We start from the raw sequence: 110,276 nt of genomic DNA, 5'->3' as shown, positions 1-110,276 counted from the left end.
ATAGTTATATTTTAATACGACGAAAATTAGCTAATAATTCCCATTATTTTGTGCGTGTTTTTTAGCTGCTTTGCCTCAGTTTCAAATATTTTGTACGCTAATCGTCGTTGTTTTCGAGCAGCGGCCAAACTAATAAGCAAGCACCCATTACCATTGATGCTTGACCAAGGACACCAAGATAACCTTCTATGGCGGCATCCACGAGATAGGGGGTAACAAGTTCTTGGTCGAGGACAAGGGAACTCGAATCTTTTTGGACTTTGGAATGCAGATGGGCAAGGTAAACGACTACTTTTCTGAATTTCTAAAGCCTAGGGCGCTCAACGGCATGGGCGACTTGTTTGAGTTTGGATTGTTGCCCAAGCTAAAGGGGCTGTATAGACAGGATTACGCCAAGCATATGGGCTTTGGCGGGAAGGAAGAGACTGCTTTTGACGCGCTGGTGTTGACCCATGCCCATGTGGACCATGCTGCATACATTCATTATCTGCGGCCTGACATCCCAGTTTACTGCTCTGAAGCTACAAAATTGATACTGCAAGGAATAGAGGATACGGGCGGCAAAGATGATTATCTGACATTCAAACACAATTTCCGCATTTATGAAAACAAAAAGGGCGAGATGAGCCGGGGCAAGGGCGAGGATTATCAGGAACCAAGAAAGATTTCCGTATTTGAAAACGCAAAAAAGTTTTCAATTGACTCTATAGAGGTCGAGCCGCTGGCAGTTGACCACTCGCTGCCCGGCGTTACAGGGATCATTCTGCATACGTCAAAGGGCTCAATTGGCTATACTGCCGATATCCGATATCACGGAAGAAGGGCGAGTGATACAGAGCGATTTGTAGAGCGGTGTGGCAACTCTGACATTGACGTTCTTTTATGTGAGGGGACAAGGGTTGAGGAGACATTTTCCGCTACAGAGTTTAGCGTAGAGCAGGACGTCAAGACAATAGTGAACAAAACAAAGGGCCTTGTCGTATGCACATACCCAACTCGCGACCTGGATAGGCTACTGTCATTTTACAATGCCGCCAAAGAGTCTGAAAGAGATTTGGTTATTGACCTAAAGCAAGCGTACCTGCTGAAGTTGTTTCAAACATCGGATCAATGGAAGAATGTCTTTCCAAAGCCGGATGACAAGAGAATCAAGGTATACCTGCCAAGAAAGTCATGGGGGTTAGTTGGCAGAGACGACATCAGCAGATACTGGACTGAAAAGCAGCTGCTGCAGGATTATGACGTTTGGGAAAGGGAATTTGTCGACTATGGCAACGCCGTCAATTATCGCGATGTTTCCGGCAAGCAAAAGAATTACATCTTTTACTGCAACGACTATCAGCTGCAGCAACTAATTGACGTAAGGCCGATTGAAGGATCCAGCTACATCAGGTCGCAGACGGAGCCGTTTGACGACGAAATGGAGCTAAAAGAAGAGCGAGTGAAGAGATGGATTGAGCATTTTGGATTAATAACGAGCGAAAAGGATTGGATCCACACCCATGTTTCCGGGCACGGCTCAGGCGACCAGATAAAGAAAGTCATAGAAGGGACCGATGCGAAAAGCCTTGTGCCCATCCATACCGAGCACGAGGAATACCATAGAAAATGGCATGACAATGTGGTAAATGCTCAATGGAATGGCTCAATCGCTTTGTAGTGAGAGATAGTATTTCGCTGCTAATAATTGTGACGATAGGTTAGGAGGCTTGTCACTCTGGATTAGATGTCTTTGGCTCAATACGTGCGGTAATCCCATATTGGGACAGATTCTCCTTTATCACAAGATCTACAGTATTTTTTGGTATTCCGGTTTCCGATGAGCCAGTTAGCTCGATATTGATTTTGATTCTTGCACCTGCATTTACTAGTGGCTGAATGACACCATCATAAAATTCAACCCATTTCTTCCAATCCATGTCAGCAGCAACTTTTACGACGCTATAAGCCATCTGTATGGTTGGTTTTGGCTTTTCTTCGCCACCTTTTCGACCCGTTCCTCCTTCGCTTGGTCCTCCACCTAAGAGTTCAGGTCCCGGCGGCTTGACTGTACCAACTAGTTCATGTGCAAACCGTGCCTGTAAGAGGAATGTTTCCTCGCTAAATTCAATCTCCTGCGGACTGATGCTCGACCCTATTCTTACGGACTGGAAAGTCTTGCTTCGCTCAGAAGCTTGTCCAAATAACCCGCCACCGACAGGCCGTAATAGCCAGTTCTAGCCCGTTCCTGAGCCGTCCGAAGCTCCAGTCCGTTCTTGCGCATCTTGGATATCGTGACCGAGGTATTGTTCCTGCTACCCATCCAGCAAAGCGCCTCCTCCCATTGTGCTAGAAGAAAATTCCGCTGTCCCATTACACCTTCATTTTGATTATGGCTGGTTCGCGTTAATAAGTATCGCTAAGTGATGATAAGTTTAAATACAAAATTGGTTTGAGGCGAATCCGAATAATAATATCGTAAAACTTTAAATAATAATTATCGGTAAGCAATGCTAAGCGAGGCTTAGATAGGATTGTCGCCTACAAAGGACCCACGTGGGCATCGAAAAGCCGTATTCTTAAGGCCAGAGCTTGTGCCAAAGCTTGAACGGTATTGGAAATCAAGCAAGCGCAAGGCTCCGGACTTTACCAACTTTCTAAACGACCTGCTTGCAGACATCGTAGAGACTGAACGGTTCCAAGAGATAATAGCTCCTAGGATGATCAAGCTGGGCTTGGACCAAGACAATTTAAATTGCATGTACATAAAGGACGAAAAGGACAACAAGATTGCCGAAGTATTTCTAAACGACAACAAGCTTTACTGCCAGCTTGACAAGTCTCATAACTGTAACCACGTAATGTTTGCGCTCCTGCAGCCAGAAGTTTCAAGGCTGCAGATAAAGAAACCAAGCAAAAGCTAAAAGAGATCAATCAAGCCGCTGTTCCAATAGAAAGAAAAAAGGTAGCGGGCTCGCTGGGATTCGAACCCAGGATCTGCGGCTCCGGAGGCCACCGCGATATCCTGACTACGCTACGAGCCCTCCCTCCCAAACCTTGTTTCTTCAATCACTTAAATAACTTCGGTTTACTCGTCGCTGCCATCGCCGCCACTACTACTACTGCTGCTGCCGGCGTCGGTCTTTATTCCTCCAACGGCCTTTCTGATCTCCTGTATTTCCTTCTCCAAGTTGCTTACCTGCGCCTTCATTGTCTGCTCAAAGTTCTTTGCTTCCAAATAGGACTCCCTTGTCAGTACCTGCTTGCAGTTGTAGCAAGAAAGCGCGTCCGGCCTGTTGCTGGCCATGCATTCCGGACATACCTTTGGCACCAGCTTTTCTTCCTCGCCTTTTGCTTTGGTCTCGACGCCCCAGGCCTGAAGCAGGCTTTCGCCGCTTTCGTTGTTGAACCAGTGGATATAAGTCATGGGCATCTTGGAATTCAAGGACCATCCAGCGTGCTCTCTTAGTGTCGCGCCGTCCTTTAGCAGCCTGGCCGCCCTAGTTAGTGCGGTGTGGCGCATGACATACAGGTTCCATTTGCGCTGCAAGAGCGTCCTGATTTTCGCCTTGTCCTCTTCAGGCACCTGGTCGCTTTTCAAAAGCTTTGGGAAGAAGATGTCTCTGTAGTAGCGCCAGAACTTTTGCGACAGGCCGTGTGTTTTTAGGCGCTCGCCAAAATTCTGGTCAGCCAGGCTTACGAACAGATACGAGTCAGGGTTTCCGCCGAAAGGGCGGTCGGCTATCCATTCTTTGATGTAAGGGAGCGAGCTGAAAAGCGGAAGGTGGCGCTGGCCGGTCTTGCCGCTGTTGACCACGATTTCAGCATAGTTTTTGCCGTTGGCAGATACCTTGAACATGATGTCCTTTATTTTCAGTTTTAGAAGTTCGTGCGGCCTGCAGCCCGTGTCTTCTGCAGCCATTGCTACATAGCATCTGTCCCTTTTGACCGGGCAGTACTTCAAAAAAATGGCAATGTCGTCTCTTGTCCACAGGTCAAAAGGTGTGTATATCGAGGCTTCTTTTCGCCTCAGCTTGCGTATATGGGTTAGAAAGGCAGGAAGCTCTCGCTCTTCCTGAGGCTTTTCAGACTGGTACAGCCACTTGAAGAACTTGCGTATCTCCTTTACCTTGCTGTTGTAGTATCCGATCCACTTGTGCAGCGGGTCCTCTTCTTCGCTTTTGCGCCCAGAGTCAAGGTAGGCTTGGATGTCTGAAGCAGTCATTTCCCTAAACGACTTGTTCCCGCAGTGCTTTGGCAGGTAGGCCAGATGCAAAATCTTGGATGTCTTGGTTACTTCAGAGATGTTTATCGTGGACTGCTCTGCTATGATGTAGTCGCATAGAATCGACGTGTTTTCCGGCGTCAGGCTTTTGAGCGCCTTTATCACGTGGCCCGGCTGGAGCCCTGCCGCCTGCTGGATCTTTTGCTCAAGTGCTGCAGCGTCTATCACTTCTTTTTCTTTTTTCTTCTTCTGCTGCTGGCGACTGGTCGACTTGTTTTGGACCAAAAAAGCAGAGTTGCTGCTGTCGGACTCAGTCATCCTTTTTAGTTTGTTGTGCTTACCACTACTTACCAGTGGTTACTAATACTAACCACATTTTAGTATATAAGGAATTCGCATAGAAACGATGGTGGCGCGCGCCTTGCCTAGTCAGGACAGGGTGCTGTTCTTCTTTTGCAAAAAAGGGAGAGCACAAGCCTCCGGAGCCAGTTGTCGTGGGATCGAAGCCCACCGGGCCCGCTATCTCTATATAAGTTGCAAGCGCGAACGATTGCCGCTCAAATGATGACCTGTTATCCATGGGAGCGAAAGCGATGAAGTCCTTACGACGGTCTGATGAGTAAATCACAGTATAAAAGAACTAATCACTTTCTGGACTGAAAGAACGCATGCACGTAAATTGTAGCATTTTTCGTGCGTGAAATGGTGCATTGTGCACCATTTTTTCCACACATCATATTCTCCATGAGAAACATGCGCGCACATGGGGCAGTTATTACCTGTCGATTAGCAAGCCGTGCAGTTGCTTCAGGATCCTTGCAGTCGCGCCCCATATCACGTTGTTGCCGTAGGTGAACTTGAATGCGTCCTGGGCAAGCCCATAGTGTTCTGTGTCAGGCTCGATGCTCCTGAGCGTTTCAATGAGCGGCACATCGATGACCGCCTCGACTTCGCTTGCTGCTGTCCTGTACTTTGGCAGTATGTCCTGCACTGTCACAAAGGGCACGATAAAGTGATTCGAAGTCATGGTGTGCACTGCACGCAGGCTGCCGGCCACCTGCTCGGGCGTGAACGCGATCCCGACTTCCTCCTCCGTCTCCCGCAGCGCGGTGGCAAGTAGCGTGCCGTCGCTTTCGATGTACCTGCCGCCGGGAAAAGAGATCTCGCCTCTGTGCGATTTCAGGTTGGAGCTGCGCTTTGTCAAAAACACATGCGGGCTGTCTTCTTCTTTGTGGTAGTGGATTATCACAAGCACCGCCGCCGGAGTGGCAGAAGCCGCGTCCGCCGGCAGGTACGGCCTGTCCGAGATGATGGCAGGCTTGAGCAGCGATAGGATCTCTTCCTTGCGCAACAAAATTCTTGGAGCTGCGCGGCCAAATATATGCTCTCAAAACATGCGACCTCGCATTTAATAATGCCCGATGTAGATTTTGGATACACACAAGCAATGAAAATATCCTACGAGCTGAACCCGCCCAAGATAGTAAAGGGAGAAAGGTTCAACCTGGCGCAGCTGAACGCTGACATGGAGGCGATGGCAGGCCGCGCGTCGCAGTTGTCCGGCCTTGTCAGCGGCATTCACCTGACCGATTCGGTGCTCGGCATACCCCGGGTATCAAGCGTGACTGCTGCCGGCTACATCAAGGGCCGCTTGGATGCAGGCAGTCTGAGCTGCAGCGTCAGGGTGCGGGACCGCAACTTTACTTCCCTCTGCCAGACAGTGTCAGACGCGATCATGACAGGGGTTGACAGCATGCTGGTGCTCATGGGCGACGACCCAGCGGACGGGCCAAGCGACTCGGGCCTGCGGCCGAGCGCGGCAGTCAAGATGCTCAGGAAGGAAGGCTATAGTTCGAACATAAAGCTGGACCTGTCGTTCCCGGCAAAGGTACACGACAGGTCTGCCAAGTCGATACAGAGCAAGCTTGAGGCCAAGCCTCACTCGTTTGTCACACAATCCATCTCGTCCCTCTCAGACCTTGGCGAAATAGTCGACCTTGCCAAGCCTTATGGGATCAAGGTGGCGGCGGTTGTGATGGTTCCGGCAGAAAAGAACAGGCACTCTGCGTCGATAATCGGGCTTGACTGGTCTGAATATGAAAAGGACCCAGCAGATTTTGTCAGGCAGACCGCCAAGATAGCAGATAGGGTGCTCTTGACTTCGCCCAACAGCTTTGGATCCGGACTTGAACTCTTGAGGCAGCTCAAGTGACGCCGTCGCTGTTATTGTCATTGTCGTCTTTGTCCGATATTATTTCGCCCTTCATTGCGTCAATTACCTGCCGGTAGTAGGGCTGAAGGTTCTCATCTTCTGGAAGCCGCGGCCGTCGGTAGTTGACCGTTATCTCTTTTTTCACTGTGCCCGGCCTCTTTGTGAACACGACGACCTTGTCGCCGAGCACTACCGATTCCAGTATGTTGTGCGTGATAAACGCGATCGTCTTTTTCGTCCGCGCCCAGATCAGCTGCAGCTCAACAAGCAATAGATCCCTAGTCTGGCTGTCAAGTGCCGCAAATGGCTCATCCATCAGGAGCACCTCTGGGTCTATTGCAAGGGCACGGGCTATCGCCACCCTCTGCTTCATGCCGCCGGAGAGCTGGTAGGTGTAGGCGTCAGCAAACTTGGTCAGCTGCATCATTTCCAAGTAGTGCATCGCGCGCTCGTGCCTCTTGCTCTTTTCAATGCCGGCCATCTTTAGCCCGAACTCGACATTGTCCACAACCTTGAGCCAAGGAAAAAGCGCATTCTCCTGAAAAACCATGACCCTATCCGGGCCTGTTTCGTTCACAGGGTGGCCGTCCAAGATCACCTCACCTTCAGTGGGCTTGTCAAGCCCCGCCAAGATGTTCAGAAAGGTGGTCTTGCCGCAGCCCGACGGCCCCACAAGGCACACGAACTGTCCGTCTTCTATTGATAGGTTGATGCCCTTGACAGCGGTGATGAGCTTTGTGTTGCTTCCCTGCACTGCCATGAACTGCTTGCCGATGTTTCTAGCTTCGAGCTTGGCCATGATGCTGCTGTCACTACCACCTAATACTACACCAAGTCTCTGGTGTCGCCAAACTGCTTCATCTTGCTTATCCGGCGCCTGTCTAAAATAGTTATGATGGCGCCAGCTACTGCCACGGCTATGCCTATTCCAAGAAGCGAAGTGAACACAAGGGCGGTTACGGCAGACGAGATGTTGATCCCTCTGCTCAGAACTGTTTCCTGATCCCCGAGGACTATGTTGGCCTCTAGTACCTGGTCGGTCGGGTTGGAAAGGACGAGGGTGTAAGCGCCGGGTTGTTCAGCATCGAAAGGCTCTATGATGATCGGAGGCTCGATGGTTCGCTCAACTACGACCTGACCGCCAGGGCCCGTTATGGTGACTGAGGGCTGGCCTTTAAAATTAGGAAAAGCGACTACGTAGGCGCCCTGGCTTGCATTGATGTTCTGCTGCACCTGAAGCGAGCCGCCCGGCTCCACTGTCAGGCTTTTATCCTGCTGGATGCTGCTTACGAATTGCAGGCCGTAGTATCCGAGCATTGAAAAGCTGACGACCACCAGCGCGCCGCCGGCGATCAGCATTATGTGGCCCCTTTTTAGGTGCAACTTGTAAAGTGTAAGTTATGTAATAATATAATCTTATCAAGTTCGCATCCATCGTCATTAATGACGACGAAAGACGGAAAAGCGCTGGCGAAAATCGAAGTGGGCTACGAACATAAGCAATAAGAGGGCCGCAACAAGCGCTGGCTAAAGTCAGTTATTTTCGTCCTATCATAGTTCAGTTGTTTTCGTTGCGACATAGGAGTTGGTCTAATTTACTGCGTCTGTCGAAGGAAAAAATTTCTTCTGTTCAATCTAGGTGGTGTTAAAAATGGTTGTTCAAAAATGGTTGGTGAGATGCCCAAATTCTATAAATATATACCATAACTTGGCTCTTATGTGTCAGGCGAACAAGCACAACCTGCTATAAATTGGGTTCAGATCATCCTTTCTACTGTAGGCATCTCAGCAGTTGTTAGCGGTGCAGTTTCAGCAAGTCTCAATTACTTCTTAACTATGCGCCAATTGGGAAAACAACGGAAGATGGGCTTGATCCAAGAGAAATTGGATTTGTTATCATCAATGATATATCATTTGGACAAAATGAAGTACAAATACGATGCTATCGCGTTCATGCATCAACAAACAACGCCGCAAGAAAGATATGCCTTCAATCAAGACGAATGGAACGAGCTCGTTCGGGATATTGATGAAAAAATCAAAAATAGATACTATTTGCTTAATCGTAAGGTTCTTGAAAAATGGGTTTGGGCAAAGAATTTACGTACTCATCCGAAATCCATAGAGATAATGCCCGAGCTAAGAAAAATGCTTGTGGAAGAATACAATCAGATAATTGATAAACACCTCAACAATCTACAAGACATAGTACCTAAAATCACGCCTGATGAAGAAACAGGTTCACGTGATAAGCAGACCGACGCCCAAGAATCACCTATTAAGTGACCTCTTGAGCAATTCACCCCATCCTTTAACTTGAATTCCAGCTACTTGTGCGGGTGTCTGTCCGTCTAGTGCCATGTGTGGCTTTACGAAATTGTACTGCAATTTCTGTCCCTCTGCTAGGGGTGTGCTTATAGTTTTCCATCCACGTTGTACCTTTACTCTCTCTCGTAGTGTACCGTTGAGCCTTTCAATCCTGTTGTTATTTGTGTGTGGCTTTCTGATGCCGCACTTTGCAATGAGCTTAGCATTTGGCAATGTCGTCTTTACGATATGCGGGTAGCTGTTCAGGCTGTCAGCTCTCACTTCATTTGGTATCAGACCGTGAGCGTTAGTGATTGCTTCTTTGAACGCTGCTATTCCGCCTATCTTGTCGCGTTCCTCACTTAGTTTGCTAGATAGCAAGAACCTCGTCTGCCTGTCCATGATGTTCCATAGGAACCCGATCCTTGCGCCGCTCTTGTGGAATTGCCCGCCTTTGAGTTTAACAAACATCTCGTCAACGTGCCATGTATCTGAGAGCTCCTTTGGTGCCAGGGTATTGACGTATTCGGCTATCATGGGAACGTACCTCTTTATCCAGCTATAGATCGTGGTATATTCGACATGGATGTTAAAGTGGTCTGAAATGTTGCGCGCTACTTTCCTAAGTGAGAGTCCCGAAAAGTACAAGTCCAATGTCAGCGTTATCAACTCTGGAGTAAACTGCACTTTCTTTAACAATGACTGTTCGCCAAACTTGCGCTTGCAGTCTTTACAGAAGTAGACTTGCTTGCCACTTCTAACACCATAATGAATTACTCTTATAGAGCCGCATCTGACACATGGAATAGCATCACTAGCAAACACTTTGGGCTTTGGTTCTTCTTTCAGGTAGACATTGGCAGCTATGAACATCTTTACCGCAAAGATATGCTTGCAAGCATCAATCTGTCTAAACTCAAAGTCTGGACAGGTACACGCCCAAGCTTGACCGAGCAACCTTACTTCATAGATGTTCTTGCTCGTCTGAGAGGGGACAGCAAAGCTGCCGTCCGTGTTCTCTACGATCTGCTTTCCTTTAAGTATCTGCAATCCTCTCGTCATCCGAGCTTCCGAATTGTTTGCGGTTGGTTGTGTTTGCATACCAGTCTACCACTAATGGTATAGTGGCATGATTATAAATACTTATGCCATTAATGTTATATATACGGCATTGGTATGATGGTATGATGGTAAAGCGTGAACCTACTTCAATAAACGTAAATCCAGATTTGTGGAAGGATGCCAAGATAGAAGCTATCAAGCGCGGCATCACTGTCACTGAATTATTTGAAACCGCATTAGCAAAAGAGATTGGCAAGCCTGTACCAAGCGGAAAGATTGAAGGCGCAAAGATCAAGGGCGGGAAGCTATGACCACAGAAGAACAAAAGAAACCTTCTGACGCTGAGCTACGTACAATTGGCGGCAGCTCTCGGTTTATAGAAACACATCCAAAAGTTGTTCCAACGGATTTCGGTAGTGTATTTGCTGAGAAGATCATGATAGGTGTCGATGAGGTACAAGGCATAGTTACTATGACATTCTTGCAAAGGAATTTGCATCCTCAAATTGGTTCTAATGGCTGGCAGATTTCAGATGTGAACTGGAAGGTAATTGCCGAGGTAAAGACACCAATGGTGGAAATGAATGCTCTCATGATCTACTACATTGCCGTAGTTACTGGAGGAATGGATGTACTGCCTGTGATTCAGCAATACCTAAAACAGCATCCAAAAGCGCCTTCTGAGGGCAAGATCAGTTATGGTCCTACGCGGATCGAAACAAAGTGAGAACATAGATGGCATCCGAAAACATCATTCAGTGTTGCCGATGCAGCGGCAAATTCATTATGGAAGAGCACGAGTCCCATTGTTGTCAGGCATTAGCGATGCTGATCTTTGATAGTGATGGTAATAGGTGGGGTTCATACGATAGAGTAAACTTTTTTCCTTTACCTCCATTTAACTTCAAACCAACCAAATTGAACAACCAAAAGAAACACCCAGATGATAAACAGAAGAAAAAAATTTGGATAAAACCAGAAATAGAGGCAAAGATAACCTTAGCAATGTATGGCTAGCTGGCGCTCTTCTTCGCTTGCTGTATTTATTCTTGGCATGGCCATATTAGGTGTACTGTTATATTTGCCAGCAATGGCTCAACAAAAGTTTGTTGATAATGATGATATAGAATATACTCAATTTACGTGCGCTCCTGCAAATGCTGAGCTAAAATTTGGCTATAATTGTGCAGATATATGGGAAGCAGAAAAGATTGCAAGGGCTGATGACAAAATTGCCGAAATTGTAAACGGACAAGAATATCATTTGATTGGATACGCATTTGTTGATGATGCAGGGCCGCATGGAGTATCACCTACTTCACAAAATCCAACTCAGTATCCATTTCTCAACTTCTTTGTCGAAGGAGACGACAGGTAATCTCTGCATGGGTGGATTTGGAGTCGAAAAGAGTGGTTGAGGTCTATGAATAAGCAAGTGTCTCAATATCTCATCGCTATCAGACCTTTGCATCTTTATCCAGCAACTATCTCTGCCATTAGATAACCGATTCAGATTTGGTTCATTGTACATCATTTTCAACCTAGAGTAGCAGATATGCCTAGATAGAAGCAAGCATCAGAATACTTTTGAACCAGCGCATTACTATTGATTGCTGAATCATATTTGCTGTCAAAGTTTGAATTAGACTTTTTGACAGGCAAGATAAAGCTGGAAGGAAAGCCTGCCATTGATGCTAGATACCGTATAAAGAAAGAGCTTAGACACTCTGGATCTAGAGCTTCCGTTACTGTCAGAACATAGTTACCTTAATGATAAACAGCTTTCATCATTTAGAAAGCTCTTCAATAATGACGATCAAAATCATCTTACAAAAGGAGTTGTGAGAAGATTATTATCGTTTTTGCTGGCCGTAAAAAATGTAATAGATCGATAGTACTGGAACAAGGTATAAGAGTTCGTTTTGCATAATCCAATTGAAGAGATGGACGACGAGGTTTCTTCTCAAAAGAAAAAGAGTTTCGAGGTGATAATCACCGCACTCAATATGGCTGCCATGGGTGCAGGTATTGCCGCCGCGGTCATTGCAGCAAGCAAGAGCAAGGCTGCAAGCGCGGACGCAGGCAAGATTGAAAAGAGCATCAGCGATTTGAGCGCCAAGTTTGACAAAATGTCAGAGCAGCTAAAGAGCATACAGCCTGAAGTCAATAATAATACAACGACAAAGGAAGTAGATAAAAAACCAGAAGGCGCAGCGCAGCCACACAACAAGCCGCAAGACGTCATTTACGTAAGAAAGTCGTCAGAGTTTTCATTCTACAACTAGCTTATATTACAAAGACACCATTCGCGTTTATACAAAATAGCAGTATTTTGATCGTTGCTTCTGAAGGTAATAGCGATCGCCGCTCTGGTCGTTGCGATCGCTGTCGCAGTCATCGTCTTTGCAATGCCAAGGCAAGCCAATACTGGCGCGCCAAACGTGAGGTTTACCGAGTTTACTCCCGACAGGATCGACATCAGGGTGGGTGAAGCAACCAAGATCGTGTTCAACGTGCAGAACCTTGAATCCAGAGCCATCACCGACGCAAGGGTGGTCACTGTCATAGAGCCTTCCAGCTACCAGCCCTACCTGTCTATCGACAGGCCCACGGTTGACCTGCCCGACCTCCAGAGCAAGGACGCGCGAACAGGCCAGATGCAGGTCATGATAACTGCCGCCAGCGCGCCGGCAAGAGAAGCAGTCTATACAGTCAAAGGGGTGCTCTTTGTAGAGGGGACACAGTCTGATGTCAGGGAGTTTGAGCTGAGGATACGGGAGTAGTAGCAGGGGCAGACTTGCTCTTTTTGCCATAGCTTGTCATGCGCTCGTACTGCATCCTGAACAGTTCTATCAGGCCGGGAATGTCGGCCGTTCCGTTGATGTAGTAGCTTATCCACCCAGACTGGGGGATAAAGTGGTGCGGCGAGACCTTGCCCTGAGCAATGAGTTTTCTGCTTATGTCTTTTGGAAGCGGCAGGTCTGCCAGCTCGTCTCCATGTATGTGCCCCATCTCCCTTCCGTTGACTCGGAATTCGAGCCCGCCAAAGCGATGATCGTGCACCGTCACGCCGGGCCAGTTGAGTAGCTCGCGCTTGGCCACTTCGCTTGCAGATTCTTCCATCATCTCTCTATTTGCATCTGCAGCTACTTAAGAATGGCAGTAACTTCTGGCGCGGCTGGTAGCATGCGACTTACTTACCTAGAGCACGAAATATTCTGCTTCTGGATGGTGGACTACAATCGCGGCAGTCGACTGGTCTGGCACTATCTGGCCCGACTCTGTGAGCGTCATGCCGGATTTCGCAGGGTCAAGTATCTGCCACACCAAGTGGTGCTGTGAGATGTCAGGGCAACTCGGGTATCCCCAGCTGTATCGGAGCCCGCGCTTTTCTCCTATCTTGAGCTCGTCTCTGATCTTTGCGTTCACCCACTCGGCCATCGCCTCTGCCGTTTCGACTGCAAGGCCATGCAGGTAGTAGGCGTCTGTGTATTTGTCCTGCTTGTTCCACCTATCGATTATTTCTGTGACCCTGTTGCCGACAGTCACCGACTGGAAAGCGACAATGTCGTCCTTGCCGAAATAGTCTGCAAGGCAGAGGTGCTTGTCCTTTGACGAGCGCGGGAATTCAAACACCACCTGCTGCTTGCCGTCTGCCAGATCAACTGCCAACTTACCGACTCCTCCCTGACCCGGCGTCAGGTTGTGACATTTGTAATAACCATAAACTGCGCGTGGCTCGAACAACTTGTCCTTTACCACGCGCTCCTTCCACTGTTCGAACAGTTTTTCAGGGTCCTGATCGCTTGCTCCCTTGCCTCTCATTCCCCACTGGAGCACAAAGAGCGACTTTTTATTGAGGTATTTCCATACTTCCTCAAGTTTTACCTGCAGGGGTTCGATCCTGACAGGCCGGTTAACATGAGGCGGCACAGGAGGTGCTACCGGCTTGATGCCGCTATAAGGCAGCTGCGACTGATCGACTACTGTCGCTGCCTGCCGCTCGTCCCATTTCTCCAGCTTTTGTTGCCATTCGCTGACAAACTGCTTGCGCTCCGGCGACATCAGCTTGTTCATCACCTTCAGGCCATCAAACGCGGTTTTGCAGTAGAACACCCCTGGTCCGTAGATGCCGCCCTCTTTTGCAATCCTGTTGATATAGCTGCTGTTAATTGCTGCCCCGCCGCATAGCACGGGCACCTTCATGTTGTTCTGCCGGGCATGCTCTACAAAATATTGCATTTGTTTTGAAGTTGACACCAAGAGCGCCGACAGGCCCACAGCGTCCGCGTTGACTTCATTTATTTTCTCCAAGATCTTTTGCAGAGGCACCTGTTTGCCCAGATCGTAGACAGTGTAGCCGTTGTTCACGAAAATAGTCTTTACTAGATTCTTGCCAATGTCGTGCACGTCTCCATAGACTGTGCAGAGCACCAGCTTGCCCTTGCTCACCCCTTCCTGCTTGATGAGGTATTTTTCCAGTTCTGCCACCGCTGCCTTCATACACTCTGCAGACTTTAGTACGAACGGCAGGATCAGTTCGCCGGCGCCAAACTTGTCGCCCACCTCCTTCATGGCAGGTAGCAGGACCTCGTTGAGAGTTTCGACCGCTGCTTCGTGTGCGGCCTCTTTTGGGGCCGCAAGAGCAAGCCTGCCATCACCCTGCTGGATCACCTTGTTGCCCTTGACGCGGTCGGCTATTGCCTGCACTACGTCGTCCTCTATTCCCTCTTTTAGCCTGTTGACGATGCGAAAGTAGGAGCGCTTGTCGGCCGGCCAGCTTGGATCGACTTCGATCCTTTTGGTGGGACCGGCGGCAGTTGCCTTGGCGGCACCTTCAAAGTGCGCGATAAGCTCTGCAAGAGCGTTTTGGTGCTTGTTGAAGATCAGATCCTCGGCAAGTTTTTTCTGCTGCCCGTCGATCTCTGGGTACGGGATAATATCTCGGGCATTGATTATTACTGTATCAAGTCCAGCCTTTAGCGCGTGGTAGAGGAACACAGAGTTGACCACCTTCCTTGCGTTTGCCGGCAGGCCGAAACTCACGTTGCTCAACCCCAGCGTGGTGAACGACTCGGGGAACCTTTGCTTGACGAGCCTGATGCCCTCAAGCGTGTTCTTGGCAGAGTCGGCAAATTCTGCCTCTCCAGTCGCAAGCGTAAAAGTGAGCACGTCAAAGATAAACTGCCAGGCTTGCAGCCCATACTGCTGCTTGCCCGTGTCGTAGAGCAGCTGCGCAATTTCCAGCTTTTCCTGCGGAGTCTTGGCCATCCCCTTTGGGCCTATGCACATCGCTATCGCCGGCAGCCCGTACTTGGCCATCAGGGGCGCCAGCGCGTGAAACCTTGAGCCGTCTCCTTCAAGGTTTATCGAGTTGATCACCGGCCTGCCGGGTATCTGCCTTACAGCCGCTTCGACGACCTTAGGGTCCGTAGAGTCTATCACAAGCGGTGCATCTATTTCAAGGCTCAGGCGCTTGACAAGTTTAGTCATGAACTCGAGCTCGTCTGACCGCTCGGTGGTTGCGACGCACACGTCAAGGCAGTGCGCGCCGTCCTCTACCTGCGCCCTTGCAAGGTCCACCAGCCCGTCAAAGTCGTTATTGAGCACCAGCTCCTTGGCTTTTTTAGACCCTTGGGTATTGAGGCGCTCGCCTATTATCAGAGGTGGGGGCTCTTGCCTCAGGTCCACTGCCTTTAGAGCTGAACTTACCCGGGGGACCACCAAATATGGAAGATGTTATTCATGAATCGCCTATATTTGCTATCAGCTTGCAACCCACGCAAAAGTCATCGAATGAGGAAGGTGAGGAGGAAGGAGTATTCTGAAATATAGATGCACATTATTCCACGCATAAATTTAAGAACAAAAACGGATGAAACATGGCATGTCGTCGCTGGAAGAAATAGAAAAACAGAACATCAGGATTGCGCGTCGGGTGTTTGAAGCGTTCAACACTGGAGACGTGAGCAAGGTCAGCGAATTTATCGGGCCGGAATACTTTAACCACGAATCGCAGGCCGATCCAAGACGCGGAAAGCTTCGGGGGCCGGACGAAGTTATCGACACCATCAAGAACTTGCGGGGCGCTTTTGCCGATCTTTACTACGAGGAAAAGGAAACCGTTGCTTCGCGTGACAAGGCCGTCTCCATAATGCAGGTAAGCGGCAAGCATGTTGGGAACTTTTTTGGCATCGCTCCGACAGGTCGCAGCTTTTCTTATCAGGCAGTGCACATACATAGAATAGCCAACGGCAAGGTAGTGGAGCACAGATCAATTCGCGACGACCTTAGGTTCATGATGCAGCTTGGTCTAGTTGGCCCCGGCTCGCCGCAGTATGCGCCCCTCTTTGAGGTCTGGAAGGGAGCCATACGTTAAGGCATTTCCAGGCTGGCTGCTTTTTTGTCCTTTCTTTTTAAGCATAGTAAGTTAAGACAATCTAGCTGGTCAAAAAAAGTAAACAGCATACCGAAAATTCTACCTTACCTGTTTTATATTAAAAAAGAAAGTAAGGGACATGGCTACGATTCAACAATACAAATTCAAGAATGGCTCTGCCGGCCTCATAGAGACGGTATACGCCATTATTAGAAGCAAAAGTGGCAAGGTCACCAGCAAAGACCTTGATCAGATGATCGGCAACAAGCAGGATGTAAGGTTTGCAATTACGCGTCTTACAGTCCAAGGCCGGATCAAAAGAGTAAGGGGCTTTGGCAAGGTAGGAATTGAATATTTCTACAAAGATATTGCTTCAGAGCCACGCAAAAAGCCCATGGAAAAGGTAGCTGCTACTGCTACTACCTGGTACTAGAGCTATCTAGGGCTTTTCTCAGCTCTGCGATGTGCTGCGGGTTTGTTCCGCAACACCCCCCGACCATTCTTACGTGATCGTACTTGCTGACAAACTCTGCCAGCGCTTCCGATATCTCTTTTGGCCCCATCTTGTAGACCGCGCGCCCGCCCTCGTTATGAGGCATGCCAGCGTTTGGCATGACCAGTATTGGAAGGCCCTGCTCGCTCAGCCACCTCACACTTGGTGCCATCTCGGCCGGCCCTGTCGAGCAGTTGAGCCCAAACGCGTCGATCTTCATATCGCTTACCGTGGTGTAGGCGGCCTGTACGCTCGTGCCTAGCAGCATCTTGCCGTACTGGTCAAGCGTAATGTTTGCGATTATCGGCACCTTTTTGCCCACCTTTTCCATAGCCATGTGGCAGGCTTCGATTGCCAGCTTGACCTCAAGTATGTCCTGGCTCGTCTCTATCAAGAGTGCGTCGACCCCTCCCAAGATCAGACCCTCGGCCTGCAGCATGAACGCGTCTCGTATCTCATCAAGCGGTTTTTGCCCAAGGTCGGGGTCGTTAGAGCTCGGCAAATATCCTGTTGGTCCCATCGAGCCTATGACGTAGCGCGGCCTGTCCTTGAACTCGTTGCATACCTCTCTTGCGAGTTCGGCTGCCTTTTTGTTAAACTCGACTGTCTTGTCGCCATAGCCGTATTCGTCAAGCTTTAACTTGTTTGACCCAAACGTGTTGGTCTCGATGCAGTCGGCTCCTGCCTTGAGGTAGCTCCGGTGGATCTGCTTTATCCATTCTGGCCTTGAGAGGATCAGGCCGTCGTTAAAGCCGTCCTTGCCGTCGGGGAAATCCTCAGGCTTGGGGTTGAGGCGCTGTATCTCAGTCCCCATCGCGCCATCGAAAAGCAAGACCTGCCTTTTTGCAGCTTCTAGAAACGACTCTGGTGACAATATCGGTAAATGTCTCTATCAATGGAGTTTAAAACCTTTGTAATGATTGACAACATCCATTGACGTTTGGTATCTAAAACCAAAAGCGGGTAATTACGAGACGATATGATGACAGCAATCGTAGAACAGAAAACCTCACTAGAACCAAGACTGCATGTTCCACCGGCGGTTCTTCTCATCGGCAAAAAGCGCACACTGGACTATGTTGCACCGGCGCTATACAGGATAAACAGCACCGGTGAGTTAATAATCAAGGCAATAGGCAGCCTTAGCATAGTGACTGCAGTAGATGTCGCAGAGATTGTAAAGCGCGACGTAGATGTTTTGACAAAGTCAATCACAGTGGGAACTGACGAGCTTAGAATTGCAACCGGCGAGATAAAGCGCATGTCTTGCATCGAAATACACCTGATTAAGAATAACCCAATAGCCGTAGTACCGCCGGCGATCGATGTTCACGCGCCCGTAGAGGAAGCAGCAGCACCAGTCGAAATCTCTATTGAAGCAGCTCCTGATGTTGCAGCAACTGTTGAAGTGCCGGTGGTTGTAGCAGAAGAAAAGGCAAAGAAGCCAAGGGCAAAAAGGTCGTCGACTACCGCAAAGAAAAAATCAAGCAAGAAAAAGAAAAACTCTGTATCGGTCTAGTGGCCCACATTCTTTTTACGGCGTGACCCGCGACATTGTGCGCGGGAACAATACCGTATCTTTGATATCGTCGGCATTTGTTATCCACCGCATCAAACGCTCAATGCCAAGTCCAAAGCCCCCATGCGGCACTGACCCGTATCTTCGCAAGTCAAGATACCAGTCGTAGGCCGCAGGGTTGAGCCCCTCCTTTTTGATCCGCTCCGTTATTGAGACGATGTCGTCTTCCCTCAGTCCGCCGCTCGTTATCTCACCAAAGCCCCGAGGAGCAAGCATGTCTGCGGCAAGCCCGACGCCTTTGCGCTCTGGGTCTTCCTTGACATAAAAGGGTTTGACGGCAATCGGGTAGCCAATTACAAATATCGGCTTGCTTGCATCCTTTGTCAGCTCGCGTTCCGAGTCGATATTGAGGTCGTCGCCTGCCCTTATTTCGCGCTTTGTGCCACTTTCTTCGGTGACAGTGAACCCTTTAGACCGCAGTATTTCAATCGCCTTGTCATAAGGCAGCCGCTCGAAAGGCGGCTCGATCTTTTTTAAGTCTGTCGTGTCGCGCTTTAGAAAAGCAAGCTCTTCGGCCCGCTCTTTGACCGTTTTCTGGATAATGTATGACACCAGCTGCTCTTGCACCTGCAGGATGTCTTCAAGCGTGACCCATGGCGCCTCGGCCTCTAGGTGTGAAAATTCGGCCAAGTGCCTGACTGTGCGCGACTTTTCCGCCCGAAAAGAAGGCGTAAGGCTCCATACGGGCCCGAGCGAGAATATCATGGCCTCAAGGTACAGCTGTGCGCTCTGCGATAGGTACGCCTCTTCGTCGAAATATTTCAGCTTGAATAGTGTCGATCCTCCCTCCACCGCCCCTTTGACTATCGTGGGCGCAGTCACCTCCATCCAGCCATTATCTACGAACCAGCGCCTGCCAAGGTCAAGCACGGTAGCGCGTATCTTTGCCATTGCGACCATCTTACGGGTGCGAAGGGCAAGATGCCGCTTGTCAAGCAAGAGCTCGTCGCTCTGGTACTCGCCTATCGGGTAGTCAGTCCCAGCGACGCTGTATACCCTGATGTTCTTGCCTTTTATCTCGTAGCCTCCCTCTGGTGCCCTTGCGTCTTGGCTCACGACACCCGTTACTTCAACAGATGATTCTATCGTCAGGCCAGCCACCTTGTCTGCTGGAAATATGCACTGTATAACGCCGCCCCTGTCGTCCCGCACGAGCGCGAACGCGTTCTCTTTTTGCTTGCGCAGCCTATAGACCCAGCCTCTGATCGTGACCTCTTTGCCGATATAGTCAGAGGACTTGATCTGGCTTGTACGGAGAGACATATTATTTTCAGAATCTAGGTTTGCTGACTAATTCTTAAGTGTTGTCAAGCCGCTGTCGTGTCCGACGCAGGAGCGGAGACAGCCTTGCCAAAATAAGCCTTGACGTGCGGCCTGTAAAGGTAGTACAGTATCACGCCGTTGATTATCAAGCTTATCACGCTGCCAAAGTTGCCAGTCACTATAGCCAAGACTGACGTGGCTATACCAATGATTGACAGTACCACCGCGGCTGTCCACGCCCACCCGTTTCCCTTGAAAAGGCCATACGATATCACAAGGCCAGCGATCCCAAGCGCAAGCATGAACGCGCCTGACGCCACTGCTATGCCGCCCAGCATAGTCATAGACAGGCCGGCCGGGAGGTCTTGGCTTGGGACTGCTATCGGGATAAAAGGCGCAAAGGCAAGAGCGCTAATGCCTGCTATTATCATTACAATACCGGCTATGGCCATAAGGACTGCGATTATCGTGACCCCGGTGGGTCTATCCATGGGGTATTACCGACAGTTTATAGTATTTAATAGATAGCAAACATGATCACGTAAAATGATACCATCCAGGGCGGTTCAAGAAATGACAGCGGGCCTTCCTCTTCTTCTCACTGGCCTTGTCCTCAGCCGCGTCCGGCAGCAAGGACAGTCCCTCCCGTTCCACCTGATAAAGACACTGCAGTAACAGCACCATCTGTCGCCAAAGGCGTAACGCAGTCTAGACTCTTCCAAGGTGCTTGATCTGTAGCGGGCGCAGGTCCCAATGCAGTACGCCATGCGATCATCACAAAAAATAAAAAATGATGATGATGGTCAGACAGGGACCTGCTTTCCCTTTCTGCCCATCATGTAAAACGCGCCTGCAACGCCGCCAAAGATAGCGCCCAAGACACCGATCACGGTAAACGTTTCAATGCCTTTGAAATATGGCGTTCCAGAACCGTCAGGGTTGTTTCCGTACGTTGTCTTTTGCGCATACAGCAGCCGCTCCTTGGCCAAGATCGTGACATCGTTGCACTGGTTCCGGTCTATTTCGAGCTCTTCACACCTTAGCAGCTGTTCTTGGGTGGCGGTCCCTATGCTGTCAGCCCCGTACTGCGCGTACGACTGCGGTACCGACGTTACGGCCAGAATCCCGGCCGCAGTTGCTGCTGCAATGATGATTAATTGTTGTTTCATGCAAGCATACTATCGCGTGCAGTCCTGATAATCCTGCGTTCCGAACTGCTAGTTCCATTCCTGTTCTGACACTAGAACGCCCCTGTCGCAGCGGTACTTGACCATCAAGTAGACCACAAAGCCGGCTACGAGCGCGCCGGCAAACAACAGGATCGTAATTTGCAGAGGCGAGAAGCCAAGCCAAGGAAGGTCGCCACCAGTATTCCTCTGCGGTGCTGGAAGGTCGTCAACCGTCAGCGGGCTTTGGGGTGCTGACTGGAACGGCAGAGCGTTTGGATCTGCAGGTGGCGGGGCCGTCGAGACGAGGCCGCTTGGCTCGACGTAGTAGAACAGGAAAAAGGTGCCAGCTATAAACACTGCAAGGGCTGCAAGGCCCGGCATGAGAGACGCCCAAAAGTAATCACGTTCGGCCGGCTTTTTCGCCTTTTCAAACAGGCTGTACTTCCATAGCTTCCACGCTTCAAACCAGAAAATGGCAGCAGCGCCGGCTGGCACTGCAACATCATAGACGTTCAGCGAATTAAAATTGAAAACAGCATACAATGCAGCGATCGCGGTAAAGATGCTTGCGTAAAACGCAAGGCGCGGCACTGTAAAGCGGCCAAAGTTGACATATGACTCAAGCGCTTTGACCTTGACTTTTCTTGTGACAAAGACCCTACCATAGCTGTCCCGCCCGGCAAGCCCCATTTCTACCAGCTTTTCAACCTGGTACTCGGCCACGCTAGGGCTTGACAGCCCGAGATCGCGCTGCACTTCTCTAATTCTGGAGGCCTCTTTCTTTTTCTGCAAATAAAGGTAGACCTGCAGCGTCCTGCCCGAAAGCCTGCACTCAAGGTTATTGCTGTTGTTCTGATCGTCGGTCATTGATAACAATAATTATTTTGCAGTAGGCCAGATTTAAGGTGCTCCTTGGTGGTAGCTGTTCTAGCACTAGAACATGTAAATTTTGCACGATATTATATTATTATAAGCACCAAGAACTTAATTAGCAAGTTCGACGATTGCAGCAATGGATGATATGATGTGAACTGGACATCGTACGCATCATTAGTATCTGCCATTTTGCTAGGCGCCATCTTTGCTGCACCTTCTGCATCTGCATACTTTTACAGCCAGACTCCAGAGAGCAGGCTATCTTCAGAGTGTGGCGAGACGGGCTGCTTTTATGACGTGACTGTGGAGGGCAACACTTTTTCGGTCCAGTATGACATTGCTAATGACAGAGGAACTCCAGACTCTAGGACTGCCCAGATCACTGAAATTGTGGTCGATACCGGCAAGAAGGCTCTTGTGATAGACCTCAACGCAACATACTGGGGCATCCTTTACATCAATGTGCCAAGGAGCCTGCTTGATGCCTCGGACGGCGGCCAAGATACAGAGTACACTGTTTTTGTAAACGGACAAGACGTAAGCGACAACGTTATAGAAATCACAAAATACGTCAACAACAATGCTGGCGACGGCAACAGGGTTCTATCAATAAGCTACAGTCAAGGCCAAAAACAGATAGAGATAATCGGCACGCAGATAGCGCCCGAGTTTGGGCCTATTACGGCAATGATTATGGGAGCAGCGATATCGGGCATCATTGGTGTGACTATTTTTGCAAGACGCAGGCTATAGCCTAGATTTATTATCGGCCTATCGATACCTCTACTACAGATGAAAAAAGGCTGGGAGTGCCTTGAAACCAAAGAGGTGTTCAAGGCCGGCGACGGCAAGACTGTCTATATCGAGTTGTATCAGGATAGGGTCAGGACGCCAAAGGGCAATGTCCTAACCTATACAAAATACCATGCTTCAGACGTGGTTATAGTCGTGCCATTCATTGATAGGCAGACGCTTCTTATGATAAGGCAGTTCCGCTACCCAATTGGCAAGGTGCTGCTAGAGTTTCCGGCCGGCCATGTTGAAAACAAAGAGGACCCACTTGACACCGCCAAGCGGGAGCTTGAAGAGGAGACAGGATACAGGGCAAGAAAGGTCGAATACGTCTACAGCTACCACCCGGCTGTGAGCCGGACAAGGCAGTCTGTGCATATCTTCAGGGCGACCGATCTGGCAAGGGCGAGTGCGACCAAGCACGATGGCGGCGAGCAGATCAGCATGAGAAAAGTTACGGTCAAGCAGTTGCGCCAGTTGATAACAAAAAGAAAAGTGGAAAACGCCGGCACCCTGATCGCGTACCTGCTATGCTGTACAATGAAAACAAGTAGCGGGAGGAGGCGATGACAACAGGGTATGGCAGAAAAAATGCGGGCAATGGTCCTGACAAAGCTTGCCCCAATAGAAACCCGGCCGCTGAAATTGATGTCGATTGACAGACCCGTGGCAAAGGGCAGAAACGAACTGATGATAGAGATAGAGGCGTGCGGCGTCTGCCGGTCAAACCTGCACCTTATAGAAGGCGATTGGAAAAGGTTTGGCGCGCCTTCGCACCTGCCAGTGGTTCCCGGCCACGAAGTGGTGGGCGTGGTCAAGCAGGTTGGCAGTGGCGTGAAAAAGATCAAGGTAGGCGACAGGGTAGGAATCCAGCCGCTTTTCAGCTCTTGTCTTCAGTGCGAATACTGCACTACCGGCAAAGAGAACCTTTGTGAGAGCGCCGAGATAACAGGAGAGACAGTACAGGGTGGCTACGCCGAGTACATTTCTGCGCTAGAAGAGTTTGTCACGCCGATCCCGGACAATCTGGACTCAGAGCATGCCGCTCCGCTATTTTGCCCCGGCATAACAGCGTACAAGGCAGTCAAGGCAAGCGAGCCGGCGGCAGGCAGAACAGTCGGCATTTTTGGCATCGGAGGCGTCGGCCACCTAGCAATACAGATAGCCAAGATGCAGGGTGCAAGGGTAATAGCAATGTCAAGGGCGAAAAAGCATCTTGATCTGTCAAAAAAGCTGGGCGCAGACAATGTCATTGTCTACCAAGATTCGCAGGGGCAGTTTCTGAAAAACCTGAAAAAGGAGGAAGGAGGGCTCCTTGACAGCGCAATAGTCTTTGCGCCCTCTGACAAAGTGATAGATACCGCCATCAAGTCTGTCAAAAAGGGTGGCACCATCGTGCTGGGCGTGCTTGGCAATGTCTCTGATTTTCCGACGTTTGAAGAAAAGATAGTGAAAGGGAGCGTCATCGGCACAATGAAGGACATGGCCGAGCTGGTCAGTTTGGCAAGCAGTTCCGGCCTGAAAGTGGTTATTGAGACTCACAAGCTGGAAGAAGCTAATGAAGTATTGGCAAGGCTCAAAAAGTCGCAGGTAGAGGCCCGCGCAGTTCTGGTTCCCTAGATCAGGACAATGAACACATAATACACTGCTAGGTTAGCTGCAGTCACGATGCTCCCAACCTTAAAGAATTCCAGAAATGAAAACGCGGTGACGCCGCGCGACTCGGCAGCCTCTATGATAATGATGTTGCTTGCCGCGCCGAGTATCGTGAGGTTGCCGGCTATTGTGCTCGCCGCTGCCAGCATCATCCACTGATCCACGTGCTGGCCTGTAAAACCGCTGTCTGTCATCACAAAGTTATAGAGCGCTACAAATGGGACGTTGCTCAGCACTTGGCTTATCCCGATGCTTGCAGCCGATATTACGGTCGCGCTCTGCACCGGGTCTGCAGGGTCCGGAGTGGGAATGTAGTTCATGAACAACAGCGACACCGCGCCGGATGACCAGAGCGCAGAGGTGACGACAAACATGCCGCCAAAGAATACCAGCACCGAGTAGTCGACGCTCTTCATTATCTCCCTTCTCTGGTCGCTCACTGCGTAAATAGCGGCAGACCCCAGCATCGCCACTGTGCTCAGGCTAAACTCGACGATACCAAGAAAGTGCAGCGCCTCTGAGACGATAAAGCCGGCGATCGTCGCGACAAGGACAGCAATTGAAATCTTGGCAAGGCGCGGGCTGTAGACCCTGTCCGTATTTTCCGCAAGCTCAATGGCACTCAATTGATAGTTCAACTTGATCTCCTTGCGATAATACACCTTCAGTATTGCGTAGGTCATAAACAGGTTGACTATGGTAGGCGCCGCCAGCTGCACCAGAAACGTCGTAAAGGGCATTAGGATGCCGCTCTCTATTGCAATGAGCAGGTTCTGCGGGTTGCCTACCGGGGTCATGACGCTCCCTACCGTGATGCCAAAGGCAAGCGCTATCAGCAATACTACCGGCCTAATGCCGGCGTGCCTTGCGACATAGACAACAAGGGGGATTCCAAGCAGCGCTATCGTGTCGTTGACTAGAAATGCGGCAAGCAGCCCCATTCCAACAACAAAAGCCATCAAGAGCCTGTCAGGGGTCTTGGCTACCGCAAGCATCCTGATCGCCACGCGCCTAAGGACTCCGGCCCTGTCCAACGCAGAGACTATGCTGAACATGCCAAACAGGAATGCGATGACGTCAAGGTTGACCGACATGAACGCGGCTTCAACGCCGATCACCTGCAGGCCGATCATGAGCGCGGCGCCTATCAGCATGGCGGCCCATATTGGGACGCCAAAGCGTCTCCGGCCGATTATCAGTGTGTACACTACCGCAAAGACGCCAAGGGCAATGTACTCCTGCATATAGTGCAGCAAGGTATTCACCGCTTTATTTGTCGTGAGTCAAAACCGTTGCACCTCACAAGGAATAATAGTTCAGCAACAGGATGATGATTCCGGCTATGGAAGAAGCAAGCAGGGTAGCCGAGGTGGTCGATAGCCTGCACGACCTCATAGAGAGCAAACAGGTCGGCGCAGACATTGCAATAGTCAGCCTCGTCTCAGCAGCAGGCGAAGTGGCACTGAGCCTTATAGTGGCGCAGCCAGAGCTCAAAGAAGCGTACCTTAAGGTGTTCAACAGCGCAGTCGAACAGGTGAGGAGGCAGTTAAGACATGAGATCAAGGCAAGAAAGATCTAGTCTGTAAGACTTTCTCTCATACAGAACATTATATCCTGCCTCAGGCGACTTTGAGACGTGCTCAGCCTCGGTGTTCTCGATACCGTCGCGTCAAGGCTTGACAGGGGAACCATTGCCACTATACTGGCTATAGTATTCTTCGGCGCGGGGCATATCTACCTCGGTCAAGTCAGGCGCGGCATTGCCATCTTGACTATAGGCATCGGGCTTTTGCTGATTGCATATCCGGGGTTCATAGGCGTCCAGTACATGTCATCATCAGGGATAGACATGCAGACAATCACCAGAAGCACGATTGTCAACATCAGCCTGTTTGCAGTCGGCCTAGGATCAATCGGGTACTGGGTATGGCAGATCATCGACGCAAGAAAGCTAGCAACAAAGCAGCAGATTGCCGAAGCATAAGTAACTTCTGGAAAAATAAAGGGAAATTTGTCGTATATCCCTTATATTTTCAGTATTCACGCCATGAACGATGAAGACAAAACTTGCAATAGCAGCGATCGCGGCTTTGCTCGCGCTATTTGGCGGGATATTCGCCTTGGCAACGCCGGCGCTGGCAAATCTGTACTCTGACACAATGACGTCTTCTTCAGACATGGCAACAGATGACGGCGACAACGACGATTCTAACACAATGACTTCGAGACTCATGGATCACAGCATAATGTCATGGTTCGACAAGGGCAAAAAGTTTGGCATTGTTTCAAGCATACAGAACGAAGATGGCGAGCCGGCATGGGTTGTAGTGGGCCACTGGATGATGACAAACGAAACCGGTAACATCGACTTTTACGCAGGTTTTTATATGACAAGGCTTGACGGCTCGGCGCAGCACACCCACGAGATATACAACTTTAGGCAAGCAGGTGAAAGCTCAACAGAGGGCAATGTGACAATGGTGAGAGGTACATCCACGGTCACTTTGAGAGAGGGGCCGGCGGAAGACGTTGAAACAACGATCACCCTGTCTCAGGGCAACGTGATAGCAATATCTCTGGACCGCGAAGCTGTTGAAGACCACTTTGGGGACACGCCGATTTATGGCATGACAATAACGCCAGAGATAATACACCACATCATGAACGCGACAACCGCATCAAAAATGATGGGTAACTATGGCGGCGGGATGCATAGTGGCAGCAACAACGACGACACCACTATGACTGGGGAAATGTGGAAGTAATATTTTTTTCCACCCTTTTTCTTTCAGTGCTCCACTATTGTTGGTGGCTTGCTCATTCTGGTCAGCACGATCTTGTCCTTGTGGCACTCGATCGTGTGGGCGATTTGCATGCTATCCAGCGCCCCACTGATGTAGTTGACTGCCTGTTTTATTGCTTCAGTTGAAAGATTCTTTTCGTTGATCTTGACAGTGATTTTGTAGGTCACGTTTCATGCCATTGTTGTATTTGATGAATATAAGGAACGCTGCACCTTTGGTGCTATTGTCGATAGAATACTGTTATGTAATTTTTGTCTGCAAAAGAGCTACAAAACCAGAAAGACGACACAGCTGCAGTGTGACATTAACAGGTTTTCGCGAATACTTAATATGGTTACTAGCAGGATCATGGCCGGCCTTTGGTAGATCGTTATCGCCATATTAGAAAAAAGAGGCTGCGGGACCTGAACCACAAGATACACAAGATCCAGCTCAGGATGCACAACAGGAAGGCCAAGCGTGACATACCTAGGCTGCAGGCGGAGCTGAATGCGCTCAACAAGGAGTACAATGAGACAATGAGAAGCAACTTTGAGAGACCTCCAAAGCTTGCCCCTCCAAAACTCTGCCCGGGGTGCAACGTGAGGATTGGAAAGGGTTACCACATCTGCAAGCCCGGCCAGCTGAAAAGATAGATAATGATCAATATTCGCAAGGTAATAATGGCACATCCACGACCCATGAAAGCTGGCAAATATACTATGAAAATGCTTTTCAAGTTGCAATTCTACACCCATCCTATCCTTTCCTATCGTTACGTTGGCGACAGCAGTTCCTACAGCTCTTTTACTATTGGCTTGAACTTGTTTGCAATGTCATTTAGCAAATTCTGAAAAGCGTCCATGTATACCTCTGGGCGGGTCAAGAGATCATTGACTTTTACTATGTGGAGGAGACCCTTCTTCTTGAAATGAATGACATCAATCCCATTGTCAGCTATCTCATTTTCTATAATGTCGATCTCGTCACCTTCATGCAATATGTAGATGCAATGCTCTCCCCTAAAGAGACCATTACGCAAGAATCGAAACTCTATCTCCCTTGCCCGCTCTGGCTCCTCGTAAAAACATCGCAATGTGCTTGTTTGGGCCAAGCAAGTCGAAGTCTTCAACTTGATTGCTAATAATACCCATGCCAAACACCTCTACGTTTTATTGTCGCCCAGCAGAGCGCACCGGATTTCATTCTCTATTTCAGCTAGGACAATTCTGGAAGAAGTGATGCCAAGTGCTTTTTCCAAGGCATTTTTAAAAATTCTCGGTTGTGATATTATTCGCTCTTTCTTTATGCCATATGCAATTTCCAAGGTTTTTAATATAATGTCAGATATGTTTGCACACAATGATTTGTTAATTCCAGCAGCGATAAATGAAATAATTGCGTCAGAGTTCAGTCCCTTATGCTCTGTCCCTTCTGAGGTAATCACATATGCATGAGAAGTAATGACAGATACAAGATGGCTGAATTCTAGTTGCCTGATGTCATTAGACCGATAGCAGCAGATGATCTCTACCGGCACCTTAAATCTCTTGCCAATCTTGTGTTCATATTCCAAGAGTGGTTCAAGTTTTCCTTTTTGGAAAAAGGCAGGACCAGCTGAACCAATTCCTAGCATCCCCTTGAACTTTTGGAAGTCAACTTGAGTTACTATCTTGGAAAACTGATCAAGTAATTTTTGTGGCTCAAGTTCCTTGTTTGGATTGTAGTACAAGTCCCTGTCAATTACCTGAAGAGCGCCAGTTGGTAGGAAGTGGTCAACGTCAACTCCGGAATTTTTAATGTTTTGTATTGCGGTCGCTGTGTTATCCTCTGCAACATATGCCACGGCATAGCCTTTGAGGAGATACTGGTGGATCCTGGAATAAATTGCAGAAAACCCTGAACCGTCTAAGTCAACTATGCATGCTGCATGACAATTTTGCTCTATCAAAATAATTCGGGATAGTTCTCCCGAAGATCACATATAAGTTATTCAAGAAACAAACATTCTACTATATTTTGACGACACATTTTGGCAGTATTTTTTCTAACATTATAAAAAACGCAAAAGCCCTAGATGGGATTCGGATCCATGAGCTAAGGGTTGGGTTCTCGTTCGGTTTCGTAAACCTTAGGTTATGGATCCGAATCCCATCTAGTGCCGGTACTCCTTCTTTCAAAGGGTTTGAAAGTTGGATATTGAAAGAGAGGAGAAAGAAAACATCTGGTCAGCTGATTAATTTTGCCCGGAGATACGGCCACATATTGCAGACACAGAACGCATCTGAGCTTTAACTTTAACTCCTAAGAATAGACAGCATGCCATGAGAGCTCTCTCGAACCTATCCAAATACTACGGATGCTATGACACTTGGAAAGCTATCAAACAACGATATGATTTGAAGTGGACTGTAGGTAGTGACATGGATGTATTCATTTCAATGATGGAGAACAACGGAAATAACTACTCAGCAATGATGCAATGGCTGAAGGCTACTTTTTCAAAGATACCAAATGAGTATGGCAACATTCTCATATATGCCACCCTTGTTGGTCCGAGACCCGACGAAGCCTGCCAGAGTATTAACCTTATTCAGACTGACCTTGATAACTATCTTAAAAAAGACTGGATGACGCTTGAACATTACAAGTATCCTGAGATTTTCATTAGGAGGACAAAGAAAGCGTATATCAGTATCATAAACCAAGAGGTTATTGAACTTGCCAGAAGCTGCAAGAATTGTGGGTAAAATGCTCTACGACTCTATATCACGAAAAGGGATATGGAAATGAAGATGAAAAACTGCAGGAGCATCTTTGCAACTTACTTAAGAACGAAAAGGATAGAGACAGAATTCATCGATTTGTTACAAGGCAGAATCCCAAAGTCGGTTTTTGCAAGACACTACTTCAGGCCAGACTTTAAGGACAACTGCAAAAAAAATTCGAAGGATAATAGCATCACTGCATCACGAGCTAGCTATTCCCTAACATGGCAAAAGATTCAGCATATGCGATAATCTTTTAGAGGTCTCGCGATAAGCCACAATATATGTATGCTAACGCCCTTTTGAACGCTTTTACTATTATCGCATTCTTTTTACTTGTAAACCAACCAGGGAAGCACATTTATGCACAAGAAAATGTGAACGAAACTGGTACAAGCATTCCTTCAAATCAGAATCTGCCGAATACAGAAGCTAGTGTAGCCAGCATGCAAGTTCAGTGGATTCAATTATCACTTCAGTTTGTCATAGGAGGTCTAGTTGCGGGATTTGCGCTTTATTTTGCCAATAGACTTCTTGATCATTATAGAAGGCCAATTCTAAGGATTGCCAAGGACAAATCCCCAGTTCTAAGGGCGTTTCATAGCGAGGTCTACAGTGTCAGCAGCCCGTTATTGGGTGCAATTCCTTCCATTAAGACAAAGTATCTCGTTGAATATGTTGCAAATAGAATAATAGTTAGGAACGACGGAAGGAACGCCGCAGAGAATTGTAAAGCTGTCCTAAGAATCGACGGGAATGAGGAAAAGGTGGCTTGGATTAGCCCAACCTCCGGCCACACAATGACGATAAACGCAAACTCGGTAGAATATGTTGACCTATGTGCAATACTCAAGGGTGATCAAGCTCAAATAGTTAATGATATTCGCACAGAGGTATCAAAGCTGCCAACAAGTGGCACAAACAGTTACACCAAACAAACTGAGGTATATGAGGATTCCATTAAAGCTCGAACCGAAGTAAAAAAGCATTATCAATCCCCGGATGCGCTGCCGAGAGTTATTGCTCCCACAGAGGATGGCTGGCAGCAGCCTCCTCACAGGAACAGAATATTGGCTCCAACCAAAGCTCAAATTGTAATCACTGCAAAAAATGCTGAACCTTGTGTGGTAGATATAGAAATATTGGCTCAGCCTGTGGATGGGCGCGCAATCAAGTTTATCTAGTACAAACGGCATTTTTTCATTACACTGATCTAGATACTGAATTGCTCTGAATATTACCTTCTCCCCCTAAGGGAGTAAAAAATTAGTTCTTTTATATAAGTAGACAAATGTCGAATATACTATCGGACTAAATTTTGTTAGGCCAATTAGTTCCTTTAAGCAGGTTGCCGTATTATCTTTGTTGCAATGTCTCCATACGACATATGCAACAATACAAGCTGCTACCATATGAGGATGGAGCATCCTCAGAATGGTAGATGCAGCAGACTTTTGCCTAACGGCCGCACTTGTGAATGCAAGACGTTCATGCAACAGTAGCGCAACTTAGGCAACCCCTTCTTTTTTTACAAAATCACGAATGCTTGTGCAACCGTTCATTCCCTATAATGTGGAACTATGTCAAATATTCCAGGTACTTTCTCGTATATGCCGCCATGATCATACAAGTCCTTCCACCACCTGTAAAACGAGTCCCGAGACATTTCATTCTTGAGAGCCTCGTACATCTGTTCGCGTGTGGCAGGGCCATGATGGTAAATGTAGCCGGCAATTCTACGCTGCTCGGGTGCAGTTCCCGAAAAGTCTAGTTTACCGTCTCCCGGAAATGCATCTTGCCATATCGCTAGAGTATTGTCCATGTTGCGGTCGTAGATTGAGAGTGCATTCTCGATAGTCTGTCTTGTTACTTCAACCTGCGAATTAGACCTGCCATCGGATAGTCCAAGGTGCAGCAGCGACAATGGCTTTCCATGAATATCAAGGTCTAAAATTCCACCCCTTCCAAGCTCGGCTCTAAATTGTGGATACTTGTATGAAATTTCAGTTATTTTCTCCTGCAGATAACCAAGACTAGATTCGTACAACGATGCCGGCAGGCTAACCGGAACTAGATGTGTCGCTATTATGAATTTTGGAACGTCAGGGGATGGATCATACACTGCTCGCCTTTTTCAAGTGTGTTTGCAGCAACTATGGGAACATCGGCCATGGCGGCGGGCGGGTCTCGTAGCGATTTTGGCTTTGAATAGTCACTTTCTAGCGAGATCATGACCTCGTCTGGTACTGAAAAGTCTGATGGTCTGCACAAGAGTGTCAATGCGTCTTTTGATAGTTCCCTGTCTGCATCAAAGGATTTGTACATCCAAGGGAAAGGATCAAGCCTTATGCTGTGACCTATCTGCTCTACTGAAAGATGGTAAAGCCTGTTGGCGGAGGAACTCTTTTGGCAAGAATCTCTTCAGGTATGCTAATAGTACCCTTGAAGTAGCCTTTGATTCGTTGTAGACTGATAAAGTCAGCCCGCCAAGCCTGTCCAGTGTTTTTGGCGAGCTTATAATGCTATGAGCTACCAAGTCTTGGACTTCTGGATACACGTCTGCTAAACCCTCAAACAATATTTCACGAAAATCATGGTAAGTACTATCTGGCCTGATACTCCCAAGATCAGGCCTCGTTACCTTGTAGTGGTCAACTGTGAAAATGGGCGAAGCTGATGGCTCTACGCCTCTAGCAACCTTGTACCCCCATTTGCCCTTTGTTACTACAAAGGCTCTATCTGGCGGAATCTCTAAATTAATCCAATCCGGTATTTCGCAAAAAACAGATGGCTCAGGGCTTGTCAGTGTTGGTACGATCAGAAATGCCTTGTTGCGGCGCAGCCAGACAACATAGCCAGATACTTCGGACAACTTGTGGGTTTTGGCTTGATACACTTCCTGCATCCTTCTGTTTTCAAACTTGGTGTATTCTAGGCCAAATTCCCGCTCAAAGAAGCGTATATGCGCGTACTGAAAGCGCGCACGCGTATGCGGGAAGGCAAAGAACATTGGGTTGCTATTACCTCACAGATTTCATGCATTACGCTAACTAATATATCAGCTTTTAACAGCTTTTGTTAAGCTGCAAGTTAGCTCCTAACCAGTACTCCGACGCTATCATGATAACCTTCTATACATCCAAATTTTTCCTTCAAGATTCACTCTCTTTGTTTGGTGGAACATGCATTTCTTTTCATAATATGTTGACTTGGCTTTGACTGTCTGCAAAACAATGTACCTGCAGGCTATTCTCTTGCCTATCTCTTGCGCCAGACCAATACAGAACTGGCAAATCCAGTAACCTATGTCTCTGCCTCTTTCTTTTTTGTGAACACCCATTCTTCCAAGCAATACAGCGGGGTATGAGACAATTGGCACTTCTTTTACATGCTCATCGTCAAATAGTTGCCTATATCCTATTGCAAACATAGAAGTTGTAAAATATGCTACGATTACAGACTCGTATCTGACTGTCCAAATGCTTGCCAACTTGTTTGGCAGATAGTCTTGGACTCTATTCTTGATAAAATCGTCAATTCCTAATGGATCTGTGCCGTCATCTTCGGTAAAATCAAGGGCAGAAAAGTTATCACTAGTTGAGAATAGGTCAAAGGATAATTTCTCAGGATCTACCTTCATTAGACTCTGCAGTGTTTCTTGTAAAAGTCGTGGGCCTTCTTAAGTGATGCCTTTTCCTCCAGCGTCAATACTCTAGAATTATATTTCTGGAACTCTTCAGCATCCTTGCCCTCCAATACTGGAACCTTCATCTCTGGAGTAGTGGACATTTCCTTTATCCAGATATAGTTTCTGGAAACTACTATTATAAGGTTTGCGCAACCTTCAACCAGTTGACAGTGGTTTTCCGCCAAGTTTCCAACTTTTGACACTCAGTTTCCACAGGTTTGCCACGAGTTGCAGCTAAATTTCAATTATGGATGGCGTTTTTCGCAAGTTCAGTTTGTGGTTATATCTATTTTCCGCAGGTTGATAGATAGTTGCAGCAGGTTTTCCAAAAGTTTCCAAACAGTTTACACCAAGTTGCAGCCGGTTTCCATCATTTTTACTGTCTGAATGGTGTTTTTTATGATCAGTTGAGGTTTGTAAAAGTGTTCTTTAAACTTCCAGCAACCAGATTGCACTAACCTCAATGTCTCAGAAGGTTCGGCATGCTGTCAGTCAAACCAGTCTTGCGGGTAAGATCCTAACTAACTGACTGACCGACTGAACATGATCTTAACCTTTTGATAGTTAGTTAGGTTCCCGGACAGACAAACAACGGACAAAAAACTATCATTTTTGTCCTTCTGTCTGTTCGTTCGCCCCTAAAACCAGTTTGATGGTTTTGAGCTTAATCATTCCCATTAAAAATGGGATGAATAAGCTCAAAACTAACCTAGTATTTTCTGACAGAATAACGAAGGAACAAACGCGCAGTACTAAGGAAATTGTACGTTCTGTTACATGTAACAATAGTCTTCTACATAACTACCAAGCTCTCAGGTTTGAAAGAATAAAAGGCCTCTAGACGCCCATTCATATTGGCAGTCAGCGCAGGTAGGGGCATAAGCAAATAATGTTTCCATCCTGATAAGTCCGTGAAAAAAAGAAAAAAGTTGAGGCCCTCTTATTGTAAGAGGGCCATCAAATGAAGCATTATCTCTAGTGTTGCTAGAGATAGCCTACACTGCACTGTCTTTCTTCTTTCCTACGGTACTGCTTGGCGTATCAAAACCACGGTGGCCTTGACGGCCAGCAGTCTGAGTGCTTCGGATATTATTTGATCCTCGGTCACTCAACAAAATTATGGAAAAATAGGATCTCCAAGAATTAGGCTTGTTTTGGCAAAAGGAGCAATATTCTAGCTTTTTGCTTTTTGGCAAAAGTGCGGCGGGAACAAGCTTTGTAATTGGTTTACCTTTAAACCATTTAGTTTGACCTGATTTTTGCACAGAATAGGCAGTCTGTCTCTAGGAATTCGGACAACTATTCATTCTGTTTGGTATTCAATGCTGACTGCAAGCCTCTAACTATATCCTTTCCCCACGGACTAAGATCGAATGATAGAATCCCTGTGTTGCCTTCGAGTGAACGGCCAACCTCGTATCTATCTACAAGTCCAACTCCAATCAGTTCTTTCAGCTGGAAGTTGAGCGTTTTTGCGTGTACTGCTCCTGATCCATCGAGAAGTTCTTGCCAGGTAACCTTGCCTCTGTCTGCAAGCAATTCAACTATCTTCCAGTTTACATCATCACCCAGTAGTTGAATTGCCTTCTTTAGCTTTTCAGGGAACATATAGCTTTCAAGCACCCGCTCCTCTATGAAATTGAAAACGACTTTGCTTCGATAGTATTACGGATAATTACTATCTGCTGGTCTGTAAGGTTCGATGGTAGGTAGGCATTCCTATACGAAAATCTGAGCATAGAAGTACCATCTACCCTTATCATCAGATTGTCGAACTCAAACACGTCGAGCAGTCCTAGTGTGTGCCCAAGTTCATGTGCAAGTGTCCATGAGATAAAATCGATACTTTCCAATTCACTCAGAAAAGCGATTGAAATATTTCCCTCAATTATCGCTAGATCTTCGATCCCATTGGAAAATGATCTTAGAAATACAACATCTATTATGCCATCTTCGAATCTATCAGCAAGTACAGCCTTGCCGAATTGCTTGAGCGCAGTGTTGTTAAAGCTGTCAAGACTGTTTAGTACTTCATCGGGCACTTCTTTATAATCAAGTGACCGCACTACGAATGTCACACCGGCCTTATGCCAAACCCTGTTGGCATTGTCAACCATGATCCGAAATTCCGGCTCAGAGTTGGCACTTTTTGTGTCGGGCTATTGACTATCATTATGTCTATTGGGACACTGTAGCCCTGATTAAGTGCATGAGCCGGTTGCAGACCGTCAGCATAGTATGCCGATCCATAAGGTTTCAACAATAGAAAGGGATTGATCTGCACTAACATGACTGAGACAATGATGGGAACGACTACTATGAGTAAAAAGCTCCTAAACCTGATGCGTCTTGACGCTTCCCTTTCACTCAATAATAGTAATTGCTGGTTGTTCCATAATATACATTTAGTAGCCTTATCAAGCGCTATTCCGGACTAGAGTTATTTACTTCCCCTTCGTTCCTTTATTTCGCCTCGGGTATTTCGAAGCTTTTTTCTCTTTTTTGTTTTTCGTGGTGATTTACCTGTCATTCATTATCCTTTGGTTTATCCTTTCTTTTTGCTTCCTTGAACACTATTTAGAAAGCTCGGCTTGGACAAGCTGAACCCTCCATAAACTTTAGTGGCTCACAATCTACCTCCTCAAAAGCTAAATACGACTATACAGGCTCTTGAGCTTATGAAAAAAAGCTCGCCAGCTTTTCTTACAAGGACAGAGATAGATTGGCTGCTTGGCAAGAAGCAGGTTTCAAAGGCTTATGAATATCGGATAAAGAGCGACATAAAGAAAAAGCTGCAGACATTCCAGAATCTGGAGCTGCCTTTGCTTGCAAAGTTAGGATATGATTGTTCAACCTTTGGTCTGAGCGCTAATCCTCAGAATCTGAGGACGAATCCTCAGCCGCAGCCCACCCTGGTAGCGAAGCTGGCAGAGGGAAGGTTGAGTAAACCGCTTCATGAGACAGTAGAGAATACAGAAGCCCTAGATGGGATTCGGACCCATGACCTAAGGTTTACGAAACCTTCGCTCTGCCAGGCTGAGCTACTAGGGCAAAACATACGCAACTTCTGGCGTTCGTTATTTAATGCTTAGCGCCAAAGTGGACTACCCACGTCTTAAGACAGTGGCTTCTTACTTCATAAAAGCAAACTTGCTTATCCTTTGTCGGACAAGTATTGGCTGCTTCTCAGCATGGGCTCGTTCCAAGCCCAATTTCAGTATGTTCAAAGCTGCATTGTAGTCTCTATTGTTAGCCCGCAGCTTGGACATTGATGTGTGTGTACAGACAGGTCTTTCTCAACCACAAATCTGCATCTGGAGCATTTCTGCGAAGTTCCATTTGGATTGACAACAATTGCCTGTCGACCGCGCTTTTCTACCTTGTAGGCAGTGTATATTCGCGCAGCTTTTTCCCCAAGTGGCATATATCCATTATTGCTTGTGCTAGAGAGAGAATGATGGCTCTTGACCATGTTGTAGCGATATTCAGCTTCTCAAGTACACCAAAAAGTGTAGCCTTCATCTGCCACCATTTTTTGATGTCTTGTGCACAAAATCATCCCTGTGTCTTCCTACTTGTCGCCATGCTTTTGATAGTTGAATCCTTGCTTTCTCTCGGTTCTTAGAACCCTTCTTTTTCCTTACAAGATTTCGTTGGAGCTTCCTGATCTTCTTCGCATGAGCTCTGACATTTAGTGTATTTTGCCGTCGCTGAGTGTCAACCAGTTCGACAAGACGGTTTCTGTTGATTTTGAAGCCGCCATATACTGTGGATACGTGAAAGAATTATACTTCTCGCTTCGTTTGAATCTCGGATATTTCATTATATTTTTGAAAAATGCAGGATACGCCTTATCAAGCCTCGACAATACATCCTGTAAGACTTGACTGTGCACTTGTAGTATTTGTTATCATGCTTCCTTAATGGCAAAATGTACGTCTGCTCCCAATATCCAATGCCCCAACCTGCACTCCTTTCTCCAAGCGAGTTATTGTAGAGATGTCTGCATGTTTCAATGGTGTCATTCAAGATTTTGACTTGATGCTCTGTAGGGTTAGCCTGAATTTGTAGCACCTTATCATGCGGTTTCCTCAGAAGACCTGCCTTTTGGTACATGGTAAGTAACTAAAATATCTGACGCTTGCTTTCATCCCACGGTTAAAGCATTAGGTTTTCCCACACGCTAAAATAAATACCAGCGAGATCAGTTTTTCGTTGTGAAGATATCGATCTCGGGCGTCAGAGGGGTTTACGGGCAGGACCTCAACCTGCATGAAGTGAGCATATTCGCAAGCCAATTCGCCAGTGTAATAAAATCTGGCAAGTGTGTGGTCGCAAGAGATACCCGCCCGTCTGGCATGATAATCGCCCAGACTGTTGTGGCAGGCTTGATGGCAGGAGGCGTCGATGTTTACAATCTGGGCGTTGCTCCCACACCGGCGGCGTTTCGGGAGGCGCGCAGGTTCGGCGCAGGTGTGATAATAACGGCATCTCACAACCCGCTAGAATGGAACGGATTAAAGTTCATAATCGAGGGCAGGGGACTTTTTGAGCGCGAGCTTGCCAAGATGTTAAAGTCGGTAGGCGGCTGCGAAGGCAAGTTTGGGAGCGAGTTTCGGATCTCTTCGCGTTATGTGGACGAAGTGGCAGACGTTGCAAAAGGCGGCGCGAAGGTTAAGGTCGGAATCGATCCCGGCGGCGGAGCCGCATGTGGCTATGGCGAAAGACTGTTCAAAAAGCTGGGCCACCAGTACCACAGCATTAACGGCGTCGCAGGCGTGTCGTCAAGGGGCCCCGATCCTACCGCGGACGAGCTTGCGGATCTGCGCGCACTTGTAACTGCAAACAAGCTAGACCACGGCTTTGCGCTCGATCTTGATGCCGACAGGCTTGTAGTGGTCAACAATATGGGAGAAAAATTAAACCCGGACGCGACCCTGCTTCTGTGCGTGGCTAGGTCACTTGAGATGGGCATGAAAAAGTTTGTGACCAGCATAGACACCAGCGTCGCAATAGAAAAGTACGTCCGTGACCATAAAGGCAAAATATCATACTCCAAGGTGGGCGAGGCGAACGTTGTCAGCAAGATGCTTGAGGTAGACGCGGAGGCCGGGGGCGAGGGAAGTAGCGCAGGTTTTATCATGCCCAAGTTCAACATGTGCCGCGACGGGCTCTTGGCAGCTGCCACGATTTCGACCCTTGACAAAAAGACGATAGATTCATGCTTGAAATTTGCTTCGCAGTTTGTGCAGATAAGGTCAAAGATAACGGCCGAGTCTGCGTTTCACAAAAAAGTGATTGAAAAGCTGCCCGATATTTTCAAGCGCGACGCGTCTTCTATAATGACCGAAGACGGCGTCAAGGCGATAATAGACGATGACTCGTGGGTGCTGGTCAGGCCATCAAACACCGAGCACGCGATCAGAGTCTCTGTCGAGTCCAGAGCCGGCAAGGCGCAGGCACTCTTCAAGGATGCAAGCGAAAAGGTCCAGGCAGCATATGACCAAGTTAGATGAAAAAGAGATCATCAGGATCTTTGCGGACAAGCTTGGCATAGCCGACCTTGACGATGTCGTGCTGCTTGGCAAGGGTGTCGTTTTCAAAACAGACATGCTGGTCGCAAGCACCGACGTGCCAGATAGCATGGAGGCATGGCAGATTGCCAGAAAGAGTATTGTCTCATGCGTCAGCGACCTTGCTGCCAAGGGCGTCAGGCCACATGCAGCAATGATATCGCTTGGCTTGCCAGAGAACCGCACCCGGCCGTACGTCGAGGGGCTTGCGGAAGGCTTTGCAATTGCTTCAAAGGAATTTGGAGTCAAGATAGTGGGCGGCGACACAAACAAGGCTAACGAGCTTGTCATTGACTGCAGCATGGTAGGCTTTGCCAGCAGCGGCAAGATCCCGACAAGGAAGGGAGCTGGACCGGGCGACTTTGTGGTAGTATCCGGCATGTTTGGCCTGCCGCCCGCCGGCCTTGCAATCCTGATGCAGAACACAGTGGCCACAGGGGCATTCAAAAAGCAGGCGGCCGAGTCTGTGCTTGTGCCAAAGCCCAGGCAGCGCTTTGGTCTGGCATTGGCAAAATATTTTTCATCATCTATTGATTCAAGCGATGGCCTTGCTATATCGCTCTACGAGCTGGCAAGCCAGAGCAGAGTCAACATTGCAATTGAAAATGTGCCGGCCGCAGAAGGGGTGGAGAAGTTTGCTCAAGAAAACGGTCTTGATGCGCACGAGCTGGTGTTTCACGGGGGCGAAGAGTACGAGATCGTGGCGACGATCCCGAGATCGAAGCTAAAGCAGGCGATGGCCGCCGCAAGGAAAGCAGGAACTGCCCTGCATGTCATAGGCAGGGTCCAAAGAGGGGCCGGCGACGTCTTTGTCGGAAAGAGGTTACTTGAGAACAGAGGCTATGTGCACTTTCGCATGCGATAACGTTTTTAACCCTCTAAAGGGGCGAATGTAAGTGCATGTCTGAAACTACCGACGAGATTACCCAGACAAAGTGGGGAGTAGCCCACATCTTTAGCAGTTACAATAATACGCTTGTCCACATCACCGACCTGAGCGGGAGCGAAACGATTTCATTCAGCTCCGGCGGGCGCCACGTTACCGCTGACAGGTATGAATCATCGCCTTATGCGGCCATGAAGTCGGCTGTTGCGGCAGCCGAAGTTGCCAAGGCAAAGGGCATCAATGCGCTCCACATCCGAGTAAGAGCCGTTGGTGGCGTGGGCCCGAGAATCCCCGGCCCAGGCGCGCAGGCAGCCATCAGGGCACTTGCAAGGGCGGGCTTCCGCATCGGCAGGATTGACGACGTGACTCCGATACCACACGACACTACAAGAAAACCGGGCGGCAGAAGGGGACGCAGAGTCTAGATCAATTTTCAATTCCTTGATCTAGAAACGGACAATAATATGGGACGGCGATCATACGTCCCAAATCCTATCCTGCAGCATACACCGAGTTTTCCTTTATTTCCAGACGTTTATTCAAGTTTTATTAAATCTGGCTGCCCATTAGCATTGCAGCCAGAAATGAAAGATGAAGAAAGAATAGACGATCTTTGGCAATAACGATTCTATTTGGACTAGATATGGCGCGAAGGAAACGCGCCCGAAGCCTATGAACGCCATTTGGTTCCTACATTCTTTGAGCCCTTTGCTAGAGACTTGATACAACTATCGAACCTTGAACAAACCAGTGGCAGCATACTCGATGTAGCCTGTGGAACAGGCATTTTATCATACCTTGTCGCAGACAGTCATAATATTATTGTGAGAAGAGTTGTTGTAGGGATCCATGTCAATCCTTCGATGCTTAGAATGGCACGCCATTCTTACTCTAGAAAAAGTATAGAATGGATAGAGGGGTCTGCTATTTCGCTACCATTCCCTGATGATGAGTCCTTTATTCTAGTAATGTGCCAACAGGGATTGCAGTTCTTTCCCGTAGGCTTCAGACACTAAAGGAAATGAACCGTGTGCTTGTTAGTGCAGATAATAATAGAGTTGGCAACAGTGGCGGCAGATTGGCATGAATGTGTGGGCGTCGATCAAAGATAGTCCCAGTTTTGATATATTGGGGCAGTTGTTGCAGCACGGATTTGGTCAGGAAGTGGCAATGATAGTGCGCATGCCATATTTGCTTTCAGATCCTTCAGAACTGTTTTCCCTTGTCAAAACCAGCGGATTTGGCGAGATTGTGATGAAGGAGGTGTGACTAAGACAACATCATTCTCATCAGTCCAAGAGTTTATCCTTGCATTTACATGAGGATCGATGTTGGCCAGCTATTTTCCAGGGTCAGCGAGATTGAATACAAGAAATTGTTCAACAACGCTGAACGAGAATTATCTCCTTTTGTCAGTCAAGATAGCGGCAGAATATCGTTTCCCCTCAAGTCCCGGTTTGTTCTTGCTAGAAAGGATTGATAGAAGTATCTTTAACAATCGAAAATTCTAAAATGATTTCATTTCCGGCGCCATTTTTATCTGGGCGCCGCAGCCCCTGTTTTTCAGTTCTTTTTGCAGCCACGCAATGAACTTGTCCTCGAACTTCTTACCCTTTGAGGCGTTGATATCGTAGGCGTACGCTGTGTATATCTTTTCCACGAACTGGCCGGCGAGAAACATCTTGGCAAACGACCAGCCTGCGCTCTGGACTGGGGGGTCAAGCGCAAACGCGTTTTCCAGCTGGATTGTTTTCTGCCAGCCTGACAAAAGGTCGACAGCTATCTTGCCGTCCGGCTCAAACTCGGTTGTTTGAAAATCTATAATAAAGGTGCCTATTACTGCCAAATTTCAATCATCATCATTCTGCTGCTTTAGCTTGTCAGAGAACGAGATGAGCTTGCCCTTGTCCTCAACTCTGATGGTAGTGTTGACCCTCACGTTCAGACCTACTGACCTGAAAAGCGCCAAGAGCTCGCCACCAGATATCTTGCTTGTTATTTCGCCTGACAGCATGAGCTCTGCGATTCTTGTAACTATCGCCTCTGTCTGCGCGGGGTACTGCGCGTATGCCAAATCGAGCACTTCATCGCCCCTGTCGTACAGGTAGCCAGACACCACTTCGCGGGCAGACTTCTTTTTCTTTGGCTGGCCGACAGTTGATTTTGACTTCTCAAGCGCCGCGGCTTTTTCACGCAGCTCTTTGAGCTTGCGCGCCTTGATCATCTCGATGTCAGGATCTTCTTCAGCGGCAGACATTAGCCCTTTATCACTCCTATCGGCACGAGCCTCACGACCTTGGTAGCTATGCCAAGCGAGTGCGATACGTTGGCGACAGCGTCAACGTCCTTGTACGCATCGGGCGTCTCTTCGACCACACCTTCCCTTGTCAGCGCCTTGACATAGATGCCCTTTGATTCTAGCCCGCTCTTTACTCCTTCTGCAGTGTAGCTGCGCTTTGCCGCAGACCTTGACATAGTCCTGCCGGCTCCGTGCGCGGTAGAGCCAAAGCTAAGGTCAAGCGACTTTTTGTTTCCAAGCAAGATCCAGCTGGCGGTTCCCATCGAGCCGGGGATTATAACAGGCTGGCCTATTCCTCGGTATTTGCCCGGCACCTGCTCCATGCCTGCAGGGAACGCCCTTGTCGCGCCTTTTCTATGCACCACCACGTCTCGGGTGCCTTCGCCGTCCACCTTGTAGCGCTCTACCTTGGCGATGTTGTGGGCAACATCGTAAACGAGATCCATGTCAAGGCCGCCCTCGCCGGCTTTAAAGACGCGCTCGAATGTCTTACGGGTCCAGTGGGTGATCATTTGCCTGTTTGCCCACGCAAAGTTAAGAGCAGAGTACATTGCTTTGCGGTAGTCCTCGCCCTCTTTCGAGTTGTTTGGGACGCACGCTAGCTCCCTGTCTGCAAGGGTCAGTCCGTATTTGCGCAGTGCAGATTCAGAAACGCGCAGGTAATCTGTGCATATCTGGTGTCCAAAGCCGCGCGAGCCGCAGTGTATGAGCACGGTCAGCTGTCCAACTTGATCAAGTCCCATCGCCTTGGCCGCTCGCTCGTCGAAGATCTTGTCCACCTTTTGCACTTCGAGAAAGTGGTTGCCAGAGCCCAGGGACCCTAACTGGGGCGCTCCCCTCTTTCTTGCAGTGTCTGAAACGCTTGCAGGATCTGCGCCGGCCATCATGCCGCTCTCTTCGCATACCTCGGCATCGTCCTCTGTCCCGTAGCCATGCCGGACAGCCCATCTTACGCCTTCAACTAGAAGCTCGTCCAGCTCGGCTTTCGTCAGGCGGACTGCGCCTTCGCTCCCCACACCGGAGGGGATTGACTTGAAAAGCTCGTTAACGAGATCTTTTAGCCGCGGCCGGAGATCGCTTTCTGTCAGGTTGGTCCTGACAAGCCTGACGCCGCAGTTGATGTCATAGCCTACGCCGCCGGGGCTTATGACTCCTTCCTCGATGTCAGTCGCGGCCACCCCGCCTACAGGAAAGCCGTAGCCTTCGTGGCCGTCTGGCAGCACGACTACATGCTTTTTAACGCCGGGCAGCGTTGCGACGTTTGCCGCCTGGTCGATTGTCCTGTCAGTTACCATTTTTGATATCAACAAGTCGTTTGCATAGATCGTGACTGGGACCTTCATGCCCCTGTCAGGGTTTGGGTCGATGCGGTACTCTAGATCGCTTACCTTCCTGACCCGGTGGTTGCCGCTCCTTGTGACAAGCTCGCTCAATTCTGTTGCTGCTATGTTCTCTAAAGTAATTATAAGCCTTGCTTGGCGTCGTAGCAGTCTGCGAACCTGTCGCTGGCATCGTGCTTGTAGAAGCTGGCAGCCGGCTAGTCAGTTTATCCCCTTGCAAATATGATAGGCGTCAGGTAGTCGTGGGCATATTCATGGCATTTCCGACATAGTGGGGCTAGAAAAATATCTGGAACAGATATTTTTCTATACGTGTGAGATATGCGCTAACAAGATTTATTTTCAGCACTTTACCGCTCTATACCATAGAGATGCCAATCCTGCCAATAGACTCGGGACGCTATGGTAGCAAGGAGATGCGCGAGATTTTCGAGGACGAGAAGCGACTTCAATACCAGCTGGACTTTGAGGCAGCCGTTGCGCAGGCGCAGGCCCAGATAGGCATGATCCCGGCAGAAGCAGCCAGAGAAATTGCAAAAGGAGCACGCTCGAGCAAAGTCACGCTTGCACGGGTCAGCGAGCTGGAATCGGTATCGGAGCACGACACTGCCGCCATGGTAGAAGCACTAAGCGAGCAGGTTTCTGCAAAAGCCAAGCCATGGATACACTACGGGCTGACGAGCAACGATGTTGTCGACACATCGACCTGCATGCAGATGCGCGACGCATTCTCTATAATCGAGTCCAAAGTGGCCAAGCTGGCTCTGCTGCTATCAGACAGGGCAGTTGAGTTCAAGGCGATGCCGGCGGTTGGCAGAACGCACGGACAGCACGCCAGCATCATTTCGTTTGGGTTAAAGTTTGCAGTGTGGGCTGCAGAGATGGCAAAGCACGTCGAGCGCATACAGCAAGGCAGCAAGCGCTTTTTGCTGTGCAAGACGCTGGGTGTGGTCGGCACCGGCTCACTCATGGGCGACAGGGCGCTTGAAGTGCAAAAGATAGTCGCGCAAAATCTGGATCTATATCCCGTAGATGCAGCCACGCAGGTGGTGCCCCGCGAGCGCTTTGCAGAGATGCAGTTTTGCATCGCGCTCATTGGCTCTACACTTGATAAAATAGCAATAGAGATCAGGAACCTCCAGCGCACCGAGATAGGCGAGGTGGCCGAGCCCTTCCGCAAGGGCCAGATGGGAAGCAGTGCAGTGCCAGTCAAACGCAACCCGATAAAGAGCGAGCGCGTATCTTCACTGGCAAAAATGCTGCGCGCGCTTGTCAGCGTGTCTATGGAAAATGTTGCGCTGTGGCATGAGCGCGATCTTTCAAACTCGGCAAACGAACGCTTTACTCTGCCCATGGCTGCGATACTATTGGATGAAATGCTCAATGCGATGACCAAGGTCGTTTCAGAGCTGAAGGTGAATGTTGAAAAAATCTCATCAAACATAGAAATGACAAAGGGGCAGATATACGCCGAGTTTGTGCTTGAGGCACTGGTAAAGAAGGGTGTTGCCCGCTTTGAAGCCTACCGCGATATACAGCGAGTCGCCTTTGCCGCGCTAGAGTCTGGCGACCACCTTTTTGACGCAGCTTCAAATGACAAAAGCATTTCAAAACACCTGTCAAAGCAGGAGCTAGAGGCAATATTTGAAGCCAAGAATCACCTTGCTGCGTCTGGCAAGATCATTGACAGCGTAGCCAAGATGGTCAGAAATGTTGTAAAAGCATAATAATATGATAGTGCCGTCGGTGAGATTTGAGCTCACGACAGCTCGGTCTTCAGCTTCACCCCAAAAAGGTCGAGTGCTCTCCCAGGCTGAGCTACGACGGCACTGTCAAGACTGTTTTGCAATTCATATATAATCGTGTCTGGGTTAGAGCTCGTCCATTCCAAAATTGTGGTAGCACTGGTTGCATCGGAATTTTTCCCTGCCCGGCGTTCCGGAAATGACTTCAAGTTCGCTCTTTGTCTTGCACTTCGGGCACCTGCCATAAATCGTCTTTCTCGGCAACATTTTCCCTAGCGCGCCGCGCTGTTATAAGCGCTTGTTGTTGTCGTCATTACATACACGAGGTTAAGAATGCATCACCTACCTAACTAACAATTGGAAATGGGAAACTGCGTTCATTGCAGCGAGCCGATGTATGACGAGGGCCTAGTCTGCTTCAGGTGCAAGGGCCTCGGCGCAAAACGTGAAATATATGATAGGGAAGAGGGCCCCTCTGACTCGAGCAGCTTTTCCGACATTTACCTCGGCAGCATCAACTACAAAAAGATGCGCAAAAAGAACATCGACGGCTCCTAAAATGGCGCATCTAGGCCTGATAGGTTGCCAGTGTAAAATCTTACTTAAAGTAAATAAACAAAAAAGGTAGAATTCCATTATCATGATAAATATTGATAACCAAAAACCAGTGATTGATTCGCCTGAAGAGCGCAGGCGAAGGTTTCTTGAAGAGTTTGAAAAGCCATTCAAGTGCGAAAAATGCAACGAGCGGTTCAAGAAAAAGAAATACCTGCGCGAGCACAAGTCCGAAGTCCATTCGTATTGAGTGTGATAGAGAAGAAGAAGGAAGGTGCCGGAGGCGGGATTTGAGCCCGCGACCTTACGATTTCTTATTGCATGAGATTATGAGTCGTACGCTCTAACCAAGCTGAGCTACCCCGGCTATTGCCACCTGAAATTTCGCAGTACATAATATAAGCTATTCAAACATTCGCCGGACGTCGCCTTCAAGCACACCCGAGCCAGAGTGCAGCCTGTCGATGTGGCTTGACAGCCCTTCTTTCGTGTCAAAGGGCGACTCGCAGTATGGGCAGACCAGCTTAGCCGTGGTGATGTCCTTCATGTAGACGATCGCCTTTGGATTGATGATGCAGACAGGCGTTCCCTTGATCGCGGTATGCGCGGTGGACATTGTAGCCATGTGTATCTTTTCAAAAATGTCGTCGCGGGATACCATGCCCAAGACAGCCGAATGCGAGCTGACGATCACTTGTCTTATGACGTGCTTGTCCATGAGTGACAGTGTTTCCTGCATGGTATTGTGCGGGTTCACTGCCAGTACAGGGCTTGTCATTATCTCCCTGAGGCGGACCTTGCCGGGGTTCCTGCCCTGCGACATGACCTTGAACAGGATGTCGGTCTTGCTAACGATGCCTACGACTTCGCCAACGTGCGACACCAAGACGCTCCTGACGCCCTTTTCTTTCATCAGGCTCAGCGCTTCGTCCGTGAACCTGTCGCCTTCCAGAATTACCACGTTTGTATTGATGTAGTGCTCTATAGGCTCAGACAGCAGTGAAGAGATATCGTCTGGGACGTAGCTCATACATGATTATCGGTTACGCTTTATTTAAGCGTGGCTAAGAAGAGGAAGAAGGCATCCTGTCCTCGAACTTTAGCTTGATAAGGTTTTGGCCGCCGGCCTTGCGTATCTCGACAAGCTCTTCCCTCTCCAGCCTCTTGACCAGCCTCCATATCGTGGTCTTGGGCAGCTGGAACTTGCTCCTGATCTCGCTTTCAAAGGCGGCCCCTTCCTTTTCAGCAAGGAACTTGAGCACCTGCTGGTCTTCAGGGCGCAGGTGCGGCTTTTCTTCAAGTATCCTACCCACTATTCTGCCAAGAACAGACCTGTCGTTCTGCGAATCAGGTATCGCGCCCGGCTCAACAACTGGCGCGCTACTGACCTCTTCTTCAAGAGGCTCTCCTACAACACCACCAGCAGGCTTCTTCCCCCCCTTCTCTTCTTCCGCTTCTTTTACTTCAGGCGGCCTGATTATTGCCGTCGTCCTGCTATTGTTATTGGAGACTTTTGGAGGGTCCCTCTTCTGCTGTTGTGGCGTCAGCAGCGTCGGCTTTCTCATTTTGAGAAAGACTAGCGCGCCCACGCCACCTGCCGCGGCCACTGCCCCGGCGACGATCGCCGCCACTGGCACTTGGGGATCAGGCGGTCTTGCACCTATTGCCTTGATGGCATTCTGTGCAGAGCTTGCGGCAGCCGTATAGTTGCCGCCTGCAAACTCGTCATTTGCCTGTTCCAGCAGCTGCCTTGCAGATACGATGTCGCGGCCTTCGCTGGCGGCCTGATCTATCTGGGTGTCGGCAGCAGCAATTGCGCTTTGGGCATCCTCATAAGCCCTGCCTGTGGTAACTGCAGCGTCGTTTGCCCTGCCTGCCAGCGACTCGGCTTCGGCGAACTTGCCGTCGTCACGGGCGACTATTGCTCTCTGGAGCAGGTCCTTCGCTCCAGTCAGAATGATGCCCGGGTGTCCCTCTTCAGTTTCCCTGATAGCCACGTTTGCAAGCTGGATGGCTATATTTGCCTGATCTTCTGTCCCAAGCACACCTATTGCATAGCTTACCCGGATCTCGCCGGGCTCGTCAAACGTCAAAAGGGGCTGGTTGGTGGGCACTATTTTTATCGCTGCCGGGATAGGCTCGTAATCGACAAGCACGCTGTCAGGCGGGAGCCTTACCGAAAAGGCGGTGGTGGCGTTGAGCGCAAAAGTCCATATGCCTTGGATCCTGTTAGCAAGGTCTGGCGTCGAATAGCTTATCCTGATGTTTTCTACTCCGGGCGTGTCCAGCACAATTTCATTCGGGCTGCTCCCTATGTCATAGTCCACCAGTTGGTCTTCATAATCGGCGACGATAAGGTCGTTGATATGCGCCCCGCCAAACAGCTTGATCCTTATTTCCTGTGCAAGCGGATTATTGATGCTGACGTCATATTCGACAAGCGCATCGCCGTTTGGAAAAACGGCCATAAAGAGAGATTCTGAAGAATAGCCTTGTTCCTGCTGCACGGACGCAGGAATGTCGGCAATTGCAGCAACAAGGAGAAGGATCCCTGGAATGAAAAACCTGGCTCCATCTTTCCAAGGATATGTAGATATCATTAGAATGACCGATCAAGCTTAAAAGGAACGCTGGAAATGATATAAGTCTTCTGACACGTTAGCTTTTCATTTCAGGGTAGAATGTCCGGAAATTCTTGTCCTTGTGGCCCTCTACCCACTTGAACTTGCGCTGGAGGGTCGCTGTGTAGACCTTGGTCCAGTCAAGCTCGACATAGTTGAGCCACGCCTTCATGACGCGCGGATCGATGTAGTTCCGAAGCGACGTTCCAAGGTTGTAGTCGCGCGTTTCCTGTTGCAGTTTCAGCTGGACTTCTATCTTTTCCAGACGCTCTTTTAGCCGCTGCTCCTGAAGCTCGGTCTTCCATTTCTTCGCCGCAATGTCCGCCTTTAGCTGCGCTATCGCCTCCTTCTTTTTGGCTATGCTTTCCTCGAATTTTTCAAGCGCCTTCTTTGCGGCAGGGTTCTTGGGGTCGACTCCCTTTTTGTGGTTGCACTTGATCGCAGCTTCAAGGTTTGCCTTTCTGGCGGCATAGATCTTTTGAGCCTCTGAAGAGTTCTTGTCGACCTTGGCCTTTGACAGCTCTTGCTGCACCACCCTCGTGGCAATGCAGGTCCTGAACACTTTGGCAGTCAGGCCCGGCATTATCTCCTGCAAAAATGCATTTACCTTGCGCGAGTTAATACCGTCAAAGATCGGGTCGCTTGGCTTTTTGCCCTGCATGAATTTCTTCAGGTTTTCATACAACGCCTTTGTGTCGTCCGAATTAACCTCGAGGGTCTTTTGCCAAGGGACGCTGTCCTTACCCAAAAAGTTAAACTCTATCATCTGCCTGCCGCCTCCTGCTTGCGGGAACTTGATGTGCTCGACCCTGAGCGTGCTTGCGCCCACCGTGTCGGCCTCGTCTGGATCCTTTTCGTCGCCAACCCTCATGGCGAGCTTTAAAATGAGATAGGCCACAGTCGCAGTCTTGTCGCCCCCCTTCATCATCCTCCTTATCACTTCGCGGTGCACCCTGCTCTCCTGCTCGGCCAGTTTTTTGGCCTTGTCATATTTTGCGCGGTCGTTTTCCTGACGGAGCGCCGCCGAATCATGCAGCCACACGTATTTGCGCTTGCCAGTTAAGTTTTCTATCCAAGTGGCAAGCCAAGTTGACGAGTGGTCGTGGACTATTTCTTTCCAGTTGCCCTCCGGCACCGGGGCGTTCTCTCCCAAGTTGAGCGTGACGTCCTGCGGCCTTACGCGGGGCTTCCACCGCCCGCGCATAGGGTGCTGACCACGGCCCATGAACAGCCCCGGCGGCTCGACCAGCCAGTTTGCGATGTCGACCTCGACCCCGTCCACCACCGCCTTGCCGTATGTCGCCTTGAGCCTCTCCCGCTCGGCCTTTTTGGCCAGCGAAATCTTTTTTTTCTCTTCCTTTGCCAGCGTCTTGTACCTCTCCTTTTCCTGCTCCTTCATGCGCTTTTCTTCGTCTGCAAGCCGATAAGCAGCTGAAAAATCAATGTCCTTGATCGTGATATTCCTGAATTTTTCAGGCAGGAGCGGCCTGAGGTCACTCATGAAATTTTCTTGAAAGACAGGGTCCTGCACATAATGTGTGTCCTTTTTCTTTGCCCACGCGTAAATTAGCTCTTCCTGATCTCTGTTGAGCGCCAGCTTTTCGCCTCTGATGGTGACTACAATTCCCCTTGGCTGGTATTCGGGTGGAAACGCGACGCCCTTGTGCTCAAGCGTCTGCCACTTCATACGCGTCGCAGTGACGGCCTCTTCCAATTTTATTTAAAAACCGTCTGGAACTACTCTTAAACCTTATCCCAGTTAGATCAGTGTCATCTTTTTGTTTATAATAACCTGCCCCAAGGTGGACCGGCTAGCTGTTATTATAAGAGGATGATGATGCCTCTTCGAAAGGGATTTCCAGGGCCCCGGCATGCCCGGTCGATCTCTGGTGCTCGATCATGTCTTCTCTGAAGATAAAAGTGGCCCTGCAATTTTTGCACACGTAAAAGGTGTTCAGTCTTTCTATAGACATGGTGCCAACATGATTCCGCTGCCCATCACGGCAGCATTTGGATTTAAGAATTATGGTGTTTTGTTGTTATCAAGAATCACATCTTTCTTGTGCGCAGCCTCTTCTTAAACAAGGGCGCGGTCGCCGGCGATCCTATCGCCGATCTCCGTTCTTTCGCCTTCTACCACTCTATTCATCACTTCTATCGCAGCCAGCTTGTGCAGGTACTCATTGTTGTTGCCGCATCTATATGAGTACGTGCAGCGCGGGCAGCCGCTCTCGCTTTTGCACGGACATTCTGACAATATGCGCAGCGCGCGCCCAAACGCCTTGTCGAGCCTGTCAAACAATGCCCTGCTTGCGCCGTTGCCGCCAATGCTCCCGTCGTAGACAAATATCAGCCCGGAGGACCCAAGTGAGATGCCCCCAAGGTCCTGAGACGCGCCGCCGGTTATCATGGCGCTTCCCTCTATTATGACGTGCTCTGAAGCGTGGAAGCCACTCATCTCTACATACTGCTCGTCATCCACCTTTTGCAAGATATCGACCGGCCTGGGCGCCCTGAACACAGAGCCCTTTGTCACGAACTCGAATTCGAGCGGCTTGTCCAGCACCACCTTCTTGCCCTGCACCACCTCCTGCCCGATCTCGATGTTGGCGTAGCCAAGCACCCTTTTCTGGATCTTGAGAGCGCAGTACGCCACTTCAATTCCAAACACCACTTTTTTCTCATACACTTCCAGAATGGAAGGCCACTCGTCTGTCAGCGCCTTTGTATAATATGGATAGTCAGAGGGGATCACGGCAAGCTCAGCGTAGGGCTGGCTGTTTGGCTCGAAGTGCAGCTCCTGAACTTTGTAACGCCGGCCTGCCAGAAAGTATATCGCGTTTGGATGCAGCTCTTCAAGCGCCTGCGGCAGCGACCGGTCTCCAATTATCTTCTTGTTGAACTTGATATCGACTCTGCTCCCAATTCCTCGGATGCTGTATTCATTCAGCATCTTCATGGCCTGCTTCAAGTCGGGCACGAACCTTTCCCTGACTGTTTTGACAACGCCTTTTGAGACGAGCTTCTGGAGCACGTTCCACACCGGCTTGCTTTCTGCCATCGACAGTGGTCTGTCGCACGCCATCGCAAGCACCTGATATTCCTGCACGAACGGGTTGGCGGGATCGGTGTATGCATACTCGTGGTCAGCCAAATAGTCTGCAGGGTGCATCTTGTAGTACTGGCTTATCGGGTCGTTGCCAAGCGCAAGGAAGGCATACCCCTGCTGGCCGCGCCTGGCCGCGCGCCCAATGCGCTGAGTGAGCCTGTTGACAGGCACGATGTTGGAGATTATCGCGTCAACATCGCCAATATCAATTCCAAGCTCAAGCGTCGGGGTGGCAGATATCGCGGCAAGTTGCCCCGACTTGAACTGCTGCTCTATTTCCTTCCGGAGAGCGGGCGGCAGGCCGGCGCGGTGCACTCTGATGCTTACTCCCTGACGTGACCCATAGAACGCCATCAGCTCAGAGCCAAGGTGCGAGCTGGCAAAGGCTATCGTCTTGTGCTTCCTCTTTGTGGTCTGCCGCAGCAGGTCAAGCGCCAATGAACGGTATGAGCGAAGCGAGGGGAAGATTATTGCAAGGTTTATCCTGCCCCGCCTGCCCCTACCCTGCACGATATGCATCTTCCTGCCAAAGAGCGTCTGGCAAAATTCATCGGCGTTTGGCAATGTTGCCGAAGCTGCGATAACCTGCAGTTTTCTGCCGGCGAGCCTCTCAAGCCTTGCAATGATGTGGTGCACGTTTGCCCCAAAGACGCCAGTGTAGACGTGGGCCTCGTCAACTACCAGAAATCTGGCAGTCCTTATCATTCTTGAAAATTTCGTCCGGTGCATCATGTGGTAGTGCAGCACGTCGAAATTGGTGACAATGACATCAGGCGGCGAATCCATTATTGAAGTGCGTTCTTTTTCCGGCGTGTCGCCATCAAGGACTGCAACCATTGCGCCAAGCGGCTCTGCCAGTTCTTTTATTTTTGGCAACTGGTCTCGGGACAGCGCCTTTGTGGGGTAAATGAAAATTGCAGACACTTTGCTGCTGCCCTCGCCTGTGCGGAGCGAGCCAAAGCGCGGCAGTTCCTCCGCGATCTTTTGCAATACAGGGATGCAAAAGGCTTCGGTCTTGCCCGACGCGGTGGGCGCGGTAATGACAACATCATTGCCTTGTAGGATTTTCCTGATCGCCTGCTCCTGAAAACTGTAGAGGCGCTCGATCTTTTTTGCCTTCAAAGCACTGATTATCGCTTCGTCCACCGGCAGATCTTCAATGTTCGATCCGAATTCTGGCGGCGGCTCTTCTATGGCCTGAAAATCAACGACATAGTCCTGCTGCGAGCGCAGCAAATCTTCAAGGAGCGGGTCGCCGGCCGCATTTGCAGAAGCCATGAGAGCGTCTATTTCCTTGGCAGGCCGGATTATCCGTTCCTGTTCCATCAGAAGCTTTAGGTCGCTAGCGTCTGCGACGCCGCTGCCGCTTTCGAACCGGTCAAGAAAGTCAAGGTAGGCTTCGTCAATGCTGCCAGGCGCCGGGACTATTGAGCAAATCTTGCACTTTGCACACCTGAATATCAGCCGGCCGTCGAATATCTTGTCGACTCCGACCGAATGGGGCGAGCTGCATTTCGGGCAACGGTAGTTTACCACGGACATGCCGCATGAACAGTAGCAAGATAATTGCTTTTCTATACTTTGGCCATACTCCAGACGCTGTCAAAATACTGCTTGAAGTGATCATTGATCTCTTTCGAAGTGATCAGTATTGCCGTTGTATTTTCCCACGACACCATCAGCATCTTGTCTCCGAAAATGTCCATGGTGCCGGGAAGAGGAAACGACACAAAGCGCATGTTGACGTTTTTCAGCTCTTGATAGTGCTTTGATTTCTGGAAGGCGGTTGTTCCTATGCCTCTCTCATCCAGCCTTTTCTGCTTCTGGAAAAGGTGCAACCTTGCATAGATTGGGCTTGCGATCTCGTGATAGTCATCGAATGGATAGAAATAGCGCAAGATGTCGCCTCTTGCCGCATCCTGCAACAAAATTTCATAGGCAGTGCGGAGACCTTTCAGGCCGACAAATATCTCTGCGCTATTTCGCTTGCCTGCGCCAGCATATTTTAGCAAGCTTGGAATCAGCCTGTTAGCCACCTCCTTTTTGCTCTCTCGTGAACAGGAGCATTGACGATGTTTTTGACTTTTTCAACGACCCAATGGGCATGGAGATCGGCGGAGCCGCAAAGTCTGTCACAAAGGACAATGATGGTTCGTGGACGTTTGATCACTCTATCGCAGGCGAGTCGAGGATAAAGCACGCACCCATAAGAGAAGCAGGAGTGCTGGATCACGTCTTTACTGGCGAAGGCCTTGAATGGAATGTCTATGTCAGGATGATCCCGAATTACGGCGGCACGACGGTCGTCTGGACCTTTGTAAAGCCCGACGGCCTGAGCGACGAGCAGTTTGGGAGGCAGCTCAGAGGATTTGATCCGGGGATCATCCTCTGGAAACAAGCGCTCGAAGGCGGAAGAAACTAGCTATAATAATGGCATCGCAGAATCTGCCGTCAGTTGTCCGGTCTTGGAAGCCGATACTGGGGCGAGGTAATAGAGGTACTGCGCTACATAATCCCTGTTTACGATAAGGTGAATAGAGTAATCTCGCTTGGCAAGGATGAGGAATACAGGTTGCGCGGCATCCGCGGCAGGGTGTCGGCCGGCAACATTGTATTGGACGCTGGCTCGGGCTATGGCAACATGTCCCGCGTAGCGCTTGCAGAGGCAGGCGGCGACGCAAAGATAGTGATGTACGACCCAATACCAGAGATGCTTGCAAACGTAAAAAATTATCTACCTGATTCGCAGGCGGCGCTTTCCTCTGGCGTCTTTGAATACATGCCCTTCCGCGACGGGACGTTTGACGCGGTGCTGTGTGGGTATTCGCTCCGCGACGCGATACAGCTACCGCAGGCGATTGCCGAGATGCACCGCGTGCTGAAGGCCGGCGGCCGGCTCGTCATAGTCGACCTTGGCAAGCCTGATAGCCCCGTTGCAAGGGCGTTTGTCTCGGCATACCTGAAATATTTCCTCGGCGTTTTTGCCTATTTTGCGGCAGGCAAGGCGGGGTTAAAGTTCAAGACGCTTTATGGCACTTATTTGCGCTGGCCCAAGAATTCAGAGCTTGATTCCATGCTGAAGGAAAAATTTTCCCGGGTGCAGTTCGACAAAGGAATGATGGGTGGCGCGGTGATAATCGCCGCTTACAAATAGTAGTAGTAGGATCGCAATGATCAGTCGCGCAGTTCTGCTCGTTGCAATTTGTGCCGCCATCGTTGGCGTATCGTATGGCATGCACTCGCCCATAGTACCAGTGTTTGCAAGGGACCAGCTGGCCGCAGACTACTCGCAGGTTGGTCTTATCGGGACCATCAACTACCTGCCTTACATGTTTGCGCCTTTCTTTTTTGGCATGCTGCTTGATAGGCTCAACAAGTCCTACATGCTCGTATCAGGCGTACTGCTCAACATGTTTTCGATCTTTATGCTCTCCACCGTGCAGTCAGTGCCCGAAATAATGCTTTACAGGACGCTAGCCGGCGTCGCACACGCCCTCTTTTGGCCCTCTGCCGAGGTGCTTGTCTCGACAAACACGACACCAGATAGGCGGGTCAAGAGCATCTCGACGTTCATTGCTGCATGGATTTTGGGCTTTATGGTTGGGCCTCTTATTGGCAAGCTTATCCTTGATGTGTTCAACTATATCATGCTCTTTCAGCTTGCCGCAGCCATCATGGCGGCAGGGATGGTGCCGTCGATGCTTTTGCGCCGCTACGGCTGGCCTGCGGTCCAGAAGGACTTGGAGGTTCGCGCTGGCACTGTGCAGATAATGAGGGAGGTGGCCGCGCGTCCGACGCTCAGCTCTGTCATCCTGTACTATGCGATAACGTTCGGGGTGGTGCTTGCGGTGCTTCCCGCGTACATGAATGAGGCATCGTTGACAAGCCAAGATATCGAGGTGTTGTTCTTCCTGTTCGGCATATCGCGCTTTGCCACTCTGATGTTCGTGCCAAGGATATCCGTGTATGGCGTTCTTGCGCTTGCGCTGGCGGTTTTGGCGACAGCAATAGCCATGTTGCTTGCATTTGTGTTCACTTCATTTCTGTCGTTTGCAATAGCCATCGCACTGGTCGGGCTTGCCACTAGCATATTCTACCCTGTAACGTTCAGCTTGGTGACAAGAGATACGCCATCAGGTCAGATAGGGGCCAAGCTTGGAATCTATAACGCCCTGTTTGGATCAGGATGGACGGCCGGGCCCATCGTGGCAGGGCTCTCGTCAGACGCATTTGGCTCAGGCAGCCCGTATTTTGCGTTCTTTGTTGCCGGGAGCATATTGGCAGGATCGATTGTGATGTTCAAAAGAAGATAGCTATGTTACCAAAACTCTGCGGCCCTGCACCTTTATCCTGCCCTCGCAAAACAGCCGTACTGCCTCTGGGTAGAGCTGGTGCTCCTGCTCCAGTATCCTTGCAGAGAGGGCTTCTTCATCGTCGCCTTCCATTACTGGCACGGCCTTTTGCAGTATCACCGGCCCCGAGTCTACCCCTTCGTCCACAAAGTGGACCGTGCAGCCAGTGACCTTGACGCCATAGTCAAGTGCCTGCTTTTGTGCGTGGAGCCCAGGGAACGACGGCAAAAGCGCAGGATGGATATTGAGTATTCTCATCTTGTACTGCCTGACAAACTCTGGGCTAATTATCCTCATAAAGCCTGCAAGGCACACAAGACCTGACTGGGGCGTCACGCCATGCGCTTGCAGTACAGCCACCACCTTCTGGTCATAGTCCCAGCCCTTCAGGCCGTCTGCTGGTACCACCTTTGCCGGGACGCCGTATTTTTCAGAAGCGATCTTTAGCCCTGCGGCATCGGGCTTGTTTGAAATTACGACCGATGGTTTGGTGTTTTTTATCCTGCCGGACTTGATCGCGCCAAGTATCGCATCCATGTTGCTCCCCCTGCCCGAGATTAGAATGCCAAGGTTTATGGTCAAATGTATATACTAACTAGCTTGCAGGCAGCCCATTCTTAAATGTCGCTGGCAGCAATCTTGGCTGGCTCTTTTACCCTTGCAAAGTAGAGCATAAAGCCAATCCATGAGACGACCTGCATAGCGGTGATGTACCCGTCTATTGCGCCTGACTCGTAAACGCTGGCATAGAGCCCTTCCAAAATTATCTTGGCAGCCTGGTCCGCAGAATACGCCAGACCCACTGCCAGTATTGCATAGTGTCTCTTGGCAAGCAGCAGCCATGCCGTGATTATAGCCACGCTTCCAGCCAGCCCAAAGACTCCGCCCATTGCGTTGTAGACAAAACTATCTTGCACTCTTCCAAAGCATATCATGTGGCCGCCTGTCGCGTCAACCCAGATCTGGTAGTCAAAGCCGCTGGCACTGCAAACGTAGGCATGGCCTGCCTCGTGCAGCAGGCTTATCGGGATGCCAAGCGCAAAATAGAGCACCACTGACCACACGACGACCTGCCGGCTAAACTTCAACAATTGTTCACGCGCACTATGGTGCTTTTAGCCTTCTGCTATGGTGGCAGAACGCTTTTGATCTTACCAAATGAGTAGCCTTTTGACTCCAGCATGTCGATCGTGTCCATGTGGACTTTGCCATGTGGATAGCTGCCCCCAAAGTTGCTGACAATGATCTCGACTGACAGCGGCTTGTTCTCTACGAGGAAATAATGCATTTATTGCAATATTGACGTTGGATAAACTCCAATCGATAACATCATCAAGGCGAAATATGTCACAATTGCAGGGACTGCCGCCAATTATACAAGGGTGATCGGGTGCTGCCATGACAGCGGCAGGCATAGCAATGGTACCGGCAATCAATGAAGCAACAATGACCGTTCCAATAGGCGAAGCGGCATACACTCTCAAGAATAATGTTGCGTAGACCTATTCGCTTAAGTGAATTTTGAAGATACTTCTATAAATTTTGTACAAGTGGCTTGTGATAGTGGAACCAGTATAATTTGCACACACTTTTGTAAAACTGCGATTGTCGTCCGGCCGTTAACTTTTTGTGTGGTGATGGCCTGAGGGATATAATATCATTCAATGAGAAAGCAGCGTTCTAAAGTCTTTTAACTTCGTCTAGTGTTTAATCAATACGAAAAGTGGTGATACAGTTTACGAGAACTTGCCGGAACGGATATTATCTCTAGATAAATCAATTCGCTTTTGTGCTGTTGCTAATAAGCTTGGATACATTATCGCAAGCAAGTACCGAAAAACCCTAAAGCCGTTGATGACATTTGAAGAAACAGAGAGATACGCGCTATTTGCTACCATTCGCCATTCTACAAGACAAGTATGGGAGAGCAAGATAGGAAAAGTGAAGTATGCGCTGACGCGCTATGAGCTGCTGATAAGAGTTACAGTGCCACTGGCAAACAATCACCTGTTGCTCTTGTCATTTGATGCAGATACCAAGAATGTTGACAGCATTATGATGGACAAAGTTATACCTGCAATTGAAGAGTCAAACCTGTAATAGATTCGGAAAAGTCTGTCTGTTTGTTTCATCTTTACCATTCGATAGCCAGCTAAAGCTTCTGGCTCAGTCGTTTGTCTTTATATTGTTTGAACCTGCCATTTTTACACAAGGCGAGTAGCTAAATGTTAAAATACTCATCGTCAGCTAGGCATGACAGCTCGGGATGACGGGGGGAGTAACGCTTGGCCAGTCAGGGATAATGGTGCGGCAAAATGACATCACGATAGCGCTTGACCCTTCGCATCCAGTTGATTGCGATTTCACATTTGTTTCGCACGCGCACGTTGATCACCTGCATCGGCGCGGCAGGAAAAAGATCAAGACGCAGGTACTTGCGTCAAAGGAAACCACGCTCATCGCCCATGCAAGGGGCTATGAAATTGTTGATGCGGCCGAAGAGCAAGATGGCTTCCAGCTGGTAGACACAGGTCATATTCTTGGATCTCGCGGCCTTTTGGTGGGCGACGACGACGTATATTACACTGGCGACATCTCTGTGAGAGAGAGGGCGTTCATGAAGCCAGCAAAGGTGCCTCATGCTCGCACGCTGATAATCGAGTCTACATTTGGCCGGCCCGAATACGTCTTCCCGCCGCTGTCAGAGATAACACACAAGACTAACAAAATAATTTCTGAAATGTTCAACTTTGGCATCCCTGTAATACTGATGGGCTACACCCTTGGAAAGGCGCAACTGTTGACGAAGTTGTTCGGCCACTGGGACCCAATAATCTACGACTCTGTCGCCAAGATCAATTCAGTATATTCAGAGCTAGGGGTAGAACTGGCAGGTGGCGTAACCCACAAGCAGGCAGAAGAGCAAAAGCTTCTGTCAAAGAACAGACCATGGGTAATGGTCGCGCCACTGATGTCTGAAAGGAACGCATTTGTAAGGGAGATGAAGGAGAGATATGGCGCAGTCACCATAGGCTTCAGTGGCTGGGCGATTGGCAGCCGCTACAGGTACATGATGGGGCTCGATTATGTGATGCCGCTTTCGGATCATTGCGACTATAACGAGCTGGTGGAGGCGGTCAAGCAGTGCAGGCCGGACAAGGTCTACACGTTCCATGGCTTTGCCAGAGAGTTTGCAGAGTCGCTCTGCGAAATGGGGTTTGATGCCGAGCCGGTCGGCAACGGGCATGACAGAAAAGCAGAGAAGACACTCTCGCTCGACTCTTTCCAATAAAAAAGGTTATTGCGTAAAACTAGTAATATTATTGGTGGAACTATCCTAGGCACCTTTCTATTGCAACGCACACGACTTTCAGGGTTGCAGGCTTTGTCACAAAGCCGTCAATTTTTGTAGAAGGAAGCACATTTTCAAATTCTAGCCGGTTGATCTCAGATGCAGTCATGATTATGACCTTGACGTCTGGCTTGACATCTTTGATGCGCCTAGCAAGCTCAAAACCGGTCATTCTAGGCATCCGCGCATCGGATATGACTAGATCATATATGTTGGGGTTCTCTGAAATACTTGAGAGCCTGGAGTGGGTCTGAAAATGTGCTGACGCTGCAGCCCAGATTTTTTTCAATGCCCGGTTTTAGCACGTAAAGTATGTCGCTTTCATCATCGACTATCATCAGATGAAGAAGCTTCCGCTTAGCTAGAGAATTCGTAAAATCCCGACCGTCCTGCCATCATCATGACGTGAAGCTCCAACGATGGCAACACCGCTGGACTAGTTAAGTCTACTGGTGACAAAATCCATAGAGCCCTACGTCAGGTCTTGGAAGCCGGCAGGTTCCAGTTGTACCTCATGGCAAGCAGCCTGAGGGAAGTGGCCGCGATGATGCTTGGTATGGCCGCAACATTCAGGTCTGCGCCGGCGGCCAAGAGCCCGAAAAACATTACGATTCCGATAAAGCTTGCCGACGCGTACAGCTCCTTTATGAACACTATCGGCACTTCGTTGACAAACACATCGCGCAATATGCCTCCTCCGATGGCAGTGAACAAGCCCGCAAACACCATCGCAAGAAAGTTCAGCCCAAACAGGTTGTATGCGACGGTCGCGCCAATTACCGTGAATACGCCAAGACCGATCGCGTCAAACTTTAGGAACAGATTCCAGTGCTTTTTGAGCGCGCGGTAGAGGAAAAACATTACAACGCCTGTTGCCACAGTGATTATGAGGTAGAGCGGGTTAACTATTGCAGTCGGCGGTATCCTGCCAAAGAGGAGATCCCGCATCACGCCGCCGGCAACGCCAGTTATCGTAGCCAATATTATCACCCCTACGATATCAGACTTGTGCTCTATCGCCTTGAATGCGCCAGTTACGGCAAATGCCATGGTGCCAAACAGGTCCAGAGCCTGAATGAGCAAGGGAACTGGCAGCACGTCAGACAAGACAATAATCACCCGGTGACGCCAGCCAAGACCGCCCCACTGTAACAGAGGGCGGCAAGATTTGAAATTATCGGTAAAAGTGCACAACATTTTAAACCAACAAAGCGGTTGATCATCATCCCTATGTCAGAGGAAGGTTTTGGCAAGGCTCCGGCAATCGTCAAGCCTATATACTTTTTCGACGAGGCAGACGGCAAAAACAAGATGCTGCTAGGAGGCAAGGGCGCCGGGCTTGCGGAAATGACAAGGCTTGGCCTTCCAGTGCCGCCCGGCTTTATAATAACAACTGAGATTTGCGAAAAGTTCTACGAAGCCGGAAGGCGCCTGCCTGATGGTCTGATGGACGAAGTGCGGAGATCGATAAGCCGCCTTGAAAGCCTGACGGGCAAGAAATTCGGCGACCCTCAGAACCCGCTTTTGGTGTCAGTGCGCTCCGGCGCCCCCGTGTCTATGCCGGGCATGATGGACACGATCCTCAACCTTGGGCTCAACGATGAAACTGTAGAAGGGCTGTCAAGGAAGAGCAATGATCCGAGGTTTGCATGGGACGCGTACAGGCGCTTCATTCAGATGTTCGGCAAGATCGTCTTGGGCGTCGATGATCGCAAATTTGACAGCATTCTAGCCGGCAAGGACCTGTCAAACCCAAAGGTGCTCAAGGATATTGCAATGTCGTTCAAGTCGCTCTGCGAAGGCACAGGAGGCAAGAAATTTCCTGCCGACCCGTACAAGCAGCTAGAGCTTGCCATCGACGCGGTGTTCCGGTCGTGGACTGGCAAGCGCGCAGTGGAGTACCGCAAGCAGCACAATATCACCCCCGACATGGCGGGTGGCACAGCAGTCACGATAGTCACGATGGTCTTTGGCAACATGGGAAGCGATAGCTGCACTGGCGTGGTGTTCACCCGCGACCCGGAGACAGGCGAAAAGCAGTTGTATGGCGATTACCTCATAAATGCGCAGGGCGAGGACGTCGTGTCGGGCAGGGCGACTCCCAACCACATCGACTCGCTTGTCAGCGAAATGCCTGACGTCTACCAGCAGCTGCTCGGCGTGTGCGAAAAGCTGGAGAGCCACTTCAAGGAGCCGCAGGACGTCGAATTCACTGTTGAAAAGGGCCGTCTCTACATCCTGCAAACGAGGGCAGCAAAGATGAATGCGGTAGCGGCGGTCAAGACCTCGATCGACCTTTACCATGAGGGACTCATCACCAAGACCGCGGCCCTTGAGCGCATCGACCCTGAAGGCCTAGAGCAGATCCTATACCGCAGGATAGACCCGCATGTCAAGCAAAAGGCAATTGCTACGGGCATAGGCGCTTCTCCCGGCGCGGCTAGCGGCATAGCAGTATTTGATGTTGCGCAGGCAGAGGCTCTTGGCAAAAAAGGCGAAAAGGTGATCTTGGTGAGAGAGGACACAAAACCTGACGATGTCCCTGCGTTCTTCCAGTCCGTAGGCATATTGACAAGCCGCGGCGGCAAGACCTCGCATGCAGCGGTAGTCGCTCGGGGGATGGGCAAGCCGTGTGTCGTCGGGTGCTCGCAGATAGAGATCGATGCCGAGGGCAAGAGCTTTAGCGTGGGGGGCAAAAAAGTGGTGGTAAGCGAGGGCCAAAAGATAACGATAGATGGCTCGACAGGCAGGGTGTACGTAGGCGAGATCCCGACGGTCGAGCCAGAGATTTCGTCAGAGTTCAAAGAGCTCCTGCAATGGTCCTCGGAAATGAAGGGCATCAAGATAAGGGCAAACGCCGACACAGTAGAAAGCGCTGCCCTTGCCCGCAAGTACGGGGCTGAAGGGATCGGGCTTTGCAGGACAGAGCGTATGTTTAACCAGCACGACAGGATAATGCAGTTTGTCAGCATGATAATGGCAGAGAACGAGGAGGAGCGGAGAAGAGCTCTTGCAGAGCTTGAGCCTCTGCAGAAGTCAGACTTTAAGGCAATCCTTAGGGAGATGAATGGTCTGCCGGTGACAATAAGGCTGCTTGACCCGCCGCTGCACGAGTTCCTGCCAAAGGAAGAAGATTTGATGCAAAAGATATTCGAGCTTAAATCTAGTAGCGCCAAGCCATCCGAGATCGCCCGCATTGAAAAGATACTCCACCGCGTGCACGAGCTGTCAGAGATAAACCCGATGCTTGGGCACAGAGGAGTCAGGATGGGAATATCGTTCCCAGAGATCTACGAGACCCAGATAAGGTCGATATGCGAGGCGGCGGCCGAGCTCGCAAAAGAGGGTGTGGCAGTCGAGCCCCAGATAATGGTGCCGCAGGTGGGCCTAGTGGAGGAGCTTGCAGCCGTCAGGCAGATATTCGAGTCGGTCAAGCGTGAAGTAGAGCACCGGCATAGGATAAAGCTAAAGATCAAGTTTGGCAGTATGATCGAAGTAGTGCGCGCATGTCTCGTGGCAGATGACATTGCACACTTGGTAGATTTTATCAGCTTTGGCACAAACGACCTGACGCAGGCAACCTTCAGCTTTAGCAGAGAAGACGCGGAAGGCAAGTTCCTGCCCTTCTATCTGGAAAAGGGGATAGTGAGCGTGAACCCCTTCCAGAGCATCGATAGGAAGGGAGTAGGCAGGCTGATGAAGATGGCAGTTGACATGGCAAGGAAAGAGAAAAAGGACATTGAGATCGGCATCTGCGGTGAGCACGGCGGCGATCCCCGCTCTATAGAGTTCTGCAGCACCGCCGGCCTAGATTACGTCAGTGCCTCGTCTCACCGCATACCAATTGCCATCCTGGCGGCGGCGCAGTCGGCCATCAAACAGAACAAACGCCTTCATCGGCATTCCACTATAGCTTAAAATGTGGGCATGACGCCCAAAATCAGAGGATGGCAACTTCAAACGCAGGCGGCAACGTCACCTATGAGTGCATGCGCTGTGGGACGCCGGTGACAGTCGAGGAACTATCGAGATTGCCAGAGATAAAATGCATCTGCGGTTTCAGGGTGTTCAGAAAAGCCAGGCCGCCCATAGTAAAGCAACTCAAAGCTATCTAGCTAGCAGCCTTTTTCTTTCATCCTGTTGTATGAATGAAATTTTCTGGCGTGGTCGCGCATCTGCTCCATGCCATCAAAGCCCATGTTGCATTCGCTGCACATGTAGAGCCGTTTTTCATGAGCCACCTGCTGGTGCTGCATCAATTCTTCAACCTTGCGGAACTTACTCCCGCACGTCTTGCATTCATGCTTTTTGAACATGCAATATCACCCCTTGCTGTTGCGACTGTCCCAGCACTTCCTGCATAGATTCCCCTCAATGTGCCAAGCCGGCTTAGGATGATAGTAGAACAGTCCAAGCTTGCTGTTACAGATAGCACAGAAGTTGGTTTTCCTGTTATAGTCGCTGTCTTTTTTGTCAAAGCACAGCTTGCACAGCAGGGCGCCTTGCTCCATCTCCCACTGCCACCTTGGCTTGTGGCCGTCTCCCATGATCTCTTTGCCGCACATTGCGCAAATGTCAGGAGTCTCTTCTTGCTTGAGCATGAACTCCCTTGTCTTCTCTATGTGGCAGTCGCCGCAGAGCAGGCCTTCGATGCCCCAGTCTTCACCGGGCTTGTACTTGTGGCGCCCGAGCTCCTTGCCGCATACCGCACAATTCACGACCTGCTTTTTGCCAAAAATGTGCAAGTGAGAAAATACTTGCCTGTACAGGTACAAAAACGTATATCGGCGCTGTTGTTTGTAGGGTCGTAATTCAGTACAATATCATATAATAAATTTATCATTAAAAGAAATTATATATTATACTATAACTAAAAAACTAGTGAGAAAATCAAAATATTTTTAATATTCGAACAGTTCAATGCCTGCAATGAACAAACCCGTTATAGCAGGAATCGTGGCAGGTGTCTTGCTGGCTGGATTCGCCGTACTTAGCCCCATTACAGGGCTCAACTTCGACGTAGAGGCGCAGTCCACCGGCACGACAAAAAAAGTCACCCTTATTGCAGACGAAGTAGACGTGCAGGTAGCTCCGGACAACGCGCTACATCCGGGTGGCGTAATGTATAGGGCAATGGTTTTTAACGGAACAATACCGGGACCAGTAATATCTGTAGACCAAGGAGATACAATTGAATTCACTCTGATAAATGAAGGCGAAGTGATACACAGCATCGACTTCCATGCAGGCCATGGTCCAAATGACGCAGTTGGCGCTAATGCCAGTGCCACTGGCTCTACGGTCAGAAGCGGCGAATCAGTAACATGGACGTGGAAACCACCATTTGCAGGCGTATTCTTTTACCACTGTGGTGCTGATGGCTTGAATGGTGTATGGGAGCACATTGCAAACGGCATGTACGGTGGCATAGTAGTGCACCCGCCAAACGAACAGCCGGCAAAAGAGTTCTACGTAGTCTTTGGTGAAATCTACAGCAACAATGTCGAGGGCGTATTCACACAGGCAAACGGCACAGGCTCTTTCGACGTAGCCCAGTTCCTCACAGGCAATCCGGATATAGTAATGACAAATGGCATGGCGCATAGATACGTCCCGGCACTAGGAGCAATTGCGAAAATAGACATCAACCCCAATGCAACAATATTCCAAGTCAAACCGGGCGAGCTAACAAGATGGTACATAGTCAACGCAGGACCAAACGATGGCATAGCGTTCCACTTCATATCTGGCATGATTGATGTCCGCGACGGCTCGATAAAGAACAGGTATGGGACACAGCTGAAGAATGACGAGACGTGGTGGATACCTCCGGGATCCGGCTCAGTAATTGAAGCGACATTCCCGCAGGAAGGTGTCTATGTAGGCGTTGACCATGCGATGAATGACGTGGTCAAAGGAGCCGCGTTTGCTGTCTTGGCGACACCAGATGCAACTGACGACGACCATCCGCCAGGTACGATGGTGCCACCAAGGGGAAGTGACAGAGTTACGAGTCCAACAACGTTTGAGGAAACAAGGCCGGCAGCAGAACAAGCCGAGGAATTTGAACCACCGACAGGAGAAGCAACCACAGAAACCACTAATGCGACTGACACTGGAAACCAGACCGGTACAGGAAATGAAACAGACACTGCAGGAAACGAGACTTCGTCAGCAGCAGGCAACGACACCAATACGAACAGTACAGGCTAAGTCAGCACGAGCTGGCTTTACCATTTTCTTTTTGTTTAGTTAGAAATTTTGTATTATTGGTCGGGGATTCTGTATATTTTGTGCAATACAAAATGCTTTAATAAAAGCGCTACCTAGCTGACTGGGTTCACATTATGAAGAAAATCGAAGCGGTTGTTCCTGCTGCAAGGTTAGACAGAGCTTTTGCAGCGCTGAAGGAACTAGACTTGGGGGGCTTTACATATTACGACTCGAAGGGACGCGGCCAGATACCACGGCAAGAGGTCCACTCTGGGAGAGGCACTGGGATGTACAGACCAGAGTTTAACGTAAACTCGACAATAGTGGTCGTTACAAAGGACTCGATGGCTGACAAGGTGATCGACAAGATCCTACAGAGTACGAGCACAGGGCTCGCTGGCGAAGGCAAGATATTCGTCTCAGACGTGGACGAAGCAATAGATATTGGGTCAAGGCAGCGCGGCGAAGGCGCGCTGTAAAAAATTTTATTTTGCCAGTTCTTCTATCGCCTGGCTTGCGTTGAGCATGCCCCTTTTCTTTGCATACTCTTCAACCATCTTGAGCTGTTCTGGCGTAAAGCATACAGGCATTGTTCTCTTTTCGCTCATGGCAAAATACTGACTCCCGCAAGATTATAACGCTTTCGTTTTTCTTCATTACCGAAGTACTTGACCTTCGCTCATAGTCGATTAGCAATGGCAATTCTAGGTAGGCTAGGTCCTTAAGCTTCCTTTTAAGGAAGTATCTCATGTTGTATGCAGCTTTTTCGTCCAGCTGCACCTTGCCCCTCAAATAGTCAAGCTCAAAATTTGACAATATACCTGTCATGCCTGTTCAGCTGTATCTTTGGGTCCGGCAAGCAAAAAGTATTGTGCAGCTAGTTTCTATTCTCAGTAAAGCTTGTTTTGCAAAAGTGGTCGCCGGTTAGGAGGCATAAAAACCTCCTATTTGAGGTAGGTAGTTCTCATGAAGCTCCCCGCCGGCTTTATGGAACCTCCAATGACAGTCGTTTCTCCACGCCTAGAAGGTAGTAGCCCAGGTGCAGCCCAGCGGATCTCGAGTAATAATCCATGGCTATCTCATTGGCCTTAATTTTGCACTATACGGGGCGTATATGCGAGAGCTACTACCTAACTATTAGCGTCTTGGCTAGTCTGTCTTGTTCCTGAGACATATGTGACCGAGGTTCCATAGTTTCAGCTCTTTTGAGCCTTCGGTTACATTGAAAGTTGTTGTTTTGCAACACACACCATATTCAATGAAGTCTTTGCTTCTGCTACCATTTTTGCATTTTGACTATTCATTACTGTGAAACTGTCTGTTGATGGTTGCGTTGTTGCTTGATCCGATCAACCATTAAAATTGTAGCTCCAATAGCTATTGGAATTGACCCAAACAGGTGCCTTCATAACCCGGAACCACATCAGGACAGTTTGGAAAGTAGCATGAAGAAGACCTGACGTAATAGTCAATGATGTACTGCATCTCCGACCCGATTATCAATGCACCAATTACAAAAGGCACTAATGCTACTATATGCATTGCTCTTAGTTGCATCTATTACGCCACAGTAGAGGACCTTTCTTTGTATTGAACTTTTATCCAAACATTTTATACAGATTAGACTGGAGGCTCATGATTTCTGCAATAGTATCCGGATGGCTATAACAATTGTTTCTGAATCATGCCTTCTAGCTTGCCCTGTCCGATTCCACCGAACGCCGATTCTTTTACTTGGCCGTTTTTGAAAACAAGGAATGCCGGAAGAGACATCACGCCATGTTTCTGCACCAATTCCTGATTTTCATCTGCATTAACTCTTACAAAGGCAGCCTTTTCAGAATACTTGTCCGCAACTCTTCTGAACATTGGTTCAGTCTGCTTGCATGGCCCACACCACTCTGCCCAAAAGTCTGCCACCGTGACTGTGTTGGAATTTATTATGCCGTCAAAATTTTGTGGGTTTGTATCTTGCACATTTGAAGCTGTAGTTGGCTTTGCCATTTTTCTATACACCTGCGACTTTACTTGTATTCTATCGTATTAAAATACGCCACAGCTGCAATCATGCTGCCCCGTGTTGGCTTTTGTCTTTCTCCTTTCCAGCAGTGCTACCCTTTTTCTTCTCTTCCTCTCTTATCGCTCTCCTCTTTAACGTCTCATAAGTTATGGTTGACGTAGCTATCATGGCTCCGGCTATGACGGGACCAACCCAATCTGCCTTTTCATGTTCGCCTCCAGCCTCTTCGTGCTGCTGCTCTGTTGCTGTCATTGTTTGCTCTCCGTCTGCATGCTCCTCATTGCTAACTGTTTGGGCGTAAACCGAAATGGCTGGTAGTAGTAGGACTAAAGCAGCAATCAGAATCGCAAATACAGCAGCAGGAAAAGTTACATCACTGGCATTCTTGCTTCTTTTCCTATCCTGTTCGCCCGTCCGCATCATATCACTGCCTTGCCTCCTTTTGTTGGTCTTTGTGGGTTTCCATGCTCTCGCCCCATGTCCTTCTCTTGTAGACTACAAATTGAGTTGCAGCAACTATTGCTCCTAGAAGGACCCAAGGGCCATAGAGTAGCCACGGGTTGTCAGTAGGCGGCGCTGCTTCTGCTACCAGTTCTTCCAAAGATTCCTGCTCGGCAACATTTTCTCCAAGTATTGCTCTTACCAATTCATTCCACCCAAAGTGAATGATAGATGACTCCCACCAAGCCATTCCAAATACTCCATAGTTGAAGATGATTCCTCCGACAAGCAGCAAGCCCCAGCCCATCCATCTGTTGATACTCACTTTTCTCTTTACGATAGCCTGTGTTGGATTAACTCCCAGAATGGCTAGCAGAGCAATGAAAATGAGAGGAGTGGCTCGCCCAAGCCCGTGTATGAGACCAAGTGCTGCTCCTGCGGACAGGCTACCAAGGCTTGCTATGTATGCTATCAGCACATAGAACGCAGGATTTGGGCAGCCTACGCCTGCATTACCAAGAAGTAGGCCCATAAAGAACGATTTGATATAGTCGCCCCTCTTTTGGATTCCCTCTGGAATTCTAACTCCAATATCCGGCATGCTGAATTTTATGACTCGCAGCTCGCTCCATGCAAAGACCAGCGCTGCTGCGCCGGCTACAAGGAAGGCTATTCTTATCACATTGTTCATTCCAATGTACTGGCCCGCTGCGCCAATTGCAATTCCATAAATGCCGATGGTGATAGTCAGTCCTAGGCCAAAGAGCCCGGCCATTGCCATCCCTTTCTTCGGTTCTTTGCCCATTGCTAATGGAACGATTATGAATACCAAAGGCAAGGTGCATGGCAAAAATATCATCGATATGCCAGCTGCATAAGAAAGGGCAAGGCTTGGCGAAAAGCCACCTAAAAAAATGCTAAACAGTGAGAGGACTATTGCAGAGAACAGGACAAACAATACAATGATTATCGCAGTCCTGACCTTTGCTTGCTCTGGCGTCAGGTTCTTTTGCTGCATGGATCGCCTCACCACTCCTCAATATGAATTAAATAAGTTTCAAATTGCGAACATTCTTGCCTGTCGGAACGCATTACAAACAGCTATTTTGCGAACTGGAATGGGTTGGTTTGAAAAGCCCACTGGCAGCTCGGACAGCAAAAGTAATAATCCTTGCCCTGGTAGGTTTCCTTTGGAGCTTTTTTCTCGTCAACTTCCATGCCGCACACAGGATCCGTTGCCATACTACTCTGATGGACTTTCTCTGATATAACGATAGGAGACAGGATTGTAAAATAGAATGATATGCCATGAAACGTGGGAAAGTTGTTTAGAAAAACAGTCGTTAATAGCTTGAATGAATTGTTCTGCCGTCAATTACTGCAAATACGACTTCGCCGTTTGCAACTTCAGCGTATCCTTCGTGCGATCTTCCTTCTGAATCCGTTAGCCCAAAGTCAACACGATATTCACTTTCAGTTTCGGCAACTACCATATCCGTGTGCAAATCTAGCTCGTCGTTTATGTGGATTCCAAGCTCTGGCAGCTTAGCAAGCAAAAAGCTCCTTGCAACGGCTACAGCATCAGCAGAGCCGTCCAAGGGCCTCTCGTCCAAGTCATTTGGCCCATGACTGTCTCTGTCTAGACTCAGGCGGTCACCGATGCTTATGCCATTCTTTTCAACGAAGCCAGTGTTTACTTCAAGTACAAACTTGGCAGGATGGTCTGAAACATATTACTTATGTAAGCCAAGTCGCCATCTGCACTGAATGCTATGCCATGCGAACCATCGCCTACCCCTTGTATCTCCTTTACAACTTCGAGACTGTCTGCATCAACCACGGAAACTGTGCCAGCGCCCAAATTGGTGACGAACGCAAACCTTTCGTCTGGAGTAAGTGCAACATATTCAGGCCTGTCGCCTACGGGAATTGTCTTGATTATTTCGTGCTTTGTAACATCAATCACTGACAGGATATCGCTTTCCATGTTGACTATGAAGAGCCTTAACTCATCGTCTGTGAATGAAAGCCCATGCGGAGTCTCGCCTGAGTCAATCTCTTTTATCGCAGTCTTATTCCGAAGATCAACTACTGGGATAGGACTCCATAGGTTTGCAACATAAAGGTATCTTCCGTCTGGGCTTACCTCCGTATATTCTGGACCGGAGCCAACTTGGATCTCCTCTTTTATTTCATTGTCTTTTATGACTAGCACCTTTCCGCCATAGACATCCCCACGTAAAGCATATCGTTGAAAATAGCGATTCCATGAACTGCCCTCTCACCTGTATCTATCTGTCTGATAAGCATGTTGTTTGTGGCATTGATAATTGAAACAGTTCCTGAATCAATATCCGTGGTATACACAGTCTGCTGGTCGTCTGATATCTTTATGTCATGGGGGATTTGCCAACTGTGATGTTTTTGATTACGGCATTTGTGGCAATGCCATCAAACCCAGACGAAATAACTGCACCGATGGACTTGGTAATCGGTTTTAGGCTCGCTAGCAGGTTCACGATGAGCATATTCTGGGGCTTGCTTGGTCTAATTTTGGGAGCGTTTTGGGACAGAATCAAGCCACATGATACAGCAAAGATCACAATATGATTAGCGGTGCAAAGGAGGAGCTAAGGCAGAGGCAAAAAGGATTGTCTATATGTTACTTGAAAACCGAGCAGAATCCCCTAATAGGATCCTTCAAGTCTGATCTTTCACTTTCACTTGAGAATGCTGAGCAGATGATGGTATGGGAAAATGTAAAACAAGAAAAGCAATACGAGAAGAATCAGCCCACCAACAATGAAGAAAAAGGATGCTTGAACCATGTCTATATTTTGTATTCATATATCAGTAATACTATAAAATCTGTTGGTACAAGATACTTTTTGTCTACTTCCTAATTACAGCTAGAAATAGCATCGATAGCATTCCAAAGTCAGTAGCGACGGATGCAACTTGCAGCTCTGATTCCAACATCGGGTAAAGGCTATCCAGATGAAGCAAGCCAACCCTCAATATGAACAGGCCAAATGCTGCTGAGAGAGGTACAAGCCGTACAAGCTTGTGCCGCTTGTATGCGAATATCGCTATAGCAAGCAATATTACTGCAAGTCCTGCGCTTCCTAGGCTGAACACCTCCCACCAAAATCCATGGTGACTCTGCGCAAATATATCAAAAATGCTGAAAATTTGCATCTATCGCTTTTCATCTCCTTCAGCATCGAAAGTTCTGAGCATGTCGGCCATTCTGTCAGCGTACTTGCTCCAGATACTAGGACGGTATGCCTTCAGGAGATTTGCCAGCTCAGGAATAGAGGTATTTGCATAATACTTTACCTCCACTCCTTGTTTTCTGCTCCAAATCAATCCAAGGGACTCAAGTCTGACAAGATACCACCGCGCCGTAGGCGAAGAGCATTTTATCTCTCTGGCAACCTCTGTCTGGCAAGCACCGGGTTTTCTTGAGAGAAACAGCAGTATTTCTCTTGGAGATTCCTGTGACAGAATGCCAAGGATCTTCTTCTTTTCCTCATCAACATCAGATGGATAGAAGTGCTTGTAAGCACCGACCCGAATCGCAGTTATTTTTCCCTCACGTTCAAGCAGCTCGATTGCATACTGGAGGTTGCCTGTGCCTATCTCCAACGACCGCAGAATTTCTCTGAAGTAAGAGCCTGGATTGCTCGCAATAAAGCTGTACACTCTGTCCTTGGTGCTGTCCTCGAAAGGCAAAGCGAGAGACCATGGATCGACGTCATAATGCCAGTTAATTAGTTAACGGGCAAGACTTTAGTTAATCGTACCAAAAGGCCAATTTACGTCAGAGCCCTAACCTATGCATAGATGAATGGCGACTATCAGAGCAAGGCTTAAGCAAAGGTGGAAGATGCTTGCCGTGGTAGTGGGAATCTGGATAGTCGTGATGTTTCCGATACCGTTCCTTCCGTTGTTCGGCTTTCCATACGATGAGACATCTGTTCATATTTTATTAATGATAAGCGGGATAGTATCTATTCCCTTCACCTTGCTGGCCTTGTTCATGAATGATGGTAGTAACAGAAATGGTACAAAAGAGGGAACTGGAGCATCGAGCAAGAACTAAGATCTAGTGTGAGTATAGTATCATCTGAGAAAAGTTGTCAACCTTAAAAATATGGTTGCAGTAACTAATGGTGTGTGTAGCGTGTCTAATTGATACTAGAAGATATGCAATGGTGGGATGGGTGATTGTAGGCGCTCTGTTGTCTGGCTACGGATACATGATCATCACGAGCTTGAACTGACGTTGGTTCTGAATTTAGTAGATTGTACCAAAAGCATTTTGTCACCCTCATAGAAGATGATAATCTCGGCTGGATACAGCTGAATAAAATTGGTGTGCGAAGGCATCATCTGTTCAAGATATAGGGCGAAGAGGGACGGCCGTCACGGCCAAGATATGAATTGGTGAATAGCAAGTGATTAAATTTCCACGGTTGGCTTTGGTGGCAGGAGCAATATTCATGGCAGCTATTGTCCTGTTTATAGTCAAGATATTGTCTATATAGCATTGTCCGGTAAAATAACTGTCATGTTTTTAGTGAGAAGAGATGAAAGGATTCTATGACATCCAGAATAGACTTAGTCGGTGACTGTTCTTGATACCAATCTAACAGTTACCGACTGGGACTATCGATTTATTAGGATATTTTTGCACTGTTGTGTCCAAGTTCTGTTGTGACCTGAGTGGAGAGACAGTCAGGGGCCATGCAGCCGTATGGTTTGTCCGGCCAATAATAGGTGGGCTACAATAACTCCGGTTCTGGTAACTTAAGTGGAGATCACCCGGATTTACTGCGCAAAATTATGCTCATCTCCCGCCAAGTTACCGGTGCCCCTGCAAATATTCAGAGTTCACAACCTGCTGGCAAGCAATATAGTGATGACACTGCTTGGAGCTGTATGGATACCCATGTGGTTCTTCCTGAATCTCTGCAGCAGATACAAGGGTACGGCGCATTTGAGAGTGGACTTGCGCTTTTGCCAATGACTGCCGCAATCATGATCCTGATGATAGGTGCTTCCTCGCGTCTCATCAGCCGTCTTAGTGTAAAAACCAGCATGGTTGCAGGTCTAGGGCTGTTGGCAGTTGCAATGCTCCTCTTCGCGGCAACGCCGTCTAGCAGCACCACTTTCGTGACGCATGTGCTTCTAGCTTCGCTAGTTGCTGCAGCGGGGATGTCTCTGGCATACATCCCAGTGCTAACCGCTGCGGTATCTCATGCAAGGAAGGAGGAGTCAGGGCTGGCATCCGGGATTGTGAACACGAGCTACCAGATTGGCTCGGCACTTGGGTTGGCTATCATGGTTGCAGTTGCTTCCGCTCAGACATTCCAAGCCGAAAATAATGGAATTGGATCGGTTGAGGCGCTAAACAGTGGCTTCCATCTGGCGTTCATAGGCGCTGCAGCTATCGCGGGGTTGGCTGCTATTCTAGCATTGGCAGCTATCAAAAGAGCAAGTGTATCAAGTCAAAAGGAGGCGGCAATGGCAGCAGGTTAGGTAGTAGTCTAGAAGGATAAAAAATTTGGATTGGCTCTTATCGAGCCATCCTTCTACATTCTTCGGCACAGCTTCGGCAAGCCTGAGCGCACCTTTTGCAGTGGTCAACATTGTGTCTATCGCATTCCTGAGCGCAAGCATCGCAGATATCGGCGCACAGTCTGCAAAACTGCTTTGCAAACTGGCTGTCCATTGACATAAGTGACGCAGAAGTCCAGCAGACAACTGCGCACTCTCGGTTGATTTGTGCGCAAGTTGCCATCATTTTCACATCTTGCTCTCGCAGGTCAGAAGTAGCGCAGAACTCGCATGCTTCGGCGCATCTCATACAGGCATCTATGCAGCTTTGCCATTTCGTATTTTGAAGGGTTGCAGTTGACATGCCAGCTTGATGGCCATTATTTTATTTATGGGCAGAGTATGCTAGTAGTATAGGTCCTATCCTGACAAAGTATCGAATGGGCTCTCCGGCACAGATTGCTAAAACGAAGGCCGACCTTTGAATTTACTTGCAAGCACTATAGCCGATGCGATGGCGACTGCAGCAAGAGGAAGGGTCAGCGGAAATTCAGGCACAACACTTGTAGCCGTTATCACTATTGCATTTTGTTGCTGTGATTCTCCCATATCCATTCCGCCCATGCTGTCGCCCGATTGGTTCATTTGCATCAGGTCAAGGTGGGTCCCATTGAGGATGAGAGTTGTTGTTCTGCCGTCCTTCTGTTCTTCCCTGACCATCAGCTCCATTCCATTAAAGATAGCTGTAAAAGGACCGGACATCATTTCTCTTGGAATTTCGACGTAGACTTGAAAGTCGTCAAAATGCTGCCACTCTACTCCAGAATACTGAATCATAAGCTGCTTGTTTTCAGGCTTGAATTCAACATTTTCGACCTGTAATGGAGATGACACGTTGACATTGAAGGCCATTTCTACATATGGAACGGCGAACTTTTGCGCTGCGGCAACAACGAGTGGATATTCATATTTTATAGGCTCAGGCAGAAATGTGTTGTCATAATCTATGCCATTTACCTCTATGTTTACCTTGTAGCTGCCCTGCTCGTTAAACACAGGTCCAGAAACCGTTATGACGCCTGCCTGGTCTGCAACATAGCTAGCGGCAAGGTTGTCGTAGTTGGCGTTCACTTTGTATTGTCCTTCACCGGGTCTAAACTGCACATTTACAGTCCCATCGTGTCCGTGAAGCACCTCTGAGAAGGTCTGCTTGCCCTGAGGATTTGATATTGTAAGAAAGTATGTCACATGCTGCACGTTCTTGCCCGTGGCCTTGTCCATAAATGAATACGACATCGCTATCCTATCTGAAGGGTCAGCAATAGACGGTGCACTAAAGCTGAGAAAGACCTGCCTGTCGCCTATGCTTGAGGGAGGAAGGTCGTGACCTCCTGCCCCGTAGGCATTGAGCGAAAATGTTCCTGCTAGCAAAAAGGAAGTAACAACAAAATAAAGCCAACACATCTTTCTGTTGAGAAACGAGAGCTGCAAGCCGGGAGAAATTTTATGGCTTATGGTCTTATAGATGATTTGGTACAAGATGCTAAAACTGTAGTATTAGCTTGTTTGTCGGTGCCGAATATATTAAAGTTGATGAAAAGGAAAAGCGAGTGAATAACTCTGCAAAATACTACAGAGCCAAGATTGAAAAAGTCGATCATAATCCTTTCTTTCGTCTCTATTGCTTTGGTTTTCTCTGCAATGATTGTGGGACGCTACCTAAGCTCAACAATTGATGAAGGAGGTTTGGCGTGCCCTAACTGGCCCCTTTGTCCTAATGAGTTTGGGACACCGGTAACTTGGCGGGAGATGAGCATAATTTTGCGCAGTAAATCCGGGTGATCTCCACTTAAGTTACCAGAACCATGTTACTAGCTCTGGCTTGCCATCTTTCTCTGCATCATGTACATATTTTTCAACTATAGAGTACAGAAAGTCTGCTTTCTTTTCAAGTTGATGTATGATATCATAAGTTGAATCTTCAAGCAGAGGCTTTTCGCTTGCCGATGTGGATACAGACATAGCTTAACATGCGCACAATCACTAAAAAGAATTGCAAGTTGTTGTACACTAATCTATTCCATCCATAGAATAATGCTATAGCCGAAATTTTGTACGCAAATAACGCAAGAGGTTTGCAAAGTTCTCATAAAAATATGTCAATAAGCATATGCTCCACCTGCCGGCCTGCATTGATTGCATAATGTCCTTAATTTGCCACCCTCTTCCTCTCCAATCTTTACTGTCTTTACCTCAACATTTGTCATTCCGCATTGCTCACATTTACCTATCATTTTTTACACGCACGCATCCATAGTCTTGTACAAAATAGAGAATAAGTCTTTAAGTAATTAGAGTCTGCAACTTTGATATCTTTTGCTACCCGCGTAGTGATAGCGTATGACTATGACTGAGCAACCAGAAGGACGTGCTAAGGAGTCTAAAAAGGCAGCAAAAAGCAACATTGAGCAACAGCCACAACCGCCAGAGCCCATCGACAAACAAGATCCTACCGAGCCTGTCAAAGTAACAGGAGCTAATGAACAAAAAGGCACAGATGCTGGACTGTAGCAGGAAGAGAAATATTTTTCAACAAATGTCCCAAAAACGACCACCTCTCTTTTAGAGACTAAGAATTTCTTGCATCCTGTATATACTGGTGCGCCTTTGCTGTGTACATTTTTGCTTTAATATTGCATGAGAGCCACAATATCTTGCAGCATACATATCTACAAAAGGAGATAATGACAGTGGTAACAATAGTGTGGTGGAAGGGACTTTTACTTGCAAATTCTGTTCCAAAGAATTCATTATGCTTGATGCTGCAAGGCGGCATGCTGAGCGAGAGCATAAGGGAGATGAGGAAGCTGCTAAGAGGAATATCGCTGGCCAGCGCTGAGAAGAGCAGCGTCTACTGCAAATATGAATAAATGTAAGTATCTAGAATCTAGACTACGACAACCAACCAACATCTACTACTGCCTGACAAGTCCTGCCGCTTTTGTGACATCTGAAACACTCCCATACTGTCTATCCTCAATTCTTTTCAGATCCGACAGTATCTCTTCACTCTGTGGCCTTGCTTTCTCTGCAAACTCTACTATCCTTTTCTTATCTGCAGGAAAATCCAAGTCTTTTAAAATCTGCCCTATTGCGGCAGTCTTTGGATAGTCTCTAACATCCACCTCTTTTCTCTCTCCCTCTACTCCTGCCTGCTCGCTGACCATTGCCTTTGTTTCTTCTATGTTCTCCCTGCTTGGTATCTGTTCAGGCTTCTCTCTATCTGAAGAAGACATGTTGAATGACAGTATGTATTGTATGCTTTTTTACAGTTACATAGAGTAGTACCTTTGGATATGCTAGTAGTACCTTCCCTCTCTTTCCAATGCCTCTAAAATTTCTTTGCTCACCTGAGTCTTTGCCACATTATTCTCTCTTATGAAACCAACAATATCCGTTGCGCTAACAATTCCTATCGGCGCATTGTTTTCATCTGCAACTATCAAATGCCGCAGCTTGTTTCTAACCATTATATCAGCAGCCTCGTCTATAGCTGTATCAGGGGAGACTGTTTTGACTGGCACCGATATTATGTTTTGAATTGTTATCATGCTGCTATGCGTATTCTTTGTACAGACTCGCCTCACCAGATCCCTTTCAGTTACTATTCCTGCCGCCTTGCCATCATCATCTATCACAGCAAGCGAGCTGACATTTTTATCAGCCATCTTTAATGCAGCTTCTTGAGCAGTATTGAGGAAGTTAATTGTCTCTAGCCGTTCAGTCATTATCTCGCCAACCTTGGTAATAGTGCCGGTCTCCGGGTATCTGCTAGCCATATGCTGCAACATGAATTGGATAATATGATGTTTATTTGTTATACATGGACCAGTTTTGATAACTTAGCAAGACATGAACAGGATTTGGGAAGGAGATTTTTCATGCGAAGTCCCTTAAAGTTACCTACCAATATCTCGCCAATGGTAGTATAATAGGGGTAAGCGGAAATCGTTCGGAGTTGCTTTGGTCATCCTGTAGAACTTTCCCTTTGTCATCTAGCTATAGAATTTATCGTAAAAAAGTAGCATCAAGCTCGGCTGTCGGAAAGAACTCAGAGTAGTAGCGCAGCTGCTTTGTCTGAGAATCAGGGTAAAATGACCCCACCCACCCCGCCTTTATCTAGAGAGTCTCCATAGTTCCAGCCAGAGCAGCCTATGAGCAGTTGAGCCACGATGTATGATATTGGCAGCAGAGTTATTGATATATCTGAATAGAAGGCCGTTTAACGCAACACTATTATGCGTAAATCGGATTTCTTAAGAGCCACAACTTGTTATCTTTCTAACTTCACTCCTTGATATTATTGGTGAATGTTCTTTGGCTATATTATGGCTAGAAACAAGAAGCAAAGTCTTTGCAAGGGCTATATACCCTATTGTATCGACACTTTATCAAGGGCTGTTTATGCTTGACCGTGTACTTGGCGGGAGATGAGCATAATTTTGCGCAGTAAATCCGGGTGATCTCCACTTAAGTTACCAGAACCGCTGCTGTAATTCGCTTATCTTCTGTGGTACTTCAGGTGTTGATATGATGTAATGGAACTTTTTTGCGTACCTCATTATCTGCTTGCTAGAGTTCTAGCGATGCTGCGCCTCTATGTACTTTTGGATGCCTCCCAGTCAATATTGACCGGAGTTTCCACTAGGGTCAAATTAGCCAATTCGTTGGTATAACTACCTCCTACCGATAAGTTACTTGTTGAGTTCTCTTGTATTAAAGCGGCGCGCCTTTGGATTTTTACAATGCGTTCGTTGTCGTTCGGAAAGTACTCTGCTAATGAAGAAATAAGAAAAATTATACTCTTTCTTTCTTTTAGAGGGCTGCGTCCCCTTTTTCCTTACTTCCAATGTCGTATGCTTCTGCGACATCGTAGACAAAGATCTTGCCGTCAGATGCCGAGCCGGTGCTTATCACTTTCAATACGTCGTCAATTATGGCCTTGGCCTTGTCGTCTGGCACCAGCACTTCGATTTTCGTGCGAAAGCCAAACTCTGGTACGTACCGCATGACGCCTCTACCGACGGAAACAGGCTCCCTCTTCGCCCTGCCTCTTCCCTTGATGTCGTAAAAGGTCATGCCACCGACCTTGTGCTTGTGCAAAAGCTCGTTAATATCTGTAAGCCGCTCATGGGGGATGATAAGGTCCAGCCTCTTCATGCCATTTACCAGCACATGGGAGGTATTAAGGGTTATTCAAACCATAAAATTTAGCAATATATCATAATTTTTTCATTCTATGTTACAGTGCCGCCGCTCTCAAACTGCCGGTGCCGAGCCAAGTCCTGTTGGTTCTGGAACTGCTTGCCGCACCTATCGCACACAAAGTTTGACATCGCAGTGGGCGTGACCTCGGGGTAGTCCGTGCGCTCCTCGCTTTCGTTTACGGCCTCGCGCTCCTTGATGCTTGCGTCAGCAGTAGTCAGGCGCGTGCGGACGTTTGGGTTTTCTCTTGTCTCGTCGCTTATCTGGAACTCTTTTTTCTTGGCAGCGACGTTTTCTTGCAGCGCCTTTTGTAGGTGATACTGGTCGCGGAACTCCATGTAGCCGTTGAGGCTTTCAAAGAGTGCGACAACATCCTGATCGGCACCGATGCTTCTGGCGTGATCTAGTATCTTGTGCTTGAACGCGGGAAACTGTAGACCACCAAGCTGGCCCACCGCATAGTCGATAAAGGCCGGGTCTCTGTTCGCCTTTTCAACGGCGCGGTTGATGCGCCCCGCATCGTACCTTGGCATATGTTTTGCAGCGTCAATGCTTCCCTTTGACTTGTCCTTCATCCGGAGCTTGATTGCACAACAATTCTCATAATGGTTTCCGGCTAGTGCTTTGCAAGACCAGTTATTTCAAAAAAAGACATGTTGTTAGGCTAGCTAACCTGTTCCTTGGAACTCGATTATGCCGTAGATCGATTGCCCATCAATTATGCCCAAGATGTTCTGTTGTTCTACACCTGCAATTGCATTTTCATCGATGTTAATGTCCGCTATCTCGAGAACTCTATCTTTGATTTCTAACCTGATCGGGGCAATCGCACCGGGGACACTGCTATCTGTGGAAATCTGTGTCAATATGTTAGAAGCATTTCCTGCAAATTCGGACGGTCGCCCTATACTCTCAATTATAATATTATTATGATATTCGCTTCCGTCAACTCTTGCTACAGTCAAGTTTGCTGCAAATCTCTGCACAAGGCTCTCATTGACAAGCATCCGCCACCGGCCGACCACGGCATAGTCGCTCTGGTTTGCCTGCTGTGCGCCGGTAATAATGCTACTACCAGTAACGTTTGCATTTTGCCCCGTCGATATCGTGCTTCCAATGAGTCCTCTGAGCACAAGGCTAGATGATGATGTATTTTGAACGCTGCTGACGTTTGTATTCTGCTGGCTGCCGTCTTCTGGCACAGGGATTTGTGCAGAGGCTGCCGGGATAGCCAGCATCATCGTGTTGTTGCCATCATCGAATTTTTCGACAGCTCCAATTGCTAGCAGCAACAAGAGCGCAGTAAAGGCAATTGCTGCTGTTTTTAGAGTGCGTCTACAAGAGTCCTTTTTACAAAACACCATATACGTTTTAAGCACATTCAGATTCGGCTTATTTTGATTTTCCAAGATTAATCTGGATGGCTACGCATGTATTTCACCATCGGAGATTGTTAATCGTGGGGTTGTTGCCCATTATAGCACAGAGCACCAAATGGGCAAAAACAAAATAGGCATGTCATGTCTTTTTTGGCATATCTGGTAAAAAGCATCTGTAGAGACCGCGTCACATCTACACACCTATTTTACTACTACTGCTTTGCAGATATGCCGCCGTCGATCATCATAACTGTGCCGGTAACCCACTTTGAATCGTCAGAGCAGAGGTACGCCACTGCGCCGGCGATGTCTTCTGGCTCGCCAATCTTGCGTAGCGGGAAGGTCGACTCGAGCAACTTTTTCGCACCTTCGTCCTGCAAGTAGGGTTCGATTATCGAGCTCCTTATCGTGGAGGGCGCGATGCAGTTGCAACGGATCTTGTACTGCCCATATTCTACTGCTATGCTGCGCGTGAACATTATCACACCGGCCTTGGTCACGCCGTATACTGACAGCGGCACATTTGGTATCGACCTGATGCCAAGCACCGACGAAATGTTGACAATGCTGCCGCCCCCGTTTTTTATCATGACTGGAATTACAGCTTTTGTCATCCGGAACGTGCCTATGAGGTTGGTCTTGATAAGGTCGTCCCACTGGTCATCCGTCATTTCATGGAACGGCACGGGGTCATTTATGATTCCGGCATTGTTTACCAGAATGTCTATCTTGTCAAATGAGTTGATGGTCTGATCTATTGCGCTAAGGACTTCTGCCTCCTTGGTGATGTCCGTTATTATGGTCATCGTGTTCTTTTTGTCGCCAATTTCAGATGCAGCCTTTTGTAACTTGGCCCTGTCCCTGCCAAGGAGCACAACCTTGCAGCCTTCAGAAGCGAGCCTCTTTGAAATTGCTTTGCCCACGCCGCCACCGGCGCCGGTAACCATAGCGACTTTGCCCTTTATCATGCCCCTTATTTCGGCAGGTATTCTTTTAAAGTTGACTAGCAACAGCCTTGGCAACCGCTGCCTCAAGCTCTGAAATGACCGCGGAAACGTCTGACGGGTCGCTCTTGAAGGTAGCGCCGGCGGCGTAGGCGTGGCCGCCCCCTTCATGCAGGTTCGCCGCCACGTCGCGGCATGAAATTGCGTCGTTGCTGCGCCTGATGCTCACCTTGCCCTTTGTGCTGTAAAACATGATAAGGTCTGCATTCGTCTTTGCAAACACTTCCTCAGAAAAGAGGCTGTTCTGCAGATAGGGCGAAGACTGCACGTATGCTACCTTGAACCTGCCAACGGGCCTTACCTGTATCGTGGCAAAGACTTGAATCCTAGCTTCGTCGCGCAGGCGCGCATAGTCATTATAGTCGCTCTGCATTTCCACGTCCCAAAGTATCCCTTTTGCAGACTTTCTCGCAAGCTCTGACAGCCTATCATAAAAGTTGGGGAATGTCTGATAGTAGCGTATCAGCTCTGATATTGGCGTCAGGTATTGATCTTTTGTGAAAAAGTCCATAGTATGGGCCATGCCTGCTAGCCTGGCCGCAAGCTCGCTGCCTGGCAGAAAGGTTTCATACATTAGATCGGATGCGCACTTGGTGCCTGAAGTATCGAGCACCACTTCTACAAGCGGCTTGACCGCGTCTATAGCCTGTTGTGACCAATGGTGGTGGTCGATCCACATTATCTTCCAGCCGTTTCGCACTGCATCTGAAAATATCTGCCTGCAGGTTTCAATCAGGTCATCGTTGAGCCCGAGGTCTGATATGATTATCAGGCCACGCTCTGGCGAATAGTGGGTCGCAGAATAGATAAAGTTGCCAAGCTTTTGAAAATTCTCCACGCCATAGCCTAGGAAAATAGTCATCGCCTGCGGGTAACGCAACAGCCCTATTGCTGCAGAATATAGACCATCTAAGTCGGACTCGTGGGAGAATATCATTACCTTCATTATTTGCATAACACCGTCCTCAGCAAGCTTGTCTTCTCAAATATCCTTTCCTGAGATATGATGCCGGCAAAATCCGATCTCTTGAGCGGCGTGTTGTTGAGCGCCACGTAGCAGCTGATGCCGGCCTTGTTGGCTGCCATGGCGCCAAGTGGCGCGTTTTCAACCACCACCGCGTCTTTTGCGCTGCCGACCTTCATGCGCCTGAGCGCTTCAAGGAATGCGTAAGGATCAGGCTTGCCCTTTTCAATGTCGTCTGCGGTTATTATGACATCGAACTTGTCCTTGCCAAACGCTTCTTCGAGTATGGTTTCAACGTCGTTTCTGGTCGAGCCACTCACCACTGCCTTGGCACACTCGATCTCGTCGATCATTTCCCTGACGCCTTCAAAAGGCTCTGAGCTCCTGATCGACTTGAATATTCTGGACTTTTCATCATGCACGCTGCGCACAAGCGAACGATCGGGAAATCTCTTTTGCTCAAATATTTTTTCTACCAGCTCCATTCCGCGCATCCCTTCAAGGAGGTAGATGTCGCGTTCAGAGACTTCAAGCCCTGTTATTTTTGCAAAGGCCGCCTTCCACGCCTGAACATGGGTCGGCATGGAGTTGACGAGCACGCCGTCAAGGTCGAATATTATTACTGGTTCCCGCACGCCTCTATCTAGAGTTGATGGTTATAAATGTCAGCGCAGCTTTTCAAGCTCACTGTCGTCGCGGTAGTGATCGGGATTGAGGCGGAAGCCCCTCACTGTCTCGCGGGGCACGTCGCTCAGCTTCAAGTAATATTCAAGCTTTGATTTCTTCATCTGCTTGCTGAGCCAGAGGACGAACCGCTGCTCAATATCGTTGCCCTCCTGCTTTTGTATGTCCGGGTATATATCAAGCAGTTTTCCCACGAAATCTGGGTCAAAGTAAATATGGAAAAAGTCCCAGCCCAGAGCCTTGCCGCTTGACGAGCACTCGATCTTGCCCTTTTCATGGGCGCCCCATTCAAGCGTGCCAATGAACTCCATTATCTTAGGCCTCTCATTCTCAAAGTCTATGCACGAACCCTGCACTATTATCATGGGAGGCCTGTCTGCGAACTTGCGGTTCAAAGTCAAGATGATTGCTCAGAATTAATATTTAAGCGGATTGTTGGCCCCCCGCATTAATTTTGTAGAAAATGCAATTATTATTGAGTGAAAATCAAATTATTAACATGGCAACAAAGATTATTTATATATGCGTTTCGGCGCTGTTAACTTAGGGTAATCTGTATAGCTAGGACCGTCCTAGCTTTCCATTGCCATATGAGAAAGAGGACAGACCCAGATATAATCAGATATGGGATGTACTTGTATTTTAATTCTAGGAGCTTTAGGCTGGCAGCCAGATCGCTATCGCCAATCAGGAAGCGCAGTCATGTATCGATTTGGAAATGGGTTCAGAAATATTCCAGCCTTGCAGACAGGTTTCGGACAGACAGACGGCTGGTCGGGGCGATATTTGTTGACGAAACGCTATTGCAGATAGATGGTATTGACTATTGGTTGTGGATTGCATATGAACCTGCTATCAACACATGTTTGATGATGCATCTGTCCCGTGAGAGAACATTGTTTGTATGCTACCGGTTCTTCAAGCAGTTGCAAAATAGGTATGGAAGGAAGCCAATATTCACAGATGGTGCCAGATGGTACAACGACGCATGCAGGTGGCTCAGGCTACGCCATTATGTATATGGCACAGAGCTGAAGAACATCATGGAACGATTTGTACAGCATATCAAGGACAGGACTGAGTGTGTTTTGATGACCATTTTCCATGCAGGAAAGAGAATTGCAACAGGCAGCATGTGTGGAACTGGCTCAGGTTATTCATGCTGTATTTGCATGCGGGAGCAGACAGAATGCGATTTATTACATTCCTGGCCAGGGATGGCGGTTAAGTTAACGGAGCCTGCGTTTCCAGTGGAAAATATAAGTGCCAGATGGACAAGAACGAACTCGATAGAATTGTTTCCGAGGTTGAAAAGGAGAATTCGCTCTTTGTCAAGAAGGTATACCTAGACACACTAACTTTTCCTTCAAAAATAATTGGAAGGAGTGACCGGGTGAAAGAGCTTGTAGGCTTTCTAGTAACATACAAGCAAGGGTTTGTTGTGCCCTTTATCTCGGTTTATGGGAGAAGTGGATCGGGCAAGTCAACCATTGTAAAGTTTGTTTGCGAAAACTTGGATGGCGTGTCGCACTGCTTTGTAAACCTTCGTAAAGCTAGAACCGTGTTTGGCTGCGCTAATTTGATCTTGGCAGAGCTTGGCGAGCCTAACTTGAAAAGCGCCCAAGGGATCAACCTGACGGTCGAAAAGATTCAAAATGCTATTATCAGTACCTGGCAATTAGCCACCATCAATTATAACTGACCTGCTGTTTTTGATCTGTACCGAGTACACCGCGCCGTATTTCTGCTCCAGTCCCAGCCGCAGAAAAAGCAGCATATGAAAGTACGTAAATTCTGCATCGTATCTTCTCCCGTACCTTCCGCGCGTCGCCTTGCTGAGGTACTGCCACTTGATGTACACCCACTCATTCTGTATAACAAGCGATGCCAGAACATAGAGGAAGCGCAGTGCTGGACTCCTGGATGACGTCCTGGCCCTGCTCTTTCCCATCGCCCTGTATGACGATTCTATGCCAAATCTCCTCCGGTACTCGTCAAACATCCGCCCTACCGGGATATTGACAAGGCCTGCGGCATAGTACATGTACTGGACGCCGCGTTTCTTCCTGTACCTTTTCTTCCGGTATTTGGCAACGGCATACAGCCTGAATGTGCATTTCTCGCCGGTGGCAGAATCTGTCATTTCGCAGTCCGGTACGACGAAACTATCCCTTCTTTTCCGGGTCAGTCTGGATAACGTGCCGCCTTTCCTGCCTCTTGGAAAAGCGGCTATGATGTACGGGATACGCATGGAATTGAGGTAGCTCATTACAGCTGCTGTAAAGAACCCCTTGTCAAGGAACAGGCATTTTATCACGATGCTCGCCTTCTGTACCTCTGCAAGCAGGTACCTGACTACTCCAACCAGTGCTTCCCCCTCCCGGATGTACCTGGTGGCCAAGGTGAACCTCCTTCCATGGAGCATCACGTAGGCGCTGGCGTACGTGAAAAAGTGGGTCGTGCCGCTCCTGGCCCTGCCGCGTCTGACATCCCCCTCATTCTCAGGCTCGCCGTGGTAGGGAACGTCTGTCATGTCGATGGCTATGTCGACAGCTCGATTGTGCAGGGTCTCCGCCACCCTTTTCTGCAGCAGCCTGTTGGCGGCCGACTGAATCCACGAAATGTCAATCTTGGACACGTGGTACTGGACATCCCTCCTGGACGGGGTGCTGGCCAGAGTACAGCAGGCTTGTGTTATGGATGTCCCACCGGTACAGGCATAGACCACAGAATTTGCTATATCGACTACTGAATACCGCCTTTTTCTGAAATCGGCTGGCCTGAAGACTGGCAGCAGTACGTTTACTGCATTACCAAGTACTCTCTCATGTGTCAAAAAATGTTTGTCGGTAGGTTCTTGGGTAAATGTACCGCACTGGATTGGCAGGGTTCTCACAAACCATGCGTCTCTGGTGGCAGCTTTAGCTGTTGCCAGGGACGCCCTTCAACAATCGACTAAAAAGCTGCTCACAAACTCGTTATTGCCAAGTACTGATTATGTCTAAATTGATAGGGACAAAAAACAAGCTCTTTGTGCTGGCGCTGGACGAATTCGACGTCTTATTTTATGATAGGCGCGGCAAGCCCTCTGATTTCATTTACAAATTATTGGTGATGGAAGAAAAGCTGAGAGAGCAGGGGCATCTTGTGTCTATTGTTGCTATTTCTAACAATGTAATGTCGGATTACGAGAAAGACGACAGGGTAAGGTCAAGGATCGGATCTTCGGAGATATTCTTCAACGCTTATACGAAAAAGGATGTGCTGCAAATACTGAATGACAGGGCATCAGCAGCGTTTTCAAAGCCAGTAGATCCGACTGTATTGGAATATTGCGCAGAAATGAGCTCGTCAGAGCATGGCGATGCGAGAAGGGCCATCGACTTGTTGAGAGTAGCTGCGGAGATCGCCTCTTCAAAAAGTGAGGCAATAGAAAAGAAACATGTGGATAGAGCAGCTGAGCAACTGCAAAAGGACAGAATAAGCTTGGTACTATCTACAGCTTCTTACCACTTTAGACTTGTTGCGGCTGCAATAGCAAAAGATACGTATGTGAACGGAGAGGATTGGCACTCTACCTCCTCACTGTATGATCGATATTGTAATCTTGTTCAAGAAGGAACCTGAGCTTTAACTTATCGAAGGGTATCTGAGCTTTTAGTCGAGCTAGAGAATACGGGGCTTGTGCTATCTCTCTCAAACTAGCTCCAAAGGAAGACATGGGTACGGTACGCAGTACAAGTTAACGGTTTCCCCTGAAATTGTGGGACGCGCTGTATCCAAAGAGTGGTGAGATGGAGTAGTATCAAGTAAGAAAGCAACGGACAGTCTCGAGGAGCTGCAAAAAAGATTCCGGAGTTTTTCAAGGGGCTCCAGATTTAGTTTGCTTTGATTGAAACTCGTTCAACAATATCTGGCACTGATTGAACTGGAGTGGACTCCCTCTCCCCTTAGTGTATCCTACCTTATATGCATGTACAATATTCGTGGTACTGGTGGAGGAGTAGATGAATGGAGGGAAGTCCTGAACAAGAACAGGATTACTTTGGCGGCCTTGACATAAACCCAGAATTTATTGAAGAAAACAAAAAGATGATAACAAATCTTGGCAAACTGAGGCAGAAATCAAAACCTCATAATAAGTCAGAAATTGCAAAAAGACGCAAAGAAGTCTATCGTCTTCACTTTGAGAGCGGCCTTCCTGTGGCTGCCATAGCTGATCAGATGAAGGTGGACAAGAACACTATTCGTAACGACATCTTTGTTCTCTATAGGGAGATTGGCAAGGACCGCGAAGGGATCAACTTCGAAGACAATTACGCCAAGCAGGTCGACAGGCTAGAAGCACAGAGGGCCCGACTTTTGTCATACTTGAAAAAAGCAGGAGAAATCGATCAGCAGCTTGCAATCGAGCGAATGGTCGCTGACATTGACCTGAAGCTATTGGCTTCAGCTGCAAGGATGGAGTACAACAGGACAGCTTTCTGGGATGCAATAAGAAAGACTATCAACAAGTGGGCAGCAGAGGAAAAGATTGACGACTTGCGCGTGACTCAGCTATTCGAGTTAGTTAGAATCTCGGAAAAGACCAGGAAGAATATCGACAAGATAACAAGGGAGACTTGGGAGGGGTGACTAGCAAACGACGATTAAGAAAAAAGATGACGAGCCATCATGGGCTGAAGTGGTTGAAAAGATTATAGAAAAACGGGAGCAATTTGTAAAGGAACAACCAGAATTCTTCAGAACTATGATATCTACCATACAAGCAGAAATTGATAAAACCGTAGATGAAAAGCTGAAAGCTAAATTCAGGAGACAACTCCTAGCTTTTCAAAAACTACAAGCTAGATTTGAAAGGAACCGACCCAAATTGATGGCAGATACCGAGCTCATGAAGAGAGAATTAAACTCGCTCAAGTAGAGGATGTGGATTACGATATGCAAAGTTGATAGAATGCTAATGTTAAACCAGCAACTGAGCAAATGGCGATAAAAGAACAGATGAGGGCAAGAGTAGAGAAGGAAATAAAGAACTTGATACCGAAATTGACAAGCTAGTTTACAGACTATATGATATTACTACCGAAGAAAAGAATATCATCGAAGATAAGTGGGACTTGTCGGCTTCTGCTTAATAACAAGAGACAGTCTGTTTAGGGGTAACAATATATCAGTATCCTTGATACTATTACTGATTTATTGGTTACAGAGCTTGAAGTAAAGACATTTGCTGAAAAGAGTGTCAAGATGCCTCTTTTCACAGGCTACGTAGCAAGGGGTCTAGCTCTGCACATTCTAAACAGGGTAGACCCTGCGCTTTCGCAGGACCTGCACGAGCCAAACGCCATCAAGCCGTATTCTGTTACTCCTCTGTACTTTAGGTCAACAAAAAAGCTTGCAGACGGCTACCAGCTCGATGCATCGACTCCATGCATTTTCAAAATCCGGTTCCTCGATGACAGAATAGCAAAGAGCGCAATTGACTATTTTTCATCCAATGAGAGCCTGATGATCTATGATACGGCCTTTAAAGTGTCTTCACTGACTATCAAGTCCGAAGATTTTACAAAGGTGCAGGACTCCAAGCTTTTTAGGCTTTATTTTGAGACTCCAACTCATTTGGCAAAGATAGGCTCCAAGTTTGATCAGGTATTCCCAGAGCCGCTATCGGTATTTCCTAACCTTATGAGAGCATGGGATTCGTGCATGCCTGAGAAATTTGGCAAGAAGGTCTTTGAAAAGTATAAAGAATGGATGGAAAAGAATGTGACAGTCTCGGCTTATGACCTGCATACGCTTACCGTCACGGCAGGAAAGACCCTGAAGATAGGGTTCACCGGATGGTGCGCTTATAGGATAGATGACAGTAGCGAAAATCCGCAGTTTCGCCTGATTACAAACAAGCTTGCCAAGTTTGCAGAATATTCAAATGTTGGAATGGAGAGAACTGCAGGATTTGGTGTGGTAAAGCTTTCCGCTTAAAAGCTTTCAATATTTCTGAAAAATTGTTAAATATAACAATTATACATTATAACGAGATGTATGATACGCTCTATTCATGGGCCTTCAGTATTGGCATGAATATAAAGAAAAAAGATGAAGAGTTATTGAGAAAACTGATATTCGAAATAAGAGCAGAGGAAACTCCCGGCAGGTTTCTTGAAAAACTTGCAAATCAAATAACTGATTATCGTACAAATCGAAACATAAATCTTGACGTTAGTATGCATGGCTTGCTGTTTGAACAAAACTGGTTTGCTGATAAGTTCTATTACATGAAGTCCTCAGTTCTTGGCGGTCTATTAGGAGCCTTGTCCTTAAGAGAGTGAGTATTATGGGCAAGGTCGTACAAATTTCAATATTAGCAAAAATTGTTGGAAACGTCAATGCAGATGAGGTCATAGGGAACAGAGCTACCTTGAAAAAAATGTATTCCTCTGACGGTGAAGTTTTACCATTCGTATCCGCAAGGGCCATAAAATTTGCTATACGAGAGGCTCTGCGACAAAGATCGTACGATATCGATCCTTACCAAAAGAAAGGTGATCAATTATTAGATAGTGGAAATCCTGTGAAGTATATTGATAATGATCTTTTTGGGTACATGCATGCACCTAAGAAAGAGGAAGGGCAGAAGAAGGGCGTAATTGCTTTAAGAAGGCAAGCGCCTATTGCGATTTCATATCTAAAATCATTGCGCAATACACCAATTAAATCAGAATTTGCTGCGAGGTTCCCTAGGACAGATGGAGACGGAGAAAATCCTGTTCCATTTGAGATAGAAGTCGCAGAGTTTATCGGAAGGCTAAACTGTTTGATTTACGAATACGTAGGTTTGAAAAGTAGCGATGAGAAAAAAGAATGGGAATTAAAACGTGAAGAAAGAAACAAACGAATAAAGGATTTTCTTGAAATCCTCTTGACACCAACTTATGTATTGCCGAGGCGAACTAACTCGTTAAACATACCAGAGTACTACGTATCTCTTGTAACCCTTTCAGAAAGGGGACCCTTGCCAATATACCAATATCTTGATTATGTCAATGACAAAACGATTATGCTCAGTATAGATATGTTAAACCTGATGATGTCAAGACCCGAAATAAGAAACAACATAAAAGAAGCCTATCTGATTGATTACCATAATGCATTAGATAAACCAGTTAATGGGTTCAGCTCTCCTTCTTTGAGCGATGCAATAGGCAGAATTATCAGCTTCTTGCAATAGCTATGATAAAGGCGCTTGTTGTAGAGGTCTCTTTTTTTGAAGCCCTTTTTAAAGTACATTATACAAAAGGCTTCAGACAGAGCTATCTAATACCACTTCCCACATCTGTAGCCGGAATTTTTGGTGCAATGCTAGGAATTTCGAGAAACAATCTGCATCAAGAATTTCATGATATCCTTTTTGGTGCGGCTATCAAGCGGTACAAGGGAATTGTAGGTGAAAATGTGACATTCTTTCAAGATAAACCATCAAATCCAACAATAGGAGTTGCAAAGACTTTGATCGTAAATGAGCCAACATACGTTATTGCAATGTCAGGTAGCGTAAATAGATTAGAAGTATTCATGGAAAAATTAAGTCGCCAAGTTGAATATCTGCCATACGGCGGCCAGAATGATTTCTTTGTAAAGGATTTCCAAGTACATAGTAATTTAGTAGATGTTGAAAATTGCGATATAGTAAACAATTATGCTCCTTCGTCTTGGGTTGACGAAATTAAGTCTGACGGTAAAACAGAGATTCAGATTTTGCCAGTGATGCATAAACTAGACGCAAGTCCAAACTTTCATTTTATTCTAGATGGCAGTTTGAAATTATCAAGAACAGTTTCATGCGTCAAAGCTTATGGTATTGGACTCTACAGTCTCCATGACTTTTATCTGACAGGAGATAGGAACTAGATGTATGAATGGTCTGAACTGGATCAGAAGTTATCTCATCAAGGAAAGACTCTTTTAACTCATATAAATGAAGTCAAAGCTCTAGGAAAAGACCTCCTTGACTTCTATGGTCTTAACAAAGAATACCATGAAATTCTTGATTATCTAGCAGAATATCACGATTATGGCAAAAGGTCTAACAAATGGAGTATCAATAATGATAAGAATCCGCCGCATTCTCCTCTATCGGTAAGGTATTGTATTGATAACAAATGCTATTTCAAGGAAGATACGAAACTTACCAATATTCTTTGGTATCTTATCTTTAAACATCATGGGTCGTTAGGTGATGTAATAAGAGACTACAATGGTGTAAAACCATTCATTGAACGGAGAATTATTGAAAAGAGAATAAAGGAATTAGATTTTGACCATAGGGTTAATTTGATCGATACATTCGGACTCTTTAAGGTCGCAGATGCATTATCAGCATCTAATCTACAGCGCTTTAAGATGGAACTACCAGAGGTAAACGAAGGCATTGTCAAGAGAATAATAGGATCAGTTGATGCTCGATGGAATGAACAACTAAGATTATCAAGCTTGCCGTCTTTTGGAATGTTGAAGGCATATACTGGATGGGGAAAAACCAGTGCATCTCTGATCTTCTTCATGAACAAGAACGCCAGTAAGATCTTTTACCTATTTCCAACTATATCTGCAATAAATCAATTTTACGAGAAGCTAAACAAGGAGGTCGGAGAGAAAGCTCGTAAGTATTTTTACTTTTACGATGCTTATATCGAAGAGCCTAGCTCAGGAGCAAGCGAAGATCTCGATTTGGTAGGTAATACTTTACTCACAGAATATTTCCTTTGCCCATATATTATAACTACGATAGATCAGTTTCTACTTTCCTTCTTACAAAATGGCAAATATTATAGAAAAAGAGTTATGTTTAGAAATGCGGGTATTGTGCTTGATGAAATTCATCTGTTGAATCCATTAATGCTCACAATACTTGTTTACTTTCTAAAGAAGTACAGGCAAGTTTATAATCTAAAGTTTCTTGCAATGTCAGCCACATTTTCTTCGGCACTGAAAGGGTATCTGAGCAAAGAACTTAGACTAGGCGACGATTGCTGGTTAAATTTTGATGAAGGATTCAGGAGAAAAAGAAGGATAATGTTTGAGTATAAGAATGACGATATCGAAAAACACCTTGATTATGTTAATAGCTTGTCAAGCAAGAAGGTGTTAATCATTGCAAACACGGTAGAAAAAGCTGTGGCGGTTGCCAGAAAACTTGATGAAATGAAGAAACCATATGTTCTTTTGCATGGGAGATTTATGTATAGAGATAGGGTTTACAAAGAGAAAAAGATAGAGGAATTGAAACGTAATCCCCATGTACTGATCGCTACCCAAGTGTGTGAAGTTTCCCTTGACGTGTCTTACGATTTTATGATGACAGAATTGTCACCAGTTCCTTCCCTAATCCAAAGGTTTGGGAGAGTTAACAGATATGGTGGAAGGATAAACGAAACGAATGTTCTTATCTTCCGACCTGACATAAAAAATGAGAAGTACTATCCTTATAGTCAAGATGAACTAAAAGCCTTTAATGAAATTGAGAAGTTCCAAGGAAGTGCATTGGAAAATGAAAAGCAGTTGATAGATCAGTATGATCGTATTTATACATATGATTTGCTTCAGAAAGGGATTGACAGGGTCTATAAAGAGATCAGTTTTGGCTCCTTCGAGGAAATCCTAGAATTCTTTTTCTCCCTTTCCTACAGTGAAGAAGAATTGATGAGAATTATGTCATATAGAGAAAGCTTTACCACTTTGATAATACCTCATCACGAATGCATAGACCCGGGTGAGAAAGAGAAAATAGCGATTCTAAGAAAGGCTTTGGGAAAGAATATGAAAACCTTGGATTATGGCGAAAGAAATATGTTGTTTAGAGAGATAAAGAGTTTAGCAGTATCTGTTCCTATATGGTGGCTAAAAGGACTTTCAGTCGAAGAAAAGATTGTTTGTCCAGTAATCAACTTTAGAGACAAAGTTTACAATAGCACATACGGCTTTGTTGGTCGAGGCTCATGAAGACTGACTTTAAAGTAGCGCTTGAACAGTATTTTAGCAAGGAAGTAAACAGACGTTACTCGTTACCTATCATTCAGAATTTGACTCAGCAACATATGCATGGAGACATAAGGGAATTAAAGACTGATCCAGATAATATTCTCAAAATATGCAACAAGTTGATTCAAGATTCTTTATCTGATAAACGATATACCGCATCTGTTGTTCCTACGATCATATCTCCGCAAATGGCAAGAAACTTCTATTTGAAGGATGAAAAAGAACCTAGCGAGAATGAATTATATGAATTTCTTTATCTAATCTTGACAGGAGTATACAAGGGGCCCTATATTGTCAACATAACCAATACCAGATCGCAATTGATAGACAACTTTCGTCAAGACCTGATCGATAAGCAAAACATCGTCTTCGACAGTAAAAAGGCAAAAGAGCCATTAGGGATGAAACTTGCAGTTTTTAATACATTATTTGCTAATGAAAGGTTTCGCCCTCCCATGACTGAATTCACCTTTCCTTTTTTGGTGGTCTCTTCTTTCGTTTACTGGATAAAGGAAAGGACAACAGATAGAGCTGAATTAATTGCTCAACTTACACAAACTGGACAAAAAGATCTAATTGAAAACGATCTTGAAATAAATGATGATACTACCCTCGTGTTGTTTGTACTAGGCAGAGATAAGAAGAAAGTATATTATTTTTCGCAGCTAAGAAGGTTAATCATTAGATGGTTTAAAGGCTACTTACAGAATGAAGAGAATTACCCTAGCGTTGTAAACGCCTTATTCTCGCTATACATATCCAATAAGAATTACCGAGATTTGTCCATTGATCTGCTTGACAAGTTACTCTACTATTTCTTAGATGGATACGTAAACGGAGAGCTCTTGGATAAACTGATGCTTCTAAAGCTTGATCATGATCTTAAACAAAAGAAAGTATTCGGAATGAATTCTGCAAAACAATTTTTCGAAAACCTATCCAGCTCTTCATAGAAGAGCAAAATCTGTCAATAAGCTACAGCGCCATTACAATACAGAGTTGAGATAGCTTTAATCATATTTTTCTTTCCAAATACCTCCGCATATCTATAGATAGCCGCAGTTCTCGTGTATCTTAAAAATTGTCTTGCTGTCGCGAAGCCGCATTATTCAGACTTGCTACAATTTTATACGGTAGAGTGCTGTATACAGATTTGTAATGCAATGGCAAAGCAAGAACAAAGGCTACAACCCATCAGCAAAGCCAAAGGAAAAAGGAATTTGAGAAAATAGCCAAGGAACTTGAATTCCAATTAGGGAAAAAGTACACAAAAGAAGAGGAAGAGGAAATAAGAGACATATTTACCAGAGGCATATCCGTATCTGACATAATAATAGAAAATCGAAGAAGGAAGAGAGGAGAAATTTAGAACTCAGGAATTAAACTGTCAAAGCTTTTTCAATGCAAATTCTATTGCTTTTCGTTGCTGGTCCATTCTTACATTACCCGTTACGCCCCGATCCAGCAGGAGGTCTATCATCTCTCTGACAGTCATGTCCGTAAGTGCCGCCGCATCGTTTAGAGTTAGTTTGCCGTTCCTGTACATGTCAACTGCATAATTTTTAGCTCCAATTGCTATTAGTTGGCGCATAGCGGTAGACTCGTCGATTCCCTCAGTTCTTGCCCTATACTTTATGACTTTAAGAAGCTTATTTGGAATTCTAACTGTTTTTATGCTGCTATTATTGCTGCCAAGCGCTGACGACATTACTTACTCAGTTCCTCCTTGGTCAAAATATACTCTTCTTTGCTTATCATAGGTTTCATCTTGTCTAAATATTGCAGAGCCTGATCCGGCGATACTCTCTTTTGATTGACCAAATATACAAGCAGTGCCGACGGCGTCAAAAATGGAATCTCTAAGCCATCTATCAGATCAATAAATTTTTGATCGTCTGTTATTATGCAATCATAATTGCTCCTGTTGTTGCTAAATAGCCTTAAAGAATCTGATTCTCCACCTGAAATATTCAAACTGGCAATTATTCGTTCAGAAACATCTGAGCTTCTAGTTTCGCTGACTTTAATTTTGCCTGCTTGTATGTTGCGCTCAATTACAACAGCATCAGGATGACCACTTTTCTTTCCGTCATCGACTGTTTCTTGTTCTACCTTCTTGGGTATATCTGTGGATATATTCGAAAGTACCGTTTCCTTGACCGAAGATTTAGTGATCTTTATTAAGGCATCCGAGTCCATGACTGCTCGCATGTTATACTGTAATACAAATATTACAATATAATACATTTAAACCTTTTGAAATTAATGTCTCCTATTCCAAATGCCACCGCAGATCCACAGATAGCCGCAGCCTCCTGTGCATCTTGACTTAGGAATTCTAGCCACAGGCTCTTCTCCGCTCTCAATTACGTTTTGTATCGCTTTCACCGTCTTCTTCAGATAGGTCTTCATGCTTTCTGTTATCTTTACTTCGACCGCCTTATCTTCAGGCAAATAGTAGACAAACCCTCTTCTAACAATCGTTGAATACTGCTCCTCTAGCAAAAGGGCATAGGCTGTCAGCTGGAACCTGTGATCCGTCCACGCTTCGCCTTTCTTTGAAAACATCCGCTTGTAGTCTACGGGAATGCGTTCATTGCCATTTACTATCATGCAGTCAACGACTCCCTCAACGCGTAGCGATTCAGAGTACATGTGTATGTTGAACAGCTTCACGCAGTTTGGAAATTGTTCCTCATAGAACATTGTTTTTCTCCTCTTGTCCTTCTTCTCCTTTTCTTTGTGTGTCTTTTTGGCATCTTCTTGCTGCGAGCTCAGTACAGCGTCTGCATGCATGACCTTGTCAAAGTAGATTATCTTGGGGCAGTAAAAGTAGTGTTTTATGTCAGTGACAGAGATTGAATTCTCTGCAGCGTCATTGAACGAATACTCGTCATTAAAAGAACTGGACATCTTGCTTTTCCTCTTCCACAAACTCTTTGCCTATCGATACCATGTTTCTGAAATCCGAGTCGCAAAGAGGAAATACTATGACGCTGTCAACATTTACCATCCTGCGCAGATCTGTCAAAAGAGAGTTGAGGGCATGCTTTTTTAGGCTGCCCATAAAAGCGCTCTTTTGGATCCTCTTCAGGCCGTAATCCTTCAAGGTCTCCGATGTTAGCGTCCGCAGGTTGTCATCCGTTATGTCGTAGACTATTATGTACCGCATCTATCACAATCACCAAGCAAGCTCGAAAGGGTCGTATTCCTTTGAAGGGTTCATCAAATAGCTTACAAGGGCTCTGGATTGGTTCTGGATGACATTTTTCATTAAGCAGCGCTCGCCGCTATTTCTGCCGTATGCAACTTCGCTTTCAAGCTGGCCTGTAATTTCTCCTATCAGAACCTGAATTGTCTGCTTGCTCAGCCTCTGCTGGTTCTTTACTTCGTCAAACTGCATTATTTCATCTATCTTGAGCATCTTTTTGCTGAATATCGTGAACAGCACCCTGTCCACCACATGCTGCCTGAATTCTTCCATCAGATCCAGCGCGAGAGATGGCTTGCCGGGCCTGTCGGCGTGAAGGTAGCCGGCGTACGGGTCAAGCCCGGAGTAATAGACTGCCTTCCAGCACTCTACAAAGAGGATGGCCTTGTAGCCAAAGTTGAGCATGGCGTTCACAGGATCAGTAGCTCCTCTAGTCTTTCTGCCAGGGAACTTTAATTCGGGAGGGAAAAGGTTTGAAACAGCATCCCAATATTCTTTAGATGCCCTCGCTTCCCTGTTCATAACGTCAGTCCTTATTTTATCAACAGAGCTGCCTTCTATCGAGTCTATTTCTCTTGCGAGCCTTTCAACCTCTTCTGATGCCTTGTACATTTTTTCTGCAAGACCCGGCTCGGTCTTGACCCTGTTCTTCCACAACAGCTTTAGCAGGTTTCTCTGGTTGAACGATTTGCCCGATGCAAATTTCTTGGCTAATACTGCTCCTCGAAAGTCATGGTATGCCAAGAACTGCTCTCGCTTTGCCCTTATTGTACCAGATATCTTGGCAGGGATCACAAATCCGTGCGGCCAGCCGTTCCTGCTTCCAAGCACTACAAGAGTCTGGTTTGAGAGAGCCAACCTCAATGCACTTGTAGAAAGTGATACTCCCGGGTTCAATATGTGAAGCTGCTCTACGTCGGTGCTAAGAATTTCGTTCTTGGCATTGCCATTTTTGACAACGTACCTGTTGCGCTTACGCCCAAGGAAGAGGCCGAACTCGCTAAGCACTAACCTCAATTTGTTCCGGCCCTACTCCACAATGCCTGAGGTACTGACACTTTGCGTAGCATTTGCGCGGCAGACCCGGGTCGCGCCTATCATAAATCATCTTCATCCTTAGATCCCTTGCTTCGAGAAACTCTCTTCTCAGAGTCTCGTCTATGAGGTGGGGAACTCTTTTGATTATTGGCACAGGAGAATTGTTGCTGAAGTTCACATATACGACGCACCCAACGTTTATTGGATATTCAAATATGCTTTCGTATACTAGAGCATAACCCGTAGTTGAAAGCTTGTGAAACTCTTTCTCCTCGCCAGTCTTTAAGTCAAGGATTATGGAATCAAAGCTGAAGGCGTCTACACTGAGGTGAGTGCTCAGCCCAAGAGCGCTGCCGTCTATTTTCTGTTCTACTATTACAGGTATGGCAGTGTGTACAAGCGCGTCTATTCCTATCCTTGGCTGCTTTGACAGGATGGCTTTGATAGAAGCTGCCATCTGAGACGCTTCGTACCCCCACAGCTTGTCAAGGTTCATTTTTACTTCTTCTATGTCTGCTTCAGTAAAAGCGGCTTCTCTGAAATATTCGCCATGAGTAAGCATGTATGACGCAAATCTTTCTTCCGATTTTGCCTTAAGATGCTCGTACAGACCTGCAGCTCCTAGAACCCCCTGTTTGTACATGTAAGCCTTTGCAACTGAAATCTCGTCAGCTACGGCGTAATGATACACTAGGCCGCGAACCATATCTTTTGACGGAACGCCTTTTATTCCATCTATCCTTCTGACAAAGACATCTCGCCCTGATTGGCAGTACTGGCTTGCGACCTCATACACTCCTAATTTGATGGTATCATATGGCGGCTCGATAGGAGGTTTGTCCCAGTTCCATCCTCTCAAACTCTCGTCTACCGTCATGGTCCTTCCGCGGGAGACTATTCCTTTGAATAGCCTTCTTCGGTCTTCGCCTGAAAGAAAATACACGATAGTATGATTACAGCATTAAATATTTTAACTTTCCATAGTAAAAAAATAGAATAACAATAATCGGCTGAGGATTCAATTAAAAATGAGGTATTTCACCAGTATAATACAACTATTTTATGTCATTTGTTCAATAGTTCGCTGGTTTGCTCTAATTCAAACCAGACGCCGATTATCTTTATAAGAATGGATGCGAATTAGACTTAATCGGTTCCAAACTATCTGAGAAGCATAATTCGTGCTCGGTTTAACTAAAAGAGCCGAAAAAGTGCCCTGTTAAAACGCGAATCTCCAAATAGTGGAGATTGAAAGTTTATTCTTCTTTTAGGAGCTTGATCAGTCGCTTCATCTGTTAAAACGCGAATCTCCAAATAGTGGAGATTGAAAGTCCAGTTGCCCGCCTTGCGATCTGTACCAGACACCAAAGCGTTAAAACGCGAATCTCCAAATAGTGGAGATTGAAAGGGACATACATGCCAGCCCAAGTGGCTTCGGCCATGGCGTTAAAACGCGAATCTCCAAATAGTGGAGATTGAAAGTCAGGGGACGCTTGCGACATACGCAGGAACATGGATTCGTTAAAACGCGAATCTCCAAATAGTGGAGATTGAAAGAGATTGTAGACGACTTGTTCCTTGGTGAGAGCGGGCCCTGGTTAAAACGCGAATCTCCAAATAGTGGAGATTGAAAGATTCCGTTTGTACTTGTTGACATTCAAATACTGGCTCCTGTTAAAACGCGAATCTCCAAATAGTGGAGATTGAAAGGCTGATACGCAAACAGGAACGCCATGACCTCATGGTCGTTGTTAAAACGCGAATCTCCAAATAGTGGAGATTGAAAGCTTTGTTTCTTTTGGTCAGAAAGCGGAGTTTAATACAGTTAAAACGCGAATCTCCAAATAGTGGAGATTGAAAGGATAGGTCAGCACTCAGCACTCTGCCGTTCTGCGTTAAAACGCGAATCTCCAAATAGTGGAGATTGAAAGCCTATATCTATTATCTATGTCTATTCCGTTTGTACTTGTTGTTAAAACGCGAATCTCCAAATAGTGGAGATTGAAAGTGGTGCCAAGCGTGGCCTGGCAGGGATAGCCTGGCTACCAGGTTAAAACGCGAATCTCCAAATAGTGGAGATTGAAAGCCTATGTGGTTGAGCGAATCCCACCGTTTCAGGAGTCTTGTTAAAACGCGAATCTCCAAATAGTGGAGATTGAAAGACCGTATAGTCGGTGACATCAACTGTTTCTCTTGCCTTCTTGTTAAAACGCGAATCTCCAAATAGTGGAGATTGAAAGGATTACAATAACATGAAAGTCGTTTACTCCGACGTTAACGAGTTAAAACGCGAATCTCCAAATAGTGGAGATTGAAAGTTGACTGGGAGGCCCATCTAGCAGTATTGAACAAGGTTAAAACGCGAATCTCCAAATAGTGGAGATTGAAAGGGGAAAATCGTAGAGCAGGAAGCAAACAAGACATTCAGGTTAAAACGCGAATCTCCAAATAGTGGAGATTGAAAGAAGGGCTTGAATTTGTCGCCGACTGATACCCACACAAGCAGTTAAAACGCGAATCTCCAAATAGTGGAGATTGAAAGCGCCTGACACGTTCCTAAAGGCGCTCCTGTCTGTCAACGTTAAAACGCGAATCTCCAAATAGTGGAGATTGAAAGATGTTGGCGTCGTTTTCGATGGAGTCACGTATGGTACGTTAAAACGCGAATCTCCAAATAGTGGAGATTGAAAGAAATAATACGACGCTGCTGCTCTTTTTTCACTGTCGTATCTGTTAAAACGCGAATCTCCAAATAGTGGAGATTGAAAGCTTACATGCAAGTCATCAAGCTTATGGACATGGAAACAAGTTAAAACGCGAATCTCCAAATAGTGGAGATTGAAAGGCCCATACTGGATTCATGGGCCTAGGGTTCTTGGCATCGCTCGTTAAAACGCGAATCTCCAAATAGTGGAGATTGAAAGTGCTATGCCCACATAGTGGTAAACACTGTTTTGTAAGTTAAAACGCGAATCTCCAAATAGTGGAGATTGAAAGCAGAATATCTCACTCATGTAGTTGCGCCTTTCTCCAATACGTTAAAACGCGAATCTCCAAATAGTGGAGATTGAAAGAGGTTTGCCTATCTCGTAAAAGCTAACTGCATAAATGCCCGTTAAAACGCGAATCTCCAAATAGTGGAGATTGAAAGGTAAATGTTGCCATACATCTTGCGCATCTTTTTGTAGTATTGTTAAAACGCGAATCTCCAAATAGTGGAGATTGAAAGTGCACCACGCCGTTTTTCTCTGGCGAAAATTCCATATTGAGTTAAAACGCGAATCTCCAAATAGTGGAGATTGAAAGAAGTACCAGTCGCGGGTAATGACCTCTAACACATAAGTTAAAACGCGAATCTCCAAATAGTGGAGATTGAAAGAGGAACTTCAAACATCTTAACAAAGTGCATGAACGTCTAGTTAAAACGCGAATCTCCAAATAGTGGAGATTGAAAGCTTATCTCCCGGGGATTGTAGCCCGATAGCCAGAGGTTGTAGTTAAAACGCGAATCTCCAAATAGTGGAGATTGAAAGTTTGTTGCATGCGCTCATTTACCTGGTTGCTGACGCTTTGGTTAAAACGCGAATCTCCAAATAGTGGAGATTGAAAGGCACCTACGCGGAACAACGGCATGAACCAGACAGAGAGTTAAAACGCGAATCTCCAAATAGTGGAGATTGAAAGAGTATACATGCAGTAAATGTAAACTCATATTTTCATCTGGTTAAAACGCGAATCTCCAAATAGTGGAGATTGAAAGTACCTAGCCAATCTGGCGGTATTACAATGCCAGTCAGTTAAAACGCGAATCTCCAAATAGTGGAGATTGAAAGCATTCATCTTTGAGCGTTAGAATTGCAAGAAATCTGTAGTTAAAACGCGAATCTCCAAATAGTGGAGATTGAAAGGATATTCAGAATAGTTTGTTTCTCGTGCCTTCAAAATGTTAAAACGCGAATCTCCAAATAGTGGAGATTGAAATATGGTTGCTCTAGCATCTTGTTGAAGATTAGATCAGCTAGCTGTTAGTCTCCAATAGAGAGTCATAGGTATCTCTGTAAAACGCTGATAGCTCTGTCTATGCCAAGATCCAAAAAGTAGTTGCCTATCCTCGGACCCCTGTCGGCGTTAAGGAACATCCGATAGAGCAGGGTAAAGAACTCTTTTGGCTCCATGCCGTTGTTCCTTGCAACATCAAACACCTTTGACTGTAACTCTTTGGCGTTGTCAGGGGTGCTCTGCATGCCTGCAAAAGGCTTGATCGCCTCTATCAGGTCGATAATGGCCTTTCTTTGCGCATCGGAGAGCTTGATGTCAAACTTTTCTTCCCGAGCCATATTGTCGTCAGCCCAGTTGGACGCTAACCTTATCTTTTGCATGATAGCGTCGGTCTTGTCTTTTGCAATGTTGTAGGTCACAAGCCTGTTAAAGATCTTGTCGTACCTGTCCTCCTCGCCAGACGGGAAAATGGCGGCCTGCTGCGCGATGAGCTGGTAGGATACATGCGGGCCTGGCTGCTTGGGCGGCTGGAGCTTGTTGATGTACTCGTAGAGGCCCCTGTCCTTGACCAGCTTGGCAGGGTTGTCGACCTTTACCCTGCCAAAGTAAATGTCTTCAAGATCATCGTACTCCTTCATCAGGACTGGCACGTCATCCAGCCCGACGTGGCGCGTGCCTGTTATGCGCTTGAACAGCAGAAGCAGTATCGATTCAGGCGTGCCGTAGCGCAGCCACATCTGGGGCGTCAGCACGTTGCCGGCAGACTTGCTTATCTTTTTGCCAGACTTGTCAAGGAACATTTCATACTTGACGTGCAGCGGGTGGGCGTAACCGAGAATTTCATCCGCCACCCAGTCGTTGACCCTGACAGAGTCCATGATGTCCTTGCCATACGCCTCAAAGCGGATGTCAAAAGCCGCCCATCTCGCACCAAACTCTACCTTCCATGCAAGCTTGCCCTCGCCCTTGGCAATGTCGGCCTCGCCCCTGTGCCCGCAGCCCTTTACATCAGCCTTGCCGATCCTGCTGCCAGAGCAGACATACGTGACTTTCTTTTCATCAGGCAGGTATTTTTGTGCAACAGCAGTGTAGAGCCGGCCGCAGTTGTGGCACACCGGGAAATACGGGAGCACTTCGATGTACTTGTCCTGCCCCACGAACTCGGCTATTTTCTGCCCCAGCTTGGCGCTGCTCTTCAATATGGTGTCGATCTGGTTGACAAGCAGCCCCTGCTTGTACGCCTCCCTGCCGCTCTGGAAGCGGTACTTGATCCCTGCCTTGTCAAGCCCGTCTAAAAGGAGGCTGCTCATGTGCGCGCCATAGGAGGCGTGGCAGCTGCCAAACGGGTCTGGGATGCTTGACACCGGCCGGGCGATATGCTCCTGCAGCCAGTCGGGCAGGCCATGCGGGATCTTGCGCAGACCATCCATGTCGTCTGAATAAGCAACAAGTTCGGACTTGAAGCCAAAGTTCTGAAGCGCAAGCGCGATGCCATATGCTCTCACTGCATCGCCCATACTGCCAATATGAGGTATGCCGGACGCGCCAAGCCCGCTCTCGACCCTTATCAGATCCAGGCTTCGGCCCAGCTTTTTCTCCCTCTTTATCAAGATGTCTGCGACCTTGTCTATCCACGTGCCCTTGCCGATTTGCTCTTCCATTTTTACTATAACAACACCTTTGAAACGTACGGGCCGTCCTGACAGTAACCCAGCTTCTTCTTGTAGTATTGTCTTGTGCCGATGGCGCTAATTACTGCGATCTTGGTGACTCCAAATTCGTCTTTTGCAATGCGCTCGGCTTCCCTTAGCAATTTTGTGCCATACCCTCTGTGCTGGTAGCTGCCATCGATCTCTTTGCTTCCGACGCTCACCGCCTGCCCGTACACATGGAGTTCGCGCACTATGGCGGCTCCGCCAAGCTCGTTCCTGTGAGGCTTTGCCACCCTGCGCAGCCGCAGAAAGCCAAGTATGGTGTCGCCGTCCTTGCTTTCATATGACAGGAATACTTCTCGTCCACCTGAAGCAGAGTAATCAGTCCTTCTCAGCGTAACTTCGTCTTCATCAGGGTACCTCCTCTGCAGGCCGGTTTCCCTGCACCTGATGCACCTGCACCTATAGCCCTGCTGCCTCAGCCTTTGCAGTACGATCTGCCGGAGGTTGCCGCTCTTGGGTCCAGCAACAATGTCCTTTGACTCTATTTCACGCTGCACACGCATTATACGTACCCACTCTGGCACCACCTTCTTTGCTTCAACTATGACATTGACAAAATCATCATCAGAGTAAGCTCGATACTTGCCGGCCTTGTGCATCCTGAAGAGGCCGGTGTGTTCCAGCACAAGCGTCGGGTAGATCTTTAGCATGTCCGGCTTGAAAGCATCATCTTCAAATAGCCGCCTGAAGTCCTCGACATCTTTTTCAGGTGAGCTACCCGGCAGGCCAGGCATCATGTGCGCGACTATCTTGTAGCCGGCGTCCCGTGCAATCCTAAATGCGTCAACCACATCGTCAAGCGTATGCCCTCTGTTCACCAGTTTGTAGACGCTATTGCGAAGCGACTGGACACCGATCTCTACCCTTGTTACCCCAAGCTCGAGCATCAGGTCAATATGCGGCTCTTTGCAATAATCGGGCTTTGTTTCAACTGTGAACCCGACGCACCTGTTGTCTGCAGTCTCGTTGATGGATATCGCTTCTTGCAGGCTAGATGATCTCCTGCCGTTGAGAGCGTCATAGCACGATTTTGCAAACTCCCTCTGGTAGTCTGCAGGCATAAATGGAAAGGTGCCCCCCACGATCACGATCTCGGTCTTGCCAGTGTCGTGGCCTCTTGATTGCAGCTGCTCCATCTTGCCGCATACCTGCTGGTATGGGTCGTAACTGAACTTTTGCGCGGCCTTTGTCGCCGGCTCTGTGCCGGTATAGCTGAGCGGCGTGTTGAATTCGATGCCACCTGGGCAGTAGGTGCACCTGCCATGTGGGCACTCGTATGGCTTGGGCATCACCGCAACTACTGCTACGCCAGACGCTGTCTTGGCCGGCTTGACCATCAATAGACGCCGGTAGCGATTATCATGAATATGATGAATGATGTGCTCGTTCTTTGGCATCGTGTCCAGATGGTAGGCCGATGCCACTTCCCTGACAACCTTGAGGGCCTGCCTGACTGACAGTAGTTTCCTGCTCTCGATCTGCTCGGCGATCGATCTGCAGGCCTGCTGATAGCTGCTATTGTTGTTGTCAGTCACTGAGAGCAATTCTGGACAATTACAGAAGAACGCATATTAATTTTTGTTTACAGTGCTTCTTTTCTGCCGTCTATTTTGGCAGCGACTTCGCCACTGCCCTTTTCTATCCTGCCAATGGCTCTACAGTGCATCTTGTACTTTGCAAAGACACTGATTATGTCGTCGGTGCTTGCCTTTGGTGCAATGACGCAAAAGCCCACGCCCATGTTGAACGTGCGGTACATCTCTCTGCTTTCGATCTCACCATCGACCTGTATCTGCCGAAATATGCCTGTCGGCGCCGGCAGGTCGTCAAGGTCGTACCTTACCCTGACGTTGAGCCGGGACAGCTTTGTGAACGAGCCGCCGGTAATGTTTGCAAGGCCATGCACTTTGATCTTTTTCTTCTTTATGATTTCCATAACCGGCCTGACATAGATTTTGGTCGGGATCAGGAGCTCTTCGCCCACTGTCTGTACAAGATGTTCGGCGTTGTCGTCGACGGAATACTTTGACAGCAAGACCTTGCGCGCAAGCGTATAGCCGTTAGAGTGGAGCCCGCTGCTTTCAACCCCTAGTATAACATCGCCGGGCTTGATTGCGCTTCCCAAGATCGGCTTGCCCTTTACCACTACCCCCATGACCATCCCTGCGAGGTCGAACGCGTTCTCTCCTTCGCCTGTTATGACATCTGGCAGGATGGCAGTCTCGCCGCCGACTATCGCCATCTGCGACTGCCTTGCGCCTTCCACCAGCCCCTTTGCTATTTCCTGCAGGAGCTCCTCGTTTGGCTGCCTGAGGGCGACGTAATCTATAAAGCCGACAGGCTGCGCACCGACGCAAATGACATCGTTGACGTTCATTGCAACGCAGTCTATCCCTATGGTATCGAATTTGTTCATTAGCTGCGCAACGAGCACCTTTGTGCCGACGCCATCAGAATGGAGGGCAAGGAGCTCACGCCCGAGCTTGATCAGGCCAGCGTAGTGGCCAAAGCCCGACACCACCTTGCCTGCCGCAGCCATGCGATGAGTTGCAGAAATTATCTCGCCTATCGACTTTTGCGCCGTGCGTATCTTGCCCACGTCGACCCCGGCGTCCCGGTACGTCACGCCCCCGCCTTTTTTCTTCAACGGTACAAGGCAGCCAAAAGTCTTTTAATAAATGTTCGAGTCTCGCCAAAAAGAGTAAGCATCCTTACATCACGCTCAACAAAGATGATACATTACTTTAATATAGAAACTGAGGGCAATAGCTCCCATAATAAATGGATGCACGCAACATCGGGCTTCGCAACATCGAAGTTGCCGACACAAAGATATGCTCTATCGACGGCGAGAACGGCAAGCTCATCTATCGTGGCTACGACATTCTTGATCTCGTCAAACATTCTACCTTTGAAGAGACCGCCTACCTATTGCTTTTTGGCGAGCTGCCTACTGCAAGCCAGCTCAAGGATTTCAGCCGCCGGCTCACTGAGGCGCGGGGAATCCCGGAACCCCTGATAAAGAATCTGAAGAACCGGCCCAAGCGCGCCCAGCCGATGGATGTCCTGCAGTCATGTGTTTCAGAGCTGGCCGACTATGACCTCAACATCGAGGACAGCTCCAAAGAGGCCCACGTCAGGCGCGCGATCACTCTTATCGCAAAGATACCGGCTATCGTGGCCGCCTGGAACAGGGTGAGAAACGGCCAGCATGTTGTCGACCCGTTGGAGGAAGGATCGCACGCAGCCAACTTTCTCTACATGCTGAGAGGGGTCGAGCCATCGGCCGAAGAAGTCAAGGTGATGGATATCTGCCTCATTCTGCACGCAGAGCACAGCTTTAACGCTTCCACCTTTGCAGCGCGTGAGATAGCTTCGACAAGGGCGCACATGTACGCCTGCATCAGCGGCGCTGTCGGCGCGCTCTCCGGCGAGCTCCATGGCGGCGCAAACGTCCAGGTGATGAAGATGTTGCTAGAGATAGCCGACCCGGCCAACGTAGACAAGTGGGTCGCAAGCCGGCTCCAGTCGGGCGGCAGGATAATGGGCATGGGCCACGCTGTCTACAGGACAACCGATCCGCGCGCAGATGTTTTGGCAAGGCTGTCGAAGGAAATTTCAAGAGAAAAGAACAACAAGTGGTACGAGATCACCGAGCGGGTCGAGCGCGCCACCAAAAAGTACATGCTGGAGCACAAGAGGCAGGCGATATACCCAAACGTTGATCTCTACAGCGCATCGCTCTACTACAGCATGGGCATCCCGATGGACCTTAACACGCCCATTTTCGCGATATCAAGGATTGCAGGCTGGTCGGCTCATGTCATTGAGGAAAAGTTTGCAGAAGCGGCGCCCAAGCCGGCGCTCTACCGCCCAAAGGCGGTCTATGTGGGCAAGTACTGCGGGCCGATGGGCTGCGAGTACACGCCGCTTTCAGGCAGGCAGGAGCAGCAGCACACTTCTTAAATAGGCTACATGAAACAGACAGAGAGCACACAGCAGGTACAAAAAATGGAAAGCTTACAGAAAAGGAGAAAAAAGCCGCGCGGCAAACCAAAGGCCACCCTTGGCCAGCAGGCACTTGAGCTGCACAGGCGTGTCCGCGGCAAGATTGAAGTGCGAAGCAAGGTTTCTGCAAGGTCTCCCCATGAAATCAGCATTGCTTACACACCCGGCGTGGCAGAAGTCTGCCTAGAGATAGCGGCTGACAGGCAAAAGGCATATGAATACACGAGCAAGTGGAACAATGTGGCCATCGTGACCGATGGCACGAGGACGCTTGGCCTTGGGTCGCTAGGGCCGGAGGCCGCTCTTCCTGTGATGGAAGGCAAGGCCGTACTGTACAAGCAGTTTGGCAACGTCGATGCGTTCCCGATATGCCTGCAGACTACTAACGCCGACGAAATAGTAAGGACGGTCAAGAACATTGCTCCAGTCTTTGGCGGCATCAACATCGAGGATATCGAGACCCCGAAGGTTCTTGAGATAGTCGACAGGCTCACAGAGGAGCTAGACATCCCAGTCTTCCACGACGACCAGCACGGCACCGCTGTTGTCACTCTCGCTGCTCTTCTCAACGCGCTGCGGCTCACAAAGAGAAAGCCGGAGGACACCAGTGTGCTTGTGGCCGGCGCAGGCTCTGCCGGCTATGGCATCGTGAAAATTTTGTATGCGATAGGGATAAGGGACATGGTAGTCATAGATTCTCATGGCGTCATCTCAAAGGCGAGGGCTCCAGAGACAATGAACAGGTACAAGTACGAGCTTGCCTTGATAACGAACCACAAAGAGGGAGTCACCACTCTTGCAGACGCCGTCAGGGGCAGAGATGTCTTTATCGGAGTCTCTGGAGTCAAGAAGCTATTGACTGCCGAGATGGTGAGGTCTATGAGCAAGGACCCTATAATATTCCCGCTCACAAACCCTGACCCCGAGATACATCCAAAGGAGGCGTTTGACGCCGGGGCAAAGGTGATAGCCACGGGCAGCTACAAGTTTGAGAATAGGGCTAACAACGCGCTGGTCTTCCCATTCACAATGAGGGCTATCCTTGACAACAGGATACGGAAGATAAGCCAGCAATTGCTCGTGAACGTGGCTTGTGCACTAGCAGATCTCATACCAAAGGACAGGCTGAGCCCGTTCAACATCGTGCCTGATGTTACAGACTCAAGAATACAAGAAGTGGTCAACAAGGCAGTTCGCTCGGCTACTGCTACTACTGGCTGAGCTTGTTCTTTAGCCACTCTTTGGCCCTTCTCTCGGCCATGTGCTTTCTCAGGATTATCATGGCCATCTCGTAAAATGTGACGCCGTTCTTCTGCGACTGGGCATCGATCCACTTGAGCCCCTCAGCCAGCTCAGAGTCGTTCTCGGACATTACCACGAGGTCGTCTATGATCCCGATGAACTGGTCATCGACGCCTTCTTTGCTGCCTAGCATTTCTGGAAACCCCTAAGTCGTAACATTCCCCGAAGCCTAAAATGTGAACTTTGTTACAAAATAGGACTTTCGGACAAAACCAAAAGATAGGGGCAAAAAAGCGGCCGAAATAAGGTTTTGCGCCCAGCGCCCGCAGGGCGCCAAATTGTGTATATGTGCTCATTTTATTTGCCTCACCACTATGACAACCGCAATAGAGATCATGGCTACAACTGCAAGCACGATCAAAGTTGTCACATCCTCATACCATTGTTTTGGCGTGGTGCTTGTCGTTGTGGTCTGGCTTGGCGTCGGTGTCGGGGTCGGTGTGGGTGTTGGCGTCACTCCCGGTATTGTTGGCTGACTGATCGCCTCTGTCGGTGTCGTGCCTTGGTTCTGGCTCTGGCTTGGCGTGGTGCTTGTCGTTGTGGTCTGGCTTGGCGTCGGTGTCGGGGTCGGTGTGGGTGTTGGCGTCACTCCCGGTATTGTTGGCTGACTGATCGCCTCTGTCGGTGTCGTGCCTTGGTTCTGGCTCTGGCTTGGCGTGGTGCTTGTCGTTGTGGTCTGGCTTGGCGTCGGCTCTTGGCTCGTAATTTTATAGAATTGATAAGGTTGTTTTAAAGGATATCCTGTTGCAACCCATGACCGCGATAAACAATCTGGGCAGCGAGTCGTTCCGTGGTCAATAACAAAGTCCATACCACCCCACCAAGCCTCTGGCGGCGCTGTGACACCCGGCCGCTGATATACGCCTAAGGGCCGTATGCTCCAACTACCATCAGAATAAATTGATGCAAAAAATATATCCGCAGTAACCACCGATGGCGACAGGTCTTGGCGCGGAAAGGCGAAGAAAATTTTCTCGCCGTCGGCGGGTGCATGTTCTGCCAAACTTTTAATTTTGATTGCAACGCTGTCTTTCAGTAACGCATAGGGTATTGCCGACATTAGGCGCTGTCAGCCTCCCACCCCATGAACTCAACCCACGATGCAATTTCATTTTTGATAGTCTGCTTTTGTCCCTCTGTCATTAATGCTGTATTTGGCGTGTTTATTTCGATCGTCACAAGCCCTGTTGTATCATCGTACGTTATAGCGCCCAGCACGTATTGTGCCTTTTTAGTCTCGTCTGCCATCTGTGGATACTTACCTTTAAGCCGCCGCCTTACCTCATCACTGTCAAAAAAAGTGCCTTTGCCCTTGATATTAAACCCCGGTGGAATTCTGAATTTTATAACTGACACGTTCCCGACCCTCCTGTCAAACTTGCGGCGTGAGTATCGCTGCCTGATAATGTAACCGGCTTGGCACAGCCGCCCGCAAATATGCTCCGCACTTCGCTAGTGCTACCTTGAAATGTAATGCTGTATGTATGTTGTGCTACAGATTGATTTACCAACGTGATCTCAATTGCTCTTGCAGAATCGGCCGTATTAACGGCCAAAGATGCACTGGTTACGCTTGCTAATGTTATTGTGTTCTCTTTCAACCTATACGTGATTGTTCCGGCATTTGCGGTTTTATAGCCTCTTACGAGCGCACAGACATAAATTAAATTAGTTGCTCCGCCCGGAGTAACAGCAGCAAGAATATATGCCGTGTTTTCCACAGTGTTTGCCCACGCATCATACACGTTCGCATTTATTGTGTTACCGGTGCCGCTTGACCCTCCGGCGCTGGAAGGGTCATTACCAAGAGCATGTGTGTCATTGCCTGTCAGGCTTGCGGCGTGCGTGTCACCTACCACCGTACCAGGACCAGATGATGGACTTTTCACAAAATTGCCCAATCTGCACTACTACACCTCTGCAAACAGTAGTCCAGCCTGAAATATTCCAGCGCCAGCACCAACATTGGTTATTGTTATGTTTGTGCTTGCATCGGCGCCCAGCCCTTCATTTACCGGCGTTTTGTCTGTGAAGAACATAGTGCCCTTTGATGCATGCACTATCCTGATACTTTTTGCTACTCCTCCACTTGTCCAGTTGATTTTAAAGTCTCTGGCTTCGGCGGACGTGATGTAAAATCCATAGATAAAGCCCGTTTTCGCTGCGCTTACTGCCTTTGTCACAAGAGCGGTACCGTCTGCAGGATTGGTAGTCTCGGCGCCATGAACCCACGCTGGCTCGATGTTCTTGCCCCAGCGTTCCAACTTTAATTGATCTTGTATGTCCACAAGCCTGGCAAGAACTGTTTTACCAGTGTTATTTGCCGGCGTTGCGCCCGCATCACCGAGCGTGCGCAGAACTCCTTTA

At 47.9% G+C, this 110,276-nt stretch carries 139 protein-coding genes, 4 tRNA genes and 1 CRISPR repeat array (1 of these 144 only partly in view); of the genes, 58 read left to right on the top strand and 85 right to left on the bottom strand.

Going from position 1 to position 110,276, the window contains the following annotated elements; genetic code table 11:
* Positions 1-160 precede the first annotated feature (160 nt).
* The gene (locus NGAR_RS02350) at positions 161-1,660 is read left to right on the top strand and encodes an MBL fold metallo-hydrolase (RefSeq protein ID WP_015018002.1); all 1,500 of its coding nucleotides are present in this window, start codon (positions 161-163) and stop codon (positions 1,658-1,660) included.
* Between the two features lie 52 nt (positions 1,661-1,712).
* Here NGAR_RS02350 and NGAR_RS18220 read toward each other — a convergent pair whose 3' ends face one another.
* Both NGAR_RS18220 and NGAR_RS17080 read right to left on the bottom strand, forming a co-directional pair.
* Positions 1,713-1,952 (bottom strand): hypothetical protein, encoded by a 240-nt coding sequence (locus NGAR_RS18220; protein ID WP_015018001.1) that lies wholly within the window; start codon positions 1,950-1,952, stop codon positions 1,713-1,715.
* 188 nt (positions 1,953-2,140) lie between these two features.
* Positions 2,141-2,302, bottom strand: a complete 162-nt coding sequence (locus NGAR_RS17080) for a hypothetical protein (protein ID WP_187147624.1) — start codon at positions 2,300-2,302, stop codon at positions 2,141-2,143.
* Positions 2,303-2,513: 211 nt separating this feature from the next.
* Between NGAR_RS17080 and NGAR_RS02340 the strand changes: the two genes are divergently transcribed.
* Positions 2,514-2,903: a hypothetical protein gene (locus NGAR_RS02340; RefSeq protein WP_148680843.1), complete on the top strand. Its 390-nt coding sequence runs from the start codon at positions 2,514-2,516 to the stop codon at positions 2,901-2,903.
* Between the two features lie 45 nt (positions 2,904-2,948).
* Here NGAR_RS02340 and NGAR_RS02335 read toward each other — a convergent pair.
* From NGAR_RS02335 to NGAR_RS02325, 3 genes are all read right to left on the bottom strand, one after another.
* A tRNA-Arg gene (locus NGAR_RS02335) sits at positions 2,949-3,023 on the bottom strand.
* Between the two features lie 44 nt (positions 3,024-3,067).
* Positions 3,068-4,489, bottom strand: a complete 1,422-nt coding sequence (locus NGAR_RS02330) for a tyrosine-type recombinase/integrase (RefSeq protein WP_187147623.1) — start codon at positions 4,487-4,489, stop codon at positions 3,068-3,070.
* A 490-nt stretch (positions 4,490-4,979) separates the two neighbouring features.
* The gene (locus NGAR_RS02325) at positions 4,980-5,555 is read right to left on the bottom strand and encodes an NUDIX hydrolase (RefSeq protein ID WP_187147622.1); all 576 of its coding nucleotides are present in this window, start codon (positions 5,553-5,555) and stop codon (positions 4,980-4,982) included.
* Between the two features lie 63 nt (positions 5,556-5,618).
* Between NGAR_RS02325 and NGAR_RS02320 the strand changes: the two genes are divergently transcribed.
* Positions 5,619-6,416 carry a 5 10-methylenetetrahydrofolate reductase-like protein gene (locus NGAR_RS02320; protein ID WP_015017997.1) on the top strand — a complete coding sequence of 266 codons (798 nt, stop codon included), beginning with the start codon at positions 5,619-5,621 and terminating at the stop codon, positions 6,414-6,416.
* Here NGAR_RS02320 and NGAR_RS02315 read toward each other — a convergent pair.
* Both NGAR_RS02315 and NGAR_RS02310 read right to left on the bottom strand, forming a co-directional pair.
* Complete coding sequence (locus tag NGAR_RS02315; RefSeq protein WP_015017996.1) at positions 6,409-7,215, bottom strand: ABC transporter ATP-binding protein; 807 nt, start codon at positions 7,213-7,215, stop codon at positions 6,409-6,411. The genes NGAR_RS02320 and NGAR_RS02315 overlap by 8 nt on opposite strands.
* Positions 7,216-7,241: 26 nt before the next feature.
* Complete coding sequence (locus NGAR_RS02310; RefSeq protein WP_015017995.1) at positions 7,242-7,799, bottom strand: hypothetical protein; 558 nt, start codon at positions 7,797-7,799, stop codon at positions 7,242-7,244.
* 336 nt (positions 7,800-8,135) lie between these two features.
* Here NGAR_RS02310 and NGAR_RS02305 point away from each other — a divergent pair, with 336 nt between their 5' ends.
* A complete protein-coding gene (locus tag NGAR_RS02305; protein WP_148680841.1) occupies positions 8,136-8,702 on the top strand; it encodes a hypothetical protein in 567 nt (188 codons plus the stop codon).
* Here NGAR_RS02305 and NGAR_RS02300 read toward each other — a convergent pair.
* Positions 8,688-9,824, bottom strand: coding sequence for a DDE-type integrase/transposase/recombinase (locus NGAR_RS02300; RefSeq protein WP_015017993.1), 1,137 nt, complete (start codon positions 9,822-9,824; stop codon positions 8,688-8,690). The genes NGAR_RS02305 and NGAR_RS02300 overlap by 15 nt on opposite strands.
* Before the next feature lie 83 nt (positions 9,825-9,907).
* Between NGAR_RS02300 and NGAR_RS02295 the strand changes: the two genes are divergently transcribed.
* The 6 genes from NGAR_RS02295 (at position 9,908) to NGAR_RS02270 (ending at position 12,568) form a co-directional block, all read left to right on the top strand.
* Positions 9,908-10,096 carry a hypothetical protein gene (locus NGAR_RS02295; RefSeq protein WP_015017992.1) on the top strand — a complete coding sequence of 63 codons (189 nt, stop codon included), beginning with the start codon at positions 9,908-9,910 and terminating at the stop codon, positions 10,094-10,096.
* A complete protein-coding gene (locus tag NGAR_RS02290) occupies positions 10,093-10,512 on the top strand; it encodes a hypothetical protein (protein WP_015017991.1) in 420 nt (139 codons plus the stop codon). Before NGAR_RS02295 ends, NGAR_RS02290 begins: the two co-directional genes overlap by 4 nt.
* A gap of 59 nt (positions 10,513-10,571) precedes the next feature.
* Positions 10,572-10,802, top strand: a complete 231-nt coding sequence (locus NGAR_RS02285) for a hypothetical protein (protein ID WP_148680840.1) — start codon at positions 10,572-10,574, stop codon at positions 10,800-10,802.
* Positions 10,795-11,163, top strand: a complete 369-nt coding sequence (locus tag NGAR_RS02280; RefSeq protein WP_015017990.1) for a hypothetical protein — start codon at positions 10,795-10,797, stop codon at positions 11,161-11,163. The genes NGAR_RS02285 and NGAR_RS02280 overlap by 8 nt, the downstream gene beginning before the upstream one ends.
* Before the next feature lie 544 nt (positions 11,164-11,707).
* Positions 11,708-12,070: a hypothetical protein gene (locus NGAR_RS02275; RefSeq protein WP_015017988.1), complete on the top strand. Its 363-nt coding sequence runs from the start codon at positions 11,708-11,710 to the stop codon at positions 12,068-12,070.
* A gap of 54 nt (positions 12,071-12,124) precedes the next feature.
* Complete coding sequence (locus NGAR_RS02270; RefSeq protein WP_015017987.1) at positions 12,125-12,568, top strand: hypothetical protein; 444 nt, start codon at positions 12,125-12,127, stop codon at positions 12,566-12,568.
* On the opposite strand, the gene NGAR_RS02265 is transcribed toward NGAR_RS02270, so the two are convergent.
* Positions 12,537-12,908: a luciferase domain-containing protein gene (locus NGAR_RS02265; protein WP_187147736.1), complete on the bottom strand. Its 372-nt coding sequence runs from the start codon at positions 12,906-12,908 to the stop codon at positions 12,537-12,539. The genes NGAR_RS02270 and NGAR_RS02265 overlap by 32 nt on opposite strands.
* A 78-nt stretch (positions 12,909-12,986) precedes the next feature.
* Positions 12,987-15,512, bottom strand: a complete 2,526-nt coding sequence (locus tag NGAR_RS02260; protein ID WP_148680839.1) for a methionine synthase — start codon at positions 15,510-15,512, stop codon at positions 12,987-12,989.
* A gap of 160 nt (positions 15,513-15,672) precedes the next feature.
* On the opposite strand from NGAR_RS02260, the gene NGAR_RS02255 reads away from it, so the two are divergent.
* Both NGAR_RS02255 and NGAR_RS02250 read left to right on the top strand, forming a co-directional pair.
* The gene (locus NGAR_RS02255; protein WP_187147621.1) at positions 15,673-16,164 is read left to right on the top strand and encodes an ester cyclase; all 492 of its coding nucleotides are present in this window, start codon (positions 15,673-15,675) and stop codon (positions 16,162-16,164) included.
* Between the two features lie 139 nt (positions 16,165-16,303).
* Positions 16,304-16,597 (top strand): hypothetical protein, encoded by a 294-nt coding sequence (locus NGAR_RS02250; RefSeq protein ID WP_015017983.1) that lies wholly within the window; start codon positions 16,304-16,306, stop codon positions 16,595-16,597.
* Here NGAR_RS02250 and NGAR_RS02245 read toward each other — a convergent pair.
* Positions 16,584-17,531: a homocysteine S-methyltransferase family protein gene (locus tag NGAR_RS02245; protein ID WP_015017982.1), complete on the bottom strand. Its 948-nt coding sequence runs from the start codon at positions 17,529-17,531 to the stop codon at positions 16,584-16,586. The two genes, NGAR_RS02250 and NGAR_RS02245, sit on opposite strands and share 14 nt — an antisense overlap.
* 105 nt (positions 17,532-17,636) lie before the next feature.
* On the opposite strand from NGAR_RS02245, the gene NGAR_RS02240 reads away from it, so the two are divergent.
* Positions 17,637-18,176, top strand: a complete 540-nt coding sequence (locus tag NGAR_RS02240) for an AlbA family DNA/RNA-binding protein (protein ID WP_015017981.1) — start codon at positions 17,637-17,639, stop codon at positions 18,174-18,176.
* Positions 18,177-18,191: 15 nt separating this feature from the next.
* Here NGAR_RS02240 and asnS read toward each other — a convergent pair whose 3' ends face one another.
* Both asnS and NGAR_RS02230 read right to left on the bottom strand, forming a co-directional pair.
* The gene (asnS, locus tag NGAR_RS02235; protein ID WP_015017980.1) at positions 18,192-19,499 is read right to left on the bottom strand and encodes an asparagine--tRNA ligase; all 1,308 of its coding nucleotides are present in this window, start codon (positions 19,497-19,499) and stop codon (positions 18,192-18,194) included.
* 44 nt (positions 19,500-19,543) lie between these two features.
* Complete coding sequence (locus NGAR_RS02230) at positions 19,544-19,990, bottom strand: DUF7144 family membrane protein (RefSeq protein ID WP_015017979.1); 447 nt, start codon at positions 19,988-19,990, stop codon at positions 19,544-19,546.
* Positions 19,991-20,045: 55 nt separating this feature from the next.
* On the opposite strand from NGAR_RS02230, the gene NGAR_RS18650 reads away from it, so the two are divergent.
* Positions 20,046-20,174 carry a hypothetical protein gene (locus NGAR_RS18650; protein ID WP_266190378.1) on the top strand — a complete coding sequence of 43 codons (129 nt, stop codon included), beginning with the start codon at positions 20,046-20,048 and terminating at the stop codon, positions 20,172-20,174.
* Between the two features lie 128 nt (positions 20,175-20,302).
* On the opposite strand, the gene NGAR_RS02225 is transcribed toward NGAR_RS18650, so the two are convergent.
* Together NGAR_RS02225 and NGAR_RS02220 are read right to left on the bottom strand one after the other, a co-directional pair.
* Positions 20,303-20,668: a hypothetical protein gene (locus NGAR_RS02225; RefSeq protein WP_015017978.1), complete on the bottom strand. Its 366-nt coding sequence runs from the start codon at positions 20,666-20,668 to the stop codon at positions 20,303-20,305.
* A 48-nt stretch (positions 20,669-20,716) separates the two neighbouring features.
* Positions 20,717-21,535 (bottom strand): helix-turn-helix domain-containing protein, encoded by an 819-nt coding sequence (locus tag NGAR_RS02220; protein WP_015017977.1) that lies wholly within the window; start codon positions 21,533-21,535, stop codon positions 20,717-20,719.
* A gap of 159 nt (positions 21,536-21,694) precedes the next feature.
* Here NGAR_RS02220 and NGAR_RS02215 point away from each other — a divergent pair, with 159 nt between their 5' ends.
* From NGAR_RS02215 to NGAR_RS02205, 3 genes are read left to right on the top strand one after another with little or no spacing between them, the layout of a single operon-like run.
* Positions 21,695-22,297, top strand: coding sequence for a hypothetical protein (locus tag NGAR_RS02215; RefSeq protein ID WP_015017976.1), 603 nt, complete (start codon positions 21,695-21,697; stop codon positions 22,295-22,297).
* A gap of 39 nt (positions 22,298-22,336) precedes the next feature.
* Positions 22,337-22,906 (top strand): NUDIX hydrolase, encoded by a 570-nt coding sequence (locus NGAR_RS02210; RefSeq protein ID WP_015017975.1) that lies wholly within the window; start codon positions 22,337-22,339, stop codon positions 22,904-22,906.
* A gap of 9 nt (positions 22,907-22,915) precedes the next feature.
* Complete coding sequence (locus tag NGAR_RS02205; RefSeq protein WP_015017974.1) at positions 22,916-23,956, top strand: alcohol dehydrogenase catalytic domain-containing protein; 1,041 nt, start codon at positions 22,916-22,918, stop codon at positions 23,954-23,956.
* On the opposite strand, the gene NGAR_RS02200 is transcribed toward NGAR_RS02205, so the two are convergent.
* A complete protein-coding gene (locus tag NGAR_RS02200; protein WP_148680837.1) occupies positions 23,953-25,236 on the bottom strand; it encodes an ArsB/NhaD family transporter in 1,284 nt (427 codons plus the stop codon). The two genes, NGAR_RS02205 and NGAR_RS02200, sit on opposite strands and share 4 nt — an antisense overlap.
* Positions 25,237-25,334: 98 nt before the next feature.
* Between NGAR_RS02200 and NGAR_RS02195 the strand changes: the two genes are divergently transcribed.
* The 3 genes from NGAR_RS02195 (at position 25,335) to NGAR_RS02185 (ending at position 26,757) form a co-directional block, all read left to right on the top strand.
* Positions 25,335-25,571, top strand: a complete 237-nt coding sequence (locus NGAR_RS02195; protein ID WP_148680836.1) for a hypothetical protein — start codon at positions 25,335-25,337, stop codon at positions 25,569-25,571.
* 57 nt (positions 25,572-25,628) lie between these two features.
* The gene (locus NGAR_RS17075; protein WP_015017971.1) at positions 25,629-25,976 is read left to right on the top strand and encodes a hypothetical protein; all 348 of its coding nucleotides are present in this window, start codon (positions 25,629-25,631) and stop codon (positions 25,974-25,976) included.
* 70 nt (positions 25,977-26,046) lie between these two features.
* Positions 26,047-26,757 carry a hypothetical protein gene (locus NGAR_RS02185; RefSeq protein ID WP_015017970.1) on the top strand — a complete coding sequence of 237 codons (711 nt, stop codon included), beginning with the start codon at positions 26,047-26,049 and terminating at the stop codon, positions 26,755-26,757.
* 23 nt (positions 26,758-26,780) lie between these two features.
* On the opposite strand, the gene NGAR_RS02180 is transcribed toward NGAR_RS02185, so the two are convergent.
* Positions 26,781-26,963, bottom strand: coding sequence for a hypothetical protein (locus NGAR_RS02180; RefSeq protein ID WP_015017969.1), 183 nt, complete (start codon positions 26,961-26,963; stop codon positions 26,781-26,783).
* Positions 26,964-27,155: 192 nt separating this feature from the next.
* On the opposite strand from NGAR_RS02180, the gene NGAR_RS02175 reads away from it, so the two are divergent.
* On the top strand, positions 27,156-27,431 hold the full coding sequence (locus tag NGAR_RS02175) for a hypothetical protein (RefSeq protein WP_148680835.1): 276 nt from the start codon (positions 27,156-27,158) through the stop codon (positions 27,429-27,431).
* Positions 27,432-27,571: 140 nt separating this feature from the next.
* Here the strand turns inward: NGAR_RS02175 and NGAR_RS02170 are convergent, their stop codons facing one another.
* Together NGAR_RS02170 and NGAR_RS02165 are read right to left on the bottom strand one after the other, a co-directional pair.
* Positions 27,572-27,889, bottom strand: coding sequence for an MEDS domain-containing protein (locus tag NGAR_RS02170; RefSeq protein WP_187147620.1), 318 nt, complete (start codon positions 27,887-27,889; stop codon positions 27,572-27,574).
* 51 nt (positions 27,890-27,940) lie between these two features.
* A complete protein-coding gene (locus NGAR_RS02165) occupies positions 27,941-28,726 on the bottom strand; it encodes an MEDS domain-containing protein (RefSeq protein WP_015017966.1) in 786 nt (261 codons plus the stop codon).
* A 373-nt stretch (positions 28,727-29,099) separates the two neighbouring features.
* Here NGAR_RS02165 and NGAR_RS02160 point away from each other — a divergent pair, with 373 nt between their 5' ends.
* Together NGAR_RS02160 and NGAR_RS02150 are read left to right on the top strand one after the other, a co-directional pair.
* The gene (locus NGAR_RS02160; protein WP_148680833.1) at positions 29,100-29,525 is read left to right on the top strand and encodes a hypothetical protein; all 426 of its coding nucleotides are present in this window, start codon (positions 29,100-29,102) and stop codon (positions 29,523-29,525) included.
* Between the two features lie 302 nt (positions 29,526-29,827).
* Complete coding sequence (locus NGAR_RS02150) at positions 29,828-30,727, top strand: hypothetical protein (protein ID WP_015017963.1); 900 nt, start codon at positions 29,828-29,830, stop codon at positions 30,725-30,727.
* A gap of 374 nt (positions 30,728-31,101) precedes the next feature.
* On the opposite strand, the gene NGAR_RS02145 is transcribed toward NGAR_RS02150, so the two are convergent.
* From NGAR_RS02145 to NGAR_RS18215, 11 genes are all read right to left on the bottom strand, one after another.
* Positions 31,102-31,590 (bottom strand): hypothetical protein, encoded by a 489-nt coding sequence (locus tag NGAR_RS02145; protein WP_148680832.1) that lies wholly within the window; start codon positions 31,588-31,590, stop codon positions 31,102-31,104.
* 38 nt (positions 31,591-31,628) lie between these two features.
* Complete coding sequence (locus tag NGAR_RS02140) at positions 31,629-31,868, bottom strand: hypothetical protein (protein ID WP_015017961.1); 240 nt, start codon at positions 31,866-31,868, stop codon at positions 31,629-31,631.
* Positions 31,869-31,881: 13 nt separating this feature from the next.
* Positions 31,882-32,553, bottom strand: coding sequence for a hypothetical protein (locus NGAR_RS02135; protein WP_015017960.1), 672 nt, complete (start codon positions 32,551-32,553; stop codon positions 31,882-31,884).
* A gap of 108 nt (positions 32,554-32,661) precedes the next feature.
* On the bottom strand, positions 32,662-33,183 hold the full coding sequence (locus tag NGAR_RS02130) for a hypothetical protein (RefSeq protein ID WP_015017959.1): 522 nt from the start codon (positions 33,181-33,183) through the stop codon (positions 32,662-32,664).
* Entirely contained in the window at positions 33,183-33,434 is a 252-nt protein-coding gene (locus tag NGAR_RS02125) for a hypothetical protein (protein WP_015017958.1), read from the bottom strand. Before NGAR_RS02125 ends, NGAR_RS02130 begins: the two co-directional genes overlap by 1 nt.
* A gap of 1,096 nt (positions 33,435-34,530) precedes the next feature.
* The gene (locus NGAR_RS02120) at positions 34,531-34,839 is read right to left on the bottom strand and encodes an ArsR family transcriptional regulator (protein WP_148680831.1); all 309 of its coding nucleotides are present in this window, start codon (positions 34,837-34,839) and stop codon (positions 34,531-34,533) included.
* Between the two features lie 23 nt (positions 34,840-34,862).
* The gene (locus NGAR_RS02115) at positions 34,863-35,348 is read right to left on the bottom strand and encodes a hypothetical protein (protein WP_148680830.1); all 486 of its coding nucleotides are present in this window, start codon (positions 35,346-35,348) and stop codon (positions 34,863-34,865) included.
* 860 nt (positions 35,349-36,208) lie between these two features.
* A tRNA-Thr gene (locus NGAR_RS02110) sits at positions 36,209-36,282 on the bottom strand.
* A gap of 172 nt (positions 36,283-36,454) precedes the next feature.
* Positions 36,455-36,655 carry a zinc ribbon domain-containing protein gene (locus tag NGAR_RS19200; RefSeq protein WP_407637192.1) on the bottom strand — a complete coding sequence of 67 codons (201 nt, stop codon included), beginning with the start codon at positions 36,653-36,655 and terminating at the stop codon, positions 36,455-36,457.
* Between the two features lie 94 nt (positions 36,656-36,749).
* Positions 36,750-36,899 carry a transposase gene (locus tag NGAR_RS19050; protein WP_323444718.1) on the bottom strand — a complete coding sequence of 50 codons (150 nt, stop codon included), beginning with the start codon at positions 36,897-36,899 and terminating at the stop codon, positions 36,750-36,752.
* Positions 36,900-37,053: 154 nt separating this feature from the next.
* Complete coding sequence (locus NGAR_RS18215) at positions 37,054-37,347, bottom strand: helix-turn-helix domain-containing protein (protein WP_015017953.1); 294 nt, start codon at positions 37,345-37,347, stop codon at positions 37,054-37,056.
* Between the two features lie 101 nt (positions 37,348-37,448).
* Here NGAR_RS18215 and NGAR_RS02100 point away from each other — a divergent pair, with 101 nt between their 5' ends.
* The 4 genes from NGAR_RS02100 (at position 37,449) to NGAR_RS19195 (ending at position 40,706) form a co-directional block, all read left to right on the top strand.
* Positions 37,449-38,747, top strand: a complete 1,299-nt coding sequence (locus tag NGAR_RS02100; RefSeq protein WP_015017952.1) for a phosphohexomutase domain-containing protein — start codon at positions 37,449-37,451, stop codon at positions 38,745-38,747.
* Positions 38,731-39,669 carry a thiamine-phosphate kinase gene (thiL, locus tag NGAR_RS02095; RefSeq protein ID WP_015017951.1) on the top strand — a complete coding sequence of 313 codons (939 nt, stop codon included), beginning with the start codon at positions 38,731-38,733 and terminating at the stop codon, positions 39,667-39,669. The genes NGAR_RS02100 and thiL overlap by 17 nt, the downstream gene beginning before the upstream one ends.
* A 35-nt stretch (positions 39,670-39,704) precedes the next feature.
* Positions 39,705-40,115, top strand: coding sequence for a 30S ribosomal protein S11 (locus NGAR_RS02090; RefSeq protein WP_015017950.1), 411 nt, complete (start codon positions 39,705-39,707; stop codon positions 40,113-40,115).
* A 258-nt stretch (positions 40,116-40,373) separates the two neighbouring features.
* Positions 40,374-40,706, top strand: coding sequence for a class I SAM-dependent methyltransferase (locus NGAR_RS19195; protein WP_015017949.1), 333 nt, complete (start codon positions 40,374-40,376; stop codon positions 40,704-40,706).
* Positions 40,707-41,197: 491 nt separating this feature from the next.
* Here NGAR_RS19195 and NGAR_RS02080 read toward each other — a convergent pair whose 3' ends face one another.
* The 3 genes from NGAR_RS02080 to NGAR_RS02070 are packed head-to-tail and all read right to left on the bottom strand — an operon-like array spanning position 41,198 to position 43,356.
* Positions 41,198-41,536, bottom strand: coding sequence for a hypothetical protein (locus NGAR_RS02080; RefSeq protein WP_015017946.1), 339 nt, complete (start codon positions 41,534-41,536; stop codon positions 41,198-41,200).
* Between the two features lie 3 nt (positions 41,537-41,539).
* The gene (locus NGAR_RS02075) at positions 41,540-41,947 is read right to left on the bottom strand and encodes a DNA-binding protein (protein ID WP_015017945.1); all 408 of its coding nucleotides are present in this window, start codon (positions 41,945-41,947) and stop codon (positions 41,540-41,542) included.
* On the bottom strand, positions 41,947-43,356 hold the full coding sequence (locus NGAR_RS02070) for an RtcB family protein (protein WP_407637191.1): 1,410 nt from the start codon (positions 43,354-43,356) through the stop codon (positions 41,947-41,949). Before NGAR_RS02070 ends, NGAR_RS02075 begins: the two co-directional genes overlap by 1 nt.
* Positions 43,357-43,700: 344 nt before the next feature.
* On the opposite strand from NGAR_RS02070, the gene purB reads away from it, so the two are divergent.
* Positions 43,701-45,056 (top strand): adenylosuccinate lyase, encoded by a 1,356-nt coding sequence (gene purB, locus NGAR_RS02065; protein WP_015017943.1) that lies wholly within the window; start codon positions 43,701-43,703, stop codon positions 45,054-45,056.
* 11 nt (positions 45,057-45,067) lie between these two features.
* Here the strand turns inward: purB and NGAR_RS02060 are convergent.
* A tRNA-Phe gene (locus NGAR_RS02060) sits at positions 45,068-45,157 on the bottom strand.
* Between the two features lie 43 nt (positions 45,158-45,200).
* The gene (locus NGAR_RS17070) at positions 45,201-45,341 is read right to left on the bottom strand and encodes a hypothetical protein (RefSeq protein WP_015017942.1); all 141 of its coding nucleotides are present in this window, start codon (positions 45,339-45,341) and stop codon (positions 45,201-45,203) included.
* A 96-nt stretch (positions 45,342-45,437) separates the two neighbouring features.
* Here NGAR_RS17070 and NGAR_RS02055 point away from each other — a divergent pair, with 96 nt between their 5' ends.
* Together NGAR_RS02055 and NGAR_RS17065 are read left to right on the top strand one after the other, a co-directional pair.
* The gene (locus NGAR_RS02055) at positions 45,438-45,632 is read left to right on the top strand and encodes a hypothetical protein (RefSeq protein WP_148680828.1); all 195 of its coding nucleotides are present in this window, start codon (positions 45,438-45,440) and stop codon (positions 45,630-45,632) included.
* Between the two features lie 82 nt (positions 45,633-45,714).
* Positions 45,715-45,879 (top strand): hypothetical protein, encoded by a 165-nt coding sequence (locus NGAR_RS17065; RefSeq protein WP_187147619.1) that lies wholly within the window; start codon positions 45,715-45,717, stop codon positions 45,877-45,879.
* A gap of 25 nt (positions 45,880-45,904) precedes the next feature.
* On the opposite strand, the gene NGAR_RS02050 is transcribed toward NGAR_RS17065, so the two are convergent.
* From NGAR_RS02050 to NGAR_RS02025, 6 genes are all read right to left on the bottom strand, one after another.
* Positions 45,905-45,996, bottom strand: a tRNA-Met gene (locus NGAR_RS02050).
* 36 nt (positions 45,997-46,032) lie between these two features.
* A complete protein-coding gene (locus NGAR_RS02045) occupies positions 46,033-46,659 on the bottom strand; it encodes a CBS domain-containing protein (protein ID WP_015017940.1) in 627 nt (208 codons plus the stop codon).
* Positions 46,660-46,693: 34 nt separating this feature from the next.
* On the bottom strand, positions 46,694-48,229 hold the full coding sequence (locus NGAR_RS02040) for a helix-turn-helix transcriptional regulator (RefSeq protein ID WP_015017939.1): 1,536 nt from the start codon (positions 48,227-48,229) through the stop codon (positions 46,694-46,696).
* A 58-nt stretch (positions 48,230-48,287) separates the two neighbouring features.
* Positions 48,288-49,964 (bottom strand): DNA topoisomerase I, encoded by a 1,677-nt coding sequence (locus tag NGAR_RS02035; RefSeq protein ID WP_228369256.1) that lies wholly within the window; start codon positions 49,962-49,964, stop codon positions 48,288-48,290.
* Between the two features lie 363 nt (positions 49,965-50,327).
* On the bottom strand, positions 50,328-52,901 hold the full coding sequence (locus NGAR_RS02030; RefSeq protein WP_015017936.1) for a DEAD/DEAH box helicase: 2,574 nt from the start codon (positions 52,899-52,901) through the stop codon (positions 50,328-50,330).
* Between the two features lie 32 nt (positions 52,902-52,933).
* Positions 52,934-53,395, bottom strand: coding sequence for a hypothetical protein (locus NGAR_RS02025; protein WP_015017935.1), 462 nt, complete (start codon positions 53,393-53,395; stop codon positions 52,934-52,936).
* A gap of 17 nt (positions 53,396-53,412) precedes the next feature.
* Between NGAR_RS02025 and NGAR_RS02020 the strand changes: the two genes are divergently transcribed.
* Genes NGAR_RS02020 through NGAR_RS02010 form a run of 3 tightly spaced genes read left to right on the top strand, consistent with a single transcriptional unit; the run spans position 53,413 to position 55,672 of the window.
* Positions 53,413-53,781, top strand: coding sequence for a hypothetical protein (locus NGAR_RS02020; protein WP_015017934.1), 369 nt, complete (start codon positions 53,413-53,415; stop codon positions 53,779-53,781).
* A gap of 33 nt (positions 53,782-53,814) precedes the next feature.
* Positions 53,815-54,513, top strand: coding sequence for a class I SAM-dependent methyltransferase (locus NGAR_RS02015; RefSeq protein ID WP_015017933.1), 699 nt, complete (start codon positions 53,815-53,817; stop codon positions 54,511-54,513).
* 16 nt (positions 54,514-54,529) lie between these two features.
* A complete protein-coding gene (locus NGAR_RS02010; protein ID WP_015017932.1) occupies positions 54,530-55,672 on the top strand; it encodes an MFS transporter in 1,143 nt (380 codons plus the stop codon).
* On the opposite strand, the gene purN is transcribed toward NGAR_RS02010, so the two are convergent.
* Genes purN through NGAR_RS17060 form a run of 3 tightly spaced genes read right to left on the bottom strand, consistent with a single transcriptional unit; the run spans position 55,673 to position 56,999 of the window.
* Positions 55,673-56,293, bottom strand: coding sequence for a phosphoribosylglycinamide formyltransferase (gene purN, locus NGAR_RS02005; protein WP_015017931.1), 621 nt, complete (start codon positions 56,291-56,293; stop codon positions 55,673-55,675).
* Between the two features lie 35 nt (positions 56,294-56,328).
* On the bottom strand, positions 56,329-56,799 hold the full coding sequence (locus NGAR_RS02000; RefSeq protein WP_015017930.1) for a hypothetical protein: 471 nt from the start codon (positions 56,797-56,799) through the stop codon (positions 56,329-56,331).
* Positions 56,800-56,837: 38 nt separating this feature from the next.
* On the bottom strand, positions 56,838-56,999 hold the full coding sequence (locus NGAR_RS17060; RefSeq protein ID WP_015017929.1) for a hypothetical protein: 162 nt from the start codon (positions 56,997-56,999) through the stop codon (positions 56,838-56,840).
* A gap of 566 nt (positions 57,000-57,565) precedes the next feature.
* Here NGAR_RS17060 and NGAR_RS01995 point away from each other — a divergent pair.
* Both NGAR_RS01995 and NGAR_RS01990 read left to right on the top strand, forming a co-directional pair.
* Entirely contained in the window at positions 57,566-57,811 is a 246-nt protein-coding gene (locus NGAR_RS01995; RefSeq protein ID WP_015017927.1) for a hypothetical protein, read from the top strand.
* 166 nt (positions 57,812-57,977) lie between these two features.
* Positions 57,978-59,003 carry an MBL fold metallo-hydrolase gene (locus NGAR_RS01990; protein WP_015017926.1) on the top strand — a complete coding sequence of 342 codons (1,026 nt, stop codon included), beginning with the start codon at positions 57,978-57,980 and terminating at the stop codon, positions 59,001-59,003.
* A gap of 40 nt (positions 59,004-59,043) precedes the next feature.
* On the opposite strand, the gene NGAR_RS01985 is transcribed toward NGAR_RS01990, so the two are convergent.
* The 3 genes from NGAR_RS01985 to NGAR_RS01975 form a co-directional block, all read right to left on the bottom strand.
* A complete protein-coding gene (locus tag NGAR_RS01985; protein ID WP_015017925.1) occupies positions 59,044-59,235 on the bottom strand; it encodes a response regulator in 192 nt (63 codons plus the stop codon).
* 31 nt (positions 59,236-59,266) lie between these two features.
* Positions 59,267-59,401 carry a response regulator gene (locus NGAR_RS18645; protein WP_015017924.1) on the bottom strand — a complete coding sequence of 45 codons (135 nt, stop codon included), beginning with the start codon at positions 59,399-59,401 and terminating at the stop codon, positions 59,267-59,269.
* Between the two features lie 139 nt (positions 59,402-59,540).
* Positions 59,541-60,170 carry a trimeric intracellular cation channel family protein gene (locus NGAR_RS01975; protein WP_407637185.1) on the bottom strand — a complete coding sequence of 210 codons (630 nt, stop codon included), beginning with the start codon at positions 60,168-60,170 and terminating at the stop codon, positions 59,541-59,543.
* A 123-nt stretch (positions 60,171-60,293) separates the two neighbouring features.
* On the opposite strand from NGAR_RS01975, the gene ppdK reads away from it, so the two are divergent.
* Positions 60,294-62,981, top strand: a complete 2,688-nt coding sequence (ppdK, locus tag NGAR_RS01970; RefSeq protein ID WP_015017922.1) for a pyruvate, phosphate dikinase — start codon at positions 60,294-60,296, stop codon at positions 62,979-62,981.
* A 29-nt stretch (positions 62,982-63,010) separates the two neighbouring features.
* The gene (locus tag NGAR_RS01965) at positions 63,011-63,178 is read left to right on the top strand and encodes a DNA-directed RNA polymerase subunit P (protein WP_015017921.1); all 168 of its coding nucleotides are present in this window, start codon (positions 63,011-63,013) and stop codon (positions 63,176-63,178) included.
* Here NGAR_RS01965 and NGAR_RS01960 read toward each other — a convergent pair whose 3' ends face one another.
* Positions 63,179-63,379 (bottom strand): C2H2-type zinc finger protein, encoded by a 201-nt coding sequence (locus NGAR_RS01960; protein ID WP_148680825.1) that lies wholly within the window; start codon positions 63,377-63,379, stop codon positions 63,179-63,181.
* A 6-nt stretch (positions 63,380-63,385) separates the two neighbouring features.
* Positions 63,386-63,808, bottom strand: coding sequence for a hypothetical protein (locus NGAR_RS01955; protein ID WP_228369254.1), 423 nt, complete (start codon positions 63,806-63,808; stop codon positions 63,386-63,388).
* 184 nt (positions 63,809-63,992) lie between these two features.
* Between NGAR_RS01955 and NGAR_RS01950 the strand changes: the two genes are divergently transcribed.
* Positions 63,993-65,276: a multicopper oxidase domain-containing protein gene (locus NGAR_RS01950; protein WP_148680824.1), complete on the top strand. Its 1,284-nt coding sequence runs from the start codon at positions 63,993-63,995 to the stop codon at positions 65,274-65,276.
* A 134-nt stretch (positions 65,277-65,410) separates the two neighbouring features.
* Positions 65,411-65,755: a P-II family nitrogen regulator gene (locus tag NGAR_RS01945; protein ID WP_015017918.1), complete on the top strand. Its 345-nt coding sequence runs from the start codon at positions 65,411-65,413 to the stop codon at positions 65,753-65,755.
* Positions 65,756-65,761: 6 nt separating this feature from the next.
* Here the strand turns inward: NGAR_RS01945 and NGAR_RS18640 are convergent, their stop codons facing one another.
* The 7 genes from NGAR_RS18640 to NGAR_RS01915 form a co-directional block, all read right to left on the bottom strand.
* Positions 65,762-65,884, bottom strand: coding sequence for a hypothetical protein (locus tag NGAR_RS18640; protein WP_266190377.1), 123 nt, complete (start codon positions 65,882-65,884; stop codon positions 65,762-65,764).
* A 1,054-nt stretch (positions 65,885-66,938) separates the two neighbouring features.
* Entirely contained in the window at positions 66,939-67,280 is a 342-nt protein-coding gene (locus tag NGAR_RS01940; protein WP_015017916.1) for a thioredoxin family protein, read from the bottom strand.
* Positions 67,281-67,341: 61 nt separating this feature from the next.
* Complete coding sequence (locus NGAR_RS01935; protein ID WP_015017915.1) at positions 67,342-67,719, bottom strand: hypothetical protein; 378 nt, start codon at positions 67,717-67,719, stop codon at positions 67,342-67,344.
* Between the two features lies 1 nt (position 67,720).
* The gene (locus tag NGAR_RS01930; RefSeq protein ID WP_015017914.1) at positions 67,721-68,755 is read right to left on the bottom strand and encodes a cytochrome c biogenesis CcdA family protein; all 1,035 of its coding nucleotides are present in this window, start codon (positions 68,753-68,755) and stop codon (positions 67,721-67,723) included.
* Positions 68,756-68,838: 83 nt separating this feature from the next.
* A complete protein-coding gene (locus NGAR_RS01925) occupies positions 68,839-68,979 on the bottom strand; it encodes a YHS domain-containing protein (RefSeq protein ID WP_015017913.1) in 141 nt (46 codons plus the stop codon).
* Between the two features lie 101 nt (positions 68,980-69,080).
* Positions 69,081-69,350: a hypothetical protein gene (locus NGAR_RS01920; RefSeq protein ID WP_015017912.1), complete on the bottom strand. Its 270-nt coding sequence runs from the start codon at positions 69,348-69,350 to the stop codon at positions 69,081-69,083.
* Positions 69,351-69,430: 80 nt separating this feature from the next.
* On the bottom strand, positions 69,431-69,952 hold the full coding sequence (locus tag NGAR_RS01915) for a YncE family protein (RefSeq protein ID WP_015017911.1): 522 nt from the start codon (positions 69,950-69,952) through the stop codon (positions 69,431-69,433).
* 182 nt (positions 69,953-70,134) lie between these two features.
* On the opposite strand from NGAR_RS01915, the gene NGAR_RS01910 reads away from it, so the two are divergent.
* Together NGAR_RS01910 and NGAR_RS01905 are read left to right on the top strand one after the other, a co-directional pair.
* The gene (locus NGAR_RS01910; RefSeq protein WP_148680823.1) at positions 70,135-70,347 is read left to right on the top strand and encodes a CbtA family protein; all 213 of its coding nucleotides are present in this window, start codon (positions 70,135-70,137) and stop codon (positions 70,345-70,347) included.
* A complete protein-coding gene (locus tag NGAR_RS01905; RefSeq protein ID WP_015017908.1) occupies positions 70,344-70,640 on the top strand; it encodes a hypothetical protein in 297 nt (98 codons plus the stop codon). The genes NGAR_RS01910 and NGAR_RS01905 overlap by 4 nt, the downstream gene beginning before the upstream one ends.
* Here the strand turns inward: NGAR_RS01905 and NGAR_RS01900 are convergent.
* Together NGAR_RS01900 and NGAR_RS01895 are read right to left on the bottom strand one after the other, a co-directional pair.
* Entirely contained in the window at positions 70,630-70,935 is a 306-nt protein-coding gene (locus tag NGAR_RS01900) for a hypothetical protein (RefSeq protein WP_015017907.1), read from the bottom strand. The two genes, NGAR_RS01905 and NGAR_RS01900, sit on opposite strands and share 11 nt — an antisense overlap.
* On the bottom strand, positions 70,936-71,472 hold the full coding sequence (locus NGAR_RS01895) for a winged helix-turn-helix transcriptional regulator (RefSeq protein WP_015017906.1): 537 nt from the start codon (positions 71,470-71,472) through the stop codon (positions 70,936-70,938). It lies immediately after the preceding gene.
* Between the two features lie 115 nt (positions 71,473-71,587).
* Between NGAR_RS01895 and NGAR_RS01890 the strand changes: the two genes are divergently transcribed.
* Both NGAR_RS01890 and NGAR_RS01885 read left to right on the top strand, forming a co-directional pair.
* Positions 71,588-71,842, top strand: coding sequence for a hypothetical protein (locus NGAR_RS01890; RefSeq protein WP_015017905.1), 255 nt, complete (start codon positions 71,588-71,590; stop codon positions 71,840-71,842).
* 851 nt (positions 71,843-72,693) lie between these two features.
* Entirely contained in the window at positions 72,694-73,281 is a 588-nt protein-coding gene (locus tag NGAR_RS01885) for an MFS transporter (protein WP_187147617.1), read from the top strand.
* 37 nt (positions 73,282-73,318) lie between these two features.
* Here the strand turns inward: NGAR_RS01885 and NGAR_RS19190 are convergent, their stop codons facing one another.
* From NGAR_RS19190 to NGAR_RS17050, 3 genes are all read right to left on the bottom strand, one after another.
* Positions 73,319-73,663, bottom strand: a complete 345-nt coding sequence (locus NGAR_RS19190) for a four-helix bundle copper-binding protein (RefSeq protein WP_015017902.1) — start codon at positions 73,661-73,663, stop codon at positions 73,319-73,321.
* Positions 73,664-73,761: 98 nt separating this feature from the next.
* Complete coding sequence (locus NGAR_RS01875; RefSeq protein WP_148680820.1) at positions 73,762-74,730, bottom strand: hypothetical protein; 969 nt, start codon at positions 74,728-74,730, stop codon at positions 73,762-73,764.
* Positions 74,731-75,153: 423 nt separating this feature from the next.
* A complete protein-coding gene (locus NGAR_RS17050; RefSeq protein ID WP_015017899.1) occupies positions 75,154-75,321 on the bottom strand; it encodes a hypothetical protein in 168 nt (55 codons plus the stop codon).
* 384 nt (positions 75,322-75,705) lie between these two features.
* On the opposite strand from NGAR_RS17050, the gene NGAR_RS17045 reads away from it, so the two are divergent.
* Together NGAR_RS17045 and NGAR_RS01870 are read left to right on the top strand one after the other, a co-directional pair.
* On the top strand, positions 75,706-75,870 hold the full coding sequence (locus NGAR_RS17045; protein WP_187147616.1) for a hypothetical protein: 165 nt from the start codon (positions 75,706-75,708) through the stop codon (positions 75,868-75,870).
* Between the two features lie 143 nt (positions 75,871-76,013).
* Positions 76,014-76,229: a hypothetical protein gene (locus tag NGAR_RS01870; RefSeq protein WP_148680819.1), complete on the top strand. Its 216-nt coding sequence runs from the start codon at positions 76,014-76,016 to the stop codon at positions 76,227-76,229.
* A gap of 45 nt (positions 76,230-76,274) precedes the next feature.
* Here the strand turns inward: NGAR_RS01870 and NGAR_RS01865 are convergent, their stop codons facing one another.
* From NGAR_RS01865 to NGAR_RS01825, 9 genes are all read right to left on the bottom strand, one after another.
* The gene (locus NGAR_RS01865) at positions 76,275-76,595 is read right to left on the bottom strand and encodes a DUF2795 domain-containing protein (protein ID WP_015017897.1); all 321 of its coding nucleotides are present in this window, start codon (positions 76,593-76,595) and stop codon (positions 76,275-76,277) included.
* 63 nt (positions 76,596-76,658) lie between these two features.
* Entirely contained in the window at positions 76,659-77,138 is a 480-nt protein-coding gene (locus NGAR_RS01860) for a CBS domain-containing protein (RefSeq protein WP_148680818.1), read from the bottom strand.
* Between the two features lie 1,036 nt (positions 77,139-78,174).
* The gene (locus tag NGAR_RS01855; RefSeq protein ID WP_148680817.1) at positions 78,175-78,519 is read right to left on the bottom strand and encodes a P-II family nitrogen regulator; all 345 of its coding nucleotides are present in this window, start codon (positions 78,517-78,519) and stop codon (positions 78,175-78,177) included.
* 77 nt (positions 78,520-78,596) lie between these two features.
* Positions 78,597-79,139 carry a DUF2795 domain-containing protein gene (locus tag NGAR_RS01850; protein WP_015017894.1) on the bottom strand — a complete coding sequence of 181 codons (543 nt, stop codon included), beginning with the start codon at positions 79,137-79,139 and terminating at the stop codon, positions 78,597-78,599.
* Between the two features lie 93 nt (positions 79,140-79,232).
* Positions 79,233-79,856, bottom strand: a complete 624-nt coding sequence (locus tag NGAR_RS01845) for a lipocalin (protein WP_228369252.1) — start codon at positions 79,854-79,856, stop codon at positions 79,233-79,235.
* A gap of 299 nt (positions 79,857-80,155) precedes the next feature.
* Positions 80,156-80,953, bottom strand: coding sequence for an SDR family NAD(P)-dependent oxidoreductase (locus NGAR_RS01840; protein WP_228369251.1), 798 nt, complete (start codon positions 80,951-80,953; stop codon positions 80,156-80,158).
* Positions 80,937-81,902: a DHH family phosphoesterase gene (locus NGAR_RS01835; protein WP_015017891.1), complete on the bottom strand. Its 966-nt coding sequence runs from the start codon at positions 81,900-81,902 to the stop codon at positions 80,937-80,939. The genes NGAR_RS01840 and NGAR_RS01835 overlap by 17 nt, the downstream gene beginning before the upstream one ends.
* Positions 81,893-82,546, bottom strand: a complete 654-nt coding sequence (locus NGAR_RS01830; protein ID WP_015017890.1) for an HAD family hydrolase — start codon at positions 82,544-82,546, stop codon at positions 81,893-81,895. Before NGAR_RS01830 ends, NGAR_RS01835 begins: the two co-directional genes overlap by 10 nt.
* Positions 82,547-82,576: 30 nt before the next feature.
* On the bottom strand, positions 82,577-82,990 hold the full coding sequence (locus NGAR_RS01825; protein WP_148680816.1) for a hypothetical protein: 414 nt from the start codon (positions 82,988-82,990) through the stop codon (positions 82,577-82,579).
* 195 nt (positions 82,991-83,185) lie between these two features.
* On the opposite strand from NGAR_RS01825, the gene NGAR_RS19185 reads away from it, so the two are divergent.
* Together NGAR_RS19185 and NGAR_RS01815 are read left to right on the top strand one after the other, a co-directional pair.
* Positions 83,186-83,944, top strand: a complete 759-nt coding sequence (locus NGAR_RS19185) for a DDE-type integrase/transposase/recombinase (protein WP_015017888.1) — start codon at positions 83,186-83,188, stop codon at positions 83,942-83,944.
* On the top strand, positions 83,866-84,297 hold the full coding sequence (locus NGAR_RS01815; RefSeq protein WP_148680815.1) for a Cdc6/Cdc18 family protein: 432 nt from the start codon (positions 83,866-83,868) through the stop codon (positions 84,295-84,297). Before NGAR_RS19185 ends, NGAR_RS01815 begins: the two co-directional genes overlap by 79 nt.
* On the opposite strand, the gene NGAR_RS01810 is transcribed toward NGAR_RS01815, so the two are convergent.
* Positions 84,274-85,491 carry a hypothetical protein gene (locus tag NGAR_RS01810; protein WP_015017779.1) on the bottom strand — a complete coding sequence of 406 codons (1,218 nt, stop codon included), beginning with the start codon at positions 85,489-85,491 and terminating at the stop codon, positions 84,274-84,276. The genes NGAR_RS01815 and NGAR_RS01810 overlap by 24 nt on opposite strands.
* Positions 85,492-85,601: 110 nt before the next feature.
* On the opposite strand from NGAR_RS01810, the gene NGAR_RS01805 reads away from it, so the two are divergent.
* From NGAR_RS01805 to NGAR_RS01765, 9 genes are all read left to right on the top strand, one after another.
* Complete coding sequence (locus NGAR_RS01805; RefSeq protein ID WP_015017886.1) at positions 85,602-86,222, top strand: Cdc6/Cdc18 family protein; 621 nt, start codon at positions 85,602-85,604, stop codon at positions 86,220-86,222.
* Between the two features lie 384 nt (positions 86,223-86,606).
* The gene (locus NGAR_RS01800; RefSeq protein ID WP_015017885.1) at positions 86,607-87,230 is read left to right on the top strand and encodes a hypothetical protein; all 624 of its coding nucleotides are present in this window, start codon (positions 86,607-86,609) and stop codon (positions 87,228-87,230) included.
* Between the two features lie 49 nt (positions 87,231-87,279).
* Positions 87,280-87,519: a hypothetical protein gene (locus NGAR_RS01795; RefSeq protein ID WP_015017884.1), complete on the top strand. Its 240-nt coding sequence runs from the start codon at positions 87,280-87,282 to the stop codon at positions 87,517-87,519.
* A 278-nt stretch (positions 87,520-87,797) separates the two neighbouring features.
* Positions 87,798-88,580, top strand: coding sequence for a CRISPR-associated endoribonuclease Cas6 (gene cas6, locus NGAR_RS01790; RefSeq protein ID WP_015017883.1), 783 nt, complete (start codon positions 87,798-87,800; stop codon positions 88,578-88,580).
* A 23-nt stretch (positions 88,581-88,603) separates the two neighbouring features.
* The gene (locus tag NGAR_RS01785; protein ID WP_148680814.1) at positions 88,604-88,927 is read left to right on the top strand and encodes a hypothetical protein; all 324 of its coding nucleotides are present in this window, start codon (positions 88,604-88,606) and stop codon (positions 88,925-88,927) included.
* Between the two features lie 5 nt (positions 88,928-88,932).
* The gene (gene cas7i / locus NGAR_RS01780) at positions 88,933-89,826 is read left to right on the top strand and encodes a type I-B CRISPR-associated protein Cas7/Cst2/DevR (RefSeq protein WP_015017881.1); all 894 of its coding nucleotides are present in this window, start codon (positions 88,933-88,935) and stop codon (positions 89,824-89,826) included.
* A 2-nt stretch (positions 89,827-89,828) separates the two neighbouring features.
* Entirely contained in the window at positions 89,829-90,506 is a 678-nt protein-coding gene (gene cas5, locus NGAR_RS01775; RefSeq protein WP_015017880.1) for a CRISPR-associated protein Cas5, read from the top strand.
* Positions 90,507-92,597 carry a CRISPR-associated helicase Cas3' gene (cas3, locus tag NGAR_RS01770; RefSeq protein ID WP_015017879.1) on the top strand — a complete coding sequence of 697 codons (2,091 nt, stop codon included), beginning with the start codon at positions 90,507-90,509 and terminating at the stop codon, positions 92,595-92,597. It begins immediately after the preceding gene.
* Complete coding sequence (locus NGAR_RS01765; RefSeq protein WP_015017878.1) at positions 92,594-93,589, top strand: hypothetical protein; 996 nt, start codon at positions 92,594-92,596, stop codon at positions 93,587-93,589. Before cas3 ends, NGAR_RS01765 begins: the two co-directional genes overlap by 4 nt.
* Positions 93,590-94,023: 434 nt before the next feature.
* Here NGAR_RS01765 and NGAR_RS01760 read toward each other — a convergent pair whose 3' ends face one another.
* The 9 genes from NGAR_RS01760 to purM form a co-directional block, all read right to left on the bottom strand.
* Positions 94,024-94,344 (bottom strand): UPF0175 family protein, encoded by a 321-nt coding sequence (locus NGAR_RS01760; protein ID WP_015017877.1) that lies wholly within the window; start codon positions 94,342-94,344, stop codon positions 94,024-94,026.
* Positions 94,344-94,835: a hypothetical protein gene (locus NGAR_RS01755; protein ID WP_148680813.1), complete on the bottom strand. Its 492-nt coding sequence runs from the start codon at positions 94,833-94,835 to the stop codon at positions 94,344-94,346. The genes NGAR_RS01760 and NGAR_RS01755 overlap by 1 nt, the downstream gene beginning before the upstream one ends.
* A 63-nt stretch (positions 94,836-94,898) precedes the next feature.
* Positions 94,899-95,549: a CRISPR-associated protein Cas4 gene (cas4, locus tag NGAR_RS01750; protein WP_015017875.1), complete on the bottom strand. Its 651-nt coding sequence runs from the start codon at positions 95,547-95,549 to the stop codon at positions 94,899-94,901.
* Positions 95,533-95,808: a CRISPR-associated endonuclease Cas2 gene (gene cas2, locus NGAR_RS01745; protein ID WP_015017874.1), complete on the bottom strand. Its 276-nt coding sequence runs from the start codon at positions 95,806-95,808 to the stop codon at positions 95,533-95,535. Before cas2 ends, cas4 begins: the two co-directional genes overlap by 17 nt.
* 9 nt (positions 95,809-95,817) lie before the next feature.
* Positions 95,818-96,855 carry a CRISPR-associated endonuclease Cas1 gene (gene cas1 / locus NGAR_RS01740; protein ID WP_015017873.1) on the bottom strand — a complete coding sequence of 346 codons (1,038 nt, stop codon included), beginning with the start codon at positions 96,853-96,855 and terminating at the stop codon, positions 95,818-95,820.
* The gene (cas4a, locus tag NGAR_RS01735) at positions 96,848-97,828 is read right to left on the bottom strand and encodes a type I-A CRISPR-associated protein Cas4/Csa1 (protein WP_015017872.1); all 981 of its coding nucleotides are present in this window, start codon (positions 97,826-97,828) and stop codon (positions 96,848-96,850) included. Before cas4a ends, cas1 begins: the two co-directional genes overlap by 8 nt.
* Before the next feature lie 275 nt (positions 97,829-98,103).
* A CRISPR array of direct repeats spans positions 98,104-100,867; the repeat unit is 37 nt; unit sequence GTTAAAACGCGAATCTCCAAATAGTGGAGATTGAAAG.
* 61 nt (positions 100,868-100,928) lie between these two features.
* Positions 100,929-102,545 (bottom strand): lysine--tRNA ligase, encoded by a 1,617-nt coding sequence (lysS, locus tag NGAR_RS01730; protein WP_015017870.1) that lies wholly within the window; start codon positions 102,543-102,545, stop codon positions 100,929-100,931.
* Positions 102,546-102,550: 5 nt separating this feature from the next.
* Positions 102,551-104,134 (bottom strand): tRNA uridine(34) 5-carboxymethylaminomethyl modification radical SAM/GNAT enzyme Elp3, encoded by a 1,584-nt coding sequence (locus NGAR_RS01725; RefSeq protein WP_015017869.1) that lies wholly within the window; start codon positions 104,132-104,134, stop codon positions 102,551-102,553.
* A gap of 47 nt (positions 104,135-104,181) precedes the next feature.
* Positions 104,182-105,246 carry a phosphoribosylformylglycinamidine cyclo-ligase gene (purM, locus tag NGAR_RS01720; RefSeq protein WP_015017868.1) on the bottom strand — a complete coding sequence of 355 codons (1,065 nt, stop codon included), beginning with the start codon at positions 105,244-105,246 and terminating at the stop codon, positions 104,182-104,184.
* A 134-nt stretch (positions 105,247-105,380) separates the two neighbouring features.
* Here purM and NGAR_RS01715 point away from each other — a divergent pair, with 134 nt between their 5' ends.
* Complete coding sequence (locus NGAR_RS01715) at positions 105,381-106,565, top strand: citrate/2-methylcitrate synthase (RefSeq protein ID WP_015017867.1); 1,185 nt, start codon at positions 105,381-105,383, stop codon at positions 106,563-106,565.
* Positions 106,566-106,610: 45 nt separating this feature from the next.
* Positions 106,611-107,828, top strand: a complete 1,218-nt coding sequence (locus NGAR_RS01710) for an NAD(P)-dependent malic enzyme (RefSeq protein ID WP_148680810.1) — start codon at positions 106,611-106,613, stop codon at positions 107,826-107,828.
* Here NGAR_RS01710 and NGAR_RS01705 read toward each other — a convergent pair.
* The 5 genes from NGAR_RS01705 to NGAR_RS01685 all read right to left on the bottom strand — a co-directional run.
* Entirely contained in the window at positions 107,818-108,042 is a 225-nt protein-coding gene (locus NGAR_RS01705; RefSeq protein ID WP_015017865.1) for a hypothetical protein, read from the bottom strand. The two genes, NGAR_RS01710 and NGAR_RS01705, sit on opposite strands and share 11 nt — an antisense overlap.
* Before the next feature lie 159 nt (positions 108,043-108,201).
* A complete protein-coding gene (locus tag NGAR_RS01700; RefSeq protein ID WP_015017864.1) occupies positions 108,202-108,969 on the bottom strand; it encodes a hypothetical protein in 768 nt (255 codons plus the stop codon).
* Positions 108,969-109,265, bottom strand: coding sequence for a hypothetical protein (locus NGAR_RS01695; protein WP_015017857.1), 297 nt, complete (start codon positions 109,263-109,265; stop codon positions 108,969-108,971). The genes NGAR_RS01700 and NGAR_RS01695 overlap by 1 nt, the downstream gene beginning before the upstream one ends.
* The gene (locus NGAR_RS01690; RefSeq protein ID WP_148680809.1) at positions 109,253-109,798 is read right to left on the bottom strand and encodes a hypothetical protein; all 546 of its coding nucleotides are present in this window, start codon (positions 109,796-109,798) and stop codon (positions 109,253-109,255) included. The genes NGAR_RS01695 and NGAR_RS01690 overlap by 13 nt, the downstream gene beginning before the upstream one ends.
* A gap of 21 nt (positions 109,799-109,819) precedes the next feature.
* Positions 109,820-110,276, bottom strand: partial view of a hypothetical protein gene (locus NGAR_RS01685; RefSeq protein WP_015017855.1) — the 3' portion only. 431 nt of this gene lie beyond the right edge of the window; only the last 457 of its 888 coding nucleotides appear in the window; the start codon falls outside the window, past its right edge; the stop codon is at positions 109,820-109,822.

The sequence above is a fragment of the Candidatus Nitrososphaera gargensis Ga9.2 genome (assembly GCF_000303155.1).
Classification (GTDB): domain Archaea; phylum Thermoproteota; class Nitrososphaeria; order Nitrososphaerales; family Nitrososphaeraceae; genus Nitrososphaera; species Nitrososphaera gargensis.
This window is presented reverse-complemented; position numbering and strand designations above follow the sequence as displayed.

Excerpts from the sequence above, each read along its gene's own strand:
- NGAR_RS02120 (WP_148680831.1), bottom strand. The coding sequence starts at position 34,839 with ATGTTCCCTGAAAAGCTAAAGAAGGCAATTCAACTACTGGGTGATGAT.
- NGAR_RS18645 (WP_015017924.1), bottom strand. The coding sequence starts at position 59,401 with ATGATAGTCGATGATGAAAGCGACATACTTTACGTGCTAAAACCGGGC.
- NGAR_RS02250 (WP_015017983.1), top strand. The coding sequence starts at position 16,304 with ATGGCTACGATTCAACAATACAAATTCAAGAATGGCTCTGCCGGCCTC.
- NGAR_RS01990 (WP_015017926.1), top strand. The coding sequence starts at position 57,978 with ATGACGGGGGGAGTAACGCTTGGCCAGTCAGGGATAATGGTGCGGCAA.
- NGAR_RS02255 (WP_187147621.1), top strand. The coding sequence starts at position 15,673 with ATGTCGTCGCTGGAAGAAATAGAAAAACAGAACATCAGGATTGCGCGT.
- NGAR_RS01960 (WP_148680825.1), bottom strand. The coding sequence starts at position 63,379 with ATGTTCAAAAAGCATGAATGCAAGACGTGCGGGAGTAAGTTCCGCAAG.
- NGAR_RS02285 (WP_148680840.1), top strand. The coding sequence starts at position 10,572 with ATGGAAGAGCACGAGTCCCATTGTTGTCAGGCATTAGCGATGCTGATC.
- NGAR_RS01700 (WP_015017864.1), bottom strand. The coding sequence starts at position 108,969 with ATGTCGGCAATACCCTATGCGTTACTGAAAGACAGCGTTGCAATCAAA.
- NGAR_RS01995 (WP_015017927.1), top strand. The coding sequence starts at position 57,566 with ATGACATTTGAAGAAACAGAGAGATACGCGCTATTTGCTACCATTCGC.
- NGAR_RS19185 (WP_015017888.1), top strand. The coding sequence starts at position 83,186 with ATGAGAAAGAGGACAGACCCAGATATAATCAGATATGGGATGTACTTG.
- NGAR_RS18220 (WP_015018001.1), bottom strand. The coding sequence starts at position 1,952 with ATGGCTTATAGCGTCGTAAAAGTTGCTGCTGACATGGATTGGAAGAAA.
- NGAR_RS18215 (WP_015017953.1), bottom strand. The coding sequence starts at position 37,347 with ATGTACCAAAAGGCAGGTCTTCTGAGGAAACCGCATGATAAGGTGCTA.
- NGAR_RS02315 (WP_015017996.1), bottom strand. The coding sequence starts at position 7,215 with ATGGCCAAGCTCGAAGCTAGAAACATCGGCAAGCAGTTCATGGCAGTG.
- NGAR_RS02160 (WP_148680833.1), top strand. The coding sequence starts at position 29,100 with ATGAGAGCTCTCTCGAACCTATCCAAATACTACGGATGCTATGACACT.
- NGAR_RS02135 (WP_015017960.1), bottom strand. The coding sequence starts at position 32,553 with ATGTTCTTTGCCTTCCCGCATACGCGTGCGCGCTTTCAGTACGCGCAT.
- NGAR_RS02280 (WP_015017990.1), top strand. The coding sequence starts at position 10,795 with ATGGCTAGCTGGCGCTCTTCTTCGCTTGCTGTATTTATTCTTGGCATG.
- NGAR_RS02115 (WP_148680830.1), bottom strand. The coding sequence starts at position 35,348 with ATGGTTGACAATGCCAACAGGGTTTGGCATAAGGCCGGTGTGACATTC.
- cas3 (WP_015017879.1), top strand. The coding sequence starts at position 90,507 with ATGTATGAATGGTCTGAACTGGATCAGAAGTTATCTCATCAAGGAAAG.
- NGAR_RS01965 (WP_015017921.1), top strand. The coding sequence starts at position 63,011 with ATGGCAACTTCAAACGCAGGCGGCAACGTCACCTATGAGTGCATGCGC.
- NGAR_RS02225 (WP_015017978.1), bottom strand. The coding sequence starts at position 20,668 with ATGAAACAACAATTAATCATCATTGCAGCAGCAACTGCGGCCGGGATT.
- cas5 (WP_015017880.1), top strand. The coding sequence starts at position 89,829 with ATGATAAAGGCGCTTGTTGTAGAGGTCTCTTTTTTTGAAGCCCTTTTT.
- NGAR_RS01905 (WP_015017908.1), top strand. The coding sequence starts at position 70,344 with ATGATTAGCGGTGCAAAGGAGGAGCTAAGGCAGAGGCAAAAAGGATTG.
- NGAR_RS01910 (WP_148680823.1), top strand. The coding sequence starts at position 70,135 with ATGGGGGATTTGCCAACTGTGATGTTTTTGATTACGGCATTTGTGGCA.
- NGAR_RS17070 (WP_015017942.1), bottom strand. The coding sequence starts at position 45,341 with ATGTTGCCGAGAAAGACGATTTATGGCAGGTGCCCGAAGTGCAAGACA.
- NGAR_RS02185 (WP_015017970.1), top strand. The coding sequence starts at position 26,047 with ATGAAGACAAAACTTGCAATAGCAGCGATCGCGGCTTTGCTCGCGCTA.
- lysS (WP_015017870.1), bottom strand. The coding sequence starts at position 102,545 with ATGGAAGAGCAAATCGGCAAGGGCACGTGGATAGACAAGGTCGCAGAC.
- NGAR_RS02195 (WP_148680836.1), top strand. The coding sequence starts at position 25,335 with ATGGAAGAAGCAAGCAGGGTAGCCGAGGTGGTCGATAGCCTGCACGAC.
- NGAR_RS02140 (WP_015017961.1), bottom strand. The coding sequence starts at position 31,868 with ATGTACAAATCCTTTGATGCAGACAGGGAACTATCAAAAGACGCATTG.
- NGAR_RS01755 (WP_148680813.1), bottom strand. The coding sequence starts at position 94,835 with ATGGACTCGGATGCCTTAATAAAGATCACTAAATCTTCGGTCAAGGAA.
- NGAR_RS01760 (WP_015017877.1), bottom strand. The coding sequence starts at position 94,344 with ATGTCGTCAGCGCTTGGCAGCAATAATAGCAGCATAAAAACAGTTAGA.
- NGAR_RS17080 (WP_187147624.1), bottom strand. The coding sequence starts at position 2,302 with ATGGGTAGCAGGAACAATACCTCGGTCACGATATCCAAGATGCGCAAG.
- NGAR_RS02230 (WP_015017979.1), bottom strand. The coding sequence starts at position 19,990 with ATGGATAGACCCACCGGGGTCACGATAATCGCAGTCCTTATGGCCATA.
- NGAR_RS01925 (WP_015017913.1), bottom strand. The coding sequence starts at position 68,979 with ATGGCAACGGATCCTGTGTGCGGCATGGAAGTTGACGAGAAAAAAGCT.
- NGAR_RS01815 (WP_148680815.1), top strand. The coding sequence starts at position 83,866 with ATGGACAAGAACGAACTCGATAGAATTGTTTCCGAGGTTGAAAAGGAG.
- NGAR_RS02210 (WP_015017975.1), top strand. The coding sequence starts at position 22,337 with ATGAAAAAAGGCTGGGAGTGCCTTGAAACCAAAGAGGTGTTCAAGGCC.
- NGAR_RS02090 (WP_015017950.1), top strand. The coding sequence starts at position 39,705 with ATGTCTGAAACTACCGACGAGATTACCCAGACAAAGTGGGGAGTAGCC.
- NGAR_RS01940 (WP_015017916.1), bottom strand. The coding sequence starts at position 67,280 with ATGGCAAAGCCAACTACAGCTTCAAATGTGCAAGATACAAACCCACAA.
- purB (WP_015017943.1), top strand. The coding sequence starts at position 43,701 with ATGCCAATCCTGCCAATAGACTCGGGACGCTATGGTAGCAAGGAGATG.
- NGAR_RS01705 (WP_015017865.1), bottom strand. The coding sequence starts at position 108,042 with ATGCTAGGCAGCAAAGAAGGCGTCGATGACCAGTTCATCGGGATCATA.
- NGAR_RS01900 (WP_015017907.1), bottom strand. The coding sequence starts at position 70,935 with ATGCAAATTTTCAGCATTTTTGATATATTTGCGCAGAGTCACCATGGA.
- NGAR_RS01865 (WP_015017897.1), bottom strand. The coding sequence starts at position 76,595 with ATGTCTTCTTCAGATAGAGAGAAGCCTGAACAGATACCAAGCAGGGAG.
- NGAR_RS02320 (WP_015017997.1), top strand. The coding sequence starts at position 5,619 with ATGCCCGATGTAGATTTTGGATACACACAAGCAATGAAAATATCCTAC.
- NGAR_RS01985 (WP_015017925.1), bottom strand. The coding sequence starts at position 59,235 with ATGACCGGTTTTGAGCTTGCTAGGCGCATCAAAGATGTCAAGCCAGAC.
- NGAR_RS02055 (WP_148680828.1), top strand. The coding sequence starts at position 45,438 with ATGGGAAACTGCGTTCATTGCAGCGAGCCGATGTATGACGAGGGCCTA.
- cas7i (WP_015017881.1), top strand. The coding sequence starts at position 88,933 with ATGGGCAAGGTCGTACAAATTTCAATATTAGCAAAAATTGTTGGAAAC.
- NGAR_RS01860 (WP_148680818.1), bottom strand. The coding sequence starts at position 77,138 with ATGGCTAGCAGATACCCGGAGACCGGCACTATTACCAAGGTTGGCGAG.
- NGAR_RS02045 (WP_015017940.1), bottom strand. The coding sequence starts at position 46,659 with ATGAGCTACGTCCCAGACGATATCTCTTCACTGCTGTCTGAGCCTATA.
- NGAR_RS19200 (WP_407637192.1), bottom strand. The coding sequence starts at position 36,655 with ATGCCACTTGGGGAAAAAGCTGCGCGAATATACACTGCCTACAAGGTA.
- NGAR_RS19190 (WP_015017902.1), bottom strand. The coding sequence starts at position 73,663 with ATGTCAACTGCAACCCTTCAAAATACGAAATGGCAAAGCTGCATAGAT.
- NGAR_RS17060 (WP_015017929.1), bottom strand. The coding sequence starts at position 56,999 with ATGCATTATTTCCTCGTAGAGAACAAGCCGCTGTCAGTCGAGATCATT.
- NGAR_RS02200 (WP_148680837.1), bottom strand. The coding sequence starts at position 25,236 with ATGCAGGAGTACATTGCCCTTGGCGTCTTTGCGGTAGTGTACACACTG.
- thiL (WP_015017951.1), top strand. The coding sequence starts at position 38,731 with ATGACCAAGTTAGATGAAAAAGAGATCATCAGGATCTTTGCGGACAAG.
- NGAR_RS02300 (WP_015017993.1), bottom strand. The coding sequence starts at position 9,824 with ATGCAAACACAACCAACCGCAAACAATTCGGAAGCTCGGATGACGAGA.
- NGAR_RS02205 (WP_015017974.1), top strand. The coding sequence starts at position 22,916 with ATGGCAGAAAAAATGCGGGCAATGGTCCTGACAAAGCTTGCCCCAATA.
- asnS (WP_015017980.1), bottom strand. The coding sequence starts at position 19,499 with ATGTCTCTCCGTACAAGCCAGATCAAGTCCTCTGACTATATCGGCAAA.
- cas4 (WP_015017875.1), bottom strand. The coding sequence starts at position 95,549 with ATGTCCAGTTCTTTTAATGACGAGTATTCGTTCAATGACGCTGCAGAG.
- NGAR_RS17045 (WP_187147616.1), top strand. The coding sequence starts at position 75,706 with ATGACTGAGCAACCAGAAGGACGTGCTAAGGAGTCTAAAAAGGCAGCA.
- NGAR_RS01835 (WP_015017891.1), bottom strand. The coding sequence starts at position 81,902 with ATGCAAATAATGAAGGTAATGATATTCTCCCACGAGTCCGACTTAGAT.
- NGAR_RS02265 (WP_187147736.1), bottom strand. The coding sequence starts at position 12,908 with ATGGAAGAATCTGCAAGCGAAGTGGCCAAGCGCGAGCTACTCAACTGG.
- ppdK (WP_015017922.1), top strand. The coding sequence starts at position 60,294 with ATGTCAGAGGAAGGTTTTGGCAAGGCTCCGGCAATCGTCAAGCCTATA.
- NGAR_RS02075 (WP_015017945.1), bottom strand. The coding sequence starts at position 41,947 with ATGTCTGCCGCTGAAGAAGATCCTGACATCGAGATGATCAAGGCGCGC.
- NGAR_RS01715 (WP_015017867.1), top strand. The coding sequence starts at position 105,381 with ATGGATGCACGCAACATCGGGCTTCGCAACATCGAAGTTGCCGACACA.
- NGAR_RS02040 (WP_015017939.1), bottom strand. The coding sequence starts at position 48,229 with ATGATATCTACATATCCTTGGAAAGATGGAGCCAGGTTTTTCATTCCA.
- NGAR_RS02295 (WP_015017992.1), top strand. The coding sequence starts at position 9,908 with ATGATGGTAAAGCGTGAACCTACTTCAATAAACGTAAATCCAGATTTG.
- NGAR_RS02150 (WP_015017963.1), top strand. The coding sequence starts at position 29,828 with ATGTATGCTAACGCCCTTTTGAACGCTTTTACTATTATCGCATTCTTT.
- NGAR_RS01710 (WP_148680810.1), top strand. The coding sequence starts at position 106,611 with ATGGAAAGCTTACAGAAAAGGAGAAAAAAGCCGCGCGGCAAACCAAAG.
- NGAR_RS01765 (WP_015017878.1), top strand. The coding sequence starts at position 92,594 with ATGAAGACTGACTTTAAAGTAGCGCTTGAACAGTATTTTAGCAAGGAA.
- NGAR_RS17065 (WP_187147619.1), top strand. The coding sequence starts at position 45,715 with ATGATAAATATTGATAACCAAAAACCAGTGATTGATTCGCCTGAAGAG.
- NGAR_RS02220 (WP_015017977.1), bottom strand. The coding sequence starts at position 21,535 with ATGACCGACGATCAGAACAACAGCAATAACCTTGAGTGCAGGCTTTCG.
- NGAR_RS01890 (WP_015017905.1), top strand. The coding sequence starts at position 71,588 with ATGGCGACTATCAGAGCAAGGCTTAAGCAAAGGTGGAAGATGCTTGCC.
- NGAR_RS02010 (WP_015017932.1), top strand. The coding sequence starts at position 54,530 with ATGATCAGTCGCGCAGTTCTGCTCGTTGCAATTTGTGCCGCCATCGTT.
- NGAR_RS18650 (WP_266190378.1), top strand. The coding sequence starts at position 20,046 with ATGATACCATCCAGGGCGGTTCAAGAAATGACAGCGGGCCTTCCTCTT.
- NGAR_RS01950 (WP_148680824.1), top strand. The coding sequence starts at position 63,993 with ATGAACAAACCCGTTATAGCAGGAATCGTGGCAGGTGTCTTGCTGGCT.
- NGAR_RS02240 (WP_015017981.1), top strand. The coding sequence starts at position 17,637 with ATGATGACAGCAATCGTAGAACAGAAAACCTCACTAGAACCAAGACTG.
- NGAR_RS17050 (WP_015017899.1), bottom strand. The coding sequence starts at position 75,321 with ATGTCTGTATCCACATCGGCAAGCGAAAAGCCTCTGCTTGAAGATTCA.
- NGAR_RS01850 (WP_015017894.1), bottom strand. The coding sequence starts at position 79,139 with ATGAAGGACAAGTCAAAGGGAAGCATTGACGCTGCAAAACATATGCCA.
- NGAR_RS02030 (WP_015017936.1), bottom strand. The coding sequence starts at position 52,901 with ATGTCCGTGGTAAACTACCGTTGCCCGAAATGCAGCTCGCCCCATTCG.
- NGAR_RS01935 (WP_015017915.1), bottom strand. The coding sequence starts at position 67,719 with ATGATGCGGACGGGCGAACAGGATAGGAAAAGAAGCAAGAATGCCAGT.
- NGAR_RS18640 (WP_266190377.1), bottom strand. The coding sequence starts at position 65,884 with ATGAGCGAAAAGAGAACAATGCCTGTATGCTTTACGCCAGAACAGCTC.
- NGAR_RS02290 (WP_015017991.1), top strand. The coding sequence starts at position 10,093 with ATGACCACAGAAGAACAAAAGAAACCTTCTGACGCTGAGCTACGTACA.
- NGAR_RS01855 (WP_148680817.1), bottom strand. The coding sequence starts at position 78,519 with ATGAAGAGGCTGGACCTTATCATCCCCCATGAGCGGCTTACAGATATT.
- NGAR_RS01800 (WP_015017885.1), top strand. The coding sequence starts at position 86,607 with ATGGAGGGAAGTCCTGAACAAGAACAGGATTACTTTGGCGGCCTTGAC.
- NGAR_RS02130 (WP_015017959.1), bottom strand. The coding sequence starts at position 33,183 with ATGAAGGTAGATCCTGAGAAATTATCCTTTGACCTATTCTCAACTAGT.
- NGAR_RS01945 (WP_015017918.1), top strand. The coding sequence starts at position 65,411 with ATGAAGAAAATCGAAGCGGTTGTTCCTGCTGCAAGGTTAGACAGAGCT.
- NGAR_RS01930 (WP_015017914.1), bottom strand. The coding sequence starts at position 68,755 with ATGCAGCAAAAGAACCTGACGCCAGAGCAAGCAAAGGTCAGGACTGCG.
- cas2 (WP_015017874.1), bottom strand. The coding sequence starts at position 95,808 with ATGCGGTACATAATAGTCTACGACATAACGGATGACAACCTGCGGACG.